The sequence below is a fragment of the Paraburkholderia lebeckiae genome (assembly GCF_050436325.1).
Lineage (GTDB): Bacteria > Pseudomonadota > Gammaproteobacteria > Burkholderiales > Burkholderiaceae > Paraburkholderia > Paraburkholderia tuberum.
This window is the reverse complement of the sequence record NZ_JBNDLZ010000002.1, coordinates 455,533-570,875: the sequence shown is the minus strand read 5'-3', so window position 1 is coordinate 570,875 and position 115,343 is coordinate 455,533. Positions and strand designations below refer to the sequence as shown.

93 protein-coding genes, 2 tRNA genes, 3 rRNA genes, 5 pseudogenes and 2 riboswitches (1 of these 105 running past the window's edge) are annotated in these 115,343 nt (G+C 63.9%); of the genes and pseudogenes, 72 read left to right on the top strand and 31 right to left on the bottom strand.

The window, feature by feature from the left end:
• On the bottom strand, positions 1–54 hold the 5' portion of the coding sequence (locus OKW44_RS05590) for a cobalamin biosynthesis protein (RefSeq protein ID WP_348524891.1). It extends 381 nt beyond the left edge of the window; the window shows 54 of its 435 coding nt (coding positions 1–54); its start codon is at positions 52–54; its stop codon lies off the left edge, out of view.
• 75 nt (positions 55–129) lie between these two features.
• A pseudogene (gene cobA, locus OKW44_RS05585) lies at positions 130–867 on the bottom strand (uroporphyrinogen-III C-methyltransferase); the annotation flags it as partial.
• Positions 868–1,062: 195 nt separating this feature from the next.
• Positions 1,063–1,322, bottom strand: a riboswitch (cobalamin riboswitch).
• Between the two features lie 80 nt (positions 1,323–1,402).
• Positions 1,403–1,679: riboswitch (cobalamin riboswitch) on the top strand.
• Between the two features lie 202 nt (positions 1,680–1,881).
• Here cobA and cobW point away from each other — a divergent pair.
• Genes cobW through OKW44_RS05565 form a run of 4 tightly spaced genes read left to right on the top strand, consistent with a single transcriptional unit; the run spans position 1,882 to position 8,574 of the window.
• A complete protein-coding gene (gene cobW / locus OKW44_RS05580; protein ID WP_275426087.1) occupies positions 1,882–2,973 on the top strand; it encodes a cobalamin biosynthesis protein CobW in 1,092 nt (363 codons plus the stop codon).
• A 14-nt stretch (positions 2,974–2,987) separates the two neighbouring features.
• A complete protein-coding gene (gene cobN / locus OKW44_RS05575) occupies positions 2,988–6,806 on the top strand; it encodes a cobaltochelatase subunit CobN (RefSeq protein ID WP_018421087.1) in 3,819 nt (1,272 codons plus the stop codon).
• Entirely contained in the window at positions 6,803–7,903 is a 1,101-nt protein-coding gene (locus OKW44_RS05570) for a magnesium chelatase ATPase subunit I (RefSeq protein WP_018421088.1), read from the top strand. The genes cobN and OKW44_RS05570 overlap by 4 nt, the downstream gene beginning before the upstream one ends.
• Positions 7,904–7,959: 56 nt before the next feature.
• A complete protein-coding gene (locus OKW44_RS05565; protein ID WP_018421089.1) occupies positions 7,960–8,574 on the top strand; it encodes a vWA domain-containing protein in 615 nt (204 codons plus the stop codon).
• Positions 8,575–8,637: 63 nt separating this feature from the next.
• Here the strand turns inward: OKW44_RS05565 and OKW44_RS05560 are convergent, their stop codons facing one another.
• Positions 8,638–9,582, bottom strand: coding sequence for a flagellar brake protein (locus tag OKW44_RS05560; RefSeq protein WP_018421090.1), 945 nt, complete (start codon positions 9,580–9,582; stop codon positions 8,638–8,640).
• A 577-nt stretch (positions 9,583–10,159) separates the two neighbouring features.
• Here OKW44_RS05560 and OKW44_RS05555 point away from each other — a divergent pair.
• The 5 genes from OKW44_RS05555 (at position 10,160) to rrf (ending at position 15,546) form a co-directional block, all read left to right on the top strand.
• Positions 10,160–11,692 (top strand): 16S ribosomal RNA (locus OKW44_RS05555).
• Positions 11,693–11,771: 79 nt separating this feature from the next.
• A tRNA-Ile gene (locus OKW44_RS05550) sits at positions 11,772–11,848 on the top strand.
• A 53-nt stretch (positions 11,849–11,901) separates the two neighbouring features.
• Positions 11,902–11,977: transfer RNA gene (locus OKW44_RS05545), tRNA-Ala, on the top strand.
• A 346-nt stretch (positions 11,978–12,323) separates the two neighbouring features.
• Positions 12,324–15,205 (top strand): 23S ribosomal RNA (locus OKW44_RS05540).
• Positions 15,206–15,432: 227 nt separating this feature from the next.
• Positions 15,433–15,546: ribosomal RNA gene (gene rrf, locus OKW44_RS05535) — 5S ribosomal RNA — on the top strand.
• The 16S, 23S and 5S rRNA genes sit together here with 2 tRNA genes alongside, the layout of an rRNA operon.
• Positions 15,547–15,615: 69 nt before the next feature.
• On the opposite strand, the gene OKW44_RS05530 is transcribed toward rrf, so the two are convergent.
• Genes OKW44_RS05530 through OKW44_RS05520 form a run of 3 tightly spaced genes read right to left on the bottom strand, consistent with a single transcriptional unit; the run spans position 15,616 to position 20,178 of the window.
• Positions 15,616–16,878 (bottom strand): lipocalin-like domain-containing protein, encoded by a 1,263-nt coding sequence (locus OKW44_RS05530; protein ID WP_429409624.1) that lies wholly within the window; start codon positions 16,876–16,878, stop codon positions 15,616–15,618.
• Positions 16,878–19,457: an FtsX-like permease family protein gene (locus OKW44_RS05525; RefSeq protein WP_018425047.1), complete on the bottom strand. Its 2,580-nt coding sequence runs from the start codon at positions 19,455–19,457 to the stop codon at positions 16,878–16,880. The genes OKW44_RS05530 and OKW44_RS05525 overlap by 1 nt, the downstream gene beginning before the upstream one ends.
• The gene (locus OKW44_RS05520) at positions 19,447–20,178 is read right to left on the bottom strand and encodes an ABC transporter ATP-binding protein (RefSeq protein WP_018425048.1); all 732 of its coding nucleotides are present in this window, start codon (positions 20,176–20,178) and stop codon (positions 19,447–19,449) included. Before OKW44_RS05520 ends, OKW44_RS05525 begins: the two co-directional genes overlap by 11 nt.
• Positions 20,179–20,865: 687 nt before the next feature.
• On the opposite strand from OKW44_RS05520, the gene OKW44_RS05515 reads away from it, so the two are divergent.
• The 5 genes from OKW44_RS05515 to cyoD all read left to right on the top strand — a co-directional run bounded on the left by OKW44_RS05515 (position 20,866) and on the right by cyoD (position 26,681).
• Positions 20,866–22,422, top strand: coding sequence for an NADH-quinone oxidoreductase subunit M (locus OKW44_RS05515; RefSeq protein ID WP_026226631.1), 1,557 nt, complete (start codon positions 20,866–20,868; stop codon positions 22,420–22,422).
• A 477-nt stretch (positions 22,423–22,899) separates the two neighbouring features.
• Entirely contained in the window at positions 22,900–23,709 is an 810-nt protein-coding gene (cyoA, locus tag OKW44_RS05510; RefSeq protein ID WP_429410819.1) for a ubiquinol oxidase subunit II, read from the top strand.
• Between the two features lie 3 nt (positions 23,710–23,712).
• Positions 23,713–25,734 (top strand): cytochrome o ubiquinol oxidase subunit I, encoded by a 2,022-nt coding sequence (gene cyoB, locus OKW44_RS05505; RefSeq protein WP_018425051.1) that lies wholly within the window; start codon positions 23,713–23,715, stop codon positions 25,732–25,734.
• A complete protein-coding gene (cyoC, locus tag OKW44_RS05500; RefSeq protein ID WP_018425052.1) occupies positions 25,734–26,339 on the top strand; it encodes a cytochrome o ubiquinol oxidase subunit III in 606 nt (201 codons plus the stop codon). The genes cyoB and cyoC overlap by 1 nt, the downstream gene beginning before the upstream one ends.
• Positions 26,340–26,681 carry a cytochrome o ubiquinol oxidase subunit IV gene (gene cyoD, locus OKW44_RS05495; RefSeq protein ID WP_018425053.1) on the top strand — a complete coding sequence of 114 codons (342 nt, stop codon included), beginning with the start codon at positions 26,340–26,342 and terminating at the stop codon, positions 26,679–26,681.
• A 118-nt stretch (positions 26,682–26,799) separates the two neighbouring features.
• Here the strand turns inward: cyoD and OKW44_RS05490 are convergent.
• From OKW44_RS05490 to OKW44_RS05470, 5 genes and pseudogenes are all read right to left on the bottom strand, one after another.
• Positions 26,800–27,270, bottom strand: a pseudogene (locus tag OKW44_RS05490) (capsular polysaccharide export protein, LipB/KpsS family); the annotation flags it as partial.
• Positions 27,271–27,305: 35 nt separating this feature from the next.
• Complete coding sequence (locus tag OKW44_RS05485; protein WP_018425055.1) at positions 27,306–27,560, bottom strand: hypothetical protein; 255 nt, start codon at positions 27,558–27,560, stop codon at positions 27,306–27,308.
• 208 nt (positions 27,561–27,768) lie between these two features.
• Entirely contained in the window at positions 27,769–28,455 is a 687-nt protein-coding gene (locus tag OKW44_RS05480; RefSeq protein ID WP_018425056.1) for an HAD family hydrolase, read from the bottom strand.
• 98 nt (positions 28,456–28,553) lie between these two features.
• Positions 28,554–29,999, bottom strand: coding sequence for a cytochrome-c peroxidase (locus tag OKW44_RS05475; protein ID WP_051103852.1), 1,446 nt, complete (start codon positions 29,997–29,999; stop codon positions 28,554–28,556).
• A 163-nt stretch (positions 30,000–30,162) separates the two neighbouring features.
• Positions 30,163–31,884 carry a phospholipase C gene (locus OKW44_RS05470; RefSeq protein WP_018425058.1) on the bottom strand — a complete coding sequence of 574 codons (1,722 nt, stop codon included), beginning with the start codon at positions 31,882–31,884 and terminating at the stop codon, positions 30,163–30,165.
• 289 nt (positions 31,885–32,173) lie between these two features.
• On the opposite strand from OKW44_RS05470, the gene OKW44_RS05465 reads away from it, so the two are divergent.
• The 6 genes and pseudogenes from OKW44_RS05465 (at position 32,174) to OKW44_RS05440 (ending at position 37,015) form a co-directional block, all read left to right on the top strand.
• Positions 32,174–32,491, top strand: coding sequence for a YXWGXW repeat-containing protein (locus OKW44_RS05465; protein WP_018425059.1), 318 nt, complete (start codon positions 32,174–32,176; stop codon positions 32,489–32,491).
• 242 nt (positions 32,492–32,733) lie between these two features.
• Positions 32,734–33,324, top strand: a pseudogene (locus tag OKW44_RS05460) (RNA polymerase sigma factor); the annotation flags it as partial.
• On the top strand, positions 33,321–33,737 hold the full coding sequence (locus OKW44_RS05455; protein ID WP_018425062.1) for a hypothetical protein: 417 nt from the start codon (positions 33,321–33,323) through the stop codon (positions 33,735–33,737). The pseudogene OKW44_RS05460 and the gene OKW44_RS05455, both read left to right, overlap by 4 nt.
• Positions 33,734–34,246 (top strand): periplasmic heavy metal sensor, encoded by a 513-nt coding sequence (locus OKW44_RS05450; protein WP_018425063.1) that lies wholly within the window; start codon positions 33,734–33,736, stop codon positions 34,244–34,246. The genes OKW44_RS05455 and OKW44_RS05450 overlap by 4 nt, the downstream gene beginning before the upstream one ends.
• 82 nt (positions 34,247–34,328) lie before the next feature.
• Positions 34,329–35,861, top strand: coding sequence for a DUF1800 domain-containing protein (locus OKW44_RS05445; protein WP_018425064.1), 1,533 nt, complete (start codon positions 34,329–34,331; stop codon positions 35,859–35,861).
• Between the two features lie 5 nt (positions 35,862–35,866).
• Positions 35,867–37,015: a DUF1501 domain-containing protein gene (locus OKW44_RS05440; protein WP_026226635.1), complete on the top strand. Its 1,149-nt coding sequence runs from the start codon at positions 35,867–35,869 to the stop codon at positions 37,013–37,015.
• A 221-nt stretch (positions 37,016–37,236) separates the two neighbouring features.
• Here the strand turns inward: OKW44_RS05440 and OKW44_RS05435 are convergent, their stop codons facing one another.
• Entirely contained in the window at positions 37,237–37,800 is a 564-nt protein-coding gene (locus OKW44_RS05435) for a flavin reductase (protein ID WP_018425066.1), read from the bottom strand.
• 48 nt (positions 37,801–37,848) lie between these two features.
• Positions 37,849–39,243, bottom strand: coding sequence for an LLM class flavin-dependent oxidoreductase (locus tag OKW44_RS05430; RefSeq protein ID WP_018425067.1), 1,395 nt, complete (start codon positions 39,241–39,243; stop codon positions 37,849–37,851).
• Between the two features lie 294 nt (positions 39,244–39,537).
• Between OKW44_RS05430 and OKW44_RS05425 the strand changes: the two genes are divergently transcribed.
• From OKW44_RS05425 to OKW44_RS05410, 4 genes and pseudogenes are all read left to right on the top strand, one after another.
• Positions 39,538–39,828, top strand: coding sequence for a nucleotidyltransferase family protein (locus OKW44_RS05425; RefSeq protein WP_026226636.1), 291 nt, complete (start codon positions 39,538–39,540; stop codon positions 39,826–39,828).
• A complete protein-coding gene (locus OKW44_RS05420; protein WP_018425069.1) occupies positions 39,825–40,211 on the top strand; it encodes a HepT-like ribonuclease domain-containing protein in 387 nt (128 codons plus the stop codon). The genes OKW44_RS05425 and OKW44_RS05420 overlap by 4 nt, the downstream gene beginning before the upstream one ends.
• A gap of 86 nt (positions 40,212–40,297) precedes the next feature.
• Positions 40,298–40,414: pseudogene (locus OKW44_RS05415) on the top strand (recombinase family protein); the annotation flags it as partial.
• A gap of 14 nt (positions 40,415–40,428) precedes the next feature.
• Complete coding sequence (locus OKW44_RS05410) at positions 40,429–40,998, top strand: helix-turn-helix domain-containing protein (RefSeq protein WP_018425071.1); 570 nt, start codon at positions 40,429–40,431, stop codon at positions 40,996–40,998.
• 18 nt (positions 40,999–41,016) lie between these two features.
• Here the strand turns inward: OKW44_RS05410 and OKW44_RS05405 are convergent, their stop codons facing one another.
• Positions 41,017–41,394 (bottom strand): BON domain-containing protein, encoded by a 378-nt coding sequence (locus OKW44_RS05405; protein WP_026226637.1) that lies wholly within the window; start codon positions 41,392–41,394, stop codon positions 41,017–41,019.
• Positions 41,395–42,609: 1,215 nt separating this feature from the next.
• Between OKW44_RS05405 and vgrG the strand changes: the two genes are divergently transcribed.
• The 3 genes from vgrG to OKW44_RS05390 are packed head-to-tail and all read left to right on the top strand — an operon-like array spanning position 42,610 to position 47,578.
• Complete coding sequence (gene vgrG, locus OKW44_RS05400) at positions 42,610–45,144, top strand: type VI secretion system tip protein VgrG (protein WP_018425074.1); 2,535 nt, start codon at positions 42,610–42,612, stop codon at positions 45,142–45,144.
• Entirely contained in the window at positions 45,141–46,547 is a 1,407-nt protein-coding gene (locus OKW44_RS05395) for a hypothetical protein (RefSeq protein ID WP_018425570.1), read from the top strand. Before vgrG ends, OKW44_RS05395 begins: the two co-directional genes overlap by 4 nt.
• Before the next feature lie 44 nt (positions 46,548–46,591).
• A complete protein-coding gene (locus OKW44_RS05390) occupies positions 46,592–47,578 on the top strand; it encodes a PoNi-like cognate immunity protein (protein ID WP_204357201.1) in 987 nt (328 codons plus the stop codon).
• A gap of 42 nt (positions 47,579–47,620) precedes the next feature.
• On the opposite strand, the gene OKW44_RS05385 is transcribed toward OKW44_RS05390, so the two are convergent.
• Positions 47,621–48,007 carry a phage integrase central domain-containing protein gene (locus OKW44_RS05385; protein WP_018425573.1) on the bottom strand — a complete coding sequence of 129 codons (387 nt, stop codon included), beginning with the start codon at positions 48,005–48,007 and terminating at the stop codon, positions 47,621–47,623.
• Between OKW44_RS05385 and OKW44_RS05380 the strand changes: the two genes are divergently transcribed.
• The 8 genes from OKW44_RS05380 (at position 48,006) to OKW44_RS05345 (ending at position 55,683) form a co-directional block, all read left to right on the top strand.
• Positions 48,006–48,815, top strand: a complete 810-nt coding sequence (locus tag OKW44_RS05380; RefSeq protein ID WP_018425574.1) for a hypothetical protein — start codon at positions 48,006–48,008, stop codon at positions 48,813–48,815. The genes OKW44_RS05385 and OKW44_RS05380 overlap by 2 nt on opposite strands.
• 25 nt (positions 48,816–48,840) lie before the next feature.
• Positions 48,841–49,833, top strand: coding sequence for a PoNi-like cognate immunity protein (locus tag OKW44_RS05375; protein WP_084754439.1), 993 nt, complete (start codon positions 48,841–48,843; stop codon positions 49,831–49,833).
• A 40-nt stretch (positions 49,834–49,873) separates the two neighbouring features.
• A complete protein-coding gene (locus tag OKW44_RS05370) occupies positions 49,874–50,470 on the top strand; it encodes a hypothetical protein (protein ID WP_429409614.1) in 597 nt (198 codons plus the stop codon).
• Positions 50,471–50,833: 363 nt separating this feature from the next.
• On the top strand, positions 50,834–51,145 hold the full coding sequence (locus OKW44_RS05365) for a DUF4148 domain-containing protein (RefSeq protein WP_026226638.1): 312 nt from the start codon (positions 50,834–50,836) through the stop codon (positions 51,143–51,145).
• Between the two features lie 67 nt (positions 51,146–51,212).
• Positions 51,213–52,340 (top strand): VIT1/CCC1 transporter family protein, encoded by a 1,128-nt coding sequence (locus OKW44_RS05360; RefSeq protein WP_018425079.1) that lies wholly within the window; start codon positions 51,213–51,215, stop codon positions 52,338–52,340.
• Between the two features lie 259 nt (positions 52,341–52,599).
• Positions 52,600–53,775 carry a quaternary amine ABC transporter ATP-binding protein gene (locus tag OKW44_RS05355; protein ID WP_018425080.1) on the top strand — a complete coding sequence of 392 codons (1,176 nt, stop codon included), beginning with the start codon at positions 52,600–52,602 and terminating at the stop codon, positions 53,773–53,775.
• Complete coding sequence (gene choW, locus OKW44_RS05350) at positions 53,768–54,670, top strand: choline ABC transporter permease subunit (protein ID WP_018425081.1); 903 nt, start codon at positions 53,768–53,770, stop codon at positions 54,668–54,670. Before OKW44_RS05355 ends, choW begins: the two co-directional genes overlap by 8 nt.
• Before the next feature lie 20 nt (positions 54,671–54,690).
• Complete coding sequence (locus OKW44_RS05345; protein WP_018425082.1) at positions 54,691–55,683, top strand: GlxA family transcriptional regulator; 993 nt, start codon at positions 54,691–54,693, stop codon at positions 55,681–55,683.
• Positions 55,684–55,714: 31 nt separating this feature from the next.
• Here OKW44_RS05345 and OKW44_RS05340 read toward each other — a convergent pair whose 3' ends face one another.
• Entirely contained in the window at positions 55,715–56,797 is a 1,083-nt protein-coding gene (locus OKW44_RS05340; RefSeq protein WP_026226639.1) for a GlxA family transcriptional regulator, read from the bottom strand.
• Positions 56,798–57,122: 325 nt separating this feature from the next.
• Between OKW44_RS05340 and OKW44_RS05335 the strand changes: the two genes are divergently transcribed.
• Genes OKW44_RS05335 through OKW44_RS05310 form a run of 6 tightly spaced genes read left to right on the top strand, consistent with a single transcriptional unit; the run spans position 57,123 to position 64,094 of the window.
• On the top strand, positions 57,123–58,517 hold the full coding sequence (locus tag OKW44_RS05335) for an L-serine ammonia-lyase (RefSeq protein WP_018425084.1): 1,395 nt from the start codon (positions 57,123–57,125) through the stop codon (positions 58,515–58,517).
• Positions 58,518–58,556: 39 nt separating this feature from the next.
• Positions 58,557–59,801, top strand: a complete 1,245-nt coding sequence (locus OKW44_RS05330) for a sarcosine oxidase subunit beta family protein (RefSeq protein ID WP_018425085.1) — start codon at positions 58,557–58,559, stop codon at positions 59,799–59,801.
• A gap of 17 nt (positions 59,802–59,818) precedes the next feature.
• A complete protein-coding gene (locus OKW44_RS05325; protein ID WP_018425086.1) occupies positions 59,819–60,154 on the top strand; it encodes a sarcosine oxidase subunit delta in 336 nt (111 codons plus the stop codon).
• A complete protein-coding gene (locus OKW44_RS05320; RefSeq protein WP_018425087.1) occupies positions 60,151–63,153 on the top strand; it encodes a sarcosine oxidase subunit alpha family protein in 3,003 nt (1,000 codons plus the stop codon). The genes OKW44_RS05325 and OKW44_RS05320 overlap by 4 nt, the downstream gene beginning before the upstream one ends.
• Positions 63,143–63,799, top strand: coding sequence for a sarcosine oxidase subunit gamma (locus OKW44_RS05315; RefSeq protein WP_018425088.1), 657 nt, complete (start codon positions 63,143–63,145; stop codon positions 63,797–63,799). Before OKW44_RS05320 ends, OKW44_RS05315 begins: the two co-directional genes overlap by 11 nt.
• 31 nt (positions 63,800–63,830) lie before the next feature.
• Positions 63,831–64,094: a hypothetical protein gene (locus OKW44_RS05310; protein WP_018425089.1), complete on the top strand. Its 264-nt coding sequence runs from the start codon at positions 63,831–63,833 to the stop codon at positions 64,092–64,094.
• 12 nt (positions 64,095–64,106) lie between these two features.
• Here OKW44_RS05310 and ampC read toward each other — a convergent pair whose 3' ends face one another.
• Positions 64,107–65,288: a class C beta-lactamase gene (gene ampC, locus OKW44_RS05305; protein WP_018425090.1), complete on the bottom strand. Its 1,182-nt coding sequence runs from the start codon at positions 65,286–65,288 to the stop codon at positions 64,107–64,109.
• Between the two features lie 280 nt (positions 65,289–65,568).
• Here ampC and fdhA point away from each other — a divergent pair, with 280 nt between their 5' ends.
• Positions 65,569–66,768: a formaldehyde dehydrogenase, glutathione-independent gene (fdhA, locus tag OKW44_RS05300; RefSeq protein ID WP_018425091.1), complete on the top strand. Its 1,200-nt coding sequence runs from the start codon at positions 65,569–65,571 to the stop codon at positions 66,766–66,768.
• A gap of 19 nt (positions 66,769–66,787) precedes the next feature.
• Here fdhA and OKW44_RS05295 read toward each other — a convergent pair whose 3' ends face one another.
• The gene (locus tag OKW44_RS05295) at positions 66,788–67,783 is read right to left on the bottom strand and encodes a GlxA family transcriptional regulator (RefSeq protein ID WP_018425092.1); all 996 of its coding nucleotides are present in this window, start codon (positions 67,781–67,783) and stop codon (positions 66,788–66,790) included.
• 419 nt (positions 67,784–68,202) lie between these two features.
• On the opposite strand from OKW44_RS05295, the gene OKW44_RS05290 reads away from it, so the two are divergent.
• The 10 genes from OKW44_RS05290 (at position 68,203) to OKW44_RS05245 (ending at position 80,642) form a co-directional block, all read left to right on the top strand.
• The gene (locus OKW44_RS05290) at positions 68,203–69,477 is read left to right on the top strand and encodes a serine hydroxymethyltransferase (protein ID WP_018425093.1); all 1,275 of its coding nucleotides are present in this window, start codon (positions 68,203–68,205) and stop codon (positions 69,475–69,477) included.
• Positions 69,478–69,495: 18 nt separating this feature from the next.
• Entirely contained in the window at positions 69,496–70,467 is a 972-nt protein-coding gene (locus OKW44_RS05285; RefSeq protein ID WP_018425094.1) for a dipeptidase, read from the top strand.
• A gap of 45 nt (positions 70,468–70,512) precedes the next feature.
• Positions 70,513–71,052: a DUF5943 domain-containing protein gene (locus tag OKW44_RS05280; RefSeq protein WP_018425095.1), complete on the top strand. Its 540-nt coding sequence runs from the start codon at positions 70,513–70,515 to the stop codon at positions 71,050–71,052.
• A 25-nt stretch (positions 71,053–71,077) separates the two neighbouring features.
• Positions 71,078–73,141, top strand: coding sequence for an NADH:flavin oxidoreductase (locus OKW44_RS05275; protein ID WP_018425096.1), 2,064 nt, complete (start codon positions 71,078–71,080; stop codon positions 73,139–73,141).
• A gap of 2 nt (positions 73,142–73,143) precedes the next feature.
• Entirely contained in the window at positions 73,144–75,060 is a 1,917-nt protein-coding gene (locus OKW44_RS05270) for a (Fe-S)-binding protein (RefSeq protein ID WP_018425097.1), read from the top strand.
• 7 nt (positions 75,061–75,067) lie between these two features.
• Positions 75,068–76,255, top strand: coding sequence for an electron transfer flavoprotein subunit alpha/FixB family protein (locus OKW44_RS05265; protein ID WP_026226640.1), 1,188 nt, complete (start codon positions 75,068–75,070; stop codon positions 76,253–76,255).
• Complete coding sequence (locus tag OKW44_RS05260) at positions 76,252–77,016, top strand: drug:proton antiporter (RefSeq protein ID WP_018425099.1); 765 nt, start codon at positions 76,252–76,254, stop codon at positions 77,014–77,016. Before OKW44_RS05265 ends, OKW44_RS05260 begins: the two co-directional genes overlap by 4 nt.
• Positions 77,017–77,089: 73 nt before the next feature.
• Complete coding sequence (locus OKW44_RS05255; RefSeq protein WP_026226641.1) at positions 77,090–78,376, top strand: aromatic ring-hydroxylating oxygenase subunit alpha; 1,287 nt, start codon at positions 77,090–77,092, stop codon at positions 78,374–78,376.
• A gap of 34 nt (positions 78,377–78,410) precedes the next feature.
• Positions 78,411–79,601, top strand: coding sequence for an FAD-binding oxidoreductase (locus OKW44_RS05250; RefSeq protein WP_018425101.1), 1,191 nt, complete (start codon positions 78,411–78,413; stop codon positions 79,599–79,601).
• A gap of 183 nt (positions 79,602–79,784) precedes the next feature.
• Positions 79,785–80,642, top strand: coding sequence for a glycine betaine ABC transporter substrate-binding protein (locus OKW44_RS05245; RefSeq protein WP_026226642.1), 858 nt, complete (start codon positions 79,785–79,787; stop codon positions 80,640–80,642).
• A gap of 58 nt (positions 80,643–80,700) precedes the next feature.
• Here OKW44_RS05245 and purU read toward each other — a convergent pair whose 3' ends face one another.
• Complete coding sequence (gene purU / locus OKW44_RS05240; protein ID WP_018425103.1) at positions 80,701–81,576, bottom strand: formyltetrahydrofolate deformylase; 876 nt, start codon at positions 81,574–81,576, stop codon at positions 80,701–80,703.
• Between the two features lie 136 nt (positions 81,577–81,712).
• Positions 81,713–82,627 (bottom strand): LysR family transcriptional regulator, encoded by a 915-nt coding sequence (locus OKW44_RS05235; protein WP_018425104.1) that lies wholly within the window; start codon positions 82,625–82,627, stop codon positions 81,713–81,715.
• A gap of 109 nt (positions 82,628–82,736) precedes the next feature.
• Between OKW44_RS05235 and OKW44_RS05230 the strand changes: the two genes are divergently transcribed.
• Both OKW44_RS05230 and OKW44_RS05225 read left to right on the top strand, forming a co-directional pair.
• The gene (locus tag OKW44_RS05230) at positions 82,737–83,378 is read left to right on the top strand and encodes a glutathione S-transferase family protein (protein WP_018425105.1); all 642 of its coding nucleotides are present in this window, start codon (positions 82,737–82,739) and stop codon (positions 83,376–83,378) included.
• A gap of 43 nt (positions 83,379–83,421) precedes the next feature.
• Positions 83,422–84,378, top strand: a pseudogene (locus tag OKW44_RS05225) (pyridoxamine 5'-phosphate oxidase family protein); the annotation flags it as partial.
• A gap of 70 nt (positions 84,379–84,448) precedes the next feature.
• On the opposite strand, the gene OKW44_RS05220 reads toward OKW44_RS05225, so the two are convergent.
• A complete protein-coding gene (locus OKW44_RS05220) occupies positions 84,449–84,853 on the bottom strand; it encodes a helix-turn-helix domain-containing protein (protein ID WP_018425107.1) in 405 nt (134 codons plus the stop codon).
• A 696-nt stretch (positions 84,854–85,549) separates the two neighbouring features.
• Here OKW44_RS05220 and OKW44_RS05215 point away from each other — a divergent pair.
• The 7 genes from OKW44_RS05215 to OKW44_RS05185 all read left to right on the top strand — a co-directional run bounded on the left by OKW44_RS05215 (position 85,550) and on the right by OKW44_RS05185 (position 97,182).
• A complete protein-coding gene (locus OKW44_RS05215) occupies positions 85,550–85,972 on the top strand; it encodes a hypothetical protein (protein WP_018425108.1) in 423 nt (140 codons plus the stop codon).
• 601 nt (positions 85,973–86,573) lie between these two features.
• Complete coding sequence (locus OKW44_RS05210) at positions 86,574–88,055, top strand: ISNCY family transposase (RefSeq protein ID WP_429409602.1); 1,482 nt, start codon at positions 86,574–86,576, stop codon at positions 88,053–88,055.
• 332 nt (positions 88,056–88,387) lie between these two features.
• Positions 88,388–89,116, top strand: coding sequence for a hypothetical protein (locus tag OKW44_RS05205; RefSeq protein WP_018425110.1), 729 nt, complete (start codon positions 88,388–88,390; stop codon positions 89,114–89,116).
• Between the two features lie 361 nt (positions 89,117–89,477).
• Positions 89,478–90,944: an amino acid permease gene (locus tag OKW44_RS05200; protein WP_018425111.1), complete on the top strand. Its 1,467-nt coding sequence runs from the start codon at positions 89,478–89,480 to the stop codon at positions 90,942–90,944.
• A gap of 346 nt (positions 90,945–91,290) precedes the next feature.
• Positions 91,291–92,499, top strand: coding sequence for an efflux RND transporter periplasmic adaptor subunit (locus OKW44_RS05195; protein WP_018425112.1), 1,209 nt, complete (start codon positions 91,291–91,293; stop codon positions 92,497–92,499).
• 11 nt (positions 92,500–92,510) lie between these two features.
• Positions 92,511–95,708, top strand: coding sequence for a multidrug efflux RND transporter permease subunit (locus OKW44_RS05190; RefSeq protein WP_018425113.1), 3,198 nt, complete (start codon positions 92,511–92,513; stop codon positions 95,706–95,708).
• Positions 95,701–97,182: an efflux transporter outer membrane subunit gene (locus OKW44_RS05185; RefSeq protein WP_035472346.1), complete on the top strand. Its 1,482-nt coding sequence runs from the start codon at positions 95,701–95,703 to the stop codon at positions 97,180–97,182. The genes OKW44_RS05190 and OKW44_RS05185 overlap by 8 nt, the downstream gene beginning before the upstream one ends.
• Before the next feature lie 63 nt (positions 97,183–97,245).
• On the opposite strand, the gene OKW44_RS05180 is transcribed toward OKW44_RS05185, so the two are convergent.
• Positions 97,246–98,664 (bottom strand): trypsin-like peptidase domain-containing protein, encoded by a 1,419-nt coding sequence (locus tag OKW44_RS05180; RefSeq protein WP_018425115.1) that lies wholly within the window; start codon positions 98,662–98,664, stop codon positions 97,246–97,248.
• Between the two features lie 326 nt (positions 98,665–98,990).
• On the opposite strand from OKW44_RS05180, the gene OKW44_RS05175 reads away from it, so the two are divergent.
• From OKW44_RS05175 to OKW44_RS05150, 6 genes are all read left to right on the top strand, one after another.
• The gene (locus tag OKW44_RS05175; RefSeq protein ID WP_018425116.1) at positions 98,991–99,512 is read left to right on the top strand and encodes a 2,4'-dihydroxyacetophenone dioxygenase family protein; all 522 of its coding nucleotides are present in this window, start codon (positions 98,991–98,993) and stop codon (positions 99,510–99,512) included.
• A 105-nt stretch (positions 99,513–99,617) separates the two neighbouring features.
• Positions 99,618–100,919 carry an MFS transporter gene (locus tag OKW44_RS05170; protein ID WP_018425117.1) on the top strand — a complete coding sequence of 434 codons (1,302 nt, stop codon included), beginning with the start codon at positions 99,618–99,620 and terminating at the stop codon, positions 100,917–100,919.
• A gap of 13 nt (positions 100,920–100,932) precedes the next feature.
• Complete coding sequence (locus OKW44_RS05165) at positions 100,933–101,661, top strand: SDR family NAD(P)-dependent oxidoreductase (protein WP_018425118.1); 729 nt, start codon at positions 100,933–100,935, stop codon at positions 101,659–101,661.
• Positions 101,662–101,735: 74 nt separating this feature from the next.
• The gene (locus tag OKW44_RS05160) at positions 101,736–102,593 is read left to right on the top strand and encodes an IclR family transcriptional regulator (RefSeq protein ID WP_018425119.1); all 858 of its coding nucleotides are present in this window, start codon (positions 101,736–101,738) and stop codon (positions 102,591–102,593) included.
• Positions 102,594–102,739: 146 nt separating this feature from the next.
• Positions 102,740–103,783, top strand: a complete 1,044-nt coding sequence (locus OKW44_RS05155; protein ID WP_013091688.1) for a rod shape-determining protein — start codon at positions 102,740–102,742, stop codon at positions 103,781–103,783.
• Between the two features lie 22 nt (positions 103,784–103,805).
• Positions 103,806–104,324, top strand: a complete 519-nt coding sequence (locus tag OKW44_RS05150; protein WP_018425120.1) for an SLATT domain-containing protein — start codon at positions 103,806–103,808, stop codon at positions 104,322–104,324.
• A 43-nt stretch (positions 104,325–104,367) separates the two neighbouring features.
• Here the strand turns inward: OKW44_RS05150 and OKW44_RS05145 are convergent, their stop codons facing one another.
• The gene (locus OKW44_RS05145; protein WP_018425121.1) at positions 104,368–105,063 is read right to left on the bottom strand and encodes a YceH family protein; all 696 of its coding nucleotides are present in this window, start codon (positions 105,061–105,063) and stop codon (positions 104,368–104,370) included.
• Between the two features lie 132 nt (positions 105,064–105,195).
• The gene (locus OKW44_RS05140; RefSeq protein ID WP_026226643.1) at positions 105,196–105,591 is read right to left on the bottom strand and encodes a PaaI family thioesterase; all 396 of its coding nucleotides are present in this window, start codon (positions 105,589–105,591) and stop codon (positions 105,196–105,198) included.
• A 139-nt stretch (positions 105,592–105,730) separates the two neighbouring features.
• On the opposite strand from OKW44_RS05140, the gene OKW44_RS05135 reads away from it, so the two are divergent.
• The gene (locus OKW44_RS05135) at positions 105,731–105,985 is read left to right on the top strand and encodes a BON domain-containing protein (RefSeq protein ID WP_084754493.1); all 255 of its coding nucleotides are present in this window, start codon (positions 105,731–105,733) and stop codon (positions 105,983–105,985) included.
• Here OKW44_RS05135 and OKW44_RS05130 read toward each other — a convergent pair.
• Both OKW44_RS05130 and OKW44_RS05125 read right to left on the bottom strand, forming a co-directional pair.
• Positions 105,889–106,491, bottom strand: coding sequence for a hypothetical protein (locus OKW44_RS05130; protein ID WP_275426105.1), 603 nt, complete (start codon positions 106,489–106,491; stop codon positions 105,889–105,891). The two genes, OKW44_RS05135 and OKW44_RS05130, sit on opposite strands and share 97 nt — an antisense overlap.
• A 13-nt stretch (positions 106,492–106,504) precedes the next feature.
• A complete protein-coding gene (locus tag OKW44_RS05125; protein ID WP_018425124.1) occupies positions 106,505–108,898 on the bottom strand; it encodes a phosphoketolase family protein in 2,394 nt (797 codons plus the stop codon).
• 222 nt (positions 108,899–109,120) lie between these two features.
• Between OKW44_RS05125 and OKW44_RS05120 the strand changes: the two genes are divergently transcribed.
• Positions 109,121–109,249: a hypothetical protein gene (locus tag OKW44_RS05120; RefSeq protein ID WP_018425125.1), complete on the top strand. Its 129-nt coding sequence runs from the start codon at positions 109,121–109,123 to the stop codon at positions 109,247–109,249.
• 114 nt (positions 109,250–109,363) lie between these two features.
• Entirely contained in the window at positions 109,364–109,894 is a 531-nt protein-coding gene (locus OKW44_RS05115) for an ankyrin repeat domain-containing protein (RefSeq protein ID WP_018425126.1), read from the top strand.
• A gap of 51 nt (positions 109,895–109,945) precedes the next feature.
• On the opposite strand, the gene OKW44_RS05110 is transcribed toward OKW44_RS05115, so the two are convergent.
• The 5 genes from OKW44_RS05110 to OKW44_RS05090 all read right to left on the bottom strand — a co-directional run bounded on the left by OKW44_RS05110 (position 109,946) and on the right by OKW44_RS05090 (position 114,412).
• The gene (locus OKW44_RS05110) at positions 109,946–110,644 is read right to left on the bottom strand and encodes an HAD family hydrolase (protein ID WP_018425127.1); all 699 of its coding nucleotides are present in this window, start codon (positions 110,642–110,644) and stop codon (positions 109,946–109,948) included.
• A 74-nt stretch (positions 110,645–110,718) separates the two neighbouring features.
• The gene (gene gnd, locus OKW44_RS05105; RefSeq protein WP_026226644.1) at positions 110,719–111,753 is read right to left on the bottom strand and encodes a phosphogluconate dehydrogenase (NAD(+)-dependent, decarboxylating); all 1,035 of its coding nucleotides are present in this window, start codon (positions 111,751–111,753) and stop codon (positions 110,719–110,721) included.
• A 216-nt stretch (positions 111,754–111,969) separates the two neighbouring features.
• Positions 111,970–113,313, bottom strand: coding sequence for a sugar efflux transporter (locus OKW44_RS05100; protein WP_018425129.1), 1,344 nt, complete (start codon positions 113,311–113,313; stop codon positions 111,970–111,972).
• 235 nt (positions 113,314–113,548) lie between these two features.
• Positions 113,549–114,037, bottom strand: coding sequence for a hypothetical protein (locus OKW44_RS05095; protein ID WP_018425130.1), 489 nt, complete (start codon positions 114,035–114,037; stop codon positions 113,549–113,551).
• A gap of 78 nt (positions 114,038–114,115) precedes the next feature.
• Positions 114,116–114,412: a DUF2628 domain-containing protein gene (locus tag OKW44_RS05090; protein ID WP_018425131.1), complete on the bottom strand. Its 297-nt coding sequence runs from the start codon at positions 114,410–114,412 to the stop codon at positions 114,116–114,118.
• Between the two features lie 172 nt (positions 114,413–114,584).
• Here OKW44_RS05090 and OKW44_RS05085 point away from each other — a divergent pair, with 172 nt between their 5' ends.
• Together OKW44_RS05085 and OKW44_RS05080 are read left to right on the top strand one after the other, a co-directional pair.
• Positions 114,585–114,905 carry a thioredoxin family protein gene (locus OKW44_RS05085; protein ID WP_018425132.1) on the top strand — a complete coding sequence of 107 codons (321 nt, stop codon included), beginning with the start codon at positions 114,585–114,587 and terminating at the stop codon, positions 114,903–114,905.
• Positions 114,906–114,920: 15 nt separating this feature from the next.
• Positions 114,921–115,340, top strand: coding sequence for a secondary thiamine-phosphate synthase enzyme YjbQ (locus OKW44_RS05080; protein WP_018425133.1), 420 nt, complete (start codon positions 114,921–114,923; stop codon positions 115,338–115,340).
• The last annotated feature ends 3 nt before the right edge of the window (positions 115,341–115,343 follow it).

Below are 115,343 nucleotides of genomic sequence, written 5' to 3'. Positions count from 1 at the left end.
TGCGCGCACCGCGGCTTCGATCTCAGCGGCTTCGCTGTGCAAGCGGCAACCGATGCCGACGCTCAGCGTTTTGGTCGCGCGTCCGAGTCCGTGTCGTGTCGCGCTCGCTGCCAGTTCGTGAGCAAAGCCGGCGTCGCGTTTGGCCGCATCACGCGCCAGTGCGAGCGACGCCACAGCGCCGATCACGACGATCGCCGGCGAGCCGAGCCCCGCGCGCGCCACCGCCTCGGCGAACTCGCGAAGCGGCGCGAGCACATGACGCTGCTCAGGCCGCGTCGCCGACTCGATCGCCGCGCACGGCGTGTCGGCGGACATGCCGGCCGCGAGCAATGCGCGGGCGATCTCGCCGAGCCGGCGCATGCCCATGTAGATCACCAGCGTCATGCGCGTCGCGGCGAGCGCGGCCCAGTCCGGTTCGCCACTGCCGGCGCCGTGGCCGGTGACGAACACGACGCCCTGCGCGTGATCACGATGCGTGACCGCGATACCGAGCGCCGCGGGCGCCGCGATGCCGGCCGTGATGCCGTTGATCACGTCGACTTCGATACCGGCGGCCTGCAGCGCCTGCAACTCTTCGCCGCCGCGGCCGAACACGAACGGATCGCCGCCCTTGAGCCGCGCGACGCTGCGCCCCGCGCGCAGATGCCCGAGCATTTGCGCGACGATGTCGGCTTGCGGCGTCGACGGATGGCCGCCGCGTTTGCCGACGTACACGACTTGCGCGTCGGCGCGTGCGAACTGCAGCACGTCGGGATTCACCAGATCGTCGACGAGCACGACATCGGCCTGCGCGAGCGCGCGGGTGGCCTTCAGCGTGATCAGTTCGACGTCGCCGGGACCGGCGCCGATCAGCCAGGCGCGCGTCATCGCAGCGTGCATGGCGCGCGCCATGCGGTGATGGAAGAAGAGAAGCGGCGTGCGACAGCGCGCGCGGCGGTGAATATAGAGGTCATGCGGAACTGCGAATCCGGGCACGCGCGATGCCGCGCTGCTACGCCTTCACATCCGTTCCCCGCGGATTCCGGCGGCCGGCGGCGCCACGTGATGCACGGATGCAATGCGGCACCGCCTCCGCGTTTGGCCGGTATCCGGGCTGGCGGCCTCATGCGCTTCGCCTTCCCGTCCCGGTTTGTGGATTCGCGGGACAGTGGCATCAAAAAACGCATGCGCGGCACGTCGGAATCGAAGGCGAATCGAATCGCGCGCCGCAGGTCGCTTACCGTTGCGGGGACAGCACAGGTTGAACGCGCGAGGCGCTGCCTGTTTCCCGTTTAACTGCACACGCGAGCGCATGTGCGGGCACCAAACGCGCGCATACGATAGCACATGGCGCCTTGCCGGATAAGCCACGGCGGCGCTTTCCGGCTCTGTACGTTGCTTGACTGCGCAAGTCCGCGGGCCTACACTCGCACGCACTTTGGGTGCTCGCGTGCGCGCTCGTGCGCATGCAGTTAAACGGGAAACAGGGAGCCAGCTGCTCTGGAGCGGCTAACCTGTGCTGTCCCCGCAACGGTAAGCGAAAGCGGTTCCGGCTTGATAGCCGGGCACCGCAGTGCCGGCTTCGATGTCCTCGCGCAAGGTCGCATGGACATTTCACCACTGGCCGAGAAACCACTCGGCCGGGAAGGGGAAGCGGCGCTTTCGCCAGCCCGGATACCGGCCCAAAGAAGCAGAACGACCGCCGCGGGGATGCGGTGGCGCGTTCATGACCTCAGTTCCGCTTTCTGTATTTCCGTTGTCGCGGCAATGCCGTCGTTCGTCCCCGTGTCTGGTGATCGCTGGTACTGCTGCGCGTGCTTCATTCGCTCCATTCGCCAGCCGACGCGGACCCACGCGCGGACTTTCCGGCATACCGATCAACGCCAAGGGATGGACCTCACGATGCAAACTCAATTGCGCAAGATCCCCGTCACGATCGTCACGGGCTTTCTCGGCAGCGGCAAAACCACGCTGCTGCGGCACATTCTTCAGCATGCGGGCGGCAAGCGCATCGCGGTGATCGTCAACGAGTTCGGCGAGCTCGGCATCGACGGCGAAATCCTCAAGGGCTGCGGCATCGGTTGCGATGAAAACGGCGTCGAGACCGAAGGGCAATTGTATGAACTCGCGAACGGTTGTTTGTGCTGCACCGTGCAGGAAGAGTTTTTCCCGGTGATGGAGAAACTCGCGGAACGCCGCGACGAACTCGATCACGTGCTGATCGAAACGTCGGGTCTGGCGTTGCCGAAGCCGCTCGTGCAGGCGTTCAACTGGCCGCAAATCCGCAACGGCTTCACGGTCGACGCGGTGGTGACGGTCGTGGACGGCCCGGCCGCCGCGAGCGGCCAGTTCGCCGATAACCCGCTCGCCGTCGATGCGCAGCGCAAGGCCGATCCGAATCTCGATCACGAGTCGCCGCTACACGAGCTGTTCGAAGACCAGTTGTCGGCGGCCGATCTGGTGATTCTGAACAAGACCGATCTGCTCGACGACGCGCGGCAGCACGAGGTCGAAGCCGCGATCCGCGCGGAGATTGCGCCGCAGGTGAAGATCGTGCGCGCGCAGCGGGGACAGCTCGACCTGCATACGCTGCTGGGCCTCGAAGCGGCCTCGGAAGAGACGATCCACCTGCGTCACGACCACCACGGTTCCGCCGACGACCCCGACCATCACCACGATGAATTCGATTCGGTCGTCGTGCAGGCATCCGTACCGTCGCGCGACGCGGCGCTCGCCGCCTTGCAGGCGCTCGTCGAAACCCACACGATTTACCGTGTCAAAGGCTTCGCGGCACTGCAGGGCGCGGCGATGCGTCTCGTGATCCAAGGCGTGGGCCGGCGCTTCGACAGCTACTTCGACCGGCGCTGGCAAGCGGGTGAAAATGGCGACGGCGCGTTGAGCCGCTTCGTACTGATCGGCGCAGACCTCGACCAGCACGCGCTGCAACAGGCGTTCGACGCGTCGCTCGGCGCGACGTCGAACGCGACGGCATAAACGGGCGCACCAGCATGCATCTGCTGCGCACGACGCCGGGCGGCTTCGTCGACGATACGCAGGGCGTGATCCGCATCGATCAGCAGCCCGCCGATATCGTCGTGCTCAGTTCCGCCGACACCACGCTGTCGCTGCTCGCGAGCGTGGTGCCGCGTCTCGGCGACGGCTTTCCGAGCGTGCGGCTCGCGAACGTTACGTATCTGCGTCAGCCTGCTTCGGTCGATTTTTATCTTGACGACGTGTTGCAGCATGCGCGCGTGGTCGTCGTCGATCATCTCGGCGGCGAAACGTATTGGCCGTACGGCATCGAGCAGGTGGTCGCGCTCGCGCAGCGCAAACAGCAAACACTCGCGATGTTTTCCGGCGATCTGCAGGAAGACCCGAACCTGCTCGCGCGCAGCACCGCGAGCGCCGAACTGTGTCAGCAGCTGTGGCGCTATCTGCGCGAGGGCGGTCCGCAGAACGCCGAGGCGTTTTTGCGCTGCATCGCGTATCGCGCGCTCGACTGGGGGCGCGAATCCGATCCGCCGCGCGCGTTGCCGGCCGCGTCGCTGTATCACCCCGAGCGCGATACCCCCATCGTCGCCGACTGGCAGGCGCGTTGGCGGCAAGGCGCGCCGGTCGTCGCGGTTCTGTTCTACAAGGCGCATCTGCAGGCCGCCAATACCGCCGTGTTCGATGCGCTGATCGACGCGCTCGAAGCGCAAGGGCTCAATCCGCTGCCGCTCGCGATCACGTCGTTGAAAGATGCGGTGAGCCGCGATGTCGTGCAGTCGCTGTGCGCGCAACATGGTGTCGCGCTGGTGTTGAACACCACAGCGTTCGCCGCATCCGCGATCGACGACCCGGAGCCGCTCGCGCTCGCCGGCGACGCGCCGGTGTTTCAGGTGATCCTGAGCGGCGGCAATCGCGAAGACTGGCTGAAGGACAACCACGGCCTCAATTCGCGCGACATCGCGATGCATATCGCGCTGCCCGAAGTGGACGGGCGCATCATCACGCGCGCGATCAGCTTCAAGGGGCTCGCGTATCGCTGTGCGCATACGCAGGTCGACGTGGTCCGCTATCAGCCCGACCTCGAACGGGTGCGCTTTCTCGCCGAGCTGAGCCGGCGCTGGTGCCGTTTGCGTTCGCTCGATAACACCGACAAGAAAGTCGCGTTGATTCTCGCCAACTATCCGATGAGCGAAGGGCGCATTGGCAATGGCGTCGGGCTCGATACACCGGCGTCGGTGGTCGGCATTCTGTCGATGCTGCGCGATGAAGGCTATCGTGTCGGCGAATTGCCCGAAAACGGCGATGCGTTGTTGAACAGGCTGACCGAAGGCGTGACCAACGATCCGGTCGTACGCGATCTGCGTCCGGCCCTGCAAAGCCTCGCACTCGACGACTATCTCGCGCATTTCAACGCGTTGCCGGCGAGCGTGCGCGACGCGTTGAACGCGCGCTGGGGCAAGCCCGAGCAGGACCCCACGCTGCGGCGCGGCCGCTTCGTGATCGCCGGCTGGCGCTGCGGCCAGGTGTTCGTCGGCATTCAGCCTTCGCGTTCGCGCGAGCACGGCGACTACGCGAGCTATCACGATGCGGAGCTCGTACCGCCGCACGCATACCTCGCGTTCTATTTCTGGCTGCGCCATCAGTTCGGCATCGACGCGGTCGTGCACGTCGGCAAGCACGGCAACCTGGAATGGCTGCCGGGCAAAAGCGTCGCCTTGAGCGACGCGTGCTGGCCCGATCTGATTCTCGGACCGATGCCGCATCTGTATCCGTTCATCGTCAACGATCCGGGCGAGGGCAGCCAGGCGAAGCGGCGCGCGCAGGCGGTGATCATCGATCATCTGATGCCACCGCTTACACGCGCCGAAAACTATGGGCCGCTACAGGACCTCGAACGCCAGGTCGACGAATACTACGAAGCATTGATGGTCGATTCGCGTCGCGCGAAGCTCTTGCGTCGCACGATTCTGACGACGATCGTCGAGCATCGGCTGCACGAAGAGCTGAGTCTCGCGGCGCCGAACGCACAGGACGATGAAGACGCGCTGCTCACACGCGTCGATGCGTGGCTGTGCGAGCTGAAGGAAGCGCAGATTCGCGATGGCCTGCATACGTTCGGGCAGTCGCCGCGCGGCGCGCAGCGGCGCGACACGCTGCTCGCGCTCGGGCGCTTTCCCGTCGGCGATGGGCGGGCCGGCAAGGCGGGGCTCGTCGACGCGCTGGCGCGCGATCTGCGCATCGATCATCGGTTCGACCCGTTGAGGGTGGATTGGGCCGCCGCATGGGACGGCCCGCGACCCGATGTATTGCAGCGGGTCAGCGATGCGCCGTGGCGACATTACGGCGATACGCGCGAGCGGCTGGAATTGCTCGCGGGCGAGCTGTTGCGCGGTGTCTGCGATGTCGATTGCGATGACGCGGATCGTTCGCAGGCCGTCCCCGTAGCCGACGAAAGTCTGCCGCAAGCGGCACAGGTGATCGCACGCCTGCGCGACGACGTGCTGCCGCGTCTCGACGCCTGCGGCCCGCAGGAAATGACGCAGCTGAAACGCGGCCTCGAAGGACGTTTCGTGCCGCCAGGCCCGAGCGGTTCGCCGTCGCGCGGTCGGCCCGACGTGCTGCCGACCGGCCGCAACTTCTATTCGGTCGACACGCGCGCGGTGCCGACGCAAGCCGCGTGGGCGCTCGGCCTGAAATCGGCGCAGCAACTGATCGAGCGGCATCTGCAGGAGCACGGCGATTATCCCCGCGCGATCGGCCTGTCGGTCTGGGGCACCGCGACGATGCGCACCGGCGGCGACGATATCGCGCAGGCGCTCGCGCTGCTCGGCGTGCGGCCGAAATGGGCGCCGGGCAGCCACCGTGTGACGGACTTCGAGATCATGCCGATCGACGCGTTCGATCGGCCGCGTATCGACGTCACGTTGCGCGTATCCGGTTTCTTTCGCGATGCGTTCGCGAACGTGATGCATCTGTTCGATGCGGCCGTGCAAGCGGTTGCCGAACTCGACGAGCCCGCGGAGCTGAATCCGATTCGCGCGCGCGTGCAGCGCGAACGCGATGCGTTGATCGCGCGCGGCATGGACCCGGTCGAAGCGCGCAAGCGCGCGGGCTGGCGCGTGTTCAGCGCGCGGCCGGGCACGTACGGCGCGGGTCTGCAGCAGATGATCGACTCGCGTCAATGGCAGACCGACGCCGATCTCGCGAACGCGTATCAGGCATGGGGCGGATATGCGTACGCGCAGAAGAGCGCGGGCGAAGAAGCGCATCAAGCGTTTGGCACGCGCCTCGCAGTGATGGACCTCGTGCTGCAGAACCAGGACAACCGCGAGCACGACGTGCTCGATTCGAACGACTACTACCAGTTTCAGGGCGGCATGGTCGCGGCGGTGCGGCATCTGGCAGGTCAGCAGCCGCGCGTCTATCACGCGGATCACAGCAATCCGGCCGCGCCGCGCGTGCGGACGTTGCACGAGGAGATCGCGCGCGTGATCCGCTCGCGCGTGGTCAATCCGAAATGGCTCGACGGCGTGAAGCGCCACGGCTACAAGGGCGCGGCCGAGATCGCCGCGACCGTCGATTATCTGTATGGCTACGACGCGACCGCGCGCGTGATCGCGGATCATCAATACGCGCTCGTCGCCGATGCATATCTGAATGACGCCGATACGCGCGCGTTCATGCAACGGCACAATCCGCATGCGCTGCATTCGATCTGCGAGCGTTTGCTCGAGGCGATGCAGCGAGGGCTGTGGCAGCAGCCGGGTGACTATCGCGCGCAGGTGGAAACGCATCTGCTGGCGAGCGAACAGCAGATCGAAGGAAGACAAACATGAATGGAGCGATGCGAGGAGCGGGCGACGCAGGTAGCTCCGCCTGTGTATCGGGTACGGCGGCGCGGCCCGTTTTTCCGTTTACGGCGCTGATCGGCCAGGCCTCGTTGCAGCAGGCGCTGGTGCTCGCGGCGATCGACCCGGGCTTGGGCGGCGTATTGATCAGCGGACCGCGTGGCACGGCGAAGTCGACTGCCGCGCGCGCGCTTGCCGAACTGCTGCCGGAGGGAGAGTTCGTGAATCTGCCGCTTGGCGCGAGCGAGGATCGTCTGATCGGCACGCTCGATATCGAAACCGTGTTGCGCGACGGCTCGGTGCGCTTCTCGCCGGGGCTGCTCGCGAAGGCGCATCGCGGCGTGCTGTACGTCGACGAAGTCAATCTGCTGCCCGATGCGCTCGTCGATGCGTTGCTCGATGCGGCGGCGAGCGGCGTGAATACCGTCGAACGCGATGGCGTGTCGCATAGTCATGACGCGAGCTTCGTGCTGATCGGCACGATGAACCCCGAAGAGGGCGAGTTGCGGCCGCAATTGATCGACCGCTTCGGTCTGATGGTGGAGTTGCAGAACGCGTTCGAGCCGCAGGTGCGGCAGGCGATCGTCAAAGCGCGGTTCGCGTTCGATCTCGATCCCGCTGGGTTTCGTACCGTTTACGCGGAGCAGCAGGCTTCATACGTGCAGCGAATTCGCTCGGCGCGCGCGGCGCTGCCGCTGCTGTCGTTCGATGACGCCGTCCATGCGCGCGTGAGCGCGCTATGCATCGACGCGGCCGTCGACGGCCTGCGCGCCGACCTCGTGATGCTGCGCGCGGCGCGCGCGCTGGCCGCATTCGAACGGGCAGATGCGGTGACGGTGCGACATGTGGAGCGCGTTGCCGATCCGGTGCTGCTTCATCGGCGGCGTCAGCATGATTCGCAACATGCGAATCAGCGCCGGCCAGAGAGCGCGGCGCCGGCACGGGACGTCGCTGAGGGTGCGTCTGGCGATACGGCTGCATCCACGACACCTTCCGCCGACTCCGACTGGGGCTACCTGCCGCCCGAGCCGGCCGCGGCTTTGCCTGTCAAAGGCGTCATTGCGCTCGACGCAAAAAAACGCTGAGCCATCGGAAAGGCGCCGCCGCTGACTCGCGCAGCGGTTTTCGATGGCGACAAGGCGTGAGGGCGGATTCGCGCGACACGTCGCGCGGCGAACCGGGCAGGCGCATTGCATGGCCACCGACGCTCGCCGCGATGCGCGAGCACACGCTGCGTCGAGAGCATCTGCGCTTCGTACGGGAAGTGCCGCATGGCGGTGTGCTGCATTGCTTCGTGCTGGATTGCTCCGGGTCGATGCTGGCGGGCCAACGCCTCGCGTTGGCGAAGGGTCTACTGACTGCCTTGTTCAACCGTGCGAGTGCGATGCGCGCCGAGGCTGCGCTGATCTGCTTCGGCGGTACGGGAGCGGATGTGCGCTTCGGCCCAGCCGTGCCGCGCTGGTGGAACGAGCGATGGCTCGCGCCCGTGGGCGGAGGCGGCGGTTCGCCGCTCGCGTCGGGCGTGCGCAGCGCCGCGCAACTGCTCGAACGCTGCGCGCGGCGACGGCCGGCCCAGCAGCGCTGGTTATGGATTCTGACCGACGGCCGCACGAGCGACGAACCCGCGCGGCCGGCCGACGTCGATGAAGTCGTGTTCGTCGATTTCGAGCGTGGTGCGATACGGCTCGGTCGTTGCGAGGTGCTCGCCAATACCTGGGGAGCGCGGCGGTTGACGCCGGAAGAGTTGCTCGGCTGATCGATGTGTGCGCAGGTCGGCGCTGCTGTGTCCCCACGCGCGTTGCTTTTGTGGCCGTACCGCTTATTTCAGTCCGTTGGACCAGTGCTGCACATCCTCCTGACGATCGAACACGAACACCTTCATCGCCATCTGTTGAACGGAATCGAGGTGATCCAGTTCGAGCCCATGCATGGACGGCTCGCCAGGCGTTTTGCCCTTCTGAATGTTGCGGATCACCGCCGTTGTCTCAATCTGTGAATCGTATTCGGCCGACTTCAGCCGGAACGCGATGCGCAGTCGCTCGCCGACTTCGCCCAGTGTCCATGACGCACTCAACGACATGCCGAGCGCGCTGATGCCCTTGGCTAGTCCAAGGCCTTCGTAAGTGTCAGCGCTCCCGCCGATGCCGAACCGCACGGGCAGGTGCGCATGGACGCGGATCGATTTGCGCTCACGGAGCCGGCGGACCACGCCGGGCCTCGACAACACGGCATAGTCGAACGGCACGCGGCAGACCGCTTCGACCGTGCAGACGAAACGGAACACGGCCTGACTCGCGATCGCGACGATCTCGACGTTCTCACCGGGCGTGAGCGGCCGCGGTTGGCCCTGCTGCATCGGCGGCGTGACGAACAGCGCATGATTCGGCGCGAAACCGATGATGCTGCAAGGTTGCATCGGCGCGCCGCTGCCGAGTTGCGAACGCATGCCGATCAATGCGCCGATCTCGAGGTGCATGTCCTTCGGCGTCAACTCACCGGCGTGGTCAGGCTGGGCGGTTGGCGCCGGCGGTTGTCGTGCGCCGAGGTCGAACAGGTCGCCGCGTTGCGGGCGGAAGTGTTGAAACAGAAAGGCGCGCTCGTCGGTGGTCGCGAGCGTCGTCGCGCTTGCGAAGAGCAGCGTGCCGTCGGCATCGACGATCGGCCATGGGAGCGGCGTGCCTACCGGCACAGTATCAGGCTCGAGCATCGGGGATGCCGCGGCGGGCTGGGTGTCCTCGACGTGTGCGTCGACGAGATTGTCCATAGTCGGCAGCTAATTTAAGTGGCGGAGTGATCTGATTGACGGCGGGGAAGGGTAGAACTTTAATTTGGGGAGCGGTGGTGAGTTCGAGCCGTGCTCGGACTACTTTGTTTTGTCGGTATTAGGACTTCGGCGGGGTTGAATCGGATGGCTAACTATTTTCGCTGATTTTTTGGTCTGGCCAGAGTTGACTCTTTTCAGGGCTGGCGGCAATGCGATGGAGATGGCAGTCTTTGCTCCCAAAATAAATTGTGAGAAGGGTATTGACGCGTTGTCGAGCGCTCTCCATAATCCCGTTTCTCTGCTGCAGACGCAGCGACGCAAACGAAGCAGTGCCGGGCAGGAGTGGTTCAGGCGCGGCGGGTTTGGCGGACCGATCTTTAAAAACTAACAGCCGATAAGTGTGGGCGCTTGATGCGGAATGCGGCGGCGGATTCTCCGGAGTCTGCTGCCAGGCAGAAGTATCAGCAGCCTCACACAGTATTAGAGGAAGGTTTGTCTGTCGGAAGACGGACTGATCATCGTCAGTACGTTGAGTGAGCGACCGGGTTCGAGAGAGCCCGAAAACAGTAACAGGTTTGAACTGAAGAGTTTGATCCTGGCTCAGATTGAACGCTGGCGGCATGCCTTACACATGCAAGTCGAACGGCAGCACGGACTCCGGTCTGGTGGCGAGTGGCGAACGGGTGAGTAATACATCGGAACGTGTCCTGGAGTGGGGGATAGCCCGGCGAAAGCCGGATTAATACCGCATACGCTCGGGAGAGGAAAGCGGGGGATCTTTCGGGACCTCGCGCTCAAGGGGCGGCCGATGGCAGATTAGGTAGTTGGTGGGGTAAAGGCCTACCAAGCCGACGATCTGTAGCTGGTCTGAGAGGACGACCAGCCACACTGGGACTGAGACACGGCCCAGACTCCTACGGGAGGCAGCAGTGGGGAATTTTGGACAATGGGCGCAAGCCTGATCCAGCAATGCCGCGTGTGTGAAGAAGGCCTTCGGGTTGTAAAGCACTTTTGTCCGGAAAGAAAACCTCGTGGCTAATATCCGTGAGGGATGACGGTACCGGAAGAATAAGCACCGGCTAACTACGTGCCAGCAGCCGCGGTAATACGTAGGGTGCGAGCGTTAATCGGAATTACTGGGCGTAAAGCGTGCGCAGGCGGTGCTGTAAGACCGATGTGAAATCCCCGGGCTTAACCTGGGAACTGCATTGGTGACTGCAGCGCTGGAGTATGGCAGAGGGGGGTGGAATTCCACGTGTAGCAGTGAAATGCGTAGAGATGTGGAGGAACACCGATGGCGAAGGCAGCCCCCTGGGCCAATACTGACGCTCATGCACGAAAGCGTGGGGAGCAAACAGGATTAGATACCCTGGTAGTCCACGCCCTAAACGATGTCAACTGGTTGTCGGGCCTTCATTGGCTTGGTAACGTAGCTAACGCGTGAAGTTGACCGCCTGGGGAGTACGGTCGCAAGATTAAAACTCAAAGGAATTGACGGGGACCCGCACAAGCGGTGGATGATGTGGATTAATTCGATGCAACGCGAAAAACCTTACCTACCCTTGACATGTATGGAATCCTGCCGAGAGGCGGGAGTGCCCGAAAGGGAGCCATAACACAGGTGCTGCATGGCTGTCGTCAGCTCGTGTCGTGAGATGTTGGGTTAAGTCCCGCAACGAGCGCAACCCTTGTCCCTAGTTGCTACGCAAGAGCACTCCAGGGAGACTGCCGGTGACAAACCGGAGGAAGGTGGGGATGACGTCAAGTCCTCATGGCCCTTATGGGTAGGGCTTCACACGTCATACAATGGTCGGAACAGAGGGTTGCCAAGCCGCGAGGTGGAGCCAATCCCAGAAAACCGATCGTAGTCCGGATCGCACTCTGCAACTCGGGTGCGTGAAGCTGGAATCGCTAGTAATCGCGGATCAGCATGCCGCGGTGAATACGTTCCCGGGTCTTGTACACACCGCCCGTCACACCATGGGAGTGGGTTTTACCAGAAGTGGCTAGTCTAACCGCAAGGAGGACGGTCACCACGGTAGGATTCATGACTGGGGTGAAGTCGTAACAAGGTAGCCGTATCGGAAGGTGCGGCTGGATCACCTCCTTTCCAGAGCTATGCATTCACTGCATTCAAGTGCTCACGCTTATCGGCTGTGGTTAATGGCAGCAACGCAGACAGACAGCAGGGGTCTGTAGCTCAGCCGGTTAGAGCACCGTCTTGATAAGGCGGGGGTCGATGGTTCGAATCCATCCAGACCCACCAGTGTCGTGTCGGGTGAGCTGAAGGGCTGGGGCCGCTGGAATGGCTGTGGGACAGGGGGATTAGCTCAGCTGGGAGAGCACCTGCTTTGCAAGCAGGGGGTCGTCGGTTCGATCCCGTCATCCTCCACCAATCCTCAATGCGCAGTGTTCTGCCTGCAGGCAGAGCGTTGCGCATTGGCGATTGAGCCAGTCAGGGCGGTATGAGGCAGAGGCTTCATACCGGCTGTCGTTCTTTAACAATCAGGAAGAAGTAGTAAAGAGATTCACGAAAGCATGCCTGGAGATGGGTGTGTGAGTAGGTGAATCAGGGTTGTGATTGTATCGATGTATTTTAAAGGTGATCGAGAGATCGCTTTGGAATACGGCGCAACACGAATACTCAACCTGTAGCGAGTGCGTCTGTCCCCTCCGGGGATGGGACCCACGTAAGCGCTCAAGCGCTCACGTGGGTCGACCCAGAGACACACCCGTTATAGGGTCAAGCGAACAAGTGCATGTGGTGGATGCCTTGGCGATCACAGGCGATGAAGGACGCGGTAGCCTGCGAAAAGCTCCGGGGAGCTGGCAAACGAGCATTGATCCGGAGATGTCCGAATGGGGAAACCCACTCCTAATGGAGTATCCGCAGCTGAATCCATAGGCTGCGTGAGGCGAACGCGGTGAACTGAAACATCTAAGTAACCGCAGGAAAAGAAATCAACCGAGATTCCCAGAGTAGTGGCGAGCGAAATGGGATCAGCCGGTACACGTTATCTGTATTGTTAGTCGAACGCTCTGGAAAGTGCGGCCATAGCAGGTGATAGCCCTGTAGACGAAAACAGCATGGAAGAACTGGGTGTACGAGAAGTAGGGCGGGACACGTGAAATCCTGTCTGAAGATGGGGGGACCATCCTCCAAGGCTAAATACTCGTGATCGACCGATAGTGAACCAGTACCGTGAGGGAAAGGCGAAAAGAACCCCGGGAGGGGAGTGAAACAGATCCTGAAACCGCATGCATACAAACAGTCGGAGCCTCTGCGAAGGGGTGACGGCGTACCTTTTGTATAATGGGTCAGCGACTTACATTCAGTGGCGAGCTTAACCGATTAGGGCAGGCGTAGCGAAAGCGAGTCCGAACAGGGCGTCCAGTCGCTGGGTGTAGACCCGAAACCAGGTGATCTATCCATGGCCAGGTTGAAGGCACGGTAACACGTGCTGGAGGACCGAACCCACTAACGTTGAAAAGTTAGGGGATGAGCTGTGGATAGGGGTGAAAGGCTAAACAAACCTGGAAATAGCTGGTTCTCTCCGAAAACTATTTAGGTAGTGCCTCGTGTATCACCTTCGGGGGTAGAGCACTGTCATGGTTGTGGGGTCCATTGCGGATTACTACGCCATAGCAAACTCCGAATACCGAAGAGTGCAATCACGGGAGACAGACATCGGGTGCTAACGTCCGGTGTCAAGAGGGAAACAACCCAGACCGCCAGCTAAGGTCCCCAAATATGGCTAAGTGGGAAACGAAGTGGGAAGGCTAAAACAGTCAGGAGGTTGGCTTAGAAGCAGCCACCCTTTAAAGAAAGCGTAATAGCTCACTGATCGAGTCGTCCTGCGCGGAAGATGTAACGGGGCTAAGCCATATACCGAAGCTGCGGATGCACAGTAATGTGCATGGTAGGAGAGCGTTCCGTAAGCCTGCGAAGGTGCACTGGAAAGTGTGCTGGAGGTATCGGAAGTGCGAATGCTGACATGAGTAGCGATAAAGGGGGTGAAAGGCCCCCTCGCCGTAAGCCCAAGGTTTCCTACGCAACGTTCATCGGCGTAGGGTGAGTCGGCCCCTAAGGCGAGGCAGAAATGCGTAGCTGATGGGAAGCAGATTAATATTTCTGCACCATTGTGAAATGCGATGGGGGGACGGATCGCGGAAGGTTGTCCGGGTGTTGGAAGTCCCGGTCCTTGCATTGGAGAAGGCGCTTTGGCAAATCCGGGCGCGTAATTCAAGGGTGCGAGGCGAGCCACTTCGGTGGCGAAGCAACTGGAAGGGGTTCCAGGAAAAGCCTCTAAGCTTCAGTTTCACAGTGACCGTACCGCAAACCGACACAGGTGGGCGAGATGAGTATTCTAAGGCGCTTGAGAGAACTCGGGAGAAGGAACTCGGCAAATTGGTACCGTAACTTCGGGATAAGGTACGCCCTGGTAGCCTGACTGGCCTGCGCCAGAAGGGTGAAGGGGTTGCAATAAACTGGTGGCTGCGACTGTTTAATAAAAACACAGCACTCTGCAAACACGAAAGTGGACGTATAGGGTGTGACGCCTGCCCGGTGCCGGAAGATTAAATGATGGGGTGCAAGCTCCTGATTGAAGTCCCGGTAAACGGCGGCCGTAACTATAACGGTCCTAAGGTAGCGAAATTCCTTGTCGGGTAAGTTCCGACCTGCACGAATGGCGTAACGATGGCCACACTGTCTCCTCCCGAGACTCAGCGAAGTTGAAGTGTTTGTGATGATGCAATCTCCCCGCGGCTAGACGGAAAGACCCCATGAACCTTTACTGTAGCTTTGCATTGGACTTTGAACCGGTCTGTGTAGGATAGGTGGGAGGCTATGAAGCGTGGACGCCAGTCTGCGTGGAGCCGTCCTTGAAATACCACCCTGATCTGTTTGAGGTTCTAACCTTGGCCCGTGATCCGGGTCGGGGACCGTGCATGGTAGGCAGTTTGACTGGGGCGGTCTCCTCCCAAAGTGTAACGGAGGAGTACGAAGGTACGCTAGGTACGGTCGGAAATCGTGCTGATAGTGCAATGGCATAAGCGTGCTTGACTGTGAGACTGACAAGTCGAACAGGTGCGAAAGCAGGTCATAGTGATCCGGTGGTTCTGTATGGAAGGGCCATCGCTCAACGGATAAAAGGTACTCTGGGGATAACAGGCTGATACCGCCCAAGAGTTCATATCGACGGCGGTGTTTGGCACCTCGATGTCGGCTCATCTCATCCTGGGGCTGTAGCCGGTCCCAAGGGTATGGCTGTTCGCCATTTAAAGAGGTACGTGAGCTGGGTTTAAAACGTCGTGAGACAGTTTGGTCCCTATCTGCCGTGGGCGCTGGATATTTGAAGGGGGCTGCTCCTAGTACGAGAGGACCGGAGTGGACGAACCTCTGGTGTACCGGTTGTCACGCCAGTGGCATCGCCGGGTAGCTATGTTCGGAAGAGATAACCGCTGAAAGCATCTAAGCGGGAAACTCGCCTTAAGATGAGATATCCCCGGGGCTTCGAGCCCCTTGAAGGGTCGTTCAAGACCAGGACGTTGATAGGTCAGGTGTGCACGTACAGTAATGTACTGAGCTAACTGATACTAATTGCCCGTAAGGCTTGATCCTATAACAGGTGTGTCTCGACCCGCGTTAGTGCTTCAGCACTTGCGCGGGTCCGATCCCCGAAGGGGATTGGTGTGAACTCCCGCGGGAGCTAACAGAAACGCACGGTTGGGATTCAGTGTTGTGCCAGAAACAACACAACCCCCCACACGAATCCTTTACGCTTCTTCCCGATTGGCTGTGGCGCAACCGGTTGACTCCAACCCCCTGCGACGCAGCAACCCGTCATGCCTGATGACCATAGCGAGTCGGTCCCACCCCTTCCCATCCCGAACAGGACCGTGAAACGACTCCACGCCGATGATAGTGCGGATTGCCCGTGTGAAAGTAGGTAATCGTCAGGCTCCCCCCACGTCAGAAACCCCACCCGCCGCGGTGGGGTTTTTGCGTTTACGCGGCCGTCTTTGCGCGCTTCACCACTTTCCGATCCGCAACGCATCCGCGTAACCCGTCAGTTCCAGATAGGCTCGCCCTACATCCGCATTCTGTTGACTCACCCGTACCGCGCCTTCCCAATACACCGCACCGGTCGACTGTCGTGAGTCGAGTTCCTGATCGTCCATCAGCGGATCGAGTTGCCATGTCAGCGTTCCCGCTCTAACCGTCATCGAGACCGGATACAAGGTATTCGTGTGCGGCGAGCGCCATATGCGACGCGGCGTGAAGTCGACTTCACCGGGGTCGAAATTCGTTACCTGACCATCGGGTCTGCGAAGCGTCGCGTGGGCCCATACTGCATGTCCGTCGCGGCTACGGATCTTGAATGCCATTAGCGCCGAGCCGTCCGTCAAATTGGCGCCGAGCCAATCCCATCCGACCGCATTGGCGTCGAGCAACGTGCTCGACCACTCGTGATCGAGCCATGCGGTCCCCGTCACTGCTGCATCGCGCGTCGTGTCGTTTCCACCTCCGGCTGGGCGCACCACCGTGCCCGTCACGCGGAGTTGCGGTTCGCTGTAGTAATAGCTCGCCTGTTCGGGCCGCGGTCCTTTGCGCGAGTAACCGCGCTCGCCCTGAATCAGCGGAGGCTGCGTTGGCGCGAGTTGGAGGTGTAGCGAGAATCCGCTTGCATCGGCGGTGACGTCGTAGTGGCCATCCGCGGCGCGAATCATTTTCCAGGCGTCGAGTTTGACGTCGGTGTTGGCGGTCTTCGCGTAGGCGAGCCCGAGACCCTGCCGAGCGATGCGTTGATCGTGAACGAGGCGTCCGATGGCCGGATCGCTCAGCGCAGCGTGCGCGATGATCAGTTGCGACGGGGCGAAATCGCTGGGATCGGCGGCATCGTGACCGGTCGCCGAACGGAAGAACGTGATCTGGAATCCGAGCGGTCGGTTGTCGGGCGTCGTGAGCCAGCCTGTCGCGTACCACCATTCGGTGCGGAAAGCCGGATGAGCACCGCTGTCCCGCGGAAACGAGATCGGATGGTCTGGCGTGACTGCCGCGAAGGCGACCGGGGGGGATCCAGTGGAGTCGCTACTCGCGGCGAAAGAGGGCGACACAGCGGCTATGCCAATCCAAAGTAGCCCTCGGAAAAAAAGCTGAAGGCGCCGCGTCGGCGACCCGCCGTGTCGGCGCGCGATCCACGTCGCGCAGCCGTCAGGCGCAGAGCGAACCTCGCGAATGGCCGCGCTATCCCGGATCAACCGCATTCCCCGCGCACGCCGCGCAGTTGGCATCACCAGTCCTCCTTCACCGCGCGCACTGCATCCACCGACACCGCGCCGCGTCCCGCGACCACCGCCGTCGTACACGACAGCACCAGCATTACCAACGCGACTGTGCCCAGCACGAACCACGGTACATGCAGCGACATGCTCCAGTGAAACGACTGTGGATTGACGACGAACACGAGAATCAGGCTGATCGCGAAACCAAGCGCGAAACCGAGCGCAATGCCGCATGCGGTGAGCAGACCGCCCTCCGAAGCGAGGATCGCGAGAATCTGCGCGCGCGTCACGCCGACGTGGCGCAACATCCCGAACTCACGGGCGCGCGCGAGCGTCTGCGCGGAAAACGTCGCTGCGACGCCGAACAATCCGATCACGATCGCCACCGCCTCGAGCAGATACGTGACCGCGAAACTGCGATCGAAGATCACCAGCGTGCGCGCACGGATCTCGCCCGGTCGCGACAGCTCGAGCGAAGCGCCGAACGGCAACGCCTTCAAACTTGCGACGACGCGTTCGACACTCACGCCCGGCTCGACGGTCACGGCGACATCGGTTGCGGTGGAGTCGCCGGTCAGCCGCCGATAATCGGCAAGCCGTATCTGGATCGCGCCGCTCTGCCGCGCGTAGTCGCGCCAGACGCCGGCTACGACGAACGTCTGGCCATGTTCGCCAAGCGACAACCGCACACGTTGACCTAGCTCATACCCATACAGATCGACCATTGCTTCGGAAACCCAAATAGGTATGTCGCCGGCGCGAAGCGCGGACGGCGGCAGCACCGCGCCGGTCATCTGCAGAGTCGCGCCCGGATCGGTCGCGTCGATTTCGCGGGCGAGCAGCGCGACGTCCGGGCGCGCGGGATCGAGCGTCAGATGTGTGATGCGCGCGAACGCGGCGTTGCCGATGCCGGGCACCGTCGCGATGCGCGTCTGTTCGTCGGGCCGCAAGCCGCCACTGTCGCCGCTATTGCCGCCCGACGCTACGCGCACATACAGATCGGCGGACAGCAGATGCGTGATCCAGTTGTCGACAGACACGCGGAAGCTGGCCACCATGATCGCCATCGCGACGATCAGCGCGAAGCTCGACAGCACGCCGCCCATCGCGATCGACGCCTGCCCCGGCGCATTCGCGAGACGCGCAATCGCGAGCGTGCCCGTCGCGCCCGCGCGGCGTCGCGTGCCGCGCGCGCGGCCTGCCGCGCCGAATATCAGCGCGGTCACGCGCGGCATCAGCGCAATGCCGCCGACGAGCAGCAACGCGACCGCCAGATAACCGGCGATCGGCGCATCGAACCACGGCGGAAAGCGCGTCAGCGCGGCGGCCGCCAGCAAACAGCCGAACGCGGGCCACGGCGTCGCGAGCCGTGCCAATGCGCTTTCCTCGGCACCGGCCTTGAGTGCCGGGGCAGGCCGTGCGCGCGCCGCGTCGATGGCGGGCGCGACGCTGCCCAACACCGACACCGCGACCCCGAGCGCGAGAAACACCGCGCTCGCGAGCGGTTCGAAACCGACTCGCGGTTGCACGCCGGGAAAATAGCCGCCGCCGAGATCGCTGCCGAAGAAGCGCAGCGCACCGCTGGCCATCGCGTAGCCGAGCGCAAGTCCGCACAACGAGCCGAGCAACCCGAGCAGGGCGCCTTCAAGCAGGATCTGCCGCAATAGCTGAGCTCGCGTGAGCCCGAGCACGCGCAGCATCGCGAATTGCGATCGGCGTCGCACGACACCGAGTGCCTGAGTCGAAAACACGAGGAACGCGCCCGTGAACAGCGCGACCAGCGCGAGCACGTTCATGTTGATCCGGTAAGCACGCGACAGGCGATCGGTGCGGCTCTCAGTGTCGCGTGTCTCGGCGACTACCCATGTGCTGCCGAGCTGCTGTTGCAGATCGCGTTTGAAGCGTTTCCGATCGACGCCGCGTGCGAGTTGCACGTCAACGCGCGTCAGCTTGCCCACCTTGCCGAATCGCCATTGCGCGGCGGCGATGTCCATCACCGCGAGCCGTTGACCCGGCCGCGTGCGCACGAGCCCGCCCGCGACGCGCAGATGCAGGTCCGACGTACCGCTGCGTAGCGTGACGTGGTCGCCGGTCTTGACGTTCAGCCATTGCTGCGCGGCCGTCGACAGAAATATCGCATCGGAGGCGAGCGTGTCGAACGGGCGATCGGGCGAGGGCACGCCGATCAGATCGGGCGTGATCGACCTCGCCTTGAAGACGTCGATGCCGAGAACGGGCAGTGCACCGGTGCGGCCCGGCACCGCGACGTCGAGCGCGAGCACGGGACTCGCGAGCACCACACCCGGTTCGTTGGCGAGTCGCGGATAGAGGGACTCGTCGACGAAAGGCTGCGCGCCGCGCACCTGCAGATCCGCTTCGCCCGACAGACTGCGCGCGGCCGCCGAGAATTCGTTGAAGGCGGCGCTGTTGATCAATTGCACCGCATAGCCGAGCGCGACGCCTAGCGCGATCGTCGCGATGGCGACGAGTGCGCGTCCGCGATGACTGCGCCATTCCGCGACCATCAGCCAGCGCGCGAGAACACGATATCCCGCCGCGCGCGGCAGTGGACGAAGGTCAACGGCCATCGTGGGTCGAGCGGGCCGCGGCGTGCGCGACGTTCGCTGCCTTATCGCGCGCGCCATGCAAGTCGCCGTCGCTCAGGATCAACACGCGGTCGGCCACGGCGGCCGCGGCCTCGGAATGCGTGACCATGATCGTCGCCGCGCCGGTCGCCTTGCTTTGCGCGCGGAACAGGCCGAGCACGTCGCGCGCGGTGGCAGGGTCGAGGTTGCCGGTCGGTTCGTCGGCGAGAAGCAGCGTCGGACGATGCACTAGTGCGCGTGCAATGGCTACACGCTGCAACTCGCCGCCGGAGAGATCGCGCGGAAAGTCGTCGCCGCGTCCGCCGAGACCGACCGCCGCGAGCATGTCGAGCGCGGCGGCCGTCGGTAGATCATTGAGCAACAGTGGCAGCGCGACGTTCTGCGCGAGCGTCAGATGCGGCAGCACGTGAAACGCCTGGAACACGAAGCCGAGCTTCTGGCGCCGCAGTCGCGTCGCGGCGTTGTCGTCGAGTTGTTCGACCGGGCGTCCGTCGATTAGCACGCTGCCGCTATCGGCGCGGTCGAGCCCGGCGATCAGGTTGAGCAATGTCGACTTGCCGACGCCCGAGTCGCCCATGATCGCGACGAACTCGCCCGCTGCGAGTGTGAAGTCGAGCTGCGCGAGCACGATGCGGCCGGTGCCGTACCGCTTGCTGAGGCCGCGGCATTCGAGTGCGGGTACGACGTCGTCACGAAGCGCCATGCGAGGAGGTCCGGAAAAGGAGTCGGGCGAGGGGAGCCCGCTGCGCGAGTTGAGTGTGCCTCGCCGCGCGAGTTTCTGCAGCAGTTACCATGGCGCGGCGCTGGTCTGCGTAAGGAAAACGGAAGATTCGTGCGCTTGGAGTGGAACATTTTCAGCGCACCTTGATCGGGGCGCGCGGCACCGCTAGCGACCTCCTCGCCGGTTGGTTTGGACCGCCTGCACAAAAAATTTTTTATCGCCGACGAGGCAAATTTTTGTTTGATTGCCGCTCGTCCCCGACCGTCAAAAGGCACTCGGGAGCACGATCCGTTCCAATCGAACCAACCCCATAAACAGCGAATGTTCTAACAGCGGCCAATCTCCGGCTAATTGCCAGCTTTTGCTGCCAAACTGCCCAGACTAACGACGCCTTTGTAACAATGTGCAAGCGCACATTTCGATGCATTTTGCAAGCGCCCACCTCGCAACGATGTATTGTGACGCGGATTTCGCCGCTGTTGCGATGCAAAATTATTCTTATCTTGGTAATCTCCCACCCTTGGTCAGTCGTCTGCGGGTAAACGTGTAGCGGGAACCCCCCTCCACGCGTCAATTCCAGCGAACTCCAACTTACATTTCCATTTCAAAGCCTGCTTGTTTCGGCGGGCGTTGACGCGGCGTTTTGTACTTCAAGTTTTGACAGAGCACATGCCATTGCCTCTCCTAAGTCTTCTCATCTGGATCCCCATCCTCGCCGGGTTCGTGGTTCTGCGCGCCGGGTCGGACGCGGCGCATAATCGCACGCGCTGGCTCGCGCTGATCGGCGCGGTCGCGGGTTTCTTGCCGGTGATCCCGCTCGTGGCGGGTTTCCGTAACGACGTGAGCTCGATGCAGTTCGTCGAGAACGTCCGATGGTCGCCGACGTTCGATATCGCATGGCATGTGGGAATCGACGGGATTTCGCTGTGGCTCGTCGCGCTGACCGCGCTCACGACGATCATCATCGTGATCGCATCGTGGGAGTCGATCACGCAGCGCACCGCGCAGTACTTCGGCGCGTTCCTGATGCTGTCGGGCTTCATGCAGGGCGTGTTCACGTCCCTCGACGGCATGATGTTCTTCATTGCGTTCGAGGCGACGCTGATCCCGCTGTATCTGCTGATCGGCACCTACGGTCACAAGAACCGCACGTACGCGGCGGTGAAGTTCTTCTTCGTGTCGTTCCTCGGCTCGCTGATGATGCTGATGTCGCTGCTCTACCTGTATAGCCAGACGCACAGCTTCGACCTCGCCGTGTGGCGCGAAGCGCACCTCGACATGGTGCCGCAGGCGCTGATCTTCCTCGGCTTCCTTGCCGCGTTCGGCGTGAAGGTGCCGATGTGGCCGCTGCACACGTGGCTGCCCGACGTGCATCTCGACGGCCCGACGGGCGCCGCGGTGATGATTGGCATGCTGAAGATCGGCGGCTACGGTCTGCTGCGTTTCGCGCTGCCGATCGCGCCGCAAGCGAGCCATTTCTTCGCGCCGATGATGATCACGCTCTCGCTCGTCGCGGTGATCTATTCGAGCCTGCTCGCGCTCGTGCAGACCGACATGCGCCGACTGCTCGCGTATTCGACGGTCGCGCATATGGGCCTCGTCACGCTCGGTCTGTTCGTCTTCAACCGCTTCGGCCAGTCCGGCGCAATCGTGCAGATGATCTCGTACGGCGTGGTGTCCGGCGCGATGCTGTTGTGCACCGGCATGCTCTACGACCGCACAAAATCCGCGTCGATCGCCGAATACGGCGGCGTCGCCAACACGATGCCGCGCTTTGCCGCTTTCGTGATGCTGTTCTCGATGGCCAACATCGGTCTGCCGGGCACGTCGGGTTTCGTCGGCGAATTCATGGTGCTGATGGGCGCGATCCGCTTCAACTTCTGGATCGGGGCGATCGCCGCGACCACCCTGATCCTGAGCTCGGCCTACACGCTGTGGATGTACAAGCGCGTGATTTTCGGGGCGATCGCCAACGCGCGCGTCGCGAAGCTGAAGGACCTCGGCAAGCGCGAGTTCGCGCTGCTCGGTGCGTTGGCGCTGCTGGTGCTCGCGATCGGTCTCGATCCAAAGCCGTTCACCGATGCGATCGATCCGTCGGTCGGCACGCTGCTCGCGCAATCGGAACGCTCGGCGCTTCCTTCCGATTCCGTGCCGACGGAAGGCGGCGAGCATCTGCAGGCAGCGGCGCCCGGAGCGGCACCCGTCGCCGCGCACACTCCGGGTTAAAAGAACAGAGCGCAAGAGCCGTTGTTGCATCCACGCGTCAGGATGCGGCGACGCTTTTGCGCTTTTGCGCGTCGCTACTAGTCCCTTGATGAATGCATGAGTCGTGAGGTACGTCGGAATCGCCGCGCATTCAGCGATTTTTTAGTGCTTGTTTTTAAGGGACTTTGCGATGCGTCAACCTTTCGATGCTTCGTATCGGAGCGTCGCGAACGACGCTGGTGAATAGGGTGTGCGGGGAAATGCGGCAACGTGTCGCACTTCGTCTTGGCGCAATAGTTCGTTGCTGAATCGAGTGTTTACCGGACATTCGACGCCCACCTATTATGCGAGCGCTTATTAATGGAGAGCCGTCGAATGACGTTCGTTGAAGTCAAAAAAACGAGGCAGTGGATATGAAAGGACGGACGCTGAGAAGGCCGGCAAGATTCATTTCCGCCAGCCTCATGTTGTTGCTTTCGCGGTTGCAGCAACCTCGATATTCTGAATCCGAAGGGGAGTGTGGGACTCGCGGAGCGTGATCTGATCGCGACTTCGGTGTGGGCCATGCTGATCGTGGTGGTGCCGGTCATTCTGATGACACTGTTTTTCGCGTGGCGTTATCGCGCGTCGAACAGGAATGCCGACTACCAGCCAGGGTGGACGCATTCCACCGCGGTTGAAGTCGTCGTCTGGACGATTCCGACTTTGATCATTCTGTTCCTCGCCGTGTTGACGTGGCGGACGACGCATGAGCTCGATCCGTATCGCCCGCTCGAATCGCAGGTCAAGCCGATCAACGTCGAAGTCGTCGCGCTCGATTGGAAGTGGCTCTTCATCTATCCTGACCTCGGCATCGCTTCGGTGAACCAGCTCGCGATCCCGGTCGGTACACCGGTGAACTTCCGGATCACGTCGGACACGGTGATGAACTCGTTCTTCATCCCGCAGTTGGGCGGCCAGATCTATGCGATGGCGGGCATGCAAACGCGCCTGCACCTGATCGCCGATCACGCTGGCGACTATGCGGGCACTGCGGCGAACTTCAGCGGCAAGGGCTTTTCGGACATGAAGTTCCGCACGCTCGCCAGCTCGCCTGAAGACTTCAACGCGTGGGTCGCCAAGGTTCGCGCTTCGTCGGACCGTCTCGACATGGACCGCTATCACGCGGTGTCCGAGCCGAGCGAAAAGGACCCGGTGCGGTACTTTTCGACGGTCGATCCGAAGCTGTTCAACAACATCATCGCCCGCTACAACAACGGCAACGTCCTCGACAACATGAAGGACGCTAACTGTGCGCCTAAGGGGTAACGCATGTTCGGAAAACTAACGCTCGATGCGATCCCGTATCACGAGCCAATCATCGTTACGGCGGGCGCGGGGATGATCCTCGCTGCGCTGGCCGTGCTGGGCGCAATCACGTATTTCGGCAAATGGCGCTACTTGTGGTCCGAATGGTTGACCTCGGTCGACCACAAGAAGATCGGTGTCATGTATATCGTCATTGCCTTCGTCATGCTGCTGCGCGGCTTCGCCGACGCGATCATGATGCGTATGCAACTGGCGCTGTCGTACCTGGCCCCGGGCTTTTTGCCGCCGCATCACTACGACCAGATCTTCACCGCGCACGGCGTCATCATGATCTTCTTCATGGCGATGGCGTTCATGGTCGGTCTGATGAACCTCATCGTGCCCCTGCAGATCGGCGCACGCGACGTCGCGTTCCCGTTCATCAACTCGCTGAGCTTCTGGATGACGGCAATCAGCGCGATCCTGATCAACATCTCGCTGGTGATCGGTGAATTCGCGCAGACGGGCTGGCTCGCTTATCCGCCGCTGTCCGAATTGCAGTTCAGCCCCGGTGTCGGCGTCGACTACTACCTGTGGAGCTTGCAGCTCTCCGGTATCGGCACGTTGCTGACCGGGGTGAACTTCTTCGTGACCATCGTGAAGATGCGCGCGCCGGGCATGTCGTTCATGAAGATGCCGGTGTTCACGTGGACCGCGCTGTGCACCAACGTGCTGATCATGGCGTCGTTCCCGATCCTGACCGTCACGCTCGCGCTGCTCGGTCTGGACCGTTACCTCGGCATGCACTTCTTCACCAACGATGCCGGTGGCAACGCGATGCTGTACCTGAACCTGATCTGGGCATGGGGACACCCCGAGGTGTACATCCTGATCCTGCCGGCGTTCGGTATCTTCTCGGAAGTCGTCGCCACCTACGCGAAGAAGCCACTGTTCGGCTACAAGACGATGGTGTGGGCAACCTGCGCGATCATGGGGCTGTCGTTCCTCGTGTGGTTGCACCACTTCTTCACGATGGGTTCGGGCGCGGACGTCAATGCGTTCTTCGGTATCGCGACGATGATCATCTCGATTCCGACCGGCGTCAAAGTGTTCAACTGGCTGTTTACGATCTACAAGGGCCGTCTGCAATTCACGACGCCGGTTTTGTGGACGATCGGCTTCATCATCACTTTCACGATCGGCGGTATGACCGGCGTGATGATGGCGATTCCGGGCGCGGACTTCATGCTGCACAACAGCCTGTTCCTGATCGCTCACTTCCATAACGTAATTATCGGTGGCGTGCTGTTCGGCTATCTGGCCGGCTTCAACTACTGGTTCCCGAAGGCGTTCGGCTTCAAGCTGAACGAGAAGCTCGGCAAGGCCGCGTTCTGGTTCTGGCAGATCGGCTTCTGGGTTGCGTTCACGCCGCTGTACGTGCTCGGCTTCATGGGCATGACGCGTCGTCTGAACCACTACGACAACCCGACCTGGCATCCGTGGCTGATCGCCGCCGCGTTCGGCGCGGTGCTGATCGCGATCGGTATCGCTTGCCAGTTGCTGCAACTGGTCGTCAGCATCCGCGATCGCAACCTGGCGCAAAACCGCGACCTCACGGGCGATCCGTGGGACGGTCATACGCTGGAATGGGCGACGAGTTCGCCGCCGCCGGCTTATAACTTCGCGCATATCCCGGACGTTCGCTCGCTCGACGCGTTCACCGAAATGAAGTCGCGCAAGGGCGGTGTCAAGGTGCCGGCGTATCGCGACATTCACATGCCGTCGAATACGTCCGCGGGTCTGTTGGTGGGTCTGTTCTCGCTAGTGCTCGGTTTTGCTGGTGTGTGGCACATCTGGTGGCTTGCGATCGTTGGCGCGGTCGGCGCGATCGGCACCGTGATCATCTACAGCTTCATGGACAACGACGGCTATTACATTCCTGCCGACACTGTCGCGCTGATTGAGGACAAACGCAATGGCGGTGCTGGTGCCGTGGCCGGTGTCGGCGCAAGCGCCGGCAACCAGGTCGCGCTGGAGGTGGACTGATGTTACAGAAGACTATTGCGGTTGAGCCGCAACTCGCGCCGGACCACGTGCCGTCGCACTCGGTGTTCGGTTTCTGGCTGTACCTGATGACCGACTGCATCATTTTCGCGGCGCTGTTCGCGGTGTTCGCGGTGATGAGCCACCAGTTCGCGGGCGGTCCGAGCGGCAAGGACCTGTTCGAGATTCCGGGCGTCGCACTTGAAACGACGATGCTGCTGCTCTCGAGTATCACGTACGGCTTCGCGATGCTCGGCGCGCACAAGAACCGCAAGGGCGTGCTGCTCGGCTGGCTCGGCGTGACGTTCCTGCTGGGCCTCGCGTTCCTCGTGCTGGAAATGCGTGAGTTCTCGCACCTGATCGCCGAAGGCGCGGGTCCGAGCCGCAGCGCGTTCCTGTCGTCGTTCTTCACGCTGGTCGGCACGCACGGTCTGCACGTGACGTTCGGCCTGATCTGGATGGTCGTGCTGGCGCTGCAGGTGATGCGTCATCGCGACCTGACCGAACGCGACATGATCCGTCTGACGTGCCTGAGCCTTTTCTGGCACTTCCTCGACGTCGTGTGGATCGGCGTTTTCACCTTTGTCTATCTTGCGAGCGTGATCTAAATGGACCATAGTCATAGCGCCCATGGCGCACACTCGGAAGGCGGTCACGGCAGCTTCGGCAGCTATACGGCGGGCTTCGTGCTCTCCGTCATTCTGACCGTCGCGGCATTCGCGGTCGTGATGACCGGCACGTTGACAGGCCAGAGCGCGTTGCTCGCGATCGCGGGTCTCGCGTTCGTGCAGATCCTCGTGCATCTGGTGTTCTTCCTGCATATGAACACGTCGTCATCGCAGCGCTGGAACGTGACGGCGTTTGCGTTCACCGTGCTGACCGCTGTTATCGTGGTTGGCGGGACGTTGTGGGTGATGCATAACGTTAGTATGAATATGATGTCGCGGTAGGCGGATAACGCTTTAGCGTCAGCCTCGGAAAAAAGCCCCGCAAGATTTCGATCTTGCGGGGCTTTCGTTTTGTCTGGACGGTTTGTTTTTTTATCATGCTCGTGGCGCGCGCTTTTGCTAGTGGGTAGCGCAGCAGCACGCCCGCGCACAGCATGTCGAGCGTCAACGTGCGATGACGCCATGGCAGCGGCGCGAGCGCGTCGTGGGTGAGTCCCCAGCCGGCGTAGAACGGCAGACCGTAGGTGAACACCGCTTTTCCGCGCAACAGCGCGTCGAAGCCCGCGAGCGACGATAGCGTGTGAACTTCATCCGCCGCATCGACGAGCGATAGCAGGTCCGCTTCGGTATCGACGACGTCGGCGAGTTGCTGCGCGTCGATCAGACCGTTGCGATTGCCTGATAGCACGTCGGGATGCGGTTTGTAGACGACGAATGCGTCGGGCCGCAGGCGGTGGACTTCGCGCAGCAGCGCATCGGCGGTGTCGATTGCGCGCGTGCCGAGGCGGATGGATGCATCGTCTGCGAATAAGAGTGTGAAACCTGCGATGCGGCCCGATCGTACCAACCCGGGCCGCAACCCATGCGTGATTGCGCCATGGTACGCAACGGCGCGAGGCCTCGTGCTTACAGCGGCACGATTTTGCCCGGCTCCGGATGGAAGACCGGAGTGTAGACCGGCCCGCAGCCGTAATGCACGGGCTGGCAGGGGTTGTAGGAGGGCGGGTTGTAGTACGACGGGCCGCGAACCGGCGGTTTTTCGCCGTAACACGAAGGCGGGTATTCGTGCGGGAAACACGAGTGGCCGCCGCGCACGGACTGTGCAGCTGCGTGGTCGAGGTCGTCGCAGCGCGACAGGTCGGCAAGGGTCAAGTTCGACATGATGAATCTCCGGCAACGTTGGATGGGTATAGAGCGCGCAAATGCTTTACGCTCGGGTGTTCCAGTTGCACGCAACATGCCATGCGGCGGGATTCAACGTCTGTGCTGGCTCGAGCGCTGATCGACCGTATCTGCGCAGTCGAAAACTGATCGGCGTCGGCCAACTTGCGGCAAGCCGGTGTCGTTCAACCGCCAACACGTCGGTCGATCAGCGCGTGCCCCATCCCGCGAGCAACGCCGGTAGCTCGGCCATCTCCCTGAACACGTGCACCGCGCCCGCGCCATGCAACGCGGTCGCGCTGCTATGGCCGAGGTGCGTCGGGCAATAGCCGAATACCGTCGCGCCGGCCGCGACGCCCGCGGTCGCGCCCGTCACCGTATCCTCGATGACCGCACAGCGTGTCGGCTCGACGCCGAGTCCCGCGGCCGCGGCGAGGTAGACGTCGGGAAACGGCTTGCTGCGCGGCGTTTCGTGGCCGCTGAAGATGCGTCCGTCGAAGCAGTCGAGGATGCCGGCCTTCACGAGCTGCAATTCGATCTTGATGCGATCCGCGCCCGACGCCACCGCGATGCGTCCATTCAACGTCTGCTGCAGCGCGCGGACCGCGAAAGGCGCGCCGTCGATCGCGCGCAACTCATTGTCGAGCGCCACGTTGCGACGCGCGCGGAACTGCGCCAGCCATTCGGCCGTGATCGCGAAGCCGGTGCGCGCCTCGATCAACGCGGCTTCGTCCCTGACCGTCTTGCCGACAAAAATGCGCATCGTCTCTTCGACGCTCAAATGCCAGCCGAGCTCGCCGAGCATCTCGGTGAGCACGCGGTTCGTGATGGGTTCGGAATCGACGAGCACGCCGTCGCAGTCGAAGAGCACAGCGTCGAAAGGAAAATCGGACATCGGGGAGGGTAGGGATAAGGTCGCGGACCGGCAAGGATACCGCACCGGGCCGCGTGCCGCAGCCTGGAAGCTGCAGCGGCGGGGTCCAGCGCGGCTGCTCAGTCCTTGTACCCGTCGCTCAGCGTCCTCATGAACGCGATGATGTCCTGGATGTCCTGATCGGTCATCGCGGGCTGGTCGCCGAACTTGCGGTCGAACGGCGCATCGGCGACATCCACGTTCGCATGGTATTGCGGCGGCAGATCGTCGTACTTCTGCACCTTGCCCGACGCATCGCTCGGATAGATTCTGTCCGGCGACGTATTGCGCAGGTTGTAGAAGTCCAGCACCTGCTTGAGGTCGTGATACACGCCATTGTGGAAGAACGTCTTGCGTTCGGCGGCATTGCGCAGCGTCGGCGTCAGGAACATGCCGCAATACTGCGTCTGCCTGGCCATGTCGGTCCGGAATGGCCCACAAATGCCCATGTCGTAGAACTTCGGATTCCTGTTCTGCGCAAGTTCGCGATTGCGCGGCACGCCGAGCGCTTCATACTGCGTGTCGGTAAAAAGAGGTGGAAGGCCGTCCGACGTCGGCTGGCTCAGGTGGCAACCCGCGCAATTGGCCTTGTCCTTGTCGTTGAACAGACGCAAGCCACGTAGTTCGGCTTGCGTGAGGCGTGCACGTCCTTCGAGCCAGGCGTCGTATTTGCTCGAGAATGGATGGAACGCCGGGTCTTCGAATTCATACCGACCGATCGCGAACATGGCTTCCGACACGAGCAGATCGGGATCGTTGACGACGTGCGGACCGAAAAGTTGTCTGAGCGTATCGATGTGCTTCGAGTGCCTTAGCTTGTCGGCAACCGAAGCCAGATTGGGGTTCGCCATCTCGACCGGGTTGGTCAGCGGCCCAAGCGCCTGGTCCTGCAGCGTGCTTGCCCGGCCGTCCCAGAAGAGTCCCCCTTGCGGCACCATAGCCGGCGCGGCAGGCGCAACGCCCGCGGTTTTCTGGGCGCGCTGCACGCCTAGCGCGGCCGATGCCTGCGTATCGAGGCTGACCGGTGCGGCGTCGGTATCGCCCTGATCGGGACCGATGCTAAACGGCGCCTGGCGATACAGGTATGCGAGCGATGGCACCGGCCGATAGCCCGCTTCCGTCATGTGAAGGCCGCCTAGTTGTACCGTCAGGTCGTTGGGAGGCGAGAAAGCGTGCGCGGCGCTGTGGCACGACGCGCACGACTGTTTGCCCGACGCCGAAAGCGACGGATCATTGAACAGGTCCCTGCCGAGTACCGCGACCGCGCTAAGGGGCGCGACGGGGGGACGCAGGAGCTTGACCGGATGGGCGTTGAGGCCCGTCAGATTCTCGACCGTATCGCCGATCGCCGCGGGCATACGCTCGGGATAGATCAGCGCGTAGCCAACCAGAGAGGCGCCCAGGAGCACGATGCCCAGCACTATCCGGAGGATCAGGCGACGCCGCGTGCTGCTCGCAGCGCGAAGGGACGGGCCGCTTCCGGTGGGTAGTTGCGAAGACAAGGTGGCGTTCGAACGACGATTCATGGCGATAGCGGTAGTCAAGCTGAACTGCAAACAAGCACGTCGAGCCACCGTACCGGCTGGCTCGACGTCATCACTGATTGACGGGCATCAACAGCTCCGTTCCCTGAACGTCACACCGCGTACTTCTCCGTGCGGCAGAACGGACGGATAAACGGGTGGCTCCTTAGTTCGTTGCAGGAGGAGCCGACAGCTTGGTGCCAAGGTTCGTGTCGAGGTACAACGCCGGCGTTTTGCCACCGTTGGTGAAGTCGAACAGCGACGTGATGCTTCCCGTCGTCGCATCGTGCGAGCCGTTGCCGATGCGGGTGCCGCCGAGCCAGTTGTCTTCGATGAACCTGACAACCGAAGCCTGAGTGATCGCCGTGTGGTCAACGTAGTTGCTACGTGCGTACGGCGAGATCACCAGAAGCGGAACGCGCGTTCCCGGGCCGCAACGGCCGTTGACAGCCGCGCCTGTCACGCCGACGCCTTGCTTCGCGCCCGTTGCGTTGCAGGTGCCGCCGTTCAGTTGGTCGGCGGTGGCGTCAAACGACGAAGTCGTCGGCGTCGCATAAGCGTGGTCGTACCAGCCATCCGAATCGTCGTACGTGATGATGATGGCGGTGTTCTTCCAGTCCGGCTGTTGTTGCAGGAAGTTGACGACCTTCGTGACGAACGCCTGCTCGTCGATCGGATCCGAGTTGCCCGGGTGCGCATCGCCGACGGCCGGTGCCTTCAGGTAGCTGACCGACGGGAAGTTGCCCGCCGAGACGGCCGTGAAGAAGTCGTTGACGTCGTATTGATGGTGCACCGGCGTAGCCGTCGAATCGAGCGGGTCGGTCTGTCCAATCAGCGCGGTCGACGTCGGGCGCGTGTGCGCCAGGTTGGCCGTCGTAGCGTAGTACTGGAACCAGTTGTGGTGAGGTATGTAGTCCGTCTTCGTTGCGCCGAGGACCGACGAGTAGGTACTGCGCTTGCACGCCGTGGTGCCGTTCGAGTTGGTGGCGCTCAGGTCGAAGCCGCCCATGAAGCCGCCCCACGTAATGCCTTTCGCGTTGAGGAGGTCACCGATGTTTTTGTTATTCGAGCTCAGCGTGGCCTGGCCGCTCGACGTCGAGGTGTTGCACACGTCCCCGGTCGGATCGGAATCGCCGTTCATCGTGAAGCTGCCCGCGCCGTCGGCAATCACGTTGTCGCCTTGAGCGGCACCGTTCGCAGGAATAGCGCCGTTGGTCTGGCCGGAAACCACCTCGAGCGCGCCCGGTGTCGACGGACCGTACGTGTCGGTGTACATGTTGTCGCTCATCGCGAAGTTCTGCGCGTAATTCCACAGCGCGGTGACCGTGTTGCCGTCGAAATAGCCCATCACGAGACCCGGCGTGCCGAACGTCGAACCGCTGCCGGCGCTGTTGTTACCCGTGTACTTGGGGAACAGGTCCGCCGCGCCATTGTCGTAGGCGAGTTGTTCCTTCATGTAGTCGTGCGACTGGCCGTTGGTGTTGGCCTGGCTGCGGTCGAGGCGGAACGGATTGATACCGCTGCCTGCGGAGGCCGCGTTGTTCGCCGTGTTCAGGAAGTTCGGGTTGCTCGTCAGAAGCGAATTCTGATTCAGATTGTTGATCTGGGCCGGCGTGTTCGCCGCCGTGAACGCCGGTTCACCGACCGGGTTCTGCGCGTTCGGATAGGTGCCGAAGTAGTGATCGAAAGAACGATTCTCACCGAAGATCACGACGAGGTGCTTGATCGGCGTTGCCGTGGTCAACGCGTCCTGGGCGGATACGGTAGCAGCCGGTGCGGAGGCCGGCGCGGATGCAGTCGAAGGAGAGCTGACGCTGCTGTTTCCGCATGCGCTCAGCACGAACAGTGCGGCGGCAAACGGAATGGGCAAAAGGGCTTTACGAAACATTCTTTGGTGGCTCCACATTCGCGGTCCAGCCCTTCCATCGATAGGTGTGAACGGTGCTGGAAATTGTTGTTAGAAGCGTAACGGCCGACGCCATTGATTGCAGCCCGTGCATTGGACCATCAAAGAGTGAAAATTTTCGGGCAATACGCCGACTATTGCCTTTCGTGAGCCCGACTGTATTCGTGCTTTTTTGCCAATAGCGCGACGGATTTCTTCCGCTGCCGCGTTCAAGTAGAAACGGGGCCGTCCTGGGCGCCGACTTGTTCCAGCTTTGAAGGGAGAAATCGACATGAACACCAGCCGCATCACTCGTCTGCTCGGTTCCACGCTGAGCGCCGCGCTGTGCTGCGCGGCCACGCTGAGCGCCGCGCCCGCCTGCGCACAAGTGATGATCGCGCCGATGGCACCGCCGCCGCCGCGCGTCGAAGTCGTGCCCGCGCCACGGGACGGTTATGTGTGGGATCAGGGCCGCTGGCGCTGGGAGCACGGCCGCTATGTGTGGGTGCCGGGCCACTGGCAGCCGGTGCGCCTCGGCTATCACTGGGTGCCCGGGCATTGGGCGCAACGTGGGCCGCACTGGCGCTGGATCGAAGGACATTGGGCTTGAGAGGCTTGCGATGAAACCACTCGTGATGATTCTGCTGGCGGCCTCGCTCGCCGGCTGTGTGGTCTATCCGGCACGCCCGGCCTACTACCGGCCGGCGCTCGTCGTATATTGACCGCGTACGTGATACCAGCCCGGATAGCGGCGTAGCGGCACGACAACATAACGACACGACAGCTGAAGGAGCGGCGGCAAGTGAACGACGTTGATCCCGTGATGCGGTCCTCACGCGAAAGCGCGCGCGTGATGTCGCGACCGAGCCGCACGCCTTGAGCGACGCACCACCCGATCCGGACGCCGAGCTGATCGCGCGGGTGGGCCGCGCGGAGCCCGGCGCGGTCCGCTCGCTGGTCGCGCGCAAGCTGCCGCGGCTACTTGCGCTCGCCACGCGCATGCTTGGCGATCGCATGGAAGCGGAGGACGTCGCGCAGGAGGTCTTCGTGCGAATCTGGAAACAGGCGGCCCGCTGGCGTGAGGGCGAAGCGAAGTTCGACACGTGGATGCATCGGGTGGCGCTCAATCTTTGCTACGACCGTCTGCGCGGCCAGCGCGAAGACCCGAGCGACGAACTGCCCGACTCGGCCGATCCCGCCGCGCCGCCCGACGCGCGGCTCGAAGCGCGTGCCGACCACGCGCGCATGCGCGCGGCGCTCGCGGCGCTGCCGGCGCGACAGCGCGAGGCACTCGTGCTGACCTACTACCAGGAGATGTCGAATGTCGACGCTGCCGCCTTGATGGGCGTCAGCGTCGATGCGCTGGAGAGTCTGCTGAGCCGCGCGCGCCGCGGTTTGCGCGCCCAACTGGCCGGCAGCGGCCTTAGCAAGGACAAGTCATGACGCCCGAAAGATTCCATCAGATCGTTGCAGCTTACGGCGCCGACGCGCGCCGCTGGCCGGAGCGCGAACGCGAAGCCGCGCAGGCGTGGGCGCGCGAGCATCGCGTCGAAGCCGATGCGGCGTTGAGCGACGCGGCCAGCCTCGACGCGTGGCTCGCCGCCGACGAGCTCGAACCGCCGAGCCTCGAACTGCAGCGTCGCATCATCGAACGCGCGCCGTCCCGACGCCCAGCCGCGCGCTGGCGTTTGTGGTGGTCGGGCGCGGCGGTGGCAGGTGTCGGGCTGCTCGGCGGCGTGGCGGGGGCGTTCGCGGTGTCGTTCTTCGTGCTGACCGGGAACGCGCCGGTCGTGCATGAATCCTCGTATCTGACTTCGAGCTTCGGCGGCAGCTCCGCCGATTGGAGCGGCGAATGAACGGGCGCTCGTGGAAATTTGCGCTGCTGGGCTCGGTGGTGCTCAACGTGTTTCTGCTCGGCGCGATCGCCGGCGGCGCGTATCAATGGTTCGCCGCGCACGGTGCGAATCCGCCGGCGGCGGCGCAGGACCAGCGCGCGCTGCGGTTCGCCGCCGAGCCGCTGTCGGCGCAACAGCGGCAGGCGTTTATCGACGGCCTGAAGAGCGCGCGGCGCGACGGGCGCCAGTATGCGCGCGACGCTCGCGAAGGGCGTCGTGAGGTGCTGCGTCTGCTGGCCGCGCCGCAGTTCGATCGCGCCGCACTCGATGCCGCGCTCGCGCGCACGCGCGCGGCCGACGTCAGCTTGCGCGCGATGGTCGAAGCGAGCGTCGCCGATTTCGCGGCGACGCTGACGCCCGAGGAGCGCGTCGAATTCGCCGAGAGTTTGAAGTTGCGCGGGCAATGGCGCGAAGCGCCGCCGGCGCCGAACGCGAAAAAACCGGCGGCGAATGCCGCATCGAGCGAATAAAAAATGCGCGCGATGGCGACGGATTTCAGCACGTCGGCCGTTTAACGGACATGCAGGTGTCCTACCTGCCGACGAGGATCGTATGGCCAACTCACCGAACCTGAATGCCGCGGCGATCGCACTGAACCGCTTCGGCCTCGGCGCGCGCGCCGACGAAACGCCGCCCGCCGATCCGAAGGGCTGGCTGCTCGCGCAGTTCGAGCCGTATCAGCCGCGGCCCGACGCGTGGGCGAACCAACCCGATTCGATCGCATTGTCGACGCAGCTCGTGCAGCAGCGCATGCAGATGGAGCAGCAGTCGAAACAGAAGGCGGGCGAGGAGACCAGCCCGAGCCAGAATGCGAACCACGGCGCAGACAACAGCGCAAACAAAAGCGCCAGCAACACCGCAGCGGTCAGCCAGACCGACGCGCAAGCCGCCAGGCAAGCCGAAAGAAAAGCACTGCGCGTCGAGATACTCGACATGTATCGCTCGTCGGTCAATGCGCGCGTCGCAAGCGCGCTGACCACGCAGACGCCGTTCATCGAACGCCTCGTGCATTTCTGGGCGAATCACTTCGCGGTGTCGAACGAAAAGCCCGGCGTCGCGGCGCTCGCCGGGTCGTTCGAAGCGGAGGCGATTCGCCCGCACGTGCTCGGCCGTTTCGAGGACATGCTGGTGGCGGTCGAGCGTCATCCGGCCATGCAGCTGTTCCTCGACCAGACCCGCTCGGTCGGTCCCGACAGCATGGCCGCGCTGCGCGCCGCGCAGCGCAATCCGGACAACAAACGCGGACTCAACGAGAACCTCGCGCGCGAGATCATGGAGCTGCATACGCTCGGCGTGCGCAGCGGCTATAGCCAGGACGACGTGACCGAGTTCGCGCGTGCGCTGACCGGCTGGAGTCTCGTCGGCAATCCGGGGAGCGGCGGCGCCAATGCAAACCGGCGCGTGCTGGAACAGAACGGCGAACCCGGCAGCTTCGTGTTTCGTCCCGCGCTGCACGAGCCCGGCTCGCGCACGATCATGGGACGCCACTACGACGAAGCCGGCGAACAGCAGGCGCTCGCGATCCTGCACGACCTCGCGCACGCACCGGCCACCGCGCGGCATATCGGCACGAAGCTCGCGCGCCATTTCGTCGCCGACGATCCGCCACCTGGCGTCAGCGAACATCTGGCCGATGCGTTCACGCGCAGCGACGGCGATCTGCCGACCGTATATCGCGCGTTGATCGATACGCCGCAAGCGTGGTCGCCGGTCGCGGTGAAGTTCAAGACGCCGTGGGAATGGACCATCTCGTCGATGCGCGGACTCGGCTGGTACGAGCCCGGCAATCTGCAGAGCGCGCCGATCCTCACGCAGCTTGGCCAGCCGGTGTGGCGGCCCGGTTCACCCGCCGGCTACGACGATATCGCCGCGAGCTGGGCAGCGCCCGATGCGCTCGTGCGCCGCGTCGAAGTCGCGCAACGTTTCGCCGCGCGGGTGGGTGACCGGCTCGATGCGCGCTCGCTCGGCCAGACCTTGCTGGCTGGCTCGCTCAGCGAGCCGACGGCCACGGCGGTGTCGCGCGCGGAAAGCGCATCGACGGCGATCGCGCTGCTGCTCGTATCGCCCGATTTTCAACGGAGATGAACGCCATGCTGTCACGCCGCCAGTTTCTGAACGTCGCCGCTGCCGGTGCCGGCGCACTGCTCGTGTCGCCGCGGATTGCGTTCGCGCATGTCGCGACCAACCGCCGCTTCGTGTTCGTGATCCAGCGCGGCGCGGCCGACGGGCTGAACATCGTCGTGCCGTACGCGGACCCCGCGTATGCGACGCTGCGCGGGCCGCTCGCGATCGATGCGTCGAACGCACCGCATCTGGACGGCACGTTCGCGCTGCATCCGGCGCTTGCGCAGATGGCGACGCTGTACGCGCAGCGCGAGGCGTTGTTCGTGCACGCGGTCGCCTCGCCGTATCGTGACCGCTCGCATTTCGACGGACAGAACGTGCTCGAAACCGGCGGCACGTCGCCGTATCGGACGAAGGACGGCTGGCTCAACCGGCTCGCAGCGCAACTGCCCGCCAGCCGCGAAAACGCGATCGCGTTCGCGCCGACCGTGCCGATGGCGCTGCGCGGGCCCGCGGCGGTGACGTCGTATGCACCGTCGGCCTTGCCGCAGGCGCCCGACGATCTGCTCGCGCGCGTGTCGCAACTGTACGAGCAGGACGCGCAGCTGCGTGCGCTGTGGGAATCGGCGATGGCGGCGCGCGGCCTTGCGGGCGACGCTGGCGCGCGCCAGGACCCGGCGAGCCTCGGCAAGCTCGCGGCCAGTTTTCTGGCGCGCGACGACGGTCCGCGCATCGCGATGATCGAGACCGGCGGGTGGGACACGCACAGCGCGCAGAACGCGCGGCTCGCGAATCAACTGAAGGCACTCGACACGATGCTCGCGGCGTTGCGCGACGGCATGGGTTCATCGTGGAGCAAGACCACGGTGCTGGTCGCGACGGAGTTCGGCAGGACCGCCGCCGCGAACGGCACGGGCGGCACCGATCACGGTACCGGCTCGGTTGCGATGGTGCTGGGCGGGTCGGTGCAGGGCGGACGCGTGATTGCGGATTGGCCGGGCCTCGCGCCGCATCAGCTGTATCAGTCGCGCGACCTGAAGCCGACCGCCTCGCTCGATGCGTTGATCGCCGGCACCGCCAGTGAAAGTCTCGGGCTCGATCCCGAACGGACGGCGGCAGCGCTGTTTGGCCGGACCATGGCGGGCAGGCCGATGACGGGCGTCGTGCGGGCGTGACGCGCTGATCGAACGACGGCGTGCAATGACGATGGCACGGAGGCATGATGGGCGATCGAGGATTCCGTGGGCGAGCGACGTGCGATCGCGGCGGACGGGGGTTCGCGTCGCATCGGCATGGCGAGTCGCGTGAGCCGACGCTGACTGCTTTGCTCGACGCGTTGATCGTCGGTGCAGCGAGCGAAAGTATTGCGCTCGATCCGGAGCGCACCGCGGCCGCGCTATTCGGCCGGACGATCGCGGCTGGGCCGTTGGCGAGGCTGGGGCGGGGCAGGTGAAGCGGCGGGCGTCGCGTGAACCGAGCGCTCGCCGACGCGATGATAGCGGCGGCCGTAGTAGATCAGCGCATCGCCCGCGCCCTGCGTGCGCGCGGCTTTCACCGCGCAGAAGAACACCGTGTGCGTGCCGACTTCGGTCACCGACTCGATCTCGCAGTCGAGCGACGCGAGCGCGTCCTGCAACACCGGTGCGCCGGTTGCGAGGTCGTCCCATTGCGCGGCGGCGAAGCGCTCTTCGATCGCGAGCGCGCTCGTGGCGAAGTGCGTGGCAAGCGCCTGCTGCTCGGCGCTCAGCACGTTCACGCAGAGCTTGCCGTTGCTGCGAAACGCCGCGTTGTTGCGGCTGCTGCGGTTGATGCAAACGAGCAGGGTGGGCGGCTCGTCGGTGACGCCGCAGACCGCCGACGCGGTGCAGCCCGCAAGGCCGGCTTCGCCGTCGCTGCTGATGATGTTGACGGCCGCGCCAAGCCCAGCCATCGCGTCGCGGAACGTGCTCTTGTCAAGCATGGGGGCCTCTGCTGGAAGTCGGGGTTCGCCAAAACAACGGTGGTCGAGTTAGCCGCGAGCCTCGTCGTCCGGCGCCGCTGCGCAAGCCGGCGAACGGAAGCGCGCCGCCGTGTGGCTCTCAGGCAGCCGCGCGTGGCCGAACAGCTTTTCGCGCAGCGTGCCGTCACGATACGCGCGCTTGTACGCACCACGTTCCTGCAGCAGCGGCACGACCAGTTCGATGAAATCGTCGAAGCACTCGGGCACGACGGTGCGCGACAGATTGAAGCCATCGACGCCGGTTTCCTCGGTCCACGCGATCAGCTCGTTGGCGATTGTGTCGGCCGAACCGACGAGCGGCCGCTGGCGGCTGCCGAGCACCATCTGTTCGAGCAGCTTGCGCTTCGTCCATTGCGGACCGGCCGCACGCGTCATCGCTTCGACGTTCGACACGATCGCCTGGCTCTTGCCCGTTTCGATCGGCTCGTCGAGGTCGTAGCGCGCGAAGTCGATGCCAAGCGACGCGGCCGCATGCACCAGCGCCGCCTCCGAGCTCACATAGCGGCGGTACTCGTCGAATTTCTCCCGCGCTTCCTGATCGGTGCGGCCCGTGATCACGGTCTGACCGAGCAGTACCTTGATGTCGTCGGCGCGGCGGCCGCCGGCGACCGCGTGCGCGCGGAGGTCGTCGACGATCGTCTTGACCGCCGGCTTCGCCTGGCCGTTGACGAACACGCACTCCGCGTGTGCCGCCGCGAACTGTTTGCCGCGCGCGGACGAACCGGCCTGATACAGCACCGGCGTGCGCTGCGGCGACGGCTCCGCGAGATGCATCGCATCGACGCGGTACTGCTTGCCGTGATGATGGATCACGTGGACTTTCGACGCGTCCGCATAGACGCCGCGCGCCTTGTCGCGCAGCACCGCGCCGTCTTCCCAGCTGCATTCCCACAGCTTGTACACGAGCTCCATGTACTCGTCGGCGAGATCGTAGCGGTCGTCGTGCGCCATCTGGCTGCTCAGGCCGATCGCGCGCGATGCGCTGTCCAGATAGCCGGTCACGATGTTCCAGCCGACCCGGCCGCGCGTCAGATGGTCGAGCGTCGACATGCGGCGCGCGAACAGAAACGGCTGCTCGACCGACAGATTCGACGTGACGCCGAACGACAGATGCCGCGTGAGCGCGGCCATCGCCGGAATCAGCAGCGTCGGATCGTTGACCGGCACCTGCACGGCGCCGCCGATTGCCGCGTCCGGGCTGCCGCCGTAGACGTCGTACACGCCGACCACGTCCGCGAAAAAGATGCCGTCGAACAGGCCCGCTTCGAGCTTGCGCGCGTAGTCGGTCCAGTACTGCAGATCCGTGTAGCGCGTGGACTGATCGCGCGGATGGGTCCACAGCCCTTGCTGGATGTGGCCTACGCAGTTCATGTCGAACGCGTTGAGAACGATTTCCTTCGGCATGGTGTGTTCCTGCTGACGAGCGGGTTCGGGCGATGGCGTTTCGTTTAATATAGTGGACGAAAAATCACTATGCAAGACATCGTTGGACGGCTGTGCCGGTTGCGGTGGTCGTAGCGGCCCGAACTGGTCTGCGCTGATCCTGGCGCTGGTGCGTCAAAGGCAATCAGCTTGGCGTAGGCTGTGCCGGGGCAGCAAGCCCGCCAACGCAACCGGCATGACACGGGAGGTGAAGGCATTGCGAGTCTCGACTCAATCGCTTATCGTCTCGATGAGTTTCGATAAGAAAGGATGCCCATGCGACCGTCCGTTGTTCTCGACATGAAGCGCAGCATAGTGCGCGAAGCGACGAGTCGCTTCCGCGCAGCGAACCCGCGCGTGTTCGGCTCGGTGCTGCACGGCACCGACCGGGATGGCAGCGACCTCGATCTGCTGGTCGATGCGTTGCCAGGGGCGACGCTGTTCGACCTGGGGGGGTTGCAGGTTGAACTGGAAGCGCTACTCGGCGTCCACGTCGATCTGCTGACCCCGGCCGACCTGCCGCAGAAGTTCCGGGCCAAGGTGCTTGCGGAGGCGCAGCCGGTATGAACGAGAACCGCTTGCCCGACTACCTCGACCACATGCAGCAAGCCGCAACCGATGCTTGCGGCTTCGTGAAGGGGCAGGCCAAGGATCACTTCCTTGAGGACAAGCGCACCCAGCGGGCCGTCGTCATGAGCCTCATCATCATTGGCGAGGCCGCCACGAAAGTAATGGACCGCTATGCCGACTTCGCTCAGGCGCACCCTGAAGTGCCGTGGCGCAGCATGCGCGGGATGCGCAACCGCATCGCCCACGGCTACTTCGATATCAACCTTGATGTGGTGTGGGACACAGTGCAAACGGCGCTACCAGAGCTACTGAAACCACTACCTGCCGCGTGCCAGGATGCCGAAGATGAAGACCGCAAGGACGGTGGAATGAAGCAATGACCGAGCGGATGGAGTCAACGGAACTGAAGGCAATTATCTCGGCCGCCGGCGGCAATGAACTCGTCAATGGGCACTGTCACGCCACGATGATCGGCTATGCCCGTGTCTCGACGCAGGATCAGAACCTTGAGTTGCAACAGGAGGCCTTGACCAAGGCCGGTTGTCGGAAATTCTTTGAGGATAAGGTGCCCCGCACTTGCGCAACGACGACCCCGCCATGTCTGAAGCTTCCGCCATCGATCTGACCCAGGCGATTTCCGCGCGCGTGAAAACCGAGCGCGAGGCGCGCAACTGGTCGCTCGCCGAGCTGGCCGAGCGCTCGGGTGTATCGAAGGCGATGATCAGCAAGATCGAGCGTGGCGAGGCGAGTCCGACCGCGACGGTGCTCGGGCGGCTGTCGGGCGCGTTCGGGCTGACGCTGTCCACGTTGCTCGCACTCGCCGAGCAGACCGGCGAGCGGCTCGTGCGTCATGCGGACCAGTCGCTGTGGGAGGACCCCGAAACCGGCTATACGCGGCGGCGTATTTCACCGCCGACCGGCGGCGTGCTGGAACTGCTCGAAATCGAATTGCCGATTGGGGTGAGGGTGCCTTATCCGTCGGATGCGTTCGTGTTTCAGCATCAGCAGATCTGGGTCACGCAAGGGGTGCTGACGTTTCGCGAGGGCGCGCTGACGCACCGGCTCGAAGCGGGGGATTGTTTGCAACTCGGTGCGCCGGTCGAATGCGAGTTCTTCAATGCGGGCACCGAGGTGTGCAGGTATGTGGTGGGGTTGGTGCGGCGCTGAGTTGCGTCCAGCTTGTGCTCAGCTCCCGCCACTCCCGCGGGATGGCAGGTTCAGGGTGAGTCTGTTGGTCACCGAGGTCACGCCCGGCACGCCTTTCGCAACATCGCCGGCCTGCTGGATCATTTCGCCCTGAGGCACCGAGCCGGTCAACGTCACCGCGCCGCCGCGCGCCCGCACGAACACGTTCGATACATTGAAGCCCGGTGCTTTACCGAGCGCGCGCCGCACGTCGCGGCCGAGCTTGCGATCCGCCGCACGCGTCGACTGGGCGGTCGTGGCCGGCGCGGCGGCCGTGGCGGCAGGCGCCTGCGCGTCGCTCGCCTGGGCATAGGCGCTGGATGCGGTTGCCACGCACAATGCAATACCGAGCACCTTCAAAAGATTGACTGTTTTCACGGTTTCACCTCCTCGATTAGTTGATGTCGCTTCGCTGCATGTTAGAAACGCCGCGCTTTGTCGAGCTGGTCTGGACTCTGGGAAGCGCCTGTCTTGTAGAGGAGTGGTGGTTTTGGCGCTTCCGGCGCGGTTAAACGATACTCCTGGCGGCGCGGACATGCCAAAAAACTGAATCGCGGAAGGAAGTGCGTGCGCCTTGATTCCAGCACGGTGAGACACAGGCACCGGCATACGACGCAGCCGACTATAAGCGCGGGCGCTCGGCGACCAGTTTGTCCCAGAACGACGGAGGTAACGAAATACTCGAATCTCCTTCACCGCCATCTCCGCGGGAAAATTCGACGGACGGACCGAGATAACGGGGCGGCGAATACGGATTCAGCGAGTATCGCAGACCCGTTGACCAGAAAAGATCGGGACAGGCGTGCTGAACGTGCGCTGTGCAAGCAGCTTCCCAGTTTTTGCATCGAATAGCCTGCCGACATATTCAGGGCTTCCACTGCGGCCCGGAATCCATCGCAACAGTCAAAGCTCTGCCGTGTACAGGCCGTGGGCAGGTGCCGATTTGCGACACTCGCTTCCTTGTGGAGTATGGTCGAACAGACCGAGACAAAGCACGACGATGAGACCCGCGAACAATGCGACACGCGTAGAGATGCGTTTCATAGATAGAGCACGATCGGCAGAAAGGGTGGCGGCGCACATAGCGCAGGATAAGCCCACGGTGGGGCCGCTCGAGCTGGTTGTAGCGAAAGCGGCGCAGGACCGACGCGACCCACTCGCGCCGTTCGTTGGGGCAAAGTCGACCGTATGGGTGCCATCGAGGATAGCGCGCACCTGGTCCAAGGCGCGGATTTGCGATTCGTTCAAGTCAATGATCATCCGGTGATCATCACCCATCCCCGTTACCCGGCGGCGGTCAACTCTGGCGTGTCTGGCACACAACGGGCTCTTCTTCCGTTGGAAACGCGCCAGACGCCGTCGCGCGGGTCTCCGAAAACACTCGTTCACGCTCGCGTCCGGTTGGACAGCGCTTAGCAGTACGCCCTGACAATAAATGACAAATTTTCAGACTTCGCTGGATTGAATCGGGGCGGCTCGCAGGGTAAAAGCGTTGCGGGACGAAATTAGTCCCGCATCGCGGCCTTTCCCCACTGTTGCAGTCCCCACGTACCGGGCCGCGTCTCCCACGACAACCAGCAAGGAGGCCAGCCGATGGCGGACCTGCAAGCCGCACTGCAAGCGATTCCAGGGCGGCAGGCGTATCACTTCAATGTGCCCGGCACGGATAGCGCGGCGGCGCTCTCGGTCGTGTCGTTCATGGCAACCGAAAAGATGGGCGAACCCAACGTCGTCCATATCGAACTGACCCACCCGCAGCAGCTACCGCGCGCTGATTTTCTGAACCGTGACGCGGTGTTTTCCATCGTGGCCGACGATGGGACCTTGCGGAAGTTCTCGGGATTCATCGCGCGGTTCTCGACGGTGCAGACCACGAAGGATTTCGTCAAGTACGAAATCGTGCTCAAGTCGCATCTTGCGCGGCTGGAGGCCGTCTCGCGCAACAGGATTTTCCAGCATGGCACCACGCCGGACATTCTGGCAGCGGGTTTGCGCGCCCACGGGCTGCGGGAGCATCACTTCCGGTTCTCACTGCGCAGGCCGTATCCGCAGCACGCGTTTCGCATGCAGTACGGCATGACGGATTTTGATTACGGCCACATGCTCCAGGAGAAGGCCGGGGTCTATTCGTATATCGTCGAGACCGAACACGGTGATCAGGTCGTGTACGGCGACGATATTGACCATTTCATTTACGAGCCGCAGCTTGTCGTGCCGTACCGTGAAGCGGCGGGGCTTGAAGCGGGCGGCATCGAGGCGGTCACGTCGCTGAAGACGCACACGAACACGGTGCCGCAATCGTTCATCGTGGCGGATCACAACCCGGACGCGGCCTGGGAGCGTTTTCGCGACGAAGCCAACGTCGTCCCGCAGGACGAAACCACCTACGGCCAGGCGTATGTGTATGGCACGCACCACCTCGACCAGGCGGGGGCGAAGTGGGAAGCGCAGTTGCGCCACGAAGCGGCCATCGCCCGGCAGGTCGTCTATGAGGGCGAAAGCAACGTGCTCGTGTTGCAGTGCGCGCGAGTGCTGGAGACGGACGAGGTATTGCCCGATGCGCCGAAAGGCATGGTGATTATCGAGATCACGCACAGCGGCGCGCGCGACAGGCCCTATTCGAACACCTTCAGGGCGATCCCCGCCGACCGGCGTTTCCGCCTGGAACTGGAGCCGGAAAAATGGGCCAGGGTGAGCGGCACACTCAGCGGGCGGATTTGCAGCCCGGATAAATACACCTATTCGTACATCGACAAGGACGGGCGTTATATCGTCCGCTTCGATTCGGACTTCGAGACGTGGCCCAACGGTGGCGAGAGCGTGCCGCTGCGCCTGGCGAAACCGTTCGCGGGCAAGGGGCAAACCGGCATGCACTTCCCGGCGCTGGACGATGCCGAAGCCGTGATTACGTGCCGGGATGGCGATCCTGATAAACCGGAAATTTCTTCGTTTCACCACCACAGCCAGGCGCGCGACCTGGTGACGAACGACCGGCGCTGGCTCTCGCGCAACGTGATCCGCACGCAGCAGAACAACAAGATTCGTTTCGAGGACCGGGAAGGCCAGGAAGGCGTCAAGCTCAGCACCGAACACTCGGGCAAGTCCCAACTGAATCTCGGCTACCTCGTCAATAACAAGCTGGAATACCGGGGCGAAGGGTTCGAGGCGAGAACGTCGGGTTACGGGGTGAATCGCGCAGGCAAGGGAATGATGGTCACGGCGTATGACCGTCCCGGCGCGACCGGCCAGCAGCTCGACATGCAGGAGACCATCGCGCAGTTGGAGAGCGCGCTGGCGACTGCGAAGGCGCTGGCGGCGTCAGCCAGCAGTGCCAAGGCCGAGCCTGCCGACACCGACGCCCAGCAGCAGATGAAGGACGATCTGGACGGCCTGAAAAAGCCGGGGCTGCTGATGAGCACGCCCGCGTCGGCTTCGCTTGTCGCGGGCGGCGGCATGCAGTTCGCGGCCCAGGACAGTATCAACGCCGTGGCGGGAAAGAATGCCGACTGGAGCGTACTGAAGCGCTTCACGGTCGCTGCGGGTGAACTCGTGTCGATGTTCGCGCAGAAGCTTGGGATAAAAATCTTCGCGTCCAAAGGGCCGATCGAGGTGCAAGCCCAAAGCAGCCCGATGTCCCTCATTGCGGACAAGGATGTGAACGTTGCCAGCGTCAACGGCAAGGTCAGTCTGTCTGCCGCGAAGGAAATCATCCTCGAATGCGGCGGTGCGTTCATCCACATGAAGGACGGCAGCATTACGCTCGGCGGTCCAGGCGACCTGTTCCTCAAGACCATTACCGTGCAGAAGAAAGGCAAGGCGTCGATGAATACGCCCATGCCATCCATGCCACGGTCTGCACCAACTGTCACCGATCTGGAATACCGGCGCATCTATCCCGATGGCTCACCCGTGCCCGGCGCAAGTTACGTCGCGCGACTGGACAGCGGCGCGGTCCATAGGGGCACGCTCGACGCTGAAGGGTACATGCGCCTGAGCGGCCTGCCCGCCGGTACAGGTGCGCAGGTGCGATATCTCGACGACCCGAATTCGCACGGCAGCATCCACACGGTCGCCGCAGACGATGACTTGAACGATGTGATGCAGGCAGCGCGGGGGGCGAAGGCATGAGCATGCTGGGAGACGTGTGGGACGAAGCGGTGGGGGCGTACAACTGGCTCAAATCGCTGACGCTGGGAGAATTCGCGGAGGGCAGACCCACGAGCGTGATCGTGACGGACATGCTGGTGGCAATGACGGTGCCGGGTGCGGTGATTGTCACGAGCGCACGCGATCTGGCGGCGGTATGTCTGCGGCTTGGCAGGCGGTACGAAGGCGAATCGACCGATGCGCAGAACGCCGCCCATCCCGAGTGGCAGGAATGGGTGATCCTGATTGCATCGGTGCTGGGGGTGTTTGGTCCGGTGATCTGCGCGGCGGTGGGGTCGCTGGTTGGCGCAATGATTGGTGACGAGGCCGCAGTAGTGATCCGCGCGGTATGCCTGCTGCTGATCGACAAGGGCGGCGAAGTGCTGGAAAAGGTGGTGGGCTTTCTGGCGCGCTTCACGAAGGGCAACATCGTCAGGCTGCTGGAGAAGGTTCACTTCGCCGCCTACGGCGATGCGATGGTGAAGAAGCTGAAGGAATTCCTTCAGGGCATGCAGTCGCTTATCAAGAAGGCCCAGGGGCTGCTCAGCCAGGTCGAGTACATTGGTCGGGCGCGGGCGCTGCTGGCGGAACTGGAGCGCATGGAGAAGGCGTTCTACGCGGTACAGGCGAACTGCGCGAAGGAGATACCGCAGGCGCTGGCAAGGCTGGACGAGGCGTTACAGAAGCTGCTGAAGGACAAGCTGCCGCCGACGTATCATCCGGCCTATGCGGGCGTCCCTGCCCCGAAGCCCGAGGTGGTGACGCCGCCGAAGGTGCGCGTGAGTTCGGGTATCGGTGAGCCGCCGAAGGTGCTGCCGATGAAGCGAGACGGTGCTGAAGGCACGGGCGGCGGCGGCCCGTTGCCCGAGCCGCAGGAACCGGTGCCGGGCAGCAGCAATGTGCATCGCGACGATGTGGCGAAGATGAGCCGCGCGCAGAAGGGTATCTTTGGCGAGAAGGTGAGCGACGATTTCATGACGGCGCGGCGCTACAAGTCGGAACTGTCAGCGGACCGGCAGATGCGATTGCTGGAGCAGCAGCCAATGGGCCGGGGTATCGACGGCGTCTACATGAAACCGTGGGGCGAACCACCACCGCCTTATGTCGTAACTGAGACGAAGTTTCGGACAGGTGGAGACTTCAGCCCGAGCCAGTTGCCGATGACCAAGAGTTCTGGCAAGCAGATGAGCGCCAGATGGATTGGTGATCGGTTAGGAGATGCCGTCGGCCAAATCAAAGCTCGTACAATATTGAAGGCAAAGTACGAAAGTTGGTTAATGGTTGTTGATGAAACGGGCGCGGTAGTTGACATCACGAAACTGGATTCAAAGGGTAACGCGTTGCTTGACAACACCGACAAACCAATCAAGGTCCCTCTAGATTGATATGTCGTTAACCTATGTGGCCGATATTGAACAGTGAGATAGTCGTGAACCAACCATTTGACAAAACAAAACGCGAGCCGTTACTTCCCGAGCACTATTATCGGGAGACGTTGGAATTTTACAAAGAGGGTTTGGTTGACCCTGAAATTGATGAAATGTTGGCGTCTCCGGAGGAGTCGCTGGATCATAAGATTCGGTTGCTGTGGGGACGGGTGGGTGATGCTTTAAAAATTCTGATTGTGCGCTACTCAGCGGGCGAGGATGTCCAATCTCTGAGAGCCGATGCGGTTACAACGTTTGAATGTTTAAAAAAATACGATGAGTTGAGTAATGATAAATTCAAACTTTGGGAGCCCGACGCCTATCAGTACGTGATGTGGTTGCTGTCGCTGGCGGTGTTGCTCGGACTGAAGGAATGGGTGCCGACCATCGCGACGTGGATTAGCACCGATCCCGAGGACGGCCAGGACGTGCTGATGAGCCGCCTGTTTGGCTGCCTGGGCGTGTCGCTGCCGGGTGAGTCGCTGACACACCAGAAGCCGTTCGGCGACCTGCTACGCGCAACGGAGACGCACGGCGAGGCGCAGCAGCAGGCAATGGCCGACTACCTCAAACGATGGTACGGCGGCATGAAGGATTGCTATTGGCATGATCGCCATAAGCGCCTTGAGGCCGGATTCTTTGGCTACTGGGCCTTTGAGGCCGGGCTGGTGACGCTGCTCTGGAACATCGACGACGGCAGCTATCGCGACGCGCGTTTCTATCCGAAGGACCTGGCGGACTTCGCGCGCGAACAGGCAATGGCCCCGCAGGGCGAAGTGCAGAAGCCGCATATTTCGCGCAGGACCGGCGAGCGCTGCCCGTATGCAGGGCGCTGGGGCGTACTCGAATCGCCGGGTGCGTTTGTCCAGGAGCGCATGTTCAAGGAGGGCGACGTGTTCCCTGAGGGCATCGGCCGCGACCGCCGCGAAGGCCCGGTAACGTGGATTGTGATGAGGCGCGAGGATGGCGGCCCGACCCGCGAAGCTTGAAACACGTCCCCCGGCTAACGCGGGCCACGCCGGGACTGTCAATCAATCAGCCATTCCACACACATGCGCTGCCCACGCGTCCATCGTCGGGCGGCGCTGTTCCATCAAATCAGTGCGGTGATAGGCAACTTCGACCTTGTTTGCCACGGTATGCGCGAGCGCCCGCTCGGCAAGGTCGCGCGCATAGCCCTGTTCGCTGGCCCAATCGCGGAAGCTTGAACGGAAGCCGTGCAATGTCGCCGTGCGCCCGGGCGTGTCGCTCTTCGCCTTGCCGCCCAGCTTTGGAAACACGTAGGTCTCGAGCGTGCTGATCCACTGCGCGGCGTGTTTCTCGTTTTTCCAGCCCGGTTTCAGTTCCTTGTGAAGCTCGCGCGCCGCCTTCTTGAAGGTAAGCGCGGCGGCGGCGCTGCTGGCGGAACTGGAGCGCATGGAGAAGGCGTTCTACGCGGTACAGGCGAACTGCGCGAAGGAGATACCGCAGGCGCTGGCAAGGCTGGACGAGGCGTTACAGAAGCTGCTGAAGGACAAGCTGCCGCCGACGTATCATCCGGCCTATGCGGGCGTCCCTGCCCCGAAGCCCGAGGTGATGACGCCGCCGAAGGTGCGCGTGAGTTCGGGTATCGGTGAGCCGCCGAAGGTGCTGCCGATGAAGCGAGACGGTGCCGAAGGCGCGGGCGGCGCGGCGCAAGGCGGCCCGTTGCCCGAGTCGCCGGAGCCGGTGCCGGGCAGCAGCAACGTGCATCGCGACGATGTGGCGAAGATGAGCCGCGCGCAGAAGGGTATCTTTGGCGAGAAGGTGAGCGACGATTTCATGACGGCGCGGCGCTACCGGTCGGAACTGTCAGCGGACCGGCAGATGCGATTGCTGGACCAGCAGCCAATGGGCCGGGGTATCGACGGCGTATATCGGAAACCGCCTGGCGAACCGCCCCCGCCTTATGTCGTGACGGAGACGAAGTTTCGGACGGGGGGCAACTTTGATGCAAATGACCTGCCGACGACTAGAGGCTCGAAAGGATACCCATCAGCAAGGCAGATGAGCGATGATTGGATCATTCCGAGATTGGATAAGGCCGTAGGGGAAGAGAACGCTGAAATCATCGACAGGATGGGCTATGAACGGTGGCTAATGGTTGTTGACGAATCCGGTGCCGTCGTGGACATCACAAAGTTAGATGAAAGCGGAAATGCGTTACTGGGTGCAAATAAGCAACCGGTCAAAATACCCACGAAATAATTTCGGCTAGCTAAGGACCTACGATATGAGTGAATTATTTGAACAAAGGCGTCGCGAGCCTTTATTGCAGGAGGTGTATTACGAGCAGTCTGTCAATTTCAAAGAGAAGAACTTGGCCGACCCCGAAATCGACGCCATGCTTACAGACCTGTCTATCGACAGTGCGCGACGAAAGCGAACGAGTTGGCGACGCGCTTATAAGTCGCTCGAATTGCTAATTCAGCGTTATTCAGGCGGAGCCCCCTTGGCCGACCTCGAAGCATACGCCGCACGAGCTTTCGCTCAGTTTCAGCGGCACTATGCTGCATTTTCAGACGCGAAACTTAAGCTGTGGGAACCCGACGCCTACCAGTACGTTATGTGGCTGCTTTCGCTAGCGGTGTTGCTCGGCCTGAAGGAGTGGGTGCCGACAATCGCGACGTGGATTAGCACCGATCCCGAGGACGGCCAGGACGTGCTCGTGAGCCGCCTGTTTGGCCGCCTGGGCGTGTCGTTGCCGGGTGAGTCGCTGATCCACGAGAAGCCCTACGCCGACCTGTTGCGCGCAACCGAGACGCACGGCGAGGCGCAGCAGCAGGCAATGGCCAACTACCTGAAGCGCTGGTATGGCGGCATGAAGGATTGCTATTGGTTCGATTTACACAAGGAACGAACGGACGCGGGTTTTTTCGGCTATTGGGCCTTCGAGGCCGGGCTGGTGACGCTGCTATGGGGCATCGACGACGGCAGCTATCGCGAGATGCGTTTCTACCCGAAGGACCTGGCGGACTTCGGACGTGAACAGGCGATGGCCCCGCAGGGCGAAGTGCAGAAGCCGCACATTTCGCGCAAGACCGGCGAGCGCTGCCCGCATGCAGGGCGCTGGGGCGTGCTCGAATCGCCGGGCGCGTTTGTCCAGGAGCGCATGTTCAAGGAGGGCGACGTGTTCCCCGAGGGCATTGGCCGCGACCGCCAGGAAGGCCCGGTGACGTGGATCGTGATGGGGCGCGAGGATGGCGGCCCGACCCGCGAAGCGTGAGCCGATGAATCTTGTGGGTAAATTCCGGCACCCGGGCGCGGTGCCGTTTTTCGTTTCACCGCCAGCCTGGGTGCTCGTTCACGAGGACGCGGGCGGAGAACTGCGTGTCGCGACGGAAAGCGCAGGCGAAGGCCGCGCGATCCTCTGTTTTCTGTCACCGCTGGACGCGCTGATCGAGACCGCGCGCTTCGCGCAGTTAGGCGAGACATATCACGTCGCGCCCGCTGCGCATTTTGATGGCGGTCTCTTTCGCGATGCAGATGGTCGCGGGCTGGTCGCCTGTATCCACGCCGGATGGCCGACGCAGGGTGGACGTATCCTGCTGCGTCCAGGCGGCGCGCTGGGCCGCTATGCCAGGACGATACACATCTGGGCCAACGATTTACCCTGGTTTGAAGTCGATCCGGCCACCATCGAGATGATCGACCGGCTGCACGAACAGGCGGGCCTGTTCGCCTGGCGTGAGACCCTTAGCGCGATCCACGAATGGGACGCGGCGCGTCTGCGCGAAGCGGCGGGCCTGGCGCTTCGCACGGCGGCGGGCGCAGTCGTTGCCGCCCCTTCAACCTGTGACGGGATTGGGCTGTTCGACCCGGAGTTCGGACAGTGGCATTGCGTTGCCCCACCCGACGGTTGAGAGACGCGAGCATCGATGCCCACGTGGGTTGTATTGTGGGTCGAAAAATGCAAAGCACCGTAAGCCATTGACTATACGGGACTTTTTGTTCATTCATGGCGGAAAGAGTGGAGCGAAGCGACGGTCCGAGTAGATGATGAAATCGATCCACGCCACTATTGCTCATGAGTCAATCTCGGCGAAACCCGGAGCATTCTGAAAGCGAGGCCGCAGGGGTCGTCCACGCTCCCGACCCGCATCCCGCTATTTGGCTGTAAGCTCCCGTTGACGGGTTCGCGTGTAGGCTGCGCGACCCGGCGTGTGGTTCACGATTCGCAGACGCAATTCGTACGTTATTGCCAACTTTTTCAGGGGATATCAGTGATGAAGAGCTTCGCCATTAAACGAATCATGCTGGGGGTTTCGGCCGTCGCACTGATGGCCGGTACGATTCCGCTCGCGGTCGCGCAGGGCTCGACGGATGCCGCGGCCCAGGAAGGCGCGACGACGACCACCCCAAAGCCGACCAAGGCCGAGCGCAAGGCAGAGCGCAAACAGGCCCGCGCGAAAAAGAACGCCGAGTTGAAGAAACTCGAAGACGCGGGCTACCAGCCGGCGCAGAACGATCCGAACTATCCGGACAAGCTGCAGGCAGCCCAGAAGAAGGCCGGCGTTGGCGCGCCTGCCAGCCAGTAACGGACAGGTGGACGCCCGGCGTGGCATTCATCGTTGATGAGGCGCCGGGCAGTTGCGAGGCGCGATCATGGCAACGAAACATGAAGTGAAACGCTACAAGGCGAATCTCTCCGACGAACTGCACAGCGCCGCCCTCTATGAGACGCTCGCTCAGGTCGAGCAAGACGAGACCCGCAAGCAGGTCTATCAGGATCTCGCGCAATCCGAACACAGCCACGCGCAAGTGTGGGCCGACAAGCTCAGAGCCAATGGCATCGAACCCAAGGGCCGCGGGCACGCGGTCAAAACGCGTTTGATGAAGGGCCTCGTGCGCGTGTGCGGCGCGGACTTCGTGCTGCCGACGCTCGCCGCCGCCGAATACGCGGACCGCAACAAATATCAAGGCCAACGCGACGCGGGCCACATGTCGGCCGACGAACATCATCACGCGGCCGTCGTGCAGACGCTCGCGAGCACCGGCAATGCCAACCTGTCGTCCGGCGCGCGCATTGCCGCGGCCGAGTCGTGGCACAAGGGCGCCGCGTCGGGCAACGATCTGCGCGCGGCGGTTCTCGGCGCGAACGATGGCCTCGTGTCCAACTTCTGCCTGATCATGGGCGTCGCCGGCGCGGGCACCGGCAACAAGGCGATCCTGTTGACCGGCCTCGCCGGGCTGATCGCCGGTGCCTGTTCGATGGCGCTCGGCGAATGGCTGTCGGTCACCAATGCGCGCGAACTCGCGAGCACGCAGATCGCCAAGGAAGCCGAGGAGATCGAAGAACAGCCCGAAGCGGAGGAGCACGAGCTCGCGCTGATCTACCGCGCGAAAGGGCTCGATGCGAACGAGGCGAAACGAGTGGCCTCGCAGATGATGCGCGACAAGGACAAGGCGCTCGACACCCTCACGCGCGAGGAGCTCGGTCTCGATCCGGCGGAACTGGGCGGCAATCCCTGGTCGGCGGCGGGCGTGTCGTTCTGCTTGTTCTCGCTCGGTGCGATTTTCCCGGTGATGCCGTTCCTGTGGACGCGCGGCGTCAGCGCGATCGTGCAGTGTGTCGTGCTGAGCATGCTGGCGCTCGCGTCGATCGGCGTGTTCACGTCGCTGTTCAACGGCCGCAGCGCGGGGTTTTCGGCGCTGCGCCAGATCATCATCGGACTGATCGCGGCAGGGTTTACGTTCGGCGTCGGGCGTTTGCTGGGCGTGTCGATTTCCTGACCGGTTCACCCCGCAAGCGTCTCGCGCTCGTCGCCGTCCGGGAGCGCTGCCTGCTCTGTGGCGACACGCTCCGCGCGTCGGCCAATCCGCGCCAATCCTTTCTCCCACAAGGCTTTCCTCGCCGCGTCGAGCGTTCACCGCGCACCCGGGTGTCGCATTTCCTCATGTGGTTGTCGGAATTAGTCGGTTAGCCGCACTTTTTTCTGGCAACTATGTAGGCACAGCGCGGACGGACGTCCGCGAGCGAGGAGAGCATTCGATGAATTCCCCCAAGGTCGTGGTCGAAGGGCTGTGCAAGGTGTTCGGCAGCAACCCGAAACAGGCGCTCGCGATGCTGGCCAGCGGCGCCACGAAAGAAGAGGTGTTTGCCCGCACCGGTCAGATCGTCGGCGTCCACAACGCGTCGTTCGAGGTTCGCGAGGGCGAGATCTTCGTGCTGATGGGCCTGTCCGGCTCGGGCAAGTCGACGCTGATTCGACTGATCAATCGGCTCGTCGAGCCCAGCGCCGGCAAAGTGCTGATCGACGGCCGCGATGTCGCGAGCGTGCCGCGCGCCGAGCTGACCGCGCTGCGCCGCAAGGACATGAGCATGGTGTTCCAGTCCTTCGCGCTGATGCCGCAGCGCAGCGTGCTGGCCAACGCCGCGTTCGGGCTCGAGGTCGCGGGGGTCGGCCGCAAGGAGCGCGATGCGCGGGCGCTGACGGTGCTCGAACAGGTCGGCCTCGCACCGTTCGCGCAGAAACTGCCGGCCGAGTTGTCGGGCGGCATGCAGCAGCGCGTCGGGCTTGCGCGCGCGCTCGCGGTCAACCCGTCGCTGATGATCATGGACGAGGCGTTCTCCGCGCTCGATCCGCTCAAGCGCAAGGAGATGCAGAACGTGCTGCTCGATCTGCAACGCGAGCAGCAGCGCACGATCCTGTTCGTGTCGCACGATCTCGAGGAGGCGATGCGCATCGGCACGCGCATCGCGATCATGGAAGGCGGGCGCGTGGTGCAGATCGGCACGCCGCGGGAAATCATCAAGAACCCGGCCGACGACTACGTGCGCGCGTTCTTCGAAGGCATCGACACGAGCCGCTATCTGACGGCCGGCGATCTGATGCAGACCGACGACGTGCCGCTGATGCACGCGCCGCAGATCGACGCGTCGAGCGTCGCCGCGACGCTCGACGGCAGCGCCGACTACGCGTTCGTGCTCGACAGCGAGCGCCGGATTCGCGGCTTCGTGTGCCGCGATGCGACGGGCAGCGCGTCGCCGAAACTCAACCAGATCGAATGCATCCGCCGCAGCACGCCGCTCGACGACGTGGTCGAGCGCGTGGTGGCGAGCCGCGCGCCGCTGCCGGTCGTCGAAGCGGACGGCTCCTACTGCGGTTCGGTCAACAAGACGAACGTGCTGACCGTTCTCACGCGCCATCGAGGTTCCCATGTCTGAAGTCATTCCACTTGGCGCCTGGGTCGATCACGGCGTTCACTATCTGCTCGATCACGATGCGAAGACTTTCGACACGATCGGCAAGGTCATCGAGAGTTTTGCCGCGGCGGTCGAGCACGGTTTGCAGGCCGTGCCGATGTGGGCGCTGATGGCGTTTTTCGTCGGCATCGGCTTGTGGCGCGTCGGCTGGCGCTTCGCGCTGTTCACGCTGGCGGCGCTGCTGCTGATCTATGGCACCGGCTTCTGGGATCAGATGGTGATCACGCTCGGCCTCACGCTGTCGTCGACGGTGATCAGTCTCCTGCTCGGCGTGCCGCTCGGCATCTGGATGGCGAAGAGCCGCACCGTCGAAATGATCGTGCGCCCGGTGCTCGATCTGATGCAGACCATGCCCGCGTTCGTCTACCTGATTCCGGCCGCGATGCTGTTCGGTCTCGGCCGCGTGCCGGGCATCCTGTCGACGGTGATCTTCGCGATGCCGCCCGCGGTGCGTCTGACCGCGCTCGGCATCAGGCACGTGAATCGCGAAATCGTCGAAGCGGGACAGGCGTTCGGCTGCACGCCGTGGCAACTGCTGTACAAGGTGCAGTTTCCGAACGCGCTGCCGTCGATCATGACCGGCGTGAACCAGACCATCATGATGGCGCTGTCGATGGTGATCATCGCGTCGATGGTCGGCGCCGGCGGCCTCGGTAACGACGTGCTCGCGAGCATCCAGCGGCTCGATATCGGACTCGGCTTCGAAAGCGGGATGTCGGTCGTGATGCTGGCGATCATTCTGGACCGCATCACCGAGAGCTTCGGCCGGGCGCCGGGCAAGGTACGCGCCCCCCTGTTCGCCGGTTTGCGCAATGCGATGAAAGTGCGCCGCGAGCTGGCGGCGCAACACGGTTGACGGCCTGATTCGAGACGTCCATGAAGCGCGACGCAATCGCCTCCGTCGAAGCCGATGCGCGGCTGTGCGCCGTCGCGCACGTCGGCTTCCTGACGCTGCCGAATTTCTCGATGATCGCGTTTACGAGCGCGGTCGAGGTGCTGCGCATGGCGAATTACGTGGGCCGCGCGCAGCACTACCGGTGGTCGGTGATCACGCCGGACGGCGAGCCGGCGCGCGCGAGCAACGGCATCACGGTGAAACCGACCACCACGCTCGCCGAGGCCGGCATGCCGGACCTGCTGTTCGTGTGCGCGGGCTGGCACGTTCGCGAGTATGTGAACGACGCGGTGATCGCGCTACTGCGCGAGGCGGCCGCGCACCGCGTGCCGCTCGGCGGCATCTGCACGGGCCCGTATGCGCTGCTCGCGGCCGGGCTGCTCGACGGCTATCGCGCGACCGTGCATTGGGAGGACATGTCGCCGTTGCACCAGCGCTATCCGCACGTGCATTTCGACGACGAACTGTTCGTGATCGACCGCGACCGGCTGACCTGCACTGGCGGAACCGCGCCGCTCGACTTGATGCTGCATCTGGTGGGCATGCGGTTGGGGGCCGCGGTGGCAGCGCAGGTGTCCGAGCAATTCATCGTCGAGCGGATTCGCGGCTCGACCGATTACCAGCACATTCCGGTCGACGCGCGGATCGGCCTGTCGCGCGCTGAACTGATTGAAGTGGTGAGGCTGATGGAAGCGAACCTCGAGGAGCCGCTATCGCTCGACGAACTCGCCCGGCTCGTCAACCTGTCACAGCGTCATTTACAACGGATGTTCAAGCTATTCCTGAACGTGTCGCCGACGCATTACTACCTGAGCTTGCGGCTGCGCCGCGCGCGCGATCTGCTGCGCAATACCGATGCGTCGATCGCGCGTGTGACCACGGCGTGCGGTTTTCATTCTCCGTGTCATTTCAGCAAGGCCTATCGCGCGCAGTTCGGACATGCGCCGAGCGTCGAGCGGCGCATGCCGGAGTAGCGGGTGCCGCGGCCTCGCATGCCGCGCGGATTCAGATCGCCTGCGCGCGGCCCGGAAACGTTTCGTCGTAGCACGAGCCGTCGTCGACTTGCTGCGCCGTGCCGCGCTGCTCGCGATACATCATCGGCGGGACGCCGAACTGCTTGCGAAATTCCCGTCCCAGGTGCGAGGCGTCCGAAAAGCCGCAGCTTGACGCGATATCGGCGACGGTTTTGTCTGAGCTCGTCAACAACCACGCGGCGGTGCGCAGGCGCACCTGCTTCGCGTAGGCTTGCGGCGCCTTGCCGGTCTGCGCCTTGAACAGCCGTTCGAGCTGACGTGGCGACAGATCGAGCTTGCCCGCCAGTTCGTCGAGCGGCAGCGCGCGGCCCACGTGCTGCTCCATCAGCAGGATCGCGCGCTTGACCTTCGGATGCGAGGCCGGCGCGAGACCGGGGGGATGCGGCTGCGGCGCGTTGCCTTTCTGCAGGTCGTCGACGAGCAGAATGCGCAGCGCCTTCTGCACCGTGGCGGTTTCGAAATGACGCAGCAGGATCGCGGCGGCGACGTCGATCGACGCGCGGCCGCCGGAACAGGTGATGCGCCGCCGGTCGATCACGAACAGCCGGTCGGCGACCAGCATCTGTTCGTCGACCGACGGAAAGCGCTCGATGAAATCCCAGTAGTGAAACCAGCTCACGCAGATCCGATGGCCGTCGAGCACGCCCGCGCGCATCAGCGAGAACACGCCGGTGCACATGCCGACCAGCGTCGCGTCGCGGGCGGCGGCGCGGCGGATGAACGCGAGCGTCGCCTCGCTCGCGGCCGGCCCCGAGTGCAGCAGTCCGCCGACCACCACCACGTAGTCGAACTTCTCGGCGGTCTCGAAGGTTTCCCACGGCGTGATCTGGATGCCGCAACTCGCGCGCACCGGAGCCAGGGTTTCCCCGATCACGCTCCACGAACAGCGTACCGGCTTGCTGAAGTCGCCTTCGTCGGCGGACAGGCGCAGCAGGTCGACGAAACCCGAGAATGCGGTCAGCGTGAAGTTCGGCAGCAGGATGATGCCGAAGCGGATGCGCTGCTTCGTGGCTGTGTCGAGTGAGGGAGGGGCAAGCGTTTCAGCGGAATTCATGCGCGCGACGAGTCGGTGAAAAAAACGGCGAAAGAGGAACGAACGTTGACCGAAACGGTGAAGCCGAGGATAGCACCACGGACCTTCAGCATTGCCGGCCGCAATCGGGCCGCCTGTCGCAAATGCGTCCCAATTCATCGCAAATGCGCCGGGAGACCCGCGTGGCGGCTCACTTGACGACGCCATCCCATTGCGATGCCGTTTTTATTCTATCGATCCGGCCCGGCGTGCGGTGCAATAGACGCACATTCCATCCGGACGCATGAGTCGAGTCGAGGCGCTTCCGGCCATCGCAACACGCAAGACACAACGCACAAGGCACGCCATGAACGTCAGCGTCTTCGATCTGTTCAAGATCGGCATCGGTCCATCCAGCTCGCACACGGTCGGGCCGATGATCGCCGCATGCCGCTTCGCATCGCATATCGAGGACGCGAATCTGCTCGGCTTCGTGCGGCGCGTCAGAGCCGAGCTGTTCGGCTCGCTCGGCGCGACCGGCAAGGGCCACGGCACCGACAAGGCGGTGCTGCTCGGCCTCGAAGGCAATCTGCCCGACCGGCTCGATCCTGAGCTGATCGAGCCGCGGCTGCGCGCGATCCGCGAGACCCGACAGCTCGTGCTGCTCGGCAAGCATCCGGTCGGGTTCGACGAGCGCGAACATGTCGGCTTCTTCCGCAAGCTGATGCCGGGCGCGCCGGGCTCGGGCGTCGTGCATCCGAACGGCATGCGCTTCCAGGCCTTCGACGAGAACGGTCAACTGCTCGTCGAAAAAGAGTACTTCTCGATCGGCGGCGGCTTCGTCGTCAATCGCGACGGCGATCGCGTGAACGGCCGGCGCGCCGACGCCGAGGTGCCGTATCCGTTTCGCACCGGCGACGATCTGATGCGCGTGTGCCGCGAAAGCGGCCTGTCCATCGCCGAAGTGACGTTGCGCAACGAATGCGCGACCCGGCCCGAACACGAAGTGCGCGAGGGCCTGCTGGCGATCTGGCGCACGATGGCCGCGTGTGTCGAGCGCGGTTGCAAGGTGCACGGCGAGTTGCCAGGCCCGATGCACGTGAAGCGTCGCGCGGCCGAGCTGTGCGAGCGCTTGCGCGCACGCTCGGAGGAATCGCTGCGCGACCCGCTGTCGATGCTCGACTGGGTCAACCTGTACGCGATGGCCGTCAACGAGGAGAACGCCGCGGGCGGCCGGGTCGTCACCGCGCCGACCAATGGCGCGGCCGGCGTGATCCCGGCAGTGCTGCACTACTACGTGAAATTCATGCATGCGGCGAACGACGCCGGCATCGTCGACTTCCTGCTGACCGCCGCGGCAATCGGCATCATCTACAAGGAAACGGCGTCGATCTCCGGCGCCGAGGTGGGCTGCCAGGGCGAAGTGGGCGTGGCCTGCTCGATGGCCGCCGCGGCGCTCGCGGCCGTGATGGGCGGCACGCCCACCCAGGTCGAGAACGCCGCCGAAATCGGCATGGAACACAACCTCGGCATGACCTGCGATCCGGTCGGCGGGCTGGTGCAGATTCCGTGCATCGAGCGCAACGCGATGGGCGCGATCAAGGCGATCAACGCGGCCCGCCTCGCGATGAAGGGCGACGGCAAGCACGTGGTGTCGCTCGACAGTGTGATCCGCACCATGCGCGAAACCGGCGCCGACATGAAGACGAAATACAAGGAGACGTCGCGCGGCGGACTGGCCGTGAACGTCATCGAGTGTTGAACCGCTACACCGCATCCGCAAAACCGCAAAGGACCGACGATGAGCCGCTATTCGATATTCAGCCTGCTACGCAACGGGATGTCGTATCACGAGAACTGGGAGCGGCAATGGCGCAGCCCCGAGCCTAAACGTGAATACGACGTCGTGATCGTCGGCGGCGGCGGGCACGGTCTCGCGACCGCGTACTACCTCGCGAAGGAGCATGGCGTGCGCAATGTCGCGGTGCTCGAGAAGGGCTGGATCGGCGGCGGCAACACCGCGCGCAATACGACGATCGTGCGGTCGAACTACTTGTGGGACGAATCCGCCGCGCTCTACGAGAAGGCGATGAAGCTGTGGGAAGGGCTCGCGCAGGATCTGAACTACAACGTGATGTTCAGCCAGCGCGGCGTGATGAATCTCGCGCATACGCTGCAGGACGTGCGCGACACCGAACGCCGCGTCAACGCGAACCGCCTGAACGGCGTCGACGCCGAATTTCTCACTCCCGCGCAGATCAAGGAACTCGAGCCGACCATCAATCTGAACAGCCGCTATCCGGTGCTCGGCGCATCGATCCAGCGGCGCGGCGGCGTGGCCCGGCACGATGCGGTGGCGTGGGGCTTCGCGCGCGGCGCCGATCAGGCCGGCGTCGATATCGTGCAGAACTGCCAGGTCGTCGGCATTCGCCGCGACGGCAGCCAGGTGACGGGCGTCGACACGACGAAGGGTTTCATCAAGGCGAAGAAGGTCGCGGTGGTCGCGGCCGGCAACACGTCGACGCTCGCCGACATGGCCGGCGTGCGACTGCCGCTCGAAAGCCATCCGTTGCAGGCGCTGGTGTCGGAGCCGATCAAGCCGGTCGTCAACACGGTCGTGATGTCGAATGCGGTCCACGCGTATATCAGCCAGTCCGACAAGGGCGATCTCGTGATCGGCGCGGGCGTCGATCAGTACACGGGCTTTGGGCAGCGCGGCAGCTTCCAGATCATCGAGGGCACGCTCGAGGCGATCGTCGAGATGTTCCCGGTGTTTTCGCGCGTGCGAATGAACCGGCAGTGGGGCGGCATCGTCGATGTGTCGCCGGACGCGTGCCCGATCATCAGCAAGACCGATGTGAAGGGACTGTATTTCAACTGCGGCTGGGGGACGGGCGGCTTCAAGGCGACGCCCGGCTCGGGATGGGTCTATGCGCACACGATCGCGAAGAACGAACCTCATCCGTTGAACGCGCCGTTTTCGCTGGACCGGTTCTATACCGGTCATCTGATCGATGAGCATGGCGCTGCCGCCGTGGCCCACTAGTCGACAAGGAGACACAGATGCTGCTGATCGAATGCCCCTGGTGCGGTCCCCGCGCCGAAACCGAATTCTCGTGCGGCGGCGAGGCGGACATCGCTCGCCCGCTCGACACGGACAAGCTCACCGACAAGGAATGGGGCGACTACCTTTTCATGCGCAAGAACCCGCGCGGCGTGCATCGCGAGCAATGGTTCCACACGCAGGGTTGCCGCCGCTGGTTCAAGGCGCAGCGCGACACCGTCAGCTATGCGTTCCAGGGCTATCAGACGTTCGAGCGGCCGTTGCTGGCGCTGGACAGTACCGATACGCAGGCAGCAAACGCACAGGTAAAGGCACAAGAGGGCAAAGCATCATGAGCCAGAAAGACCGACTCCCGACCGGCGGGCGCATCAATCGCGCGATCGCGCTGAGCTTCACGTTCAACGGCGTCGAGTATCAGGGTTATCAAGGCGATACGCTCGCGTCTGCATTGCTCGCGAACGGCATGCATTTCGTCGCGCGCAGCTGGAAATATCATCGGCCGCGCGGCATCGTGACCGCGGGCGTCGAGGAGCCGAACGCGGTCGTGCAACTGGAGACCGGCGCCTACACGGTGCCGAACGCGCGGGCCACCGAGGTCGAGTTGTACCAGGGGCTCGTCGCGAGCAGCGTGAACGCGAAACCGAGCATCGAGAAGGACCGCATGGCGATCAACCAGAAGATCGCGCGCTTCATTCCGGCGGGCTTCTACTACAAGACCTTCATGTGGCCGCGCAAACTCTGGCCGAAGTACGAGGAAGCGATTCGCGACGCGGCCGGCCTCGGCACCGCGCCGCGACAGCGCGACGCGGACCGCTACGACAAGTGCTTCGCGCATTGCGACGTGCTGGTGGTCGGCGGCGGCCCGACCGGGCTCGCGGCCGCGCACGCGGCGGCCTTGTCCGGCGCGCGCGTGACGCTCGTCGACGATCAGCCCGAGCTGGGCGGCTCGCTGCTGTCCTGCGGCGCGGAGATCGACGGCAAGCCCGCGCTGCAGTGGGTGCGGAAAATCGAGGACGAATTGCGGCAGTTGCCCGATGTGAAGATCCTGAGCCGCAGCACCGCGTTCGGCTATCAGGACCACAATCTCGTCACGGTCACGCAGCGCCTGACCGATCATCTGCCCGTGTCGCAGCGCAAGGGCACGCGCGAACTGTTGTGGAAGATCCGCGCGAAACGCGTGATTCTGGCGACCGGCGCGCATGAACGGCCGATCGTGTTCGGCAACAACGATCTGCCTGGCGTGATGCTCGCGTCGGCGGTGTCGAGCTATCTGCATCGGTATGCGGTACTGCCGGGTCGCAATGCGATCGTGTTCACGAACAACGACGACGGCTATCAATGTGCGCTCGACCTGAAGGCGGCCGGCGCGCAGGTGAGCGTCATCGATCCGCGCGCGGGCGAATCGAAGGGCACGCTGCCGGCGCTCGCGCGCCGCCATGGCATCAAGGTGCTGAACGGCACGGTCGTCACGGCGGCGCATGGCAAGCTGCGCGTCGCGTCGGTGTCGCTCGCCTCATATGCGAAAGGGCAAATCACCGCTCAGCAGGGCCAACTGCCGTGCGATCTGCTCGCGATGTCGGGTGGCTGGAGCCCAGTGCTGCATCTGTTCGCGCAGTCGGGGGGCAAGGCCCATTGGCATGACGACAAGGCCTGCTTCGTGCCGGGCAAGGCGGTCCAGCCAGAGACCAGCGTCGGCGCCTGCGCGGGCGACTTCACGCTCGGCCAGGGCATCCGCTTCGCGCTCGACGCCGGCGTCGAAGCGGCGCGCGCGGCCGGGCACATCGTCGCGCGGCCAAAGCCGGTGCAGGTCGCCGAACTGAGCGAAACGAAGCTGGAACCGCTGTGGCTCGTCGGCGGACGCGAGTTGGCCACGCGTGGGCCCAAGCAGTTCGTCGATTTCCAGAACGACGTCGCGGCGGCCGATATCTTCCTCGCGGCGCGCGAAGGCTTCGAGTCCGTCGAACACGTGAAGCGCTACACCGCGATGGGCTTCGGCACCGACCAGGGCAAGCTCGGCAATATCAACGGCATGGCGATTCTCGCCCAGGCGCTCGGTAAGACCATTCCCGAGACCGGCACGACGACGTTCCGGCCGAACTACACGCCGGTCACGTTCGGCACGTTCGCCGGCCGTGAATTGGGCGAATTGCTCGATCCGGTGCGCAAGACGGCGGTGCATGAATGGCACGTGGAATACGGCGCGGCGTTCGAGGACGTCGGCAACTGGAAGCGTCCGTGGTATTACCCGAAAGCGGGCGAGGATCTGCACGCGGCGGTTGCGCGCGAAGCGCTCGCGGTGCGCACGAGCGTCGGCATTCTCGATGCGTCGACGCTAGGCAAGATCGATATTCAGGGCCCCGATTCCGCGAAACTGTTGAACTGGGTGTACACGAATCCGTGGACCAGGCTCGAAGTCGGCAAGTGCCGGTACGGCCTGATGCTCGACGAAAACGGCATGATCTTCGACGACGGCGTGACCGTGCGCCTCGCCGAGCAGCACTACATGATGACGACCACCACCGGCGGCGCGGCGCGTGTGCTTACGTGGCTCGAACGCTGGCTGCAAACCGAATGGCCCGACCTGCGCGTGCGGCTCGCGTCGGTCACCGATCACTGGGCAACTTTTGCGGTAGTCGGCCCGATGAGCCGCAAGGTGCTGCAAAAGGTCTGCGACGACATCGACTTCGCGAACGCGGCGTTTCCGTTCATGACGTATCGTGAAGGCACCGTCGCGGGTGCGGCGGCGCGCGTGATGCGCATCAGCTTTTCGGGCGAACTCGCGTATGAGGTGAACGTGCCGGCGAACGTCGGACGCGCGGTGTGGGAAGCGTTGATGGCCGCGGGCGCGGAGTTCAACATCACGCCGTACGGCACCGAGACGATGCACGTGCTGCGCGCGGAGAAGGGCTACATCATCGTCGGCCAGGATACGGACGGCTCGATGACGCCGCACGACCTCGGCATGGGCGGGCTCGTCGCGAAGTCGAAGGACTTTCTCGGCAAGCGCTCGCTCGCCCGCTCGGACACCGCGAAGGCGGGACGTAAGCAACTGGTCGGGCTGCTCGCGGAGGATGCGTCGTTCGTGATACCCGAGGGCTCGCAGATCGTCGCCGGTCCGTTCCAGGGCGACACCGCGCCGATGCTCGGGCACGTCACGTCGAGCTATTACAGCCCGATTCTGCAACGCTCGATCGCGATGGCGGTCGTCAAGGGCGGTCTCGACAAGATCGGCACGACCGTCACGATTCCGCTCGCGAGCGGCAAACAGATCGCGGCGAAGATCGCGAGTCCGGTGTTCTACGACAGCGAAGGAGCACGTCAACATGTGGAATGAAACTGGCGGAACGGTGTCCATCGTGGACCGCACGCTCGGGCGGCAAAACGGCGCGTGGCAGGAGTCGCCGCTGGTCGGTGTGGATGGGCTGCTGAAACAGCATCAGGCCAACGCGACTGCCGCGTTCCGGCTCGGCGAGCGGCCATTTCTCGAACTCGTGAACGTGCGCGGCGATACGCGCGACGCGGCGTTCATTCGCGCGGTGGAACAGGTGATCGGCTGCAAGCCGCCGGAGAAGCCGAACACCGTCGCGCGCGGCAACGGCTACGACATGGTCTGGCTCGGCCCGGACGAATGGCTCGTGCGTTCGGAGACCGCGCACGATGCGACGCGCACGGCGCCGTTGCAGGCGAAGCTCGGCGCGGCGTTCGCGGGCGTGTTCGCATCGGCGGTCGATGTGGGCAGCGGCTATACGGTGCTTGAAATCACCGGCACGCGCACGCGCGACGTGCTCGCGCGCGGCTGTCCGCTCGATCTGCATCCCAAACTTTTCGGCCTGGGGCAGTGCGCGCAGAGCCACTATTTCAAGGCGTCGATCGCGTTGCTGCCCACGGGCGCCGACAGTTTCGACATCGTCGTGCGTCGCAGTTTCGCGGATTACTTCGTCAGGATCATGCTCGACGCCGCCGAGCCGTTGATGTGCTGAGCGACGCGCGCTTCGCTTTGCTGATTTCGCCATGACGTCGGCACGCGCGGCCACCTCGCTTCTCACGGCACGCGCGTGCGATGAGCGCGATGCCGGCGCCGCGCTCGCGCTGCTCGATCAAAGTATCGCGCTGCGTCATCGGCGCATTGCGCTGATCCGCTATCTACTCGCGCGGGAGCTCGGTGCGCCGCTCGAAGCGCGGCATCATGCGTACGTCGAGAAAATCGCGGCTCGTCTGAGCGCGGATGCGCTCGCGCGGATCGCCGGCGCAGCGCGTGCGCGGCTGCGCCCGTAAGTCCACGCCGTATCAGGGCTTGCCGCCATCCAGCGCCGTGAGGATCTGGTGCGCGGCGCTCACGCGCGCTTCGTTCGGGAAATTGCGATTGGCGAGCATCACGATACCGATCCGCTTTTGTGGCACGAACGCGACATACGCGCCGAAGCCGCTCGTCGATCCGGTCTTGTTGATCCAGACGTTCTGCTGCGGCGGCAGCGGCGGTTTGATTGCGGTCGACGGCGTGCCGTTCAGGGCCATCTCGAGCGAGTTGCCCGCTTGCAAGGTGCGCAACTCGACCGGATACGGGTACTGCTCCCACATCAGATCCTGGGTCAGCACGCCGGACTGGAAGTAGCCGGTATGCGTGTCCGTGATCGCGCGCTGCCACTGACTGTCGAGCGGAATCAGGTTCATGTTGGCTTGCACGTAACGCAGCATATCCGCGGCGGTCGACTTCACCCCGTAGGCTTCGGCGGAAATCACGCCGCCCGTCAGACGGACCGGCGCGCCGTCTTTCGCATAGCCCTGCGCATAGTCCGGCATTTTCGCCGCGGGGACGTCGATGTAGCTGTTCTTCATGCCGAGCGCCGGAAACACGCGTTGCTGCATCAGCACGGTGAAGTCCTGGCCCATGCTCTTCGCGGTGATCAGGCCGAGCGTACCGATGCCTGGATTGGAGTAGGTGCGGAACGTGCCGGGCGCGTGAGCGGGCTGCCAGTCGTGGAAGTACTGCAGCAATTGGGCGTTGTTGTGGATGTCGTCCGGCACCTGCAGCGGCAGGCCGCCAGGCGTGTGTGTGCCGAGGTTCAGCAGGCTGACTTTGCCGAACGGGCGGCCGCGCAGCGTCGGCAGATAGCGCTCCGTGCTATCCGACAACGACAGCTTGCCGTCGAGCTGCGCATACGACGCGAGCGTCGCCGTGAAGGTCTTGCTGACCGAGCCGAGTTCGAACAGCGTGTCGCGGGTGACCGGCTTGCCGGTTTGCGTCGATGCGACGCCGTAGTTGTACACGTAGGGCTTGCCGTCGTCGATCACGCCGACCGCCATCCCGGCGATATGGTACTTCGCCATCAGCGGCCTGATCGCGGCATCGATGGTCGGTTGGAGTTGCGCGGCGGTGGGCTCGGCCGCATGGCCGACGGGTGAGATCGCGCAGAGCGTGAACAGCGCGAACGTGGCGGTTGTTATCAGTTTGAGCGCTCGGGTCTTCATTGCAAACGGGTCCTCGGTCGGGGGAGTGTGAATCGGTGGATCGGCGATTCGGCTGAGGCAGCACTATCCGGCTTTTGCGAACCGCTGGCAAACGAGGATAAGTTAGGCGACGGTAAAGAAAAAGTTGTGGGCGGCAATCCGAGCGGCGCCGGCGTTGTCGGCTGAAGCCAAACGCGTGTCGGGTTCGGCACAGGTGTCGCTCCGGGCGGCCGCTACGCTGGTGAAACGGTGCGCCGCGCGGCGTGCGGGGCGTGCCGCTCACGAACATGGAGACGAGACAATGAGCAGCAATCGCGGCGTCGTGTATCTGGGGCAGGGCAAGGTCGAAGTGCAATCGATCGACTACCCGAAGATGGTCGATCCTCGCGGCCGTTCGATCGGCCACGGCGTGATCCTGAAAGTGGTCAGTACGAATATCTGCGGCTCCGATCAGCACATGGTGCGTGGCCGCACGACCGCCGAGGTCGGCCTCGTACTTGGGCACGAGATTACCGGCGAAGTGATCGAGGTCGGGCGCGATGTCGAGACGCTGAAGGTCGGCGATCTGGTGTCGGTGCCGTTCAACGTCGCCTGCGGGCGCTGCCCGACCTGCAAGGCGCAGCATACCGGCGTGTGCCTGAACGTGAACCCGTCGCGCGCGGGCGGCGCGTATGGCTACGTCGACATGGGCGGATGGATCGGCGGCCAGGCCGAATACGTGCTCGTGCCGTACGCGGACTTCAACCTGCTGAAATTTCCCGACCGTGCGCAGGCGATCTCGAAGCTCCGTGACCTGACGTGCCTGTCCGACATTCTGCCGACCGGCTATCACGGCGCGGTGATGGCCGGCGTGCAGCCCGGTGCGAGCGTCTACATCGCGGGCGCGGGCCCGGTCGGCATGGCGGCGGCCGCGTCCGCGCGCCTGCTGGGTGCGGCCTGCACGATCGTCGGCGACATGAACGAGGCACGCCTTGCGCATGCGCGCAAGATGGGCTTCCAGACTATCAATCTGTCGAAGGACGCGACGCTCGGCGAGCAGATCGAGCAGATTCTCGGCAAGCCCGAAGTGGATTGCGCGGTGGACTGCGTCGGCTTCGAAGCACACGGTCACGGCAGCGGCGGCTCACACGAGGAGGCCCCGGCCGCGGTGCTCAATTCGCTGATGGAAATCACCCGCGCGGCCGGCGCGATCGGCATTCCCGGACTCTACGTGACCGACGATCCGGGCTCGACCGATGCCGCCGCGCGCCAGGGCAGCCTCAGCTTGCGTTTCGGGCTCGGCTGGGCCAAATCGCACTCGTTCCACACCGGGCAGACGCCGGTCATGAAGTACAACCGCAATCTGATGCAGGCGATCCTGTGGGACCGTTTGCCGATCGCCGACATCGTCAACGTGACGGTGGTGTCGCTCGACGATGCGCCCGAGGGTTACCGGCAATTCGACGGCGGCGCGCCGAAGAAGTTTGTGATCGACCCGCACGGGTTGTTGAAGGCCGCTTGAGTTTGGTTGGCCGCTGGTATCAAGCGGCCATCACCGGCGCATTCGATAGCGAAGGCACCTGCTTGCGACGCTCGCGCGTCGGCGCGGTGCCGAACGCATCGCGATAGCTCTTCGAGAAGTGGCAGGCCGACTGGAAGCCGCACGCCATCGTGATGTGCATGATCGACATGTCGGTCTGCAACAGCAGCTCGCGCGCGCGCCGCAGGCGCAATGTCAGATAGTAGTGCGTCGGCGTCATGCCCAGATGCTCGCGGAACAGCCGTTGCAACTGCCTTTGCGACATGCCGGCGAGCCGCGCCAGCTCTTCGCGCGACAGCGGCTCCTCGATGTTGTTCTCCATTAGCGATATCACTTCGAACAGCGACTTGTTGGCCGAGCCGAGCCGCGCGACGAGCGGCATCTTCTGCTGCGCGCTGGTGTCGCGCACGTGTTCGACGATGAACTGCTCGGCGATCTGCGTGACCCGAGCGGTGCCAACACGCGGCGCGATCAGGTTCAGCATCATGTCGAGCGGCGCGACGCCGCCGGTACAGGTCACGCGATCGCGATCGATCACGAATAGCTCTTTCAGAAAGCGCGTCTCGGGAAACTCCTCCTTCAGCGCCGACATGTTTTCCCAATGAATCGCGCACGCATAACCGGCCAGCAGGCCGGCGCGCGCGAGCGCATAGGTGCCCGTGCAAAGACTGCCCAGCACGCAGCCCATGCGCGCGAAACGGCGCAGCGCGGACAAATGCTCGGCGGTGGTGGAGCGCTGCACGTCGATGCCGCCGACCACGAACACGATGTCGGGTTGCCCGATGCATTCGACCGGACCCGTATCGACGGATAGCCCGTTGCTGGCCATGACCGGCCCGCCGGCGGGACTCACGATCGACCAGCGGTAAAGCGTCTGGCCCGTCAGATAGTTCGCCATGCGTAGCACTTCGATCGCGTTCGTGAAGGCGATCATCGTGAAGTTGGGGACCGGCATGAATGCGAAATGCGACAACGATGCCGTGCGATCGGTGGACATGGGAACGGTGATTCCTGATGTAAATGTCGCGTCGCCGTGGGGGAGGGCGACTATCTCAATTCTGAGTAACAGGGCAACTACCGTGCCATCAGGCTAAACCCTTGGATACTGTGCACAAAGCCTGGAATAGCTAAGCAATCGACTGACGAAAGCATCCGCGCGGCACCGGAACAGCGCGGCGACGCCCTTGCAGCGCACCCGATCGGCGCAGGAATACTGCGTTGTAGTGCAGCGCTGAGCGCGCGGCTCGCGCCGACTTGTCGAAAAAGGTTGCGTATGGCGGAAAAGGCAAAGAACGCGTCTGAATTCGTAAATAGACGCGCCGGGCGACCGTCAAGAATAGACCCAAGGCAAAGCGGTAGCGCGATCCCGCCGGCAACCCGCAGCGGCCTTCCCGTCAACGATCTCACGGACCTTCCATGTCGAACCCGAATCCCTTCTTCGAAGACTCGCTAGCGGCGCGCGACCCGGCCGTGCGCGGCGCCATTCTGAAAGAGCTCGAGCGTCAGCAGTCGCAAGTCGAGCTGATCGCGTCGGAAAACATCGTGTCGCGCGCGGTGCTCGACGCGCAGGGCTCGGTGCTGACCAACAAGTACGCGGAAGGGTATCCGGGCAAGCGTTACTACGGCGGTTGCGAATACGTCGACGCGATCGAGACGCTGGCGCTCGATCGTATCAAGCAGCTATTCGGCGCGAAGTTTGCCAACGTGCAGCCGCATTCCGGCGCGCAGGCGAACGGCGCGGTGATGCTCGCGCTCACCAGGCCGGGCGATACGGTGCTCGGCATGTCGCTCGACGCGGGCGGGCATCTGACGCACGGCGCGAAACCCGCATTGTCGGGCAAGTGGTTCAACGCAGTGCAGTACGGCGTGCGGCGCGACACGATGCTGATCGACTACGAGCAGATCGAGGAACTGGCGCAGCAGCACAAGCCCGCGCTGCTGATCGCCGGCTTCTCCGCCTATCCGCGCGCGCTCGACTTCGCGCGGCTGCGTGCGATCGCCGATGGCGTCAGTGCGAAGCTGATGGTGGACATGGCGCATATCGCCGGCGTGATCGCGGCCGGCCGCCATGACAATCCGGTCCCGCATGCGCACGTGGTCACGTCGACCACCCACAAGACCTTGCGCGGTCCGCGCGGCGGCTTCGTGCTGACCAACGACGAGGAGATCGCAAAGAAGATCAACTCCGCCGTGTTCCCCGGCTTGCAGGGCGGCCCGCTGATGCACGTGATCGCCGGCAAGGCGGTCGCATTCGGCGAGGCGCAGCAGCCGGGCTTCAAAACCTATATCGACAGCGTGCTCGCGAACGCGCGGGCATTGGGCGAGGTGCTCAAATCGGGCGGCGTCGATCTGGTCACGGGCGGCACCGACAACCATCTGCTGTTGGTCGATCTGCGGCCGAAGGGGCTCAAGGGCAATCAGGTCGAACACGCGCTGGAGCGCGCGGGCATCACCTGCAACAAGAACGGCATTCCGTTCGATACGGAGAAGCCGACCATCACCTCCGGCATCCGCCTCGGCACACCGGCGGCCACGACGCGCGGCTTCGGCGTCAGCGAGTTTCGCGAGGTCGGGCGTCTGATTGTCGAGGTGCTCGATGCGCTGCGCGCGTCGCCCGAAGGCGATGCCGCAACCGAACAACGCGTGCGCCGCGAGATTTTCGCGCTGTGCGAGCGCTTTCCCATTTACTGAGTACGCGTGGAGCAAACGATGAGTCAACTGCACGAGAACAGCATCATCATCGACGGGCTGAACATTTCGAAGTTCGAGCGCTCGGTGTTCGAGGACATGCGCAAGGGCGGCGTGACCGCGGTGAACTGCACGGTGTCGGTCTGGGAGAGTTTTCAGAAGACCGTCGACAACATCGCCGAAATGAAGCAGCAAATCCGCCAATACAGCGAGATCCTCACGCTGGTGCGCACCACCGACGACATCTTCCGCGCCAAGGAAGAGAACAAGACCGGCATCATCTTCGGCTTCCAGAACGCGCATGCGTTCGAGGACAACCTCGGCTATATCGAAGCGTTCAAGGATCTCGGCGTCAACGTGGTGCAGCTTTGCTACAACACGCAGAACCTGGTCGGCACCGGCTGCTACGAGCGCGACGGCGGTCTGTCCGGCTACGGGCGCGAAGTGATTCAGGAGATGAACCGCGTCGGCATCATGGTCGATCTGTCGCATGTGGGCGGCAAGACGTCGTCGGAGGCGATCGCGGCGTCGAACAAACCGGTCTGCTATTCGCATTGCTGCCCGTCCGGGCTCAAGGAGCATCCGCGCAACAAGACCGACGAGCAGCTGAAGGAGATCGCGGACGCGGGCGGCTTCGTCGGCGTGACGATGTTCGCGCCGTTCCTGAAGCGCGGACCGGATGCGACCGTCGAGGACTATATCGAGGCGATCGAGTACGTGGTGAACCTGATCGGCGAGGACCAGGTGGGGATCGGCACGGATTTCACGCAGGGCTACAGCACCGAGTTTTTCGACTGGATCACGCACGACAAGGGCCGTTATCGCCAGTTGACGAACTTCGGCAAGGTCGTGAATCCCGAAGGCATTCGCACGATCGGCGAGTTTCCGAACCTGACCGCCGCGATGGAACGCGCCGGCTGGAGCGAGACGCGCATCCGCAAGATCATGGGCGAAAACTGGGTACGGGTGTTCGGCGAAGTCTGGAAGGTGTGAGCTTTAGCCCTTGTTTTCATAGCAGATACGAAACGGAGTCTCCACATGCAACCCCAACTGCCTATCGACGTCGATCCCGACACCGGCGTCTGGACCACCGACGCGCTGCCGATGCTGTACGTGCCGCGCCACTTCTTCACCAACAACCACGTCGCCGTCGAGGAAGCGCTCGGCCGCGACACGTACGCCGGGATTCTCTACAAGGCGGGTCACAAGTCCGCCTATTTCTGGTGCGAGAAGGAAGCGAAGCAACATGGTCTTGCCGGCATGGCGGTATTCGAGCACTACCTGAACCGTCTGTCGCAGCGCGGCTGGGGCATCTTCAGGATCATCGAAGCCGATCCGGCCAGCTCGCATGCGCGGATTGAGTTGCGGCACTCGTCGTTCGTGCTCGCGCAGCCGGGCAAAACCGGCAAGCTCTGCTACATGTTCGCCGGCTGGTTCGCAGGCGCGATGGACTGGGTCAACGATACCGCGCCCGACGGCGCGCGCAAGGGCCCGCCGTCGCAGTCGAAAGAAGCGCGCTGCGCGGCGGAGGGACACGAGCACTGCGTGTTCGAAGTCTCGCCGCTCGCGTCAATCTAATCCGGGCATTCCGAGGTCGATCGCGATGCGTTACCCGAACCTTTTCAAGCCGCTCACGTTGAACAAGCTGACGCTGCGCAATCGCATCGTCAGTACCGCGCACGCGGAGGTCTATGCGGAGCCGGGTGGTCTGCCCGGCGACCGTTATATCCGGTACTACGAGGAAAAGGCCAAGGGCGGAGTCGGACTCGCCGTGTGCGGCGGTTCGAGCCCGGTGTCGATCGACAGCCCGCAAGGCTGGTGGAAGTCGGTGAATCTCGCCACCGACCGGATCGTCGATCCGCTCGCGCGGCTCGCCGAAGCAATGCACGCGCATGGCGCGAAAATCATGATTCAGGCCACCCACATGGGACGCCGCTCGGCGTTTCACGGCGAGCACTGGCCGCATCTGATGTCGCCGTCGGGAGTGCGCGAGCCGGTGCATCGCGGCAACGCGAAGATCATCGAGGTCGAAGAGATCCGCCGCATCATCGGCGACTTCGCGGCGGCCGCGAAGCGCGTGAAGGATGCGGGCATGGACGGCATCGAGATCTCGGCGGCGCACCAGCATCTGATCGATCAGTTCTGGAGCCCGCGCACCAACTTTCGTACCGACGAATGGGGCGGCTCGCTCGAAAACCGCCTGCGTTTTGGCGTCGAAGTGTTGCGGGCGGTGCGCGCGGCGGTGGGCGCCGACTTCTGCGTCGGCCTGCGCATGTGTGGCGACGAATTCCACGAAGATGGGCTCGATCACGAGCAGCTGAAAGAGATTGCCCAGGCGATGAGCGAGACCGGCCTGATCGACTATCTCGGCGTGATCGGTTCCGGCGCGGACACCCACAATACGCTCGCCAACTGCATGCCGCCGATGGCGCTGCCGCCCGAGCCGTTCGTGCATCTCGCGGCCGGCATCAAGCAGGTCGTCAAGGTGCCGGTGATGCACGCGCAAAGCATTCGCGACGCGGGCCAGGCCGAGCGCTTGCTCGCGAGCGGCATGGTCGATCTGGTCGGCATGACGCGCGCACAGATCGCCGATCCGCATATGGTCATCAAGATCCGCGATGGCCGCGAGGACGAAATCAGGCAGTGCGTCGGCGCGAACTACTGCATCGACCGTCAGTACAACGGGCTCGACGTGCTGTGCGTGCAGAACGCGGCGACCTCGCGCGAAGCGACGATGCCGCACGTGATCGCGAAGACACGCGGGCCGAAGCGCAAGGTCGTGGTGGTCGGCGCGGGGCCGGCGGGGCTCGAAGCGGCGCGGGTCGCGAAGTCGCGCGGTCACGACGTGGTGCTGTTCGAAAAGAACGATCACGTGGGCGGCCAGATCATGCTGGCGGCGAAAGCGCCGCAGCGCGAGCAAATGGCGGGCATCGTGCGTTGGTTCGACATGGAGACGAAGCGCCTCGGCGTGGACCGCCGCCTCGGTGTCGCCGCCGACGAGCGGACCATCATGGCCGAGAAGCCCGACATCGTCGTGCTCGCCACCGGCGGTTCGGCGTTCACGTCGCAGGTCGCGGCGTGGGGCGTCGACGCGGGGCTCGCGGTCAGTTCGTGGGACGTGCTGGCCGGCAAGGTCGAGCCGGGCAGGAACGTGCTCGTGTACGACGGCGTCAGCACGCATGCGGGGGCGGGCGTCGCCGATTTCATCGCGAGCCGCGGCGCGAACGTGGAGATCGTCACGCCCGACGTGAAGGTCGCCGACGACGTCGGCGGCACCACGTTCCCGATCTTCTATCGCCGTCTGTACGCGCAAGGCGTGATCCATACGCCCAATTACTGGCTCGACAGGGTGTACGAGGAGGACGGCAAGAAGATCGCCGTGATCCGCAACGAGTACACCGAGGAGCAGGAGGAGCGCGCGGTCGATCAGGTGGTGATCGAAAACGGCAGTACGCCGAACGATCAGCTTTACTGGAAGCTGAAGCCTGAATCGGTCAATCGCGGCCAGGTCGACGTGCACAAACTGTTCGCGTCCGAACCGCAGCCGTGTCTCGACGAGCAGCTCGGCGACGGCCGCTTCCTGCTGTTCCGGGTCGGCGACTGCATCTCCATGCACAACATTCACGGCGCGATCTACGACGCGCTGCGCCTTTGCAAGGATTTCTGACGATGAGCCCCGTGTTTGTCATCACCGTCCTGCTGTGGGTGTCGGTGGCCGGTCTCGCGTTCGCGCTGGCGCGCCGCGCCGCCTACTGGCGCGAAGGCCGCGCGACCGCCGCGGGCGCGTATGGCTGGGCCAATCTGCTCGCGATCCCGAAGCGCTACTTCGTCGATCTGCATCACGTGGTCGCGCGCGATCCGTATATCGCCCGCACGCATGTTGCCACGGCGGGCGGAGCGATCCTCGCGATGGCGCTCGTGTTCGTCAACTACGGCCTCGCGATCTACTCGCCGTGGCTCGACAAGCTGATCTTTCTCGCCGCGCTGGCGATGCTGATCGGCACGGTGTTCGTCTGGCGCCGCCGGCATGGCGCGAAGACGGTGCCGGCGCGGCTGTCGCGCGGCCCGTGGGATCAGTTGCCGCTGTTGCTCGGCGCGTTCGCGCTCGGTCTCGTGCTGTTCGTCGCGCTGCCCGCGACGGCAATGTCCGGCGCGTTCGCCGTGATCGTCGCGCTGCTGATCGCGGCGGGCGCGTTCACGATGACGTTCGGCGCGGCGCGTGGCGGTCCGATGAAACATGCGGTGGCCGGTCTGCTGCACCTCGCGTTTCATCCGCGTCAGGAGCGCTTTGCTGGTTTTGCCGCCGCTCGCGATGCCGTGCCGCCCACCGCACTGAAAACACCGCTGCTCGACGCGAAAGAATACGGCGTCGGCAAACCGGTCGAATTCCGCTGGAACCAGTTGCTCAGCTTCGACGCCTGCGTGCAATGCGGCAAATGCGAAGCGGCGTGCCCCGCGTTCGCGGCCGGTCAGCCGCTCAATCCGAAGAAGCTGATTCAGGATCTGGTAACCGGCATGGTCGGCGGCACCGACGCACAGTACGCAGGCAGCCCGACGCCCGGCATTCCTGTCGGCAAGCACGCGGGCGCGCCCGGCAAGCCGCTGATCTCGACGCTGATCGAAGCGGACACGCTGTGGTCCTGCACGACCTGCCGCGCCTGCGTGCAGGAGTGCCCGATGCTGATCGAGCACGTGGACGCGATCGTGGACATGCGCCGCAATCAGACGCTCGTCGAAGGCAGCGTGCCGGGCAAGGGGCCGGCGACGCTCGCGAATCTGCGCGAAACCGGCAGCCTCAACGGCTACGACATCGGCGCGCGCTACGACTGGGCCGTGGATCTGCAGGTGCAGGTCGCGCAGCCGGGTCGTCATGTGGACGTGTTGCTGATCGCCGGCGAAGGCGCGTTCGACATGCGCTATCAGCGCACGCTGCGCGCGCTCGTCAAGGTGCTGAACCGCGCGGGCGTCGATTACGCGGTGCTCGGCGGTGTCGAGACCGATACCGGCGACACCGCGCGGCGGCTCGGCGACGAAGCGACGTTCCAGCAACTGGCCCGTACGCTGATCGGGACGCTCGCGCAGTACTCGTTCGCGCGCATCGTTACCGCCGATCCGCACGTGCTGCATAGCCTGCGCAACGAATATCGCGCGCTCGGCGGGTTCTATCAGGTCCAGCATCACACGGCGCTGATCGACGAACTGATAGCGAGCGGCAAGCTGTCGCCGCGCGCGGCCGCCGCCGTCGCGGAGCGCAACATCACGTATCACGACCCGTGCTATCTGGGCCGCTACAACGGCGAGACGGAAGCGCCGCGCCGGGTGCTGAAGAGCATCGGCATCAAGGTGGTCGAGATGGAGCGTCACGGCCTGCGTGGACGCTGCTGCGGCGGTGGCGGCGGCGCACCGCTGACCGATATTCCCGGCAAACGGCGGATTCCCGACATCCGTATCGACGACGCGCGCGCGAGCGGCGCGGAGATCGTCGCGGTCGGCTGCCCGAATTGCACCGCGATGCTCGAAGGGGTGGTGGGGCCGCGACCGGAAGTGCTGGACGTGGCCGAACTGGTCGCCGCGGCGCTGGAGTAACGCGATGATGAATACGCTCAAACGAATCGATCCGCGCCGGCCGTTCACGGTGACGGCACAGGGACTCAGGCGCATCACGCTCGGCGTCGTTGGCATCGCGGACGCCGGCGGCAGTGCGTCGCTGGTTGATGCGCGGCATGCCGGGCATCGCGAACAGCCGAAGCCGCGCCGCACGACGGCCACGCCGCACCATGTGCTGCTGGTCGCGGCGCACACGGACCGCGGCGCGCTCGATGAACACGCGCGCCAGACGCTCGCCGCCGCCGCGCTGATCGCGGACACGCACACCGAAGTCGTGCTGCTGGTGTTCGGCGAATTCACCGGCGATGCCGCCGCGCTCGGCGCCGACAAGCTGATCGAATTGCCGATCTTCGATCGCCGCACGTACGCGCCGGACGATGAACTGAATGCGCTGGCGGCCTGCGTCGCGGCCTATGCGCCAGCCCATGTCTTGCTGCCCGACAACGCGACCGGCGACGGCGATCTCGGCCGCCGCTATGCGGCGGCGGCCGATGCAAGCGTCGCGACGCACGTCGTCGAGATCGATGCCGGGCACGTGTGCACCTATATTCGCGCGAATACGGCGTTCGCCAGCCGCGCGCTGCCCGAGGTCGTGCTGCTCGAGCCGAATGCGGTCGATCCGAAGCTGCCGTTCGTCGGCGCGGGCGAGCGGGTCGCGTGGCGCTTCGAGCGCGAAGCGGACAGCACGGTCGCGCAACGCGCGATACACGATCTCGGCATCGACGAAATCGACGCCGCGCAGGTCGCGCTGGAGGAGGCGGATTTCATCGTGTCGGCGGGCAACGGCGTCAGCGACGTGCCCGCGTTCGAGCGACTCGCGGCGACCCTCGGCGCGGCGATCGGTGCCAGCCGGGTTGCCGTCGACGACGGCAAGTTCACGCGCGACAAGCAGATCGGCGCGACCGGCAAGACCGTCGAGGCGAGCGTGTATATCGCGTTCGGCATCTCGGGGGCGGTGCAGCATCTGCAAGGCATCAAGGATTGCCGCCATGTGATCGCGGTGAATCTCGACGCGAGCGCGCCGATCGCGAAGCGCGCGAATCTGACCGTGATCGCCGACGCGCAGGAAACCATCGCGGCGCTCAACGAGGCGGCGGCCGCGGCGCGCGGTGCCCGCGCCACCTCGGCCGCGCTGCTGCGGCCGGGCAAGCTTGCCGAAGGAGTGCTCGCATGAAGATCGCCGTGCTGGTTTCAGTCGGACGTCACCCGGTCAGCGGCGTCGCGCGCTACAGCCGCAACGATGCGGCGGCGTTGACGCTGGCGCTGTCGCTCGTCAGAACGCATGGCGCGACGCTCGACGTGCTGCACGCGGGCGATCCGTCGAACGCCGCGTTGAAAGAGTATCTGGCGCTCGGCGCGCGTTCGGTCGAAGTGCTCGAAATGCCACCCGACGCCGCTCCTGCGCCGCGACTCGCCGCGCGTTTGCGTGGCTACGAGCTGGTGCTGACCGGCACGCGCGCCGAAGGCGGTTTCGATAGCGGCATGCTGCCATATCGCGTCGCGCATGCGCTGGCGGTGCCGCTCGTCGGCGCCGCCGTCGATCTGGCGCTGCGCGACGGTCGAGCGCAGGTCCGGCAGTTCATGCCGAAGGGCCTGCGACGGCGCGTCGAAGTGCGGCTGCCGGCATTGGTTGCCGTGCATCCGCTCGCGAACGTCGCGACGTCGTACGCGTATGCACGGATGCGCGAAGGCACGATCGAGCGCGCCGTCGCGCGGCACGGCACCACTCCCGAACAGTCCGTATGGACGATCGGCCCCGCCACAGCGAAACCGGTGCGCCTCGCCGCCGCCGAAAAACGCTCAGGCCACGCACGCATGCTCTCGGCGACGACGACCGAGAGCCGCGGCGGCAGCGTCGTAATTGAAGGGAGTTCCGTCGAAAAAGCACAAGTGATACTCGCGTATTTGCGCGAGCATCAACTGGTCGATTACTGAATTCCGGCTCGGGCCAGCATGCGACCAGGAGGGCCTGGCGCGGCGCCAGACGTGACACGCAACGGAGCACACAATGAAAGTTTCCGCAGACGTTCGCGCAATGATCGAACGCCGCAAGCAGAATTACACGCTGGAAGCGCCGTTCTATACGGGCGAGGATATTTTCGCGATCGACATCGACGCGATTTTCCGTCAGCACTGGATTCAGGTCGCGGTCGAACCCGACGTGCCCGAGCCGGGCGACTATGTGACGGTCGAGATCGGCGACGATTCGATCCTGATCGTGCGCGACGACGACATGCGGGTGCGTGCGTTTCATAACGTATGCCGCCACCGCGGCGCGCGTCTGTGCAATACCGGCAAGGGCTCGCTCGGCAATATCGTCTGTCCGTATCACAGCTGGACGTATAGCCTCAATGGCGACCTGATGTTCGCCGAGCACATGGGCGAGCAGTTCGAGCGCTGCAAACATAGTCTGAAAGCGGTGCACGTCGAAAATCTCGCCGGACTGATTTTCATCTGCCTCGCCGAGCAGCCGCCCGCCGATTTCGCCGTGATGCGCGCCGCGATGGAACCGTATCTGTTGCCGCACGATCTGGCCGGCTGCAAGATCGCCGCGTCGATCGACATCATCGAGGAGGGCAACTGGAAGCTGACGATGGAAAACAATCGCGAGTGCTATCACTGCGTGGCGAACCATCCGGAGCTGACCATCTCGCTGTACGAATACGGTTTCGGTTATCAGCGCACGCCGGCGAACGAGGAGGGTATGGCCGCGTTCGAGACGACGGTCGCGCGCCGCACCGCGCAGTGGGAGGCGATGCAGTTGCCGTCGGCGGAAATCGAACGGCTCGCCGACCTGGTCACCGGGTTTCGTACGCAACGTCTGCCGCTCGATCGCGACGGCGAATCGCAGACGCTCGACGCGAAGGTCGCCTCGAAGAAGCTGCTCGGCGGTTTCAAGCATGCGGATCTCGGCGGCCTGTCGTTCTGGACCCAGCCGAACTCGTGGCATCACTTCATGAGCGACCACATCGTCAGTTTCTCGGCGATTCCGCTGTCGGCCGGCAAGACGCTGGTGCGCACCAAATGGCTCGTGCACAAGGACGCGCGCGAAGGCATCGATTACGACGTCGACAATCTGACCGCCGTATGGCGCGCGACCAACGACCAGGATCGCGCGCTCGTCGAATATTCGCAGCGCGGCGCGACGAGCAGCGCGTATGAGCCGGGGCCTTATTCGCCGTTCACCGAAGGACTCGTCGAAAAGTTCTGCGAGTGGTATATCGGCCGTCTCGCGGATTACGACGCGAACCCACGGGCGGTGCACGACGAGAAAGTCGTGTCGTTCGTGCGCTGAGCGCAAGACCGCAATGAGGAGCGGGGGGACAACCATGATGCGCGATCAGGCCATGTTTCAACCGGACATCGAGCAGACTTCACAGAATCCAGCCGACGCGCCGAGCCGGGTCACGCAGCCGCGCTTCTGGGACGCGTTGCCGGCGCGCTGGAGCAGCGACGCCGACGACACGCTGGAGTGCTGCCAGGTCCGCAGCGAAACGCACGACGTGAAGAGTTTCTTCTTCCGCGCGCCATCCGGTCGGGCGTTCGTGTTCGAGCCGGGGCAATTCATCACGCTGGAGTTGGAGATTGACGGCGAGCGCGTCAATCGCTGCTATACGATTTCGTCTGCGCCCACACGGCCGCATACGATTTCGATCACCGTCAAGCGCGTGCCGGGCGGCCCGGTGTCGAACTGGCTGCACGACCATCTGCATGCGGGTATGCAGGTACGCGTGCTGGGCCCAGCCGGCGAATTCACCTGCGCGCGGCATCCGGCGCGCAAGTTCCTGTTTTTGTCGGCGGGCTCGGGCATCACGCCGCTGATGTCGATGAGCCGCGCGCATCATGAACTCGGCGAGGACAGCGATATCGTCTTCGTGCACAGCGCGCGTACGCCGGACGACATCATCTTCGCGCGCGAGCTCGATCTGATCGCCGCCAATCAGGCGCATTTCCGCACCGCGTTCGTCTGCGAACGCGTGGGCACGCGCACCAATTGGCCCGGCATCACCGGCTTTCTGACGCTGCCGCTGCTGAAACTGATTGCGCCGGATTTTCTGGAGCGCGAGATTTTCACGTGCGGCCCCGCGCCGTATATGCAGGCGGTGCGCAATCTGCTCGATGAAGGCGGCTTCGATCGCCAGCACTATCACGAGGAAAGCTTCTCGTTCGAGACCGTCAGCGAAGTGGCTGCGCAATTGGCCGAAGCGCATGTCGCGGAGACGCTGAGCGATGCGTCCGCGCCGGCCGAAACCGCCACGCGTTTCAAGGTGAGCTTTACGCGCAGTCATCGCGAGATCGAGTGCGGCGGCGGCCAGCATGTGCTCGATGCGGCGAAGCAGGCGGGCGTGCGGCTGCCGGCGTCGTGCACACAAGGCATGTGCGGCACCTGCAAGGTGAAGCTCGTGTCGGGCGAAGTGGCGATGAAGCACGCGGGCGGTATCCGTCAGCGCGAGATCGATCAAGGCATGGTGCTTCTGTGCTGCAGCAAGCCGCTGACCGATCTCGTCGTCGACAAGTAATACGACTGATAACACCACAACAACACGGCAAACACTGCGCGGATTTGCGTGGAAGTCGCATGCGGACAACTGCATGTCGCAAAACAACGCTACCCGGCAATTCTGGTTGGCGATTCTAAATACGCAATGTGCGGTTCGATGGCAAACGCGTCAATGGGCAAATGGATCAACGGGAGAACGTCGATGAGACTGATCGGAAAGATAGTGGTGGCAAGCGCGTTGGGGGTGATGCTGGCGGCGGTCAGTGCGGGCGTGTCGGCCGATTCGAAACCGACCATCAAGATCGGTTACGTGGAGGGCTGGGACGATAGCGTGGCGACCTCGAACGTGGCCGCCGAGGTGATCGAAAAACGCCTCGGTTATCAGGTGCAACTGGTGCCGGTGGCGGCCGGCGTGATGTGGCAGGGCGTGGCGCGCGGCGATCTCGACGCGACGTTGTCCGCGTGGCTGCCGGTCACGCACGGCGCCTACTGGAACAACTTCAAGGACAAGGTGGTCGACCTCGGGCCGAACTTCAACGACGCGAAGATCGGTCTGATCGTGCCGGACAACGTGGACGTGAAGAGCGTCGGCGATCTGCAGGCGAAGAAGGCGGAGTTCGGCGCGCGCATCGTCGGCATCGACGCCGGCGCGGGTGTGATGCAGAAAACCAGCGAGGCGATCAAGGCCTATGGGCTCGACTATCAGCTGATGCCGAGTTCCGGAAGCGCGATGACCGCCGAACTGGCGCGCTCGGAGGCGGCCAGCAAGCCGATCATCGTGACCGGATGGAAGCCGCACTGGATGTTCGCCAAGTACAAGCTGAAATTCCTCGACGATCCGAAGAAGGTATTCGGTGAAGCCGAGCACGTGGATAGCGTGGTGAATCCCGAGCTCGAGAAAAAAGCGCCGACCGTGGTCGCGTTCCTGAAAAAGTTCCAATGGAAGCCGGGCGAGATCGACGCGGTGATGCTGGCCACGCAGAACGGCGAAAAGCCGGCTGCAGCGGCCGACGCGTGGGTCAGCGCGCATGCGGACCGGGTGGATAGCTGGGTGAAGTAACTCGGCCAGGCGTCGACGCAGCATCCGAAAACGCCGCTTTTCAGCGGCGTTTTTCTGTTTACCGCAGCACGACGGTGCGCTCGCCGTTGATGAACACACGCCGCTCGACGAACGCCTTGACCGCGCGCGCGAGCGTAATGCATTCGACGTCGCGTCCGGTCGTCAGTAGCCGTTCGGGGCTGTACGAGTGATCGACCGGTTCGACTCCCTGCTCGATGATCGGACCTTCGTCGAGATCGTCGGTGACGAAATGCGCAGTGGCGCCGATCACCTTGACGCCGCGCGCATGGGCCTGATGATACGGTCTTGCTCCCTTGAAACCGGGTAGGAACGAATGGTGGATATTGATCGCGCGCCCGGCGAGCGCGCGGCTCGTTTCGGCGGACAGGATCTGCATGTAGCGCGCGAGAATCAGCAGTTCCGCGCCGGACGTATCGAACAGATCAAGCAGGCCGGCTTCCTGTTGTGGCTTCGTGTCGGCTGTAATCGGCAGATGATGGAACGGCAGGCCGTGCTGTCGCGCGAGCGGTTCGAGATCGCGATGATTGGAGCCGATGCCGACGATGTCCATCTTCAGTTCGCCCATGCGCCAGCGAAACAGCAGGTCGGCGAGACAGTGTTCGAGCCTGGAAACCATGATCAGGACTTTCGGCCGGCTCGACAGATCGTGGATCGCCCACGTCATCCGGAAGCGTTCGGCGATCGGCGCGAATTCCTGCTTCAGCGTGGCGATCTGCAGCGCATCGTCGCGATCGACATGGTGAAACACGCAGCGCACGAAAAAGCGCTCGCTCAGTTCGTCGTCGAATACGGTGAGTTCGTCGACATAGCAACGATGCCGATCGAGAAAGCCAGCGACGGCGGCAACCTGGCCCGCCGCGCTCGGACACGCGACGGTGAGAACCCCTTGAGCAGGACGGGAAATGGCGGACATAAGCTCTCCACTTTGACGATCAGGCGAGGCCGCGGGGTGCGGCGCGCATCGTCGCAGTAGAGCAAATCGGGTGATAACGCGGATAGAAGCTAACCGCCGTTGCGCTGGAATGGGAGCGCCAGGAGGATCTGCCGTGCTAATCCGCAGGTTCCGCCGCGAGCCTTCGCTTCAGCGTATCGATCAACGCGCGCACCTTCGCCGGCGGGTGACTCGTCGGCGGGAACACGGCCTGAATGCTCGCCGGTGCGCTCGCCCATTCGGGCAGCAGCCGGATCAGCCGTCCCGCCGCGACGTCGTCCGCGATCGAAAAATCCGTCAACAGACCGATGCCGCCGCCCGCGAGCGTCGCAGCGCGGCAGGCATCGGCCGTGTTGACGCGCAACGCGGACGCGCAGCGCACGCTCGCGATCTTGCCGTCGACGTGCCGCAAATCGAGCGTCAACGGATGCGGCAGCACCGACAACGCGCAATAGGGCAGGGTCTCCAGCGCGGCCGGCGTGCCCGGCGCGGCCCACGTCCGCAGGAACTCCGGACTCGCGACGAGCCATTTGACGAAGCTGCCGAGCTTCACCGCGCGATAGTTGGAATCCGCGAGGCGACCAAGCCGGATCGCTACATCGATGCCATCGGCGATCAGATCGACGTAGCGGTCGCTGCTCAGCAGCTCGACATCGAGCTGCGCATGCGTGCGGCGCAATTCGACCAGCGCGGGCGTGACGACGAGCGTGCCGTAGTCGTTCGGCGCACTGACGCGCAGCGTGCCGCGCACCGGTGAGGTTTCCCCGCCGAGCGCGTTCAGCGCGTCCTCGGTGGCACGCAGAATCTTCACGCTCGCCTCGTAGAACGTGCGGCCCGCCTCGGTGACGCCGAGCCGCCGGGTGGTGCGCACCAGCAGGCTCGCGCCGACCTCCGCCTCGAGCCTCTGCATGTGCGTGCTGACCATCGTCTTCGCGAGCCCGAGCCGCGTCGCGGCGGCGCTCAGCGAGCCGGCGTCGATGACCGCGACGAAGATCGAGATGCGGTTCAGGTTCACGTTGCGCACATCGGCCATGATCGATTGTCCATTCTCGCTTGACTGTGTTTCCCGGATTATCGGGCTTCCGCGCCACAGTGCCTACGCCTTATGCTGGGCTTGTCATTCAACGTATCCGGAGCCATCCATGCCCGCCGCCAGACCCGCCGAGCCTATCAAGCTGTATACGACGCTGCTTTCAGGCCACGGTCATCGCGTGAAGCTGTTTCTGACGCTGCTCGATCTGCCGTTCGAGGTCATCGAGCTGAACATGAAGGCGGGCGACAACCGCAAGCCCGACTACCTCGCGCTGAACCTTTTCGGTCAGGTGCCGACGATTCAGGACGGCGAGTTCACGCTGTTTGACTCGAACGCGATTCTGGTCTATCTGGCGAAGCGCTATGGCGACGCATCGTGGCTGCCGGACGATCCGTGCGGCGCCGCGGCGGTGCAGCGCTGGCTGTCGCTCGCGGCTGGCCAGATCGCCCACGGGCCGTGCGCGGCGCGGCTTGTGACCGTGTTCGGCGCGCCGCTCGACCACGAACGTGCGAAGCAGATCGCCGTCAAGCTGTTCGACGTGATCGACGAGGAGCTTGCCGGTAAGCCGTTCGTGGCTGGTGCGCACGTCACGATCGCCGATATCGCCGCGCACACGTATATCGCTCACGCGCCCGAGGGCGGCGTGTCGTTGCAGCCGTATCAGAACATTCGCGCGTGGCTGCAGCGCGTGGAGGCACTGCCGCGTTTCATCGCGATGCCTTCGACGAAGGCGGGCTTGCTGGCGGCGTGATACGCGTTGACGGCCGCGTCAGATCTTGCAAAGGAGTCCGATCATGTCCGAGTTCGTCCCGTTGAATAGCTGGGGAGGCGACGCGTCGCCGTTTCATGCCGGCGAGCAGCATGCGCAGCAGCGCGCGGGTGTGCGTGAGGTGGCCGAGTCGATGGGACGTCGGGGCATTCGCCGATTCATGCCTGAGCAGCATCGCGAGTTCTTTGCCGCGCAGCCGTTCGTCGTGATTGGCGGCGTCGATGCGAGCGCTCAGCCGTGGGCGACGATGCGTGCGGGTGCGCCGGGTTTCGTCTCATCACCGGATGCGCGGACATTGCGCATCGAAGGTGGCGCATTGGCTGGCGATCCGCTCGCCGCAGGTTGGCGGGAAGGCGCGCAGCTTGGTGCGCTGGGCATCGAGCCGCGTACGCGGCGGCGCAATCGGGCAAATGGCGTCGTCCGGTCCGTGGAAGGCGACACGTTGCAGGTCGAAGTCACGCAGAGCTTCGGCAATTGCCCGAAGTATATCCAGAGCCGCGCGCCGTCTTTCATCGAGCGGGACGCGGCCGCGACGCGCGCGCAGCCCGAAATCGCCACGCTTCTGAGCAGTGCCGACCGCGAGTTGCTCGCGAGCGCGGACACGTTCTTTATCGCCAGCGCGAATCTGAGCGAGGAAGCGGGGCCGGGAAAGGGGATCGACGTTTCCCATCGCGGCGGTGCGCCGGGCTTCGTGCGCGTGGACGACGCAACTACGCTGACCACGCCCGACTACAGCGGCAACCGCTTTTTCAACACGATCGGCAACCTCGTGCACGATCCGCGCGCGGGTCTGCTGTTTATCGACTTCGCAACCGGCGATCTGCTTTATCTGGCGGTGCGAGCAGAGATCATCTGGGACGGCGACGAACTCGCGGCATTTGCAGGCGCGCAGCGGCTCGTGCGGTTTCATGTGAACGAAGTGCGGCGCAGTCGCGGCGCGTTGCCGTTCCGATGGTCGGAGGTCGAACTGGCGCCGCAGTTTCTGCCAAAGGTTCGAGAAAGCGCCTGAGCCGATGCGCACGCGCGTGCTTTAGCTGGGTACGCCCGTTGTTTTACTGCGCATTCCGGCCTAGCCGATAAGACACGCCGAGTCTGGTGGCCAGTTGCCATACATAGACTCGCGAGTACGAAATGCCGAACTGACGGCTTATCAGCTCGCGCATGCGCGCATTGCTCCAGCCATCGGCGTCGAAGCCATAGTCCCGCGGCGAGGCCCTCAGCGCCTGGGCCAGCCAGTCCAGATCCGCCACCGCGAGTGCGGAATGGCGGCCGCCGACGCTCATGTTTCTCAGCGCCTCGAGCCCACCTTGCTCCAATAGCTTGCGATATCGCTCGACGGTGGTCTTTGCCATGCCCATTTGTCTCGCGACCTCGCCCGCAGCGACGCCGTCGAGCAGTTTCTTGCCCGCCGTGAGACGCCGTGCGACGGTCGGCAAATCGTCATTTGGTCGATGCATCGGAGAACTCCGCCGTTGGGTCGCTGACCGGACTTCAATCGGTTACCAGGGTAGACAGTGAGGAGGGCGCGTCACCTACAGATAATCTAAAAGTCGCCCGTTGTGTCCGAAAGAATAAAAAATCAATCGCGTCTTTCCTCTGATAGAAAATCACGCAAACCTCACGTAAGGCGGTTTCACGATGTTTTCTTTCTAAAATCTTAAATATCTGTCTTGCGATTGAATTTAACGTTTGCTAACCTGAATGAAGCGATTTTAAACACTCGGCTCGCTCTGGCAGCCCGGATAGCGCCAGGCCGCATACCGCTTGACGTCGGGCGCTTTTAAGTGCGGGCGGCAGGTCGAAAGACTGAACCGTTTGAGTGCGCGGATTCCTGTTTTGCGAATCTAATTGGAATGCATTGTTCGATGCAGAGTGGCGATTCGCCGGAGAGCTGCGAAAAAAACTGCTGAAGCTTGAAAAAACCCTTCGCGGCATTTTTCCGGCGGATTATAGCTAAACGGGGCATTCGCGCAGAGTGGCGTTGTGAAGCCCGAATCCAGTAACCACCCGCTTAATTTTTGCGGCGTCGTTCAATACCGGAAATATTTTATGCCGGGCAGTTTCCGATTCGATACGCATAACCGCGATAAAAGCTGACAGCGCTTTCATCGGTTGCCATTGGGCGCTTGCAAGCCCGCGGTAAGGAGAACGACATGAACATGGATAGGACCTGCGATATTGCCGCGATGCTACTGCGTGCCGCGAAACGCAAAAGACTCGTGACTTATCAGGAACTGCACGCGCTTTTCGGTCGCGACGAACCATTGCAAAGCCGCTATCGCGCATTGGAGGACGCGGCGCGCTCACTGAGCGATTGCGCGTCGCTCGACTACGGTTGCCTGATGAGCCTCGACAACGGCCTGCCGGGCGATGACTTCTTTAATCGCTTCAGGCAAGGCAGGCCGCGTGAGTACGAAAAGGTGATGGGCTTCGGATCGGCGGGACGCTCGATGACGAAGAAACGACTGATTGCGGATGCCGAGCGTCTGCGCGTGTTCGAACATGCATCTCGGATCGCGGCCAGTGGGAGGGTGGCGAACACGTTGCGCCCGTATGCCATGTCGAAATGCAGGTAGCCCATTCACAGTCGCTCACCGGCGACACGCTGGCCGATTGAGAGAAATGCGAAACGTCTCTAAGCCACAAGGCAATAGCCGACGATAAAAAAATCCCCGCGAAGTGCGATAGCGGTATTGGCTTTCTCCACAAAAGCTTATTCTCGTGGTGCGCAAGGCAGTATTTAGCAATTGTCTAATTGCGGCGTGGGGCGTGCATGAATTAATCGGTACGCACGGCGCGTCTTAATTCGTGAGGGCTCTGATTAGGCCCGCCATAAAATCCGAATTGAATTGCCGCGCCAGTTTTGTTGATCACTGAAACGGGCTGCACCCAGCGTCAGTTGTGGCAGGCGAACGAGTCGCGGTTCGGACGATTCGCGATCGTCACCGGGAACCGGTGTGCATCACCTGTGGCGTGGGGCCGACACGCGGCACGCGCATCGAGGGTCGCGCGTGCGATGCGTGCTCCCGAAGAATTCTAAATTTGACATAAGATAAATTATCAACGGAAAGTCGTGTAGAGGCTAAGTTGTAATGTCCGCTTTTAGCCAAGTTCAAATGTCCGCTTTTTCGCAGCGTAAGCTGACCGGCCGCCGGCGTTTCGGCGCGGGAGGCTTCCATGGCTGCGACCGAACGGATAACGATGACGATGCGCGAACTGGACAGGTTCAAGGTCATTCAGGACGTCGCCGACGGCAGGCTCAAGCCCTGGCGCGCGGCGGAACGGCTCAGGCTGACGACGCGGCAGGTTCGCCGTCTCGTTGGACGGTTGCGCGAACATGGACCGGAAGGTCTCGTGTCGCGTCGGCGCTCGAAGCCCAGCAACAACCAGCTGGACGCGATGACGGCTGATCGGGCACTCTCGATCATTCGTGAGCGCTATGCCGATTTCGGGCCCACGCTGGCCTGCGAGAAGCTGTACGAATGTCACGGCATCCGGCTTGCCAAGGAGACGGTCAGGCGCCTGATGACGGATGCAGGTCTCTGGGTTCCCCGCCGGCAGCGACCACCGAAGGTCTACCAGCCACGCGCGCGGCGCGCGTGTCTGGGCGAGCTGATCCAGATCGACGGCAGCGATCACCGGTGGTTCGAGGAACGGGCGCCGGCCTGCTCGCTGCTGGTGTACGTCGACGATGCAACGAGCCAGCTGATGATGCTGCATTTCACAGCCACCGAGTCGACCTTCAGCTACTTCGAGGCGACGCGCGCGTACATTGAACGCCACGGCAAGCCCGTCGCGTTCTACAGCGACAAGTACAGCGTGTTTCGCAAGACCGGCGCGAACAGGGATGGCAGCAGCGTGACCCATTTCGGCCGGGCGATGTACGAGCTGAACATCGACACGTTCTGCGCGAACAGTAGCCCCGCCAAGGGGCGCGTCGAACGGGCCCACCTGACGTTGCAGGACCGGCTCGTAAAAGAATTGCGGTTGCGTGGCATCAGCACGGCTGCCGAAGCCAATGCGTATGCGCCTGCCTTCATGGCAAATTACAACGCGCGCTTCGCGAAGCCACCGAAGAGCGGATTCGATGCTCACCGCCCACTCAGGGCTGACGAGCATCTTGATCTGGTGTTCACGTGGCGCGAGCCGCGCAAGGTGAGCAAGTCGTTGACTGTGCGGTATGACCGCGTCACGTATCTGCTGGACGACACGCCCGGGCACCGCAAACTGATCGGCCGGTATATCGGGGTGTGGGAGTACCCGGACGGGCGTATCGAACTCCGCGCCGATGGTCGCGCACTGTCATGCAGACAGTACGACCGGCTGACCGAAGTTGACCAGGGCGCGGTTGTTGAGCATAAGCGGCTGGGTCACGTGCTTCAGGTCTCGCAGGTGATCCAGGCTCAACGCGATAACAGCCGGATCGGCAAAGCGCCTTCGCGAACCCACCTGGGCGTCGCAACGAGGGTTCAAAGCCGCTCGCCAGGCAAGAAGAAGCAACGCGAGTTCACGCAGGCCGATATCAATGGTGTGATTCTGGAACAGTCGCAGCAGCGGCAAACGCAACAACCACGCAAACCTGGCCGTCGGTCTGCAAAGGTGGTCGACGCAGACGTAAGCGCCCTGCCAGTTCAGGCGTCGTCCTTCAACAATGTGTAAGACAAAAAGCGTTAGAAACAACCCCCCAAACCTGGACATTTCAACTTAGCCGCAAAGCGGACATTTCAGAATGGCCTCGACAGGAATAGTCCAAAGTTCAGATGTCGCGTTTCCGCTAAATTGAAATGTCGTGTTTTACCGTGACTGGCAAGCTGGCATTTTCCAAATCGGCCCAACGAGATTTACAAAAACTGTCAGAGAAATCCGCTTTAGATTTAATGATTGAGCTCATCGCCTGAGGACTTTATGTACGCTGGCGCACATTGTGCGCGCCTCGTAGGGAATATTTTTCAATACGGTCGTAGAACAAAAAGCGAATGGATATTTGGGCTATGGACACCCTCACAGACGTGCGCGGGCAGACAGAGACTAAGCGGATTCGAATCGACAAAAGCGTCGCGTTGAAGTCTTTTGATGACGTGATTCCGCAGGAGTCGATCGTCGAAATCAACGACTTCATCGACCACCTGTTTGCCACGACGGCACCGCGCTCGCAGTCCGGCGCGGAGATTGCAGAGATACTGCGTCGCGGTCAGGCCTTTCGCGAACTCGAACAGTCGATCTGCGCGAATGCGCGCGCAATGGCCGCGAAGTGCGGTCGGACAAACTTACCGACTGAGCCGTTCCACCTACTGCGCTGTGCGAGCAAGACTTCGTTGGCCGAGAGCCACTGCCGCCACTACGACTCGCACCTGCTGACGCTGCTGATTCCGCTTCAGCTCGCACCCGACGGAGTTCACAACGGCGACCTCGTGATGTACCGCAAGCCGCGCCTGTCCGTAACGACGCTGACCAACGTGATCTGCAAGATGCGCCATGGCTTCCTGCAAAGCCTGCCGTTCAGCTGGCGCAGCTGGCATACCTTGCATGATCTGCGTGTCGGCAACTGCAAGCGCATTCCGGTCAAGCCGGGCAGCGTCTACGAATTCAACGGCTTCGCACTTCAGCATGCGAACCTCGACGTACAGAACGGACAGCGGCGCACACTCCTCATTCACTACTACGACCCAGGGCACTCGCTCGGTCTGAGCAGGGTGCTGCGGCGCGGACGGATCGGCTGAGGTCCGCCCCGCAAGCCTGAAATCGTCCACGTTGGCTTGCCGATTCCGCAATCGCACATCATAAGTCCTCCTGAATCGAACCAGAGGCCTTGCTTGCGATCGCAATGCACAAATGCATCACGGCCCACGGCACGCCCGGCGCTGCGCGCGCCAGCCATCGCACTGCCCTATCGCCCCAACAAAGCAAGCGGATTTCACTTTGCTTTTAATCCGGCATAGACTGAATTTTCCGTTAGACGCTTTCTCCGCACTTGCCGTGGCCCTTGCCGTGCGCGGCGACGGATGTTTTTGTCGTGCTCCACGAGCCGATGGCAGCCTAACCGGTTCGTGCCTGATCAACACTGAAAAGGGACGACTTATCATGGCCGATACCGGTTACATGGCACGCAAAACCGTTGCTGATATCGTCGCCAGCGCCGATGTCGAAGAAGGCCGTCACCTGTCGAAAACGCTGGGCGCGACGAGTATCACCGCGATGGGCATCGGCGCGATCATCGGCGCAGGCATCTTCGTGCTGACGGGGACCGCCGCCGCGCAGTTCGCGGGGCCGGCCATCACGCTGTCGTTCGTGCTGGGCGGCATCGCGTGCGCGTTCGTCGGCCTGTGCTATTCGGAGCTTGCGGCGATGCTGCCCGTGTGCGGGAGCAGCTACACGTACACGTATGCGACGCTCGGCGAGATCTTCGCGTGGATCATCGGCTGGGACCTGATCCTCGAGTACGCGATGGGCGCCGCGACCGTCGCGGTCGGTTGGTCCGGCTATATCGTGAGCCTGTTGCGCAACGTCGGCATCGACATTCCACCTACCCTCGCCGCCGCCCCCGGCACCGTCGTCAAACTGGCCGATGGCTCGACGGTCACCGGCGTGATCAACCTGCCGGCCGTGTTGATCGTCGCGATCCTGACCACGTTGCTCGTGATGGGGACGAAGGAGTCGGCGCGGCTCAACAACGTGATGGTCGCGATCAAGCTGACCGTGGTGGTCGCGTTTATCGCCATCGGCCTGTTTTTCATCAAGCCGGAACACTGGCATCCGTTCATTCCTGCCAATACCGGGCAGTTCGGCAGTTTCGGCATGAGCGGTATTCTGCGCGGCTCGGCCGTCGTGTTCTTCGCGTTCATCGGCTTCGATGCGGTGTCGACCGCCGCGCAGGAAGCGCGACGGCCGCAGCGCGACATGCCGATCGGCATTCTCGGCTCGCTGATCATCTGTACGGTGCTGTACATCCTCGTCGCCGGCGTGCTGACCGGCCTCGTTGCGTACCCCGAGCTGAACGTTCCTGATCCGATCGCCAAGGGCGTCGACGCGATCGGGGTCACGTGGTTCTCGATCCTGATCAAAATCGGCGCGTTGTCGGGGCTGACCACTGTGATACTCGTGCTGCTCTATGGACAAAGCCGCATCTTCTTCACGATGTCGCAAGACGGTTTGTTGCCGCACTTTTTCTCGAGGGTCCATCTGCGTCTTCATACACCCTATCTGAGTCAGATCCTGATCGGCACCGTCGTCGCGATCGTCGCGGCGCTGACACCGATCGGCGTGCTCGGCGAGATGGTCAGCATCGGCACCCTGTTCGCGTTCGTCCTCGTGTGCGGCGCGGTGCTCTATCTGCGGCGCAGCGACTCCGAGGCGACGCGTCCATTCCGGGCGCCCGGCGTGCCGGTCGTGCCAGTGCTCGGCATCCTGTTCTGCCTGCTGCTGATGGTCGGCTTGCCGCTCGTCACGTGGCTGCGGCTCGTCGTGTGGCTCGTGATCGGCATGACGATTTATCTGTCATACGGGCGCAACCATTCGGTGTTGCGGCATCCGGAGCGCAAGCGTACATGAGTGTGTGGCGACTCGGACTATTTCTTCAGGCGCATCGATTTCGATTACGGCAATCGCTGGATGACAATTGACGTGTAATTGACAATTACCATTCAAGATCTCGTCTGCGAGCGGGAATCCCCGGTCGTGACCACCGCGTCCGCCGCCTGGTCGTGGCCAGTCCATTCCACTCGCGACCACCAAGAATAAATTTGACAAGCGACCCAGACACGGTAGGATCAACAGAGATCTTTTCCCCGCATTAACGCCCCCACACACATTCTGAATAGTTAATTCGACCGCAAACCGTTAAATCCGTCACCGATCTCACGCGCAAAAAAGACTGCCTTGGTCAAAGGAGTTTCTCTTGCTTTGCTCCGCATTCCGCCTGCGTAGTCGTGCCGTATCGCTTCTGATCACCGGTTTGCCGCTCCTGCTTGCCGCCTGCAACGACCGGCCGCAAACTCCTACCGCCGCGTCGATGCCGCCGGTTCCCGTGCTGGTCGAAACGGTTTCCACCACCCCTGTCGCCGATGTCGTCGAGTTGCCTGGCCGTATCGAGGCCGTGCGCACCGCCGAGATTCGCGCGCGCGTCGACGGCATCGTCCAGCGCACGCTCTATCAGGAAGGCACGGACCTGCCGGCCAACGCCCCACTCTTCCAGATCGACGCGAGCGACTATCGCGCGCAGTTGCAGCAGGCGCAGGCCGCGCTCACGCGCGCGACCGCCGTGCGCGACAACGCGGCGTCGGTGGTGGACCGTTTCAAGCCGCTCGTCGGCCGTCATGCGGTCAGCGCGCAGGAATACGACGCCGCGCTCGCGACCATGCAGCAGGCGCAGGCCAATGTCTCCGATGCGCAAGCTGCGGTTTCGCTTGCGCAACTGCGGCTCGATCGCTGCATCGTACGCACGCCGATCGCCGGGCGCGCGGGCCGCGCGCTCGTCACCGAGGGCGCGCTCGTCAGCGCAGGCGCGGCCACGCTGCTCACGCAGGTCAATCAACTGACGCCGATCAACGCGGTGTTCACGCAGTCGAATACCGCGATGCTCGACGTCGAGCAGCAGATCCAGTCGGGCGCGCGCAAGCCGACCAGCATGAAGCACGTCGGGGTGCAACTGATCCTTGCCAACGGCCAGGTCTACAACGAGCGCGGTTTTCTGGACTTCGCCGATCTCATCGTCGATCCGTCGACCGGTACGCAGACGGTGCGCGCGCAGTTCGCGAATCCGGACCGCACGCTGTTGCCGGGGCAGTTCGTGCGCGGGCGCATCATCGCGGCGGGCAATGTGCAGGGCATCCGTATTCCCGAGCGCGCGGTGCAGCTCGACAACGGCATTGCAAGCGTTGCGTTGGTCGCCGACGACGGCACCGTGGTCCGCCGCAATATCAATCTCGGCGAACAGGGCGAAGGACGCTGGACCGTGCGCGACGGTCTGAAGCCCGGCGAGCGCCTGATCGTCGATGGCTGGCAGAAGGTGCAGCCGGGTCAGCGGGTCGACGCGCGACCCGCCCCCGAGGCGTCGCCAGCGGCGCATTCGGCCGCGTCGCCCGCTCCCGCTTCGACCGCGCACTGACGGGCTCGCCGATGAATCGATTCTTCGTCGCCCGGCCGGTCTTCGCGTGGGTCATCGCCCTTTTCATCGTGCTGTTCGGCACGATCGCGCTCACGCTGTTGCCGGTCGAGCAGTACCCCGACGTTGCCCCGCCGTCGCTCAGCATCACCGCGGCCTTCAGCGGCGCCGACGCGAGCACGCTCGAGCGTACCGTCACGTCGATCGTCGAAGACGAGATGAACGGCATCGAGAATTTTCTGTACATGTCGTCGGTAAGCCGCTCGAACGGCACGATGCAGATCACCGTGGTGCTGAAGCCCGGCACCGATCTCGACATCGCACGCACCCAGGTGCAGGACCGTCTGAGCCGCGTCGAGCCGCGCTTGCCGCTCGAAGTCCGTCAGGTCGGCGTGCGCGTCACGAAGGCGTCGTCGGGCTTTCTGATGCTACTTGCGCTGCAGGCGACCGACGGCACCACCAGTGCCGTCGCGATGGGCAACTTCGCGTCGAACAACATCGTCAACGAGCTGCGCCGTATCGACGGTGTCGGCGACGTGCAACTTTTCGGCTCGTCGTACGCGATGCGGATCTGGCTCGATCCGCGCAAGCTCGCGGGCTTTGGGCTGTCGGCCAGCGAGGTGTTGCAGGCGATCCAGGAGCAGAACAGCCAGACCGCGGGCGGCGGCCTCGGCGATCAGCCGATCGCGCCGGGCTCCGAGTTCACCGCGCAGATCGTCACGCAAAGCCGCTTCACGACGCCCGAGCAGTTCCGCGAAATCATCGTGCACGCGAATCCGGATGGCTCGACCGTGCGGGTGGGCGACGTCGCGCGCGTCGAGCTCGGCAACGACAGCTACGGCAACCGCCTGACCGTCAACGGCAAGGCGTCGGCCGGGATCGCGATCCAGCTCGCGAGCGGCGCGAACGCGCTCGCAGTCGCCAACGCGGTGCGCCAGCGCATGACCGAATTGCAGCCGATCTTCCCGCGCGGCGTCGCATGGACCGTGCCGTTCGACACCACGCCGTTCATCACGACCTCGGTGCAGGGCGTGATCCGCACGATGGTCGAGGCGCTGTTGCTCGTGACGGTCGTAGTGTTCCTGTTCCTGCAGAACTGGCGCGCGACCGTGATCCCGACGATCGTGGTGCCGATCGCTTTGATCGGCACGTGCGCGGGGCTCTATCTGTTCGGGCTGTCGATCAACATTCTGTCGCTGTTCGGCATGGTGGTCGCGATCGGTATCCTCAACGACGACGCGATCGTCGTCGTCGAAAACGTCGCGCGCATCATGCGCGAGGAAGGGCTCGGCGCGCCGCGCGCAACGGTGAAGGCGATCGGGCAGATATCGGGCGCGGCGATCGCGAGTACGCTGGTGCTCGTCGCGGTGTTCATTCCGATGGCGTTTTTTCCGGGCTCGACGGGCGGCATCTACCGGCAGTTTTCGGTCACGCTCGCGGTGTCGATCCTGCTGTCGACGCTGTTGGCGCTGACACTCGGCGCGGCGTTGTGCGCGGCGCTGTTGCGTAGCGAGGCGGCTGCCAGGGAGCGGCCGAAGAACCCGGCGTCACGAATGCTGCATCGCGTGTTCGACGGCTTCAATCGCGGGCTCGATGCGGGCACCACGCGCTATATCGGCGGCGTCGATGCGATGTTGCGCTCGCCGCTGCGCTGGCTGCTGGTGTTCGTCGCGGCCTGCGCGATCACCGTGTTTTTCTTCACGCGGCTACCGACCGGCTTTCTGCCGACCGAGGACCAGGGGCATATCTTCATTACGTATACCGGCCCGCCGGGTTCGACCGACCAGCGCACGCAGCGCGCGATCGACCAGGTCGAGGCGTTTCTGCGAACCCAGCCGCAAGTGCGCAACGTCGCGTCCGTGACGGGCTTCAGCTTCTTTGGCCAGGGGCAATCGGCGGCTCTGTCGTTCGTCGATCTGAAGCCGTGGGACGAGCGCTCGGGCGAGGCCAATTCGGCGAGCGCGCTGGTGCGTCGCGCGAACGCGGCGTTTCGGCAGATTCCCGAGGCGATCATTTTTGCGCTCGACCCGCCGGCGATTCCGTCGCTCGGCAACGCGACCGGCTTCACGATCAAGATCCAGGATCGCAGCGGCATCGGCGGCGAAGCGCTGCAACAGGCCGCGCGGCGGATGATGATCGAGGCGTCGCAAAGCCCTCTTCTCGCGGGCGTGCGCGCCGAGGGCATGCCGGAAGCGCCGCAACTGTATGTCGAGATCGACCGCGTGAAGGCGCGCGCATTAGGTCTGCAAATCGGTCAGGTCAACCAGGCGCTTGCGCTGACGTTCGGCGCAAACTATGTGAACGACTTCGTGTTCGAGGGCAACGTGCTGCGCGTGCTGTTGCAGGCGGACGCCGAGCAACGCATGCGTGCCGAGGACGTGACTTCGCTACGCTTGCGCAATAACCGCGGCGAGATGGTGCCGTTCTCCGCGTTCACGCGCGTGCGCTGGATTTCCGGACCGCAGCAGCTCGAACGCTATAACGGCTTTCCGTCTGCGACACTGTCGGGTCAGGCCGCGCCCGGCCGTTCGAGCGGCGCGGCGATCGCCGAGATGGAGCGCATCGCGTCGCACGTGTTGACCGGAAACCTGACTTATGAATGGACCGGCACCGCGCTCGAGGAAAAACAGGCGAGCGGCCAGATCGGCATGCTGCTCGGGCTGTCGCTCGTGGTCGTGTTCCTGTTGCTCGCGGCGCTGTACGAGAGCTGGGCGATTCCGGTCGCGGTGTTGCTGATCATCCCGTTCGGCGTGATTGGCGCGGTACTGTTGACGATGCTGCGTGGACTGTCCGCGGACGTGTATTTCAACATCGGCCTCGTGACGATCATCGGCCTTGCCGCGAAGAACGCCATTCTGATCGTCGAATTTGCGATCAAGGAGGAATCCGAAGGAAGGGACGCGCTAGCCGCCGCCAAAAGCGGCGCACAGCAGCGTCTGCGCCCGATTCTGATGACGAGCGTCACGTTCGTGTTGGGCATGCTGCCGCTCGTGCTCGCGACCGGCGCGGGCGCGGCGAGCCGCCGCGCGGTCGGCACCGGCGTGATGGGCAGCATGCTGACCGCGACGATGTTCGGCGTCTTCTTTACGCCGCTGTTCTATGTCGCCGCGCGACGCTGGCTGAGCCGCAAGAAACGCAGCATCGATCTCGACGATGACGATCTGCCGACGGCCATGCCGCGCGATTCGGGTGGAGGGCAGCGCGATGCGTAAATGCCTTCATGTGCGCCTGTTGCTGCCCCTCTTCTGCTGCTCGCTCTCCGCCTGCAACTTTGCGCCGAACTATCAGCAGCCCCAATTGCCGATCGCCGATCATTTCGACACGACGGAGACCGCCAATCCGGCCACCGCGCATCTGGCAAGCGAAGTCGACTGGCAGACCTTCTTCGCCGATCCGCGACTGAAGCTGCTGATCGAGGCGGCGCTCGAGCACAACCGCAATCTCGCCGCGTCGATCGCGCGCATCGAGCAGGCGCGCGCGTTTTATCGCATCCAGAACGCCGCGCGTTTGCCGCAGGTCAATGCGAACGCGGGTGCGACCCGCACCAGGGCGCCACTCGGTTCGATCGATCCCGAGTTCGACAACACGGACATCTCGGTCCAGTTCAACCAGTACAACGTTCAGGCGGCGGTGACGTCGTTCGAACTCGACTTCTGGGGGCGCGTGCGCAACACCAGCGAAGCCGCGCGGCGTCGATATCTGGCCACTGTCGACGCGCAGCACGCGTTCCGTTTGTCGCTGATCGGCAATGTCGCGTCGAACTACTACGCGATCCGCTCGGGCGAGGAAGGCATCGAGCTTGCACAACAGACGCTCGACAGTCGGCGCTACGCGCTGGAAGTCGCGAAAATGCGGCTCGACGCGGGCGTCACATCGATGGTCGATTACGACCAGGCCGCCATTCTCGTCACGCAGGCGCAGACGCAGCTGGCGGAACTGCAACGGACCACCGCGCAGCAGCGCCATCTGCTCGAGGTGCTGATCGGCGGGCCGCTCAGCGAGTCGCTACCGCAGGCGCCGCCTATCGCCGACGCCGCGCAGTTCCGCGAGCTCGATGCGGGCCTGCCCTCCGCACTGCTGATCGACCGGCCGGACATCCAGCAGGCCGAGCAGCAGTTGCGCGCAGCCAATGCCGACATCGGCGCCGCTCGCGCGGACTTTTTTCCGCGCATCGCGCTGACGGGTAGCTTCGGTTATGTGTCGCCCGAACTCGGCGATCTGTTCGTGCCGGCCAAGCAGGCGTGGTCGTTCGGCGCGCTGGTTGGCATGCCGATCTTCGATGCGGGACAGCGCCAGGCGCAACTATCGCAGGCGCGCGCGCGACGCGACGAACTGGTCGCCGATTATCAGCGCACGGTGCAGAACGCGTTTCGTGAAGTGTCCGACGCATTGGTCGCGCGACAACGCTACAAGGAACAGATCGCGGCGCAGGAACAGGCGGTGCAGGCGCAGCGGCAACTCGCCGAAACGGCCGAGCTGCGCTACGAAAACGGGATCTCGATCTATCTCGAGGTGGTGGATGCGCGACGCAATCAGTTTGCCGCCGAGCAGCAGCTGATCCAGCTTCGGGCGACGGCTTTGCAGAACGGGGTGTCGCTTTACGTCGCATTGGGGGGCGGGCCCGACGAGCCGCGGAACGTCACGCAAAGCACGTCTCACGCTGAGGGGGTCCACCCGTCCAACTGAGGCACGCGCGCCACAGCAGCGCGTCGTGCCGGCCGCCGGCATAGCACCGGCGGGTTCTACTCATCAGCCAAGCGTTACGTCGACCGATGCTTGTTCACCATCGCGCACCACGGTGACAGACACGCTGTCGTCCGCCTGAGCGATCATGCGGCGCAGCTGCTCGACGCCGTGAATCACCTTGCCGTCGACGGCAACGATGATGTCGCCCGCCTGAATGCCGGCTTCGGCGGCCGGACCGGTGGCCTGCTGCACCACCACCCCGCCCGGCAACTGCGCTTGCTGCTGTTCGTCCTGGGTCAGCGCACGCACGGCGACGCCGAGACGCGGACGGTTTTGCTGCGGCGGTTGTTCCTGCTGCTCTTCGGGTGGCGCGGCCGACGCCATGTCCGACGCTTGCTGCGCGCCCACCGTCACCGCCAGCTTGCTTTCGCCGCCGTTGCGCCACACGCTGATCGTCGCTTTGCTGCCCGGCGACAGTTGCGCGACCTGACCGATCAATTCGGTGGGGTTACCGATATGCTTGCCGTTCACGCCGACGATCACGTCGCCCTGGCGCAGACCGGCTGCGTGCGCGGGACCATCCGGGTCGACCGAGCCGACCAGTGCGCCGCCCGTCGAGTCGAGGCCGAGCGCCTTGGCCTTGTCGGCGCTGAGCGGCTGCACGCCCACGCCGATGCGGCCGCGGCTTACGTGACCGGTACTCACGAGTTGGTCTTTCACGTGCATCGCCGCGTCGATCGGAATGGCGAACGACAGTCCCTGGAAGCCGCCGGTGCGCGAGTAGATCATCGAGTTGATGCCGATCACTTCGCCGTTCAGGTTGAACAGCGGACCGCCCGAATTGCCCGGGTTGACCGGCACGTCGGTCTGGATGAACGGGATTGGGCTATCGTCGGAGAACGAGCGCGATTTCGCGCTGATGATGCCCGAGGTCACCGTGCTGTCGAAGCCGTACGGCGAGCCGATCGCCACGACCCATTCGCCGACCTTGCTGCTGTCCGGGTTGCCGATCTTCACGGTCGGCAGATTGGTCGCGTCGATCTTGACGACGGCGACGTCGGTGGCCTTGTCCTTGCCGATCACGCGCGCGTGGAATTCGCGGCCGTCGGTGAGCTTCACGGTCACGCTGGTCGCGCCGTCGACGACGTGATTGTTGGTCAGGATGTACCCGTCCTGGCTGATGATGAAGCCCGAGCCGAGCGCTTCACCGCCGCTCTTGCGTTGACCGTTCTCGTCGACCGACGCGGCTTCTTTCACGCCGATATGCACGACCGCTGGGCCATAGCGGGTCACGATGCCGGAGAAGTCCGGTGCCGACGAGCGCGAGCCGACGATATCCGCCGCCGCGTGCAGCGACGACGTCGGGCCCTGCGCGTCGTTCACCGACGCATCGGCATTGCGATGGCTGAGCGCATACGCGCCGCCGATTGCGAGGACGACGCCGATCGCAGCGCTACCGCGCCAATAGTTCTTGGTGGTCATAGTCAGGGAGTGTTGCGGAGGGTTACATGGAGGATGCGTAATGTAGTGGCCTCCACTTAAAGCAGACTTAAAGATGGTGTTCGATCAGAATGCGCGCGCAGGCCTTGTTTTAGGCGCTTTTTGCGTGTCGTGCGGCTTTTATGAGATAGCAACACGTGCATCTTTCGCGCGATTCGAGAACGGGTGCGGCGTCGCTTTATCGTGCCCTACCAGTAATTTCCCCAGGATTGACCCCGCCCACAGCGGTTCCGATAATAACCATATTGTGGACTTTTTATCCACAATGTGGACAGTGCTTTTTTCTGCACACTTCGCGAGGAATCTCCATGCCAGAGGCCAATCAATCCGACCTGACGCCGTACCAGCTACCGTTCCCGAAGGAAGCGCAAAAGGAAATCGTCGTGCCCTGCGCGATTCCGACCGACGAACGCATGTGGGTCCCGCAGGCAGAAAACGTGTCGTTCCGCCCACTGTGCCTGAATGCGTCGCAGGGATACTGGATGAATCTGCTGCGCGTACGCCGCTCGGGGGTGTTGAGCCGGCATCGTCATCCGCAGGCCGTGCACGGCATGGTGCTCAAGGGCCGCTGGCGTTATCTCGAGCATGACTGGGTCGCGACCGAAGGCAGCTACGTGTACGAGCCGCCGGGCGAAACGCATACGTTATATGTGCCCGAGGACGTCGAGGAAATGATCACGTACTTCCAGGTCAACGGCGTGATGTTCTATTGCGATCCGTACGGGAACTACACCGGTTACGAAGACGTATTCACGAAGATCGACATGTGCCGCAAGCACTACGCGGCGGTGGGCCTCGGCGAAGACTACGTCGACCAGTTCGTCCGGTAAAAAACCGCGCAAGCCCCGACAGAACCAACAGGCAGGACACCGCAATACCGACAGGCACGGCAACACCATTCCCACACAGCAGGACCCATTGCGCAGGAGACAAACATGCTTCAGAAGTCGCAGCGTCTGAAACGTATCCAGGTGGTCGCCGTCGTCTTTCTGACGGTGGCGGGCGTCGTCAATTATCTCGACCGCAGCACGCTGTCGATCGCGAATCATCTGGTCAGCGAGGAATTGCATCTGTCGGCTTCGCAGATGGGGCTGCTGCTGTCCGCGTTCTCGTTGTCGTATGCGTTCGCGCAGTTGCCGGTTGGCGCGCTGCTGGACCGTTTCGGATCGCGCGTGATGCTCGGCCTCGGCATGCTCGTGTGGTCGATCGCCCAGGTCGCGGGCGGCTTCATCCAGACGCTCAATCACTTCCTCACGGCGCGCGTCGTGCTCGGCATCGCCGAGGCGCCGCTGTTTCCGGCCGGCGCGAAAGTCGTCAGCGAATGGTTCGCGGTACGCGAGCGCGGCACGCCGATCGGCACCTTCATCTCGTCATCCACCATTGCGCCGATGATCGCGCCGCCGCTGCTCACGGTGCTGATGCTTTCCTTCGGATGGCGAACGATGTTCGTCATCATGGGCGTGGCCGGCATTGCCGTCGCGCTCGCGTGGTACCTCGTCTATCGCAATCGCAGCGAAATCGCGCTGACCGAAGAAGAAACCGCGCATCTGAACGAAGGCGCGACCGGCCAGGAGAATCCGCAGGGCCTCAGCTGGTCCGAATGGGGCGCGCTGTTCAAGCTGCGCAACACGTGGGGCATGATCTTCGGCTTCATGGGCGTGATCTACATGGTATGGCTCTATCTGACGTGGCTGCCCGGCTATCTGGAGCGTGAGCGTCATCTGAGCATCGCGCACACCGGCTGGCTCGTCGCGATTCCGTATGTGTTCGGCACGATCGGCATGGCGAGCAGCGGCGTGATCGCCGACTATCTGTTGAAGCGCGGCATGGCGCCGATCCGCAGCCGCAAGTGGCCGCTGTGCGTCGGTCTCGTCGGCGCGGCCGCATTCACGGTGCCGGCCGCCTACACACCGAGCACGACGCTCGCGATCGTCTACGTGTCGCTCGCGATGCTGTTCGTGAACCTGTCGAGCGGCAGCGCATGGGCGCTCGTCAGCGTCGCCGCGCCGCGACATCTGGTGGCGTCGCTCGGCAGCATGCAGAACTTCGGTGGCTATCTGGGCGGCTCGTTCGCGCCGGTGATCACCGGCATCGTCGTCGATCAGACGCATTCGTTCGTCAACGCGCTGCTGATCAGCGCGGCCGTCGCGTTCGCGGCGGCGCTCGTCTATCTGTTCGTCGTCCAGGAAGTGGCGCCCGCGCCGCTCGCGAGCTCGATCGAGACCCAACCCACCTGAGGCGGCTTCTCCCATGACATTCCAGAACCAGCTCCTCGAAGGCAAGACCGCGCTCGTGACCGGCGGCTTGTCCGGTATCGGCGCGGCGATCGCCAACACGCTCGCGCAGCTTGGCGCGCACACGGTGGCGGCTGGTTTGCCGCTGCCCGAAGGCACGCCCGATACGCTCAATCGCGAGATTGCGCGCGTCACGCTGGATGTCCGCTCGGGCAACGCCGTAACGGCCGCGGTGAACGCGTTCGAGCGTCTCGACATCGTGGTCAACTGCGCCGGCGTGATCAGCCGCGTCGAAGAACATCGGCTCGACGTGTTCGAACGCGTGATGGATATCAATCTGAACGGCACGATGCGCGTGTGCGCCGCCGCGCGCGACTCGTTGAAGGCGTCGGCAGGCTGCATCGTCAATACGGCGTCGATGCTGAGTTTTTTCGGCGGCGGTCTCGTGCCCGCTTATAGCGCGAGCAAGGGCGCGGTGGCGCAGCTAACGAAGTCGCTCGCGATCGCCTATGCCGCCGACGGCATTCGCGTCAATGCGGTTGCGCCGGGCTGGATCGCAACGCCGCTCACCCAGGCGTTGCAGGACGACGATGGCCGCTCGCTGGCGATTCTGGAACGTACGCCGCTGCGTCGCTGGGGCACGCCGGAGGAAGTCGCGCAGGTCGCGGTGTTCCTGTGTTCGCCGGCGGCGTCGTTCATGACGGGCGCAATCGTGCCGGTCGACGGCGGATATCTCGTCGCATGAAGCGGCGCCGCCGTCGTTCGACGCCATCGATAAAGGCATAATTGCATACCCCTGTCCTGCCCTGCCTCTGTGTGATGTCGAGTTCCGCTTCCAAACCCCGTTCCCACGCCGGCGGCGCCGGCCATGATGCTGTCGGGCACGCCGACAACAAAGCCGACTCCAGGGCCGTCGCCGGCGCCGCCGCGTTCTCGAAGTTCATTGCGGTTCTGCAACTGATCGCCGATGCGTCAACGCCGCCCAACGTCGCGAAGCTGAGCGCGGCGAGCGGCTATCCACGCCCGACCGTCCATCGCATCGTCGCGGCTTTGCAGGCTGAAGGGCTGATCGTCGCGAGCGGCAGCGGCAACACCTTCGGCCTCGGACCGCGCCTGATCAACCTTGCGAGCCATAGCTGGGAGCGCTCGGACCTGCGGCTCGCGGCCGTCGATGCGTTGATGGCGTTGCGCGACTTCACATCGGAGACGATCCACCTCGCGGTGCCCAGCCAGGGCGAGATGGTCTACATCGAAAAGCTCGAAAGCCCGCACGCGGTGCGCATGGCATCGCGCATCGGCACGCGCGTGTCGCTCACGTCGAGTTCGGTCGGCAAGGCGTATCTGGCGACTCTCAGCGTGGCCGAGCGCGAGGCGCTGCTGAAAAACGCGCCGCTCGAGCGTTTCACCGAGCACACGCTGACCGACCTCGACGCGGTGCGCCGCGAGCTCGACGCGACCGCGCAACGCGGCTACGCGGAAGACCGCGAGGAGAACGAAGTATCGATCTGCTGCTACGGTGCCGCGGTCCGCGGCCCGGACGGCCGCGCGGCCGGTTGCGTGAGCATCAGCATGCCGACCTTCCGCCAACGCGATGATGTGCAAGCCACTTACATCGAGCCGCTGCTTGCGGCATGCCGCACGATCGCGGCGCGGCTGGGGCCGGCAAGCGGCAGATAGCGGACGATAGTGCGGCCGCGCCCGTCGATAAACTGCTATTCTTGCTGTCGCGCGGCCGCTCTGGCCGCCCGCCGCGTGCAAGCGGCAGACCCCGACAAGCTCCCGGCGGCGCTCACGCGCCCGCCTTCGCAAAGACAGGAATACGCATGTTCGGTTTTCTGCGCGGCTACTTTTCCAACGACCTGGCAATCGACCTCGGCACGTCGAACACGCTGATCTACATGCGCGGCAAGGGCATCGTTCTCGACGAACCGTCGGTCGTGTCGATCCGCCAGGAAGGCGGGCCGAACGGCAAGAAGATCATCCTCGCCGTGGGCCGCGAAGCGAAGCAGATGCTCGGCAAGGTACCGGGCAACATCGAGGCGATCCGCCCGATGAAAGACGGCGTGATCGCCGATTTCAACATCACCCAGCAAATGATCAAGCGCTTCATCCAGATGGCGCACGAGTCGCGGCTGTTTGCGCCATCGCCGCGCATCATCATCTGCGTGCCGTGCGGTTCGACCCAGGTCGAGCGCCGCGCGATCAAGGAGGCCGCGCATAGCGCGGGCGCCTCGCAGGTCTATCTGATCGAGGAACCGATGGCAGCGGCGACGGGCGCCGGCCTGCCGGTATCGGATGCAACCGGTTCGATGGTCGTCGATATCGGCGGCGGCACCACCGAGGTCGGCGTGATCTCGCTCGGCGGCATCGTGTACAAAGGCTCGGTGCGCGTCGGCGGCGACAAGTTCGACGACGCCATCGTCAACTACATCCGCCGCAACTACGGCATGCTGATCGGCGAGCAGACCGCCGAGGCGATCAAGAAGGAAATCGGCTCCGCGTTTCCGGGCTCCGAGGTCATGGAGATGGAAGTCAAAGGCCGCAACATGTCCGAGGGCATTCCGCGCAGCTTCACGGTGTCGAGCAACGAAATCCTCGAAGCGCTGACCGATCCGCTGAATCAGATCGTGTCGTCGGTGAAGATCGCACTGGAACAGACGCCACCGGAACTCGGCGCGGACATCGCCGAGCGCGGCATCACGCTCGCGGGTGGCGGCGCGCTGCTGCGCGATCTCGACCGTCTGCTCGCCGAGGAAACCGGCCTGCCGGTGTTCGTCGCAGAGGCGCCGCTGACCTGCGTCGTACGCGGCTCGGGCATGGCGCTGGAGCGAATCGAGAAGTTCGGCAGCTCGTTTTCCTACGATTGATGCGCGTGCCGAACACTGAACGATGACGACCCTGCCCGCCTACGAGCCGCCCGTCGACGAAACCGAACTGCTGTTGAAATGGATTCGCCGCGCGCGCGAATCGCAGATGAGCCATTACGACATGGCGGATCTGCTGTCGGCGCGCGAGCGCCGCATGGGCTGGCTCGTGACCGCGCTGACCGCGTTCGTCGGCACGGCGGTGTTCGCGTCGTTGAGCGCGCCGCCGGTGTCGATCGAGATGCGGATAGTCGTTGGGCTCGTCAGCGTGGCGGCGGCGATGTCGGCCGCGTTGCAGACGTTCCTGCGCTATGCGGAGCGTGCCGAGAAGCATCGCGCGGCCGGTGCGCGCTATGGCGCGGTGCGTCGGCGGCTCGAAGCGGTGTTTGCCGGTGACGCCGATGCGCGCGAAGCGCACTACCTCACCGGGATCCGTACCGAACTCGACCGTCTCGCCGAAGACTCGCCGAACGTGCCGCCGCGGATCTTCTATCGCACGCAGCGCACGTTGCTGGCGGACAGGCCGCGTCGGCGTGATGCGTGAAACAGGCGGCCGGGCGCGTTTTCGCCTTCGCTTTCGTTTCAGATCACAGATCGTCCGCGCTGATACCCAGCTCGGTCGCCATGCGCCGCACGACGGCCTGCAGACGGCTGACTTCATCGGCGAGACGCTTCTGCTCGGCCTTCAGCGCCTCGAATGCCGACGGCGGCACGCTGTCGTCCTCGGCGAGAGCGGACTGCGCGGCTTCGGTGATGCTGACCTCGCCGCACAACAGATGCATCCAGCGATTCTCACGCTCGCCCGCCATGCGCGGCAGACGGACGACGCGAGGCGGATCGCTCGCGGCCAGCTCGTCGAGGAACGCCTCGACCGACGAAATATCGGCGAAGCCATGCAGGCGCGCGCTGTTCAGGCGCAATTCGGCGGCCGTTTGCGCGCCGCGCAGCAGCAGCGTGGTCAGCAGCGCGATCGACTGTCCCGGCAGCCCGAGCACGCGGTTCATGTTGTGCTCGAAGCGCGGCACGCGGCTGCTGCTGCCCTCGAACACGAGGCTCAGGCGTTTCAGGCCGTCGGCGGCGGTCAGCACCTCGGCCTCGGTCGCGCTCATCACCGGCGCGCGGCCGGTCTTCTGATTGCAGCCGAGCGTCAGCGCGTTCAGCGACAACGGATAACTGTCGGGTACCGTGTGCTGTTTTTCGACGAGCACGCCGAGAACACGTCCTTCGAGCGCGGTCAGCGCGCGCAGCGAGGGTCGGGAAGGAGCGTCGGGGGTCGAATTCATGGGATTGCGAGGTCTCGTGGAAGATGCGCGCGCCGTTCGCGGCTGGACGGCGCGTTCTGTCAGGTGGGCACTATGATAAACGTGGCGAGCCCGGCGCGGCGAGCGAATCTGCGCTGCCGGCGTTGCCGCGCGTCAGGCCGTCTTCGAATACTTGAAGGTGCCCTGCGCGCTCGCGATCAGCAGCTTGCCGTCCACCCACGCTTCCGAGCGCGAAAAGAAAATCGAGCGGCCCGCGCGTTCGAGAAAGCCCTTCGCGGTGACCGTCGCGCCGAGCCCCTTGTCCAGATAGTTCGTGGTCAGCGACAGCGTGAAGCCGTGCCGCGCCGGCTGTCCCGGTGGCGCATAGAGGCCCGCGTAGCCCGCCGCGGCATCGAGCAGCGTCGCAATCGCGCCGCCTTGCAGCACACCCTGACGATTGAGCTTGCTCGCGTCGATCGGCATCAACAGCTCGGCATAGCCGTCGCGCCATTGCGTCAGACGCACGCCGAGCGATTCGAGAAACGGGTTGTCGATGGGAAAGTCGGACATGATTCGGGCCTTGCCTGGGTCGGAACGAATCGTGAGCATACCCGCGATCCAGCGGCGGCAGCGGCGAAGCGCGTACGCCGGCAAAACCCGCCACATCTGCTAGTGTGAGTTGATCGACATTCTGTTTCGCGGAGACGCCATGCGGTCCACAAGCTCGAGATCGAGCGAATCTGCCCGCTTGACCGACGCGCAGATCGCCGCCGAAGCAGCGCGCCGTCTCGCGTGGGATTCGGCCGTGCCGCCGCGCGCCGTGCGCGTGAAGGTCGCGCGGGGGCGCATCACGTTGTCGGGCGAGCTTCAGGGCGAAGCACAGCGCGCCGCGATGCTCGAAGACGTGACGCGTCTGTTCGGCGTCACCTCAGTCGTGGACCGGACCGTCGTCCGCAAGGGCTGACCCCAGTCAGGGGGGCCGCTCCCGCCCGCTTGCAGCAGTTGCCGGCAATGCCGCGCGATCTGCCTTTCCTCCTCGGTGTGCAACACCCTCATGGCTTCATCGATGAGCGCGAGTGCCGGCGGAATATGCAATGGCGCGAAGTGCAGCGCGTCGCGCAACTGACGGCGCACGTCGTTGGTGATGAGCTGGTGCGTGCGCAGATGCGGACCGCCATGCACGACGCGATGCCCCACCGCCGAGGGCCGCGCATGATGCCGTTGCACGAGCACCTGCGAGAGCGCCTGCAACGCCTCGGTCTGCGATTGAAGCAAGTGCTCCTGCTGCAACAGCATGCGGCCATCGGCCGCTTTGATCCGCAGCCGGCCGTCGTCGCGGCCGATGCCTTCGGCCGCGCCTTCGAGCAACAGTGTTTCGTCGTTGGCCGAGCGGGCGAACAGCCCGAACTTCAACGACGACGAACCGCTGTTCAGCACGAGGATCGTCCGTTCCTGATCGTGGTCGTGCATGGCGCCGCCTCGCTCAGCCTTTCCACGTCCAGTTGCGGATTTCCTCCTTGTCGATCCCTTCCTCGTGCGCATACGCGAGATGCTCGATGATCTGCCCGCGCAGCCACTCCTTCGTATGATCGCCGACGCCGCGCAGCGACGGCACGCGATCGATCGCATCGATCGCCAGCGTGAAGCGGTCGACGCCGTTGATGATCGCGAGTTCGAGCGGGGTATTGATGTTGCCCTTCTCGTTATAGCCATGCACGTGCATGTTGCCGTGATTCTGACGGTTGTACGTGAGCTTGTGCACGAGCGCCGCATACGAGTGGAAGTTGAAGATCACCGGCTTGCTGGTCGTAAACAGCGAATCGAAATCGCGGTCGGACAGTCCATGCGGATGCGCATGCTCGGGCATCAGGCGGAACAGATCGACCACGTTGACGAAGCGAATCTTCAGCGTCGGGCAGCGCTCCTTCAGGATCTGCACGGCGGCGAGCGCTTCCATCGTCGCGATGTCGCCCGCGCACGCGATCACGACGTCCGGCTCGACGCCCTGATCGGTCGACGCCCAGTCCCAGATACCGATGCCCTTGGTGCAATGCGTGACGGCCGCGTCCATGTCGAGATAGTCCAGGTGCGGCTGCTTGTCGGACACGATCACGTTCACGTAGTCGCGCGAGCGCAGGCAGTGATCGGCGACGCTCAGCAGACAGTTCGCGTCGGGCGGCAGATAGATGCGCACGACGTCCGGGCTCTTGTTCGTGACCACGTCGAGAAAACCGGGGTCCTGGTGCGTGAAACCGTTGTGATCCTGGCGCCACACGATCGACGTGATCAGCAGATTGAGCGACGGCACCGGCTGCCGCCAGCCGAGCTCGCGCTTGGCTTTTTCGAGCCACTTCGCGTGCTGGTTGAACATCGAGTCGATGACGTGCACGAACGCTTCGTAGGTCGCGAAGAGTCCGTGACGGCCGGTCAGCGCATAGCCTTCCAACCAGCCTTCGAGCGTGTGCTCGCTGAGCATTTCCATCACGCGGCCATCGGGCGACAGTTCGCCGCCGTCGGCGTCGCCCGGTTCGAGCGCGGCGAGCCAGGTCTTGCCCGACGCCTCATAGACCGCGTGCAGCTTGTTGCTCGAAGTTTCGTCGGGACCGAACAGCCGGAAGTTCGACATGTTGTTGCGCATCACATCGCGCAGGAACGTGCCGAGTACCGCGGTCGGCGACGTATACGCCGCCGCCGGTTTCTTCACGGCCACCGCGTAGTCGCGGAACGGCGGCATGTCGAGCATCTTGCACAACAGCCCGCCGTTCGCGTGCGGATTCGCGCTGATGCGGCGCGCGCCCTCGGGCGCGAGCGCGCGCAGTTCTTCGACGAGCCGGCCGTTCGCATCGAACAGCGTTTCGGGGCCGTAGCTGCGCAGCCAATCCTCGACGATCTGCAGACTCTTGCGATTGCTCACCGCATCGGCGACCGGCACCTGATGCGAGCGCCACGAGCCTTCCACCTTGTGACCGTCGACTTCCTTCGGCCCGGTCCAGCCCTTCGGCGAGCGCAGCACGATCATCGGCCAGCGCGGCCGCGTGGCGTCGTTGTTCTGCCGCGCATGCTGCTGGATCGCGCGAATTTCGCCGATGCATTGTTCGAGCGTCGCGGCCATCTGCTGATGCATCGTGTCGGGATCGTCGCCTTCGACGAAATACGGCTTGTGCCCGTAGCCGACCATCAATGCTTCGAGTTCCTCACGCGGAATGCGCGCGAGCAGCGTCGGGTTGGCGATCTTGTAGCCGTTCAGATGCAGCACCGGCAGCACCGCGCCGTCGCGGATCGGGTTCAGGAATTTGTTCGAATGCCACGACGTGGCGAGCGGGCCGGTTTCCGCTTCGCCATCGCCGATCATCACGGTGACGATCAGCTCGGGATTGTCGAACGCGGCGCCGTACCCGTGCGACAGGCTGTAGCCGAGTTCGCCCCCTTCGTGAATCGAGCCCGGCGTTTCGGGCGTGCAATGCGAACCGATGCCGCCCGGGAACGAGAATTGCCTGAAAAAGCGCTGCATACCGGCTTCGTCCTCGCTGCGGTCCGGATAAATTTCCGAGTAGTGGCCTTCCAGGTAGCAGTGCGCGAGGCTCGCGGGGGCGCCGTGACCGGGGCCGGACAGAAAGATCACGTCGAGATCGTGTTTGCGGATCAGCCGGTTCAGATGCACGAGCACGAAGCTCTGGCCGGCGTCGGAGCCCCAGTGGCCGAGCAGCCGGTTCTTGATGTGCTCGGGCTTCAGCGGTTTGCGCAGCAACGGGTTGTCGCGCAGATAGATCATGCCGACCGACAGGTAATTGCATGCGCGCCAGTAGCGATCGAGGTTGCGCAGCGTATCGGGGTCCAGAACTTGCAGTGGGGTGGGATGCGAGGTTGCTTCGGCCATGGCGTCACTCCTCGAAAAGAACTGTCAGGCTGGTTGGCGGATAATGCGGCGCACTCGAAACGAAGCCGGGCGGTGCGAGTCGAATGTACCAGGCTGCTCGAACGGGGGCGAATGCTTTCTACCGCTCGCAGTATGTCGCGCTGAATGTGGCATTCATACTGCAACTCCCTTGCGCTGTCTGCTTTCTTTTCGTGATTTTCTATCTCAGGTCAATGGCCGCCCATGTCGACATCTCCCAGTGCGCTCAAAGTGCTCGTGGTCCTGGTCCTTACGCTCGTGTTCACATGCCTGGCTGTCGCCATACCGATCGGCATATTCGGGCTGCTGGTCAAGCTGTTCGGCCATGGCTAGCAAAGCGGCGCGGCTGCCAGCGTGCGAACGCGAGCGCCACGGAATGTGTATGCTCGCTGAAAGACCGGGCGCGGCATTGGCAACGCGCCGCTCATTCATCGCAAGGAGAGTGCCTTGACCGACCACACCGACAACCCGCCCGCAACGCAACCCGATCCCGAATTGCAGGCGCTCGCGCGCGAAGTCTTCGACCTCGCGCGGCGCGGCGATGCGACGATGCTCGCGGCCGTCATCGAGAAAGGCGTGCCGCCGAATTTGCGCAACGAGCGCGGCGACAGCCTGCTGATGCTCGCGAGCTACCACGGCCACGTCGACGCGGTGCGCGCGCTGCTCGACCGGGGCGCCGATGCGAACCTGCGCAACGACGCGGGCCAGACACCGATCGCGGGCGCCGCGTTCAAGGGCTTCGACAAGGTGATCGCAACCTTGCTCGCGCATGGCGCCGACGTCGAAGGCGCATCGCCCGATGGCCGCACCGCGCTGATGATCGCGGCGATGTTCAACCGCACCGCGATCGTCGAGCTGCTGCTCGCGCACGGCGCGGACCCGCATGCGCGCGACGCGAACGGCGTCAGCGCGGCCGATGCCGCCGCACGGATGGGCGCGGCCGATACCCAGGCGCGCCTGGAAGCGCTGGGCGCGTGAGCCCGCGATTTCACCCATGAAACGGCGCCCGCACACCGCGCGCGGCGCCGCCTAGTTGCCCTTCGCGCTGCGCAACAGCGTTTCCACGTCGATCTCCGCCAACTCGCCGATCCGCCCGACCGTCACGTCCGCGGGCGGATTGCTCGCGATCTCCTTCGCATCGAACGCATAGTGTCCCTGGCGCGGAAACACAGTGGTCAGCTCCGCGCCCCACGCCTTCTTCATCGCGCTCAGAATGCGCAGCTTGTCGTCGACCATCACGTAATGGCGCGCCGGATAGCATTCCATCACCTGGTCGAGCATCAACTCCTTGTGGATGTAGATCAGCACGCGCCCGTCGACTTCGTCCCATAGGCCCGAGCGCGAAATCTTGCGCGGCTGGAACACGACGTCGCCATCCGACAGGATCACCGTCGGCCCGTGCTTGCCGAGATGCCGCAGCGCGTCGAGCGCACCCGGATAGAGCCGGTTCGCAAACGGATACTCGATCAGGAACGACGACATCAACAGCAGGTGCGTGTCGCGTGGATGCTCGGTCCGGTAGCGCTGCAGCGCGCCGAGGTAGTCGGCGTAACCGAGTTCGGTGCGCAGGTTTTCGAAGATCTCCCAATAGCGCGCACTGTTCTCTTCGCCGAACTGGCCCATCATGTGCGCGCGCAGATCCTGCAGCACGTGATCGTTGTCGAGCAGCGTGTTGTCGCAATCGAACAGAAACACGACGTCGTGCGGCGTGGCGGAGGTGACTGGCATCGGGGTTCCTTGTGGCAGGTTCGGCGGGACGGTTCGGCGGATCGGCGTGATAGCAGACGCGTGGATGGCCTCGGCTACTTCAGCCCGCCATCCGGCGCAACGGGTTTTTCCGCGTGGCCGCCGAAATCGTGCCGCATCGCCGACAGCACGCGATTCGCGAAATCGGCTTCTCCGCGTGAACTGAAACGCGCGAACAGCGCCGCGCTGAGCACCGGCGTCGGCACACCTTCGTCGATGGCCGCCGTGACGGTCCAGCGCCCCTCGCCCGAGTCCGATACGCGGCCCGCATAGCCTTTCAGTTCGGTGTCGCTGGCGAGCGAGCCGGCGATCAGGTCGAGCAGCCACGAGCCGATCACGCTGCCGCGTCGCCAGACCTCGGCGATATCCGCGAGATTCAGATCGTACTGATACAGCTCGGGACGGCGCAGCGGCGAGGTCTCCGCATCGGCCTCGCGCGCGTGCCGGCCGGCGTCGGCGTGGCGCAGCACGTTCAGACCCTCGGCGTAGGCGGCCATCAGCCCATACTCGATGCCGTTATGAACCATCTTGACGAAATGCCCCGCGCCTTGCGGGCCGCAATGCAGAAAGCCCTGCTCAGCGGTGCTCGCGCCCGCCGCGCGGCCCGGCGTCGCGCTCTGCGTGCCCACGCCGGGCGCCAACGTCGAGAAGATCGGTTCGAGCCGTTTGACGACCTCAGCCTCACCGCCGATCATCAGGCAGTAGCCGCGCTCGCGACCCGCGACGCCGCCGCTCGTGCCGACGTCCACGTAGTGAAGCTGGCGCGCGCCGAGTTGCTGGCCGCGGCGGATGTCGTCGTGGTAGTAGGAGTTGCCGCCGTCGATCACGACGTCGCCCGGCTCGAGCAGCGGCACGAGCTTGTCGAGCGTCGCGTCGACCACGGCGGCGGGCACCATGAGCCACACGGCGCGCGGCTTGTCGAGCTTCGCGACGAGGTCTTCGAGCGAGCTCGCGCCGGCCACGCCTTCCTGCTTCAGCCTGTCGACCGCCGCCGGCTGCACGTCGTAGACGATGCACTGCTGCGCTCCCCTGGTCAGGCGCCGCACCATGTCGGCGCCCATTCGTCCCAATCCAATCATGCCTAGCTGCATGGCTCGCTCCGAAAGATGCTGCGTTGCGCTGCCCGATTTTCCGGTCGTCGTGTTGCGGCGGCGTGGCTGCCCTTAAGCATAGGCGCTGTGTCGCGAGCTACGCTGAATGTACCGAAGCAAGCCGCACTTTCTTGCAGAGGCGCAGCGCGGCACAAAGTTCCGCGTAGCTGGAGGCGCGCCGCATCCGCACGAAAGCGAACGCGGCGGGCCCGCGTGTCATTCGCTGCGCTCGGGCACGCGGGTGCCGCGGCGGGCGGCCAGCTTCGCGTATTGCTCGGCCGCGAAGCGCTTGACCGCGCGCCACATCAGCGGATAGCGATAGCCGGGCACCGCGAACAGCACGAGCGCGCCCAGCGCCAGCAGTCCGCAGAACAGGAACGTGCCGCGATAGCTGAACGCCTGTACGAGCAGCCCCGACAGCACGCCCGACAGGATCGAGCCGACCCGCGCCGCATTGAAGAACAGCGCGGTCGCACGCCCGGGCGAATGCGGCATCAGATCCTGCACGTAGGTCATGCCGAGGCACGAGGTCACGGCGACCACGAACGCGTTCAGCATCTGCATCGGGATCAGCACGCCGACGTTGCCGGCCAGCGACATCGCGACGAAATACACCGCATGCACGGCCGCACACGCGGCAAGCCAGTTCGGCTTGTGCAGCGACGACGACTTCGCGCCGAGCGCGAGCATCATCGGGATCTCGGTCAGCGCGCCGAGACCGAGCATCACCGACACGTCGAGATGCGTGCCGTTGAGCCCGTGCACGATGTACAGCGGCAGCACGATCATCGTCGCGTTCGCGGCGAGGCCGAGCAGGGTCAGCGCGGTCACCGAGCGCAGGATGTCGTTCGCCGACGCGGCCGGCAGCGTTTCGTGCGCGTCCTCGCCGGGCTGCCTCAGCGGCGGCACCGTGATCGACGCGGACGGCTCCGACGCGGTGTCCTCGACCGTGTGATCGCCGAGATGGCTCTGCGGCTCCTGCATGCGCCAGACGATGAAGCCGCAGGTCGCGAAGCTGGCGGCCGCGAACAGGAAGAGTCCGGTGAAGCTCGTCGCGGCGAGCACCAGCGCGCCGACCGCCGGCCCGAATACCCATGCGGCCGAGAGGATCGTACGCAGCGTCGCGCTCGCGAACACGCGCTCGGCAGGGTCGGGCACCGGCAGCGCCGCGCGGCTGAACGAGAACACCATCGAAATCGCCGAACCGCCCGCGCCGATGAACACGATGCCGACCACGAGCAGCAGCCGGTAATCGCGCACCACGCACAGACACAGGTAGCCGAGCGCGGCAGCGATGAGCGCCGCCAGCAATAACGGTCGATGCCGCCCGCTCCTGTCGCTCCAGCGCCCCGCCGCCGTGCTCGCGAGCACGCCGCTCGCGGCGATCAGCGTCATGAATACGCCGAGCCGGAACGGCGTCATGCCGGTCCGTTCGATGCCGAACAGAGACAGATACGGTGCGGTGAAGGACATCGCCACACCGAGCATCAGGGTGGCGGCGGCGAGCGGCTTGAAGCCAGGAATGCGAAGCAGGTCGAAAAAACGCGCAGTTCTCAACACGGGGACGGTGGGTCAGGTGGAGCGGGCCTCGATACGCAGCGAAGCGCTCGAAGACACGTTAGGCGTCGCCGGCAGGGGGCCGGAACGACCGGGGCATTATCGACCCGGAGCGCGGCTCGCGTAAACCCGCTAATAGCTGTCCCAAATCCGCGAGAAGCCTGCGGATACATCCGGCTACTCGCGCCGCGCCGTGCCGATGCGTGCCGTTAGCGGCAAGCTGCTGGCACGCTCGCCGCTACTTGCCCTCAGTTGCGCGCATTTGCTGCGCCTGCGCCTTGTAGTCGTAGGTCGGATAGAACTCGGTGTGATAGCCGCCCCACGCGGTCGATTCGATCGCGCGGTTCACTTCGCGCAACCGGCTCGCGGGCACGCGCAGCGTCACGACCTGCCCGATGCCCATCATCACGTACCACGACACGACTTCGATGCCTGGCGGCGGGAAGGTCTTGAAGAAGCCCTGCGCGCGCAGTTGATCGTTGATTTTCGGCAGCGGCTTCGATTCGTCGTGGCGCAGGAAGATCGTCAGCAGGAAGGTGTCGTCGGCGGGCGCGGAGGCTGCCGTGGCTGGGGTGGCCGCAATCGTGGCGGGGGGCGCCGCTTCGGCGCAGTGCGCGAGCGGCGCGATGGCCAACATGACCAACGATGCAGCCAGCGCGACCGCACGCGCGCCGCGCGTCGAAAGCCGATCAGCGGAAAGACCAGCGATTGCCGATGCAATGAGCATAAAACGCCTCCATGACGGATTGAACTCAGCTTCGATAACACCCCTGCGCGCAGCAATCCCCGCTCCAGCGCGAACGCATCACACCACGACGTAGCCGCGCTGTTCGAGCGTCCAGCGGTGCCACCGGTTGCCATACGCGCCGCATCCGAACGCGAACACGATCGACAGCACGAAGCCGATCAGATCGGCCGTCTCGCCCCACAGACCGATGCCGAGCAGGATCACGTTGATGCCTAGCATCACGAACGCGGCGAACCACATTCTCTTCGACAGCGCCCAGATGAAGCCGAGCAGGCACGCGCCCCAGCTGAAGCCGGTCGCGACCGCGATAGCGTCTTTGTGTTGCGGATGTTGCAGATAGATTCGTGCGTTCATGTTTTGCGAGGTTCCGTGCGATGACGCGGCGCGTCGATCGGTCGAGCACGCGCGCACCGCTTTTTAACATGCCGCGGTGACACCGCGCGCATCGGCAGCATACGGCCGCTGCGCTGACGATCCGCGGCATAGCTGCTACCCTTGGCAGACCACGATCAGCAGCGGAGCACGCATGACCTCGCCGACAGCTTATTCCCCGAAAGGACCGACCCGCGCCGAGCTCGACTCGCTGCCCGGCGTCACCGTCGTCGAATTCGGCACCGACTGGTGCGGCTATTGCCAGGGCGCGCAGGCATCGATCCGGCAGGCGCTCGCGCCGCACACGGGCCTGCGGCATCTGAAGATCGAGGACGGCCCGGGCCGCCCGCTCGGCCGCTCGTTCAAGGTCAAGCTGTGGCCGACGCTCGTGCTGATGCGCGACGGCGCCGAGGTCGCGCGCGTGGTGCGGCCACGCAGCGTCGAGGATATCGAGGACGCGTTCGCGTCGCTCTGAGATTAGAGCTCCGTCATGCGCCAGGCCATCCATCATCTGAGCGTCCATGCCCGCGGCTGCGGCCTCGTCGAATTTACCGACGACGCGCGCCGCTTCGTCGACGATACGGACATCCGTACCGGTCTGCTGACGCTGTTTTGCCGGCACACGTCGGCGTCGCTGCTGATTCAGGAGAATGCCGATCCGTCCGTGCGGCGAGATCTGCAGCGCTACTTCGAGACCCTCGCGCCCGAGGACGACACGCGCTACGAGCACGACACCGAAGGTCCCGACGACATGCCCGCGCATCTGCGCACGGCGCTCACCCAGGTTCAGTTGTCCGTGCCCGTCGAGCATGGAAGGATGGTGCTCGGCACATGGCAGGGGCTGTATCTGTTCGAACATCGGCGTCACCCGCAGTCGCGCGATATCGTGTTACATCTGCTCGGCGAATGAAGT

What these genes read in the sequence shown, in the direction of transcription:
- OKW44_RS05165 (WP_018425118.1), top strand. Translation starts at nt 100,933, where the DNA reads ATGACATTCCAGAACCAGCTCCTCGAAGGCAAGACCGCGCTCGTGACC.
- OKW44_RS05290 (WP_018425093.1), top strand. Translation starts at nt 68,203, where the DNA reads ATGTCGAACCCGAATCCCTTCTTCGAAGACTCGCTAGCGGCGCGCGAC.
- fdhA (WP_018425091.1), top strand. Translation starts at nt 65,569, where the DNA reads ATGAGCAGCAATCGCGGCGTCGTGTATCTGGGGCAGGGCAAGGTCGAA.
- OKW44_RS05245 (WP_026226642.1), top strand. Translation starts at nt 79,785, where the DNA reads ATGAGACTGATCGGAAAGATAGTGGTGGCAAGCGCGTTGGGGGTGATG.
- OKW44_RS05220 (WP_018425107.1), bottom strand. Translation starts at nt 84,853, where the DNA reads ATGCATCGACCAAATGACGATTTGCCGACCGTCGCACGGCGTCTCACG.
- cyoD (WP_018425053.1), top strand. Translation starts at nt 26,340, where the DNA reads ATGGACCATAGTCATAGCGCCCATGGCGCACACTCGGAAGGCGGTCAC.
- OKW44_RS05190 (WP_018425113.1), top strand. Translation starts at nt 92,511, where the DNA reads ATGAATCGATTCTTCGTCGCCCGGCCGGTCTTCGCGTGGGTCATCGCC.
- OKW44_RS05450 (WP_018425063.1), top strand. Translation starts at nt 33,734, where the DNA reads ATGAACGGGCGCTCGTGGAAATTTGCGCTGCTGGGCTCGGTGGTGCTC.
- OKW44_RS05295 (WP_018425092.1), bottom strand. Translation starts at nt 67,783, where the DNA reads ATGTCCACCGATCGCACGGCATCGTTGTCGCATTTCGCATTCATGCCG.
- OKW44_RS05360 (WP_018425079.1), top strand. Translation starts at nt 51,213, where the DNA reads ATGGCAACGAAACATGAAGTGAAACGCTACAAGGCGAATCTCTCCGAC.
- gnd (WP_026226644.1), bottom strand. Translation starts at nt 111,753, where the DNA reads ATGCAGCTAGGCATGATTGGATTGGGACGAATGGGCGCCGACATGGTG.
- purU (WP_018425103.1), bottom strand. Translation starts at nt 81,576, where the DNA reads ATGTCCGCCATTTCCCGTCCTGCTCAAGGGGTTCTCACCGTCGCGTGT.
- OKW44_RS05345 (WP_018425082.1), top strand. Translation starts at nt 54,691, where the DNA reads ATGAAGCGCGACGCAATCGCCTCCGTCGAAGCCGATGCGCGGCTGTGC.
- OKW44_RS05520 (WP_018425048.1), bottom strand. Translation starts at nt 20,178, where the DNA reads ATGGCGCTTCGTGACGACGTCGTACCCGCACTCGAATGCCGCGGCCTC.
- OKW44_RS05235 (WP_018425104.1), bottom strand. Translation starts at nt 82,627, where the DNA reads ATGGCCGATGTGCGCAACGTGAACCTGAACCGCATCTCGATCTTCGTC.
- OKW44_RS05090 (WP_018425131.1), bottom strand. Translation starts at nt 114,412, where the DNA reads ATGAACGCACGAATCTATCTGCAACATCCGCAACACAAAGACGCTATC.
- OKW44_RS05200 (WP_018425111.1), top strand. Translation starts at nt 89,478, where the DNA reads ATGGCCGATACCGGTTACATGGCACGCAAAACCGTTGCTGATATCGTC.
- OKW44_RS05275 (WP_018425096.1), top strand. Translation starts at nt 71,078, where the DNA reads ATGCGTTACCCGAACCTTTTCAAGCCGCTCACGTTGAACAAGCTGACG.
- cobN (WP_018421087.1), top strand. Translation starts at nt 2,988, where the DNA reads ATGCATCTGCTGCGCACGACGCCGGGCGGCTTCGTCGACGATACGCAG.
- OKW44_RS05130 (WP_275426105.1), bottom strand. Translation starts at nt 106,491, where the DNA reads ATGCACGACCACGATCAGGAACGGACGATCCTCGTGCTGAACAGCGGT.
- OKW44_RS05315 (WP_018425088.1), top strand. Translation starts at nt 63,143, where the DNA reads ATGTGGAATGAAACTGGCGGAACGGTGTCCATCGTGGACCGCACGCTC.
- OKW44_RS05205 (WP_018425110.1), top strand. Translation starts at nt 88,388, where the DNA reads ATGGACACCCTCACAGACGTGCGCGGGCAGACAGAGACTAAGCGGATT.
- cyoC (WP_018425052.1), top strand. Translation starts at nt 25,734, where the DNA reads ATGTTACAGAAGACTATTGCGGTTGAGCCGCAACTCGCGCCGGACCAC.
- OKW44_RS05170 (WP_018425117.1), top strand. Translation starts at nt 99,618, where the DNA reads ATGCTTCAGAAGTCGCAGCGTCTGAAACGTATCCAGGTGGTCGCCGTC.
- OKW44_RS05150 (WP_018425120.1), top strand. Translation starts at nt 103,806, where the DNA reads ATGACGACCCTGCCCGCCTACGAGCCGCCCGTCGACGAAACCGAACTG.
- OKW44_RS05095 (WP_018425130.1), bottom strand. Translation starts at nt 114,037, where the DNA reads ATGCTCATTGCATCGGCAATCGCTGGTCTTTCCGCTGATCGGCTTTCG.
- OKW44_RS05135 (WP_084754493.1), top strand. Translation starts at nt 105,731, where the DNA reads ATGCGGTCCACAAGCTCGAGATCGAGCGAATCTGCCCGCTTGACCGAC.
- OKW44_RS05475 (WP_051103852.1), bottom strand. Translation starts at nt 29,999, where the DNA reads ATGAATCGTCGTTCGAACGCCACCTTGTCTTCGCAACTACCCACCGGA.
- OKW44_RS05570 (WP_018421088.1), top strand. Translation starts at nt 6,803, where the DNA reads ATGAATGGAGCGATGCGAGGAGCGGGCGACGCAGGTAGCTCCGCCTGT.
- OKW44_RS05330 (WP_018425085.1), top strand. Translation starts at nt 58,557, where the DNA reads ATGAGCCGCTATTCGATATTCAGCCTGCTACGCAACGGGATGTCGTAT.
- OKW44_RS05310 (WP_018425089.1), top strand. Translation starts at nt 63,831, where the DNA reads ATGACGTCGGCACGCGCGGCCACCTCGCTTCTCACGGCACGCGCGTGC.
- cobW (WP_275426087.1), top strand. Translation starts at nt 1,882, where the DNA reads ATGCAAACTCAATTGCGCAAGATCCCCGTCACGATCGTCACGGGCTTT.
- OKW44_RS05340 (WP_026226639.1), bottom strand. Translation starts at nt 56,797, where the DNA reads ATGAATTCCGCTGAAACGCTTGCCCCTCCCTCACTCGACACAGCCACG.
- OKW44_RS05255 (WP_026226641.1), top strand. Translation starts at nt 77,090, where the DNA reads ATGAAAGTTTCCGCAGACGTTCGCGCAATGATCGAACGCCGCAAGCAG.
- OKW44_RS05420 (WP_018425069.1), top strand. Translation starts at nt 39,825, where the DNA reads ATGAACGAGAACCGCTTGCCCGACTACCTCGACCACATGCAGCAAGCC.
- OKW44_RS05435 (WP_018425066.1), bottom strand. Translation starts at nt 37,800, where the DNA reads ATGCTTGACAAGAGCACGTTCCGCGACGCGATGGCTGGGCTTGGCGCG.
- ampC (WP_018425090.1), bottom strand. Translation starts at nt 65,288, where the DNA reads ATGAAGACCCGAGCGCTCAAACTGATAACAACCGCCACGTTCGCGCTG.
- OKW44_RS05160 (WP_018425119.1), top strand. Translation starts at nt 101,736, where the DNA reads ATGTCGAGTTCCGCTTCCAAACCCCGTTCCCACGCCGGCGGCGCCGGC.
- OKW44_RS05085 (WP_018425132.1), top strand. Translation starts at nt 114,585, where the DNA reads ATGACCTCGCCGACAGCTTATTCCCCGAAAGGACCGACCCGCGCCGAG.
- OKW44_RS05210 (WP_429409602.1), top strand. Translation starts at nt 86,574, where the DNA reads ATGGCTGCGACCGAACGGATAACGATGACGATGCGCGAACTGGACAGG.
- OKW44_RS05125 (WP_018425124.1), bottom strand. Translation starts at nt 108,898, where the DNA reads ATGGCCGAAGCAACCTCGCATCCCACCCCACTGCAAGTTCTGGACCCC.
- OKW44_RS05285 (WP_018425094.1), top strand. Translation starts at nt 69,496, where the DNA reads ATGAGTCAACTGCACGAGAACAGCATCATCATCGACGGGCTGAACATT.
- OKW44_RS05455 (WP_018425062.1), top strand. Translation starts at nt 33,321, where the DNA reads ATGACGCCCGAAAGATTCCATCAGATCGTTGCAGCTTACGGCGCCGAC.
- OKW44_RS05175 (WP_018425116.1), top strand. Translation starts at nt 98,991, where the DNA reads ATGCCAGAGGCCAATCAATCCGACCTGACGCCGTACCAGCTACCGTTC.
- OKW44_RS05470 (WP_018425058.1), bottom strand. Translation starts at nt 31,884, where the DNA reads ATGTTTCGTAAAGCCCTTTTGCCCATTCCGTTTGCCGCCGCACTGTTC.
- OKW44_RS05325 (WP_018425086.1), top strand. Translation starts at nt 59,819, where the DNA reads ATGCTGCTGATCGAATGCCCCTGGTGCGGTCCCCGCGCCGAAACCGAA.
- OKW44_RS05380 (WP_018425574.1), top strand. Translation starts at nt 48,006, where the DNA reads ATGGAGAAGGCGTTCTACGCGGTACAGGCGAACTGCGCGAAGGAGATA.
- OKW44_RS05140 (WP_026226643.1), bottom strand. Translation starts at nt 105,591, where the DNA reads ATGTCCGACTTTCCCATCGACAACCCGTTTCTCGAATCGCTCGGCGTG.
- OKW44_RS05410 (WP_018425071.1), top strand. Translation starts at nt 40,429, where the DNA reads ATGTCTGAAGCTTCCGCCATCGATCTGACCCAGGCGATTTCCGCGCGC.
- OKW44_RS05425 (WP_026226636.1), top strand. Translation starts at nt 39,538, where the DNA reads ATGCGACCGTCCGTTGTTCTCGACATGAAGCGCAGCATAGTGCGCGAA.
- OKW44_RS05440 (WP_026226635.1), top strand. Translation starts at nt 35,867, where the DNA reads ATGCTGTCACGCCGCCAGTTTCTGAACGTCGCCGCTGCCGGTGCCGGC.
- OKW44_RS05530 (WP_429409624.1), bottom strand. Translation starts at nt 16,878, where the DNA reads ATGCCAACTGCGCGGCGTGCGCGGGGAATGCGGTTGATCCGGGATAGC.
- OKW44_RS05480 (WP_018425056.1), bottom strand. Translation starts at nt 28,455, where the DNA reads ATGTCCGATTTTCCTTTCGACGCTGTGCTCTTCGACTGCGACGGCGTG.
- vgrG (WP_018425074.1), top strand. Translation starts at nt 42,610, where the DNA reads ATGGCGGACCTGCAAGCCGCACTGCAAGCGATTCCAGGGCGGCAGGCG.
- OKW44_RS05265 (WP_026226640.1), top strand. Translation starts at nt 75,068, where the DNA reads ATGAATACGCTCAAACGAATCGATCCGCGCCGGCCGTTCACGGTGACG.
- OKW44_RS05395 (WP_018425570.1), top strand. Translation starts at nt 45,141, where the DNA reads ATGAGCATGCTGGGAGACGTGTGGGACGAAGCGGTGGGGGCGTACAAC.
- OKW44_RS05445 (WP_018425064.1), top strand. Translation starts at nt 34,329, where the DNA reads ATGGCCAACTCACCGAACCTGAATGCCGCGGCGATCGCACTGAACCGC.
- OKW44_RS05280 (WP_018425095.1), top strand. Translation starts at nt 70,513, where the DNA reads ATGCAACCCCAACTGCCTATCGACGTCGATCCCGACACCGGCGTCTGG.
- OKW44_RS05430 (WP_018425067.1), bottom strand. Translation starts at nt 39,243, where the DNA reads ATGCCGAAGGAAATCGTTCTCAACGCGTTCGACATGAACTGCGTAGGC.
- OKW44_RS05185 (WP_035472346.1), top strand. Translation starts at nt 95,701, where the DNA reads ATGCGTAAATGCCTTCATGTGCGCCTGTTGCTGCCCCTCTTCTGCTGC.
- OKW44_RS05080 (WP_018425133.1), top strand. Translation starts at nt 114,921, where the DNA reads ATGCGCCAGGCCATCCATCATCTGAGCGTCCATGCCCGCGGCTGCGGC.
- OKW44_RS05335 (WP_018425084.1), top strand. Translation starts at nt 57,123, where the DNA reads ATGAACGTCAGCGTCTTCGATCTGTTCAAGATCGGCATCGGTCCATCC.
- OKW44_RS05320 (WP_018425087.1), top strand. Translation starts at nt 60,151, where the DNA reads ATGAGCCAGAAAGACCGACTCCCGACCGGCGGGCGCATCAATCGCGCG.
- OKW44_RS05465 (WP_018425059.1), top strand. Translation starts at nt 32,174, where the DNA reads ATGAACACCAGCCGCATCACTCGTCTGCTCGGTTCCACGCTGAGCGCC.
- OKW44_RS05525 (WP_018425047.1), bottom strand. Translation starts at nt 19,457, where the DNA reads ATGGCCGTTGACCTTCGTCCACTGCCGCGCGCGGCGGGATATCGTGTT.
- OKW44_RS05180 (WP_018425115.1), bottom strand. Translation starts at nt 98,664, where the DNA reads ATGACCACCAAGAACTATTGGCGCGGTAGCGCTGCGATCGGCGTCGTC.
- OKW44_RS05385 (WP_018425573.1), bottom strand. Translation starts at nt 48,007, where the DNA reads ATGCGCTCCAGTTCCGCCAGCAGCGCCGCCGCCGCGCTTACCTTCAAG.
- OKW44_RS05355 (WP_018425080.1), top strand. Translation starts at nt 52,600, where the DNA reads ATGAATTCCCCCAAGGTCGTGGTCGAAGGGCTGTGCAAGGTGTTCGGC.
- OKW44_RS05270 (WP_018425097.1), top strand. Translation starts at nt 73,144, where the DNA reads ATGAGCCCCGTGTTTGTCATCACCGTCCTGCTGTGGGTGTCGGTGGCC.
- OKW44_RS05145 (WP_018425121.1), bottom strand. Translation starts at nt 105,063, where the DNA reads ATGAATTCGACCCCCGACGCTCCTTCCCGACCCTCGCTGCGCGCGCTG.
- OKW44_RS05485 (WP_018425055.1), bottom strand. Translation starts at nt 27,560, where the DNA reads ATGTCGAACTTGACCCTTGCCGACCTGTCGCGCTGCGACGACCTCGAC.
- OKW44_RS05365 (WP_026226638.1), top strand. Translation starts at nt 50,834, where the DNA reads ATGAAGAGCTTCGCCATTAAACGAATCATGCTGGGGGTTTCGGCCGTC.
- cyoB (WP_018425051.1), top strand. Translation starts at nt 23,713, where the DNA reads ATGTTCGGAAAACTAACGCTCGATGCGATCCCGTATCACGAGCCAATC.
- OKW44_RS05155 (WP_013091688.1), top strand. Translation starts at nt 102,740, where the DNA reads ATGTTCGGTTTTCTGCGCGGCTACTTTTCCAACGACCTGGCAATCGAC.
- OKW44_RS05375 (WP_084754439.1), top strand. Translation starts at nt 48,841, where the DNA reads ATGAGTGAATTATTTGAACAAAGGCGTCGCGAGCCTTTATTGCAGGAG.
- OKW44_RS05560 (WP_018421090.1), bottom strand. Translation starts at nt 9,582, where the DNA reads ATGGACAATCTCGTCGACGCACACGTCGAGGACACCCAGCCCGCCGCG.
- OKW44_RS05215 (WP_018425108.1), top strand. Translation starts at nt 85,550, where the DNA reads ATGAACATGGATAGGACCTGCGATATTGCCGCGATGCTACTGCGTGCC.
- OKW44_RS05110 (WP_018425127.1), bottom strand. Translation starts at nt 110,644, where the DNA reads ATGCCAGTCACCTCCGCCACGCCGCACGACGTCGTGTTTCTGTTCGAT.
- OKW44_RS05250 (WP_018425101.1), top strand. Translation starts at nt 78,411, where the DNA reads ATGATGCGCGATCAGGCCATGTTTCAACCGGACATCGAGCAGACTTCA.
- OKW44_RS05120 (WP_018425125.1), top strand. Translation starts at nt 109,121, where the DNA reads ATGTCGACATCTCCCAGTGCGCTCAAAGTGCTCGTGGTCCTGGTCCTT.
- OKW44_RS05515 (WP_026226631.1), top strand. Translation starts at nt 20,866, where the DNA reads ATGCCATTGCCTCTCCTAAGTCTTCTCATCTGGATCCCCATCCTCGCC.
- OKW44_RS05230 (WP_018425105.1), top strand. Translation starts at nt 82,737, where the DNA reads ATGCCCGCCGCCAGACCCGCCGAGCCTATCAAGCTGTATACGACGCTG.
- OKW44_RS05260 (WP_018425099.1), top strand. Translation starts at nt 76,252, where the DNA reads ATGAAGATCGCCGTGCTGGTTTCAGTCGGACGTCACCCGGTCAGCGGC.
- choW (WP_018425081.1), top strand. Translation starts at nt 53,768, where the DNA reads ATGTCTGAAGTCATTCCACTTGGCGCCTGGGTCGATCACGGCGTTCAC.